Origin of the sequence: Gordonia sp. ALPHA1B1, from assembly GCF_005502615.1 — a bacterium.
Taxonomy (GTDB): domain Bacteria; phylum Actinomycetota; class Actinomycetes; order Mycobacteriales; family Mycobacteriaceae; genus Gordonia; species Gordonia hongkongensis.
This window is the reverse complement of the sequence record NZ_SCOC01000001.1, coordinates 115,051-230,393: the sequence shown is the minus strand read 5'-3', so window position 1 is coordinate 230,393 and position 115,343 is coordinate 115,051. Positions and strand designations below refer to the sequence as shown.

Sequence of the window (115,343 nt, the reverse complement as noted above, 5' to 3'; positions counted from 1 at the left end):
CGTGGTCCTCGGCGCGACCGACGGACGCGCTCCCGCGGGCTTCGGTCCGCTCGCCATAGGCTTGTGCCTCACGCTCATCCACCTGATCTCGATCCCGATCAGCAACACATCGGTCAACCCGGCGCGTTCGACGGCGGTCGCCTTCTTCAACGGCAACGGCGCACCCGGTCAGTTGTGGGCCTTCTGGCTGGCGCCGCTGATCGGCGGACTGATCGGCGGTCTCCTCTACCCGCTGCTGTTCCAGAACGGGAAGCGCGCAGCAGCCGAACCGGCACGGACCGAGACCGCCGACGCTTGATCGTGGCGATGGGCCGGATCGAGGACGGACATGCCGTGCGACTGGTGAACCCGAACTCGACTGATGGACTTCGATCGAAGTCCATCAGTCGAGTTGGGGTTCATCAGTCAGAGTAGGACGCGGTCTCGCGGCCGACGGAGGACCACGAAAGAACTCGTTGTGCTCGGAGCGGGCCCAACTACTGCTCCCTGAGGAGGCCGGAGCTTGCGGAGGCCGTCACGAAGGGTCATGGTGAGATGCGTCGCAAACCCCTCGAGGCTCGTCGATCTCGACGCGCTCCTTCGTCGCTTGCTCGGCCCGGCGGTTAACGCTCCTCGCACCTCAGTACCTGCGGCCTGGCGGCCGTCGTGGACTACGAAAGAACACTCTTGAGCGTCCCCATCTCTGCTCCCTGAGGTGCGAGCGAAGCGAGCCACGAAGGGCTCCGCAACCTGTCACACCAGGCCCTTCGTGGCTCGTCGCTGGCGCTCCTCGCACCTCAGGGAGCAGAGGGAGGGCATCGCTTGCACCCCACAGACCAGCGGTGTTGAGGCTCTTTCGGATTAGGGAGCAAATGGTGGGTCGATCTTTCGGACCGGGGACCGGGGTCCCTCCGCAAGCTCCGGGCGCGCCTCGAAAAGCATTGAGAGGCGCTCCTTTCGGAGTAGGAGCATGCCGCGCGTCGCGATCAGGACGGCGCGACCACCCGCAGGACCTCTCGCCCCGAGTGCAGCCGGGAGATGTTGTCGGTGATGTCGCGCACCCGCCCCACGAACGTGTCACGGGTGACCCCCGAGATGTGCGGGGTCATCAGCACGTTGGGCAATTCGCCGAACGGCAGGCCCGACGGGTCCGCTCGATCGCTGCCCGTCGGATAGCGATACCAGACGTCGAGCGCTGCTCCGCCGACCAACCCGTCTCGGAGGGACTCGTACAGATCCTGCTCGACGACGAGCGGGCCGCGGCCCACGTTGACCAGCACACCCACGGGCCCGAGCCGCCGCAGGTGGCCGGCGTCGATCATCCCGGTGGTACTCGCGGTCAGCGGCGCGGAGACCACCACGACATCGGATTCGTCCATCAGACGATCGAGATCAGTGGTGTCGCCGTACCATTCGAGCCCGGTGTCGTCGGCGACCCGGCCGGACCCGGTCACCGCACAGGCCCGCGCGCCGAAGGCACCCATCAGGTCTGCGGTTCGTCGACCGATGTGGCCGAAACCCACGTAGCCGATCATCGCGCCACGCAGAGTCCGCGGCTGTTCCACCCCGTCGCGGTACACCGCCGAGGCCCACAACCCCTGGCGTAGCGCGGCGTCCTGGCCGAGGAGACCTCGGCGCACCGTGACCACCGCGGCGGCGATGTACTCGGCGATCGAATCCTCGTGGTGAAAGGTGTTGGCCACCTCGGTGTTCGCCGCGAGGTCACCGAAACTGACCTTGTCGGTGCCGGCGCCACCGGTCAGCACCAGCCGCAGACCGGATCCCGCGCGAGCCATCGCCGGGGTCACCCGACCGCCCACGTAGACGTCGGCGTCGGCCAGATCGGCCACGAGCGCGGCCTCGTCGAAGGCCGCGTGCCAGGACGTGTCCACACTCGCGGGCAACAGGCTCTCGAACAACTCGCGGTGCGGTACGAAGTTCCGTTCACCCACCACGACTTTCAGATCGTCGCCGCGCGTTTCGGCCACGACCTCAGCTCCGCACGAGCGCGGGTCGTTTGCTGTCGAACGTCCAGTCCGGGATGAGGAATTGCATTCCGACCGCGTCGTCCCGCGCCCCGAGCCCTTCGGAGCGGTACAGCTGATGGGCGGCTTCCACCTGCTCCATGTCGAGTTCGACGCCGAGACCCGGCCGGTCGGGAACCGTGAGGTGACCGTCGACGATCTCGTACGGCTCGGTGGTGAGACGTTGTCCGTCCTGCCAGATCCAGTGCGTGTCGATCGCGGTGATCTCGCCCGGCGCAGCGGCCGCGACGTGCGTGAACATGGCCAGAGACACGTCGAAGTGGTTGTTGGAGTGCGATCCCCAGGTGAGCCCCCAGGCATCACACAGTTGCGCGACGCGCACCGAGCCGGCCATGGTCCAGAAGTGTGGGTCGGCCAGCGGGATGTCGACCGCATTCGTGCGGATCGTGTGCCCGAGCTCGCGCCAGTCGGTCGCGATCATGTTGGTCGCGGTAGGCAACCCGGTCGCGCGCTTGAATTCGGCCATCACCTCACGGCCGGAGAACCGGCCCTCCGGTCCCACCGGGTCCTCGGCGTAGGCGACGACATCGCGCAAGCGTCCGCCGATCCGAATCGCCTCCTCGAGCAACCAGCCGCCGTTGGGATCAAGCGTCACCCGGGCCGGCGGGAAGCGTTCCGCCAGCGCGGTGACGACGTCGGCCTCCTCGTCGGGCGACAGAACCCCGCCCTTCAGCTTGAAATCGGCGAAGCCGTAACGCTTCTGGGCCGCCTCGGCGAGTGCGACGACACCGTCGGCATCAAGGGCCTCCTGATGGCGCAAACGCATCCAGTCATCGGTCTCGCCGGCACCGTCGGCGTAGTCCAGCGTTGTCCTGGTGCGATCCCCCACGAAGAACAGATAACCGAGCGCAGCAACCCGATCACGCTGCTGTCCCTCGCCGAGCAGCGCCGTCACCGGCACACGGAGGTGCTGGCCGAGGAGATCCAACAGTGCCGATTCGACGGCGGTCACCGCGTGGATCGTGATGCGTTGATCGAAAGTCTGATCCCCGCGGCCACCACGGTCACGATCGGCGAACGTGCGCCGGATGTCCTGCAGGACCGCGTTGTACTCGCCGATACCGCGTCCTTCGACGATCGGCCGCGCATCGTCGAGCGTGGTGCGGATCGGTTCGCCGCCCGGGACCTCACCGACCCCCTGGTTGCCTTCGGAGTCGGTCAGCACGACCAGGTTTCGGGTGAAGAACGGGGCGTGTGCGCCGGACAGGTTGAGCAGCATGCTGTCTCGTCCCGCGACGGGGATCACCCGCATCTCGGTGACCACCGGAGTCGTCGTGGACGTCGATGTGGCTGTCGTCATGGTGAGGTCCTTTCAGAAGTGTCAGAAGAAGATCTGCTGGCCGATGAGCAGTGCCGCGCCGACGGCCGACACCGTGATCGACACGGTGCGGAGCCGATCCCGGTCGAGTACCCGGTTGACGGCGCGGGAGGCGATGAAGCCGAGGACGACGACCGGTGTCAGGGCGAGGAACGCCCAGAGGATCTCGGCGCTCACGCTGCCGGTCGCGGCGAGCGCTGCCATCGACATCAGGCTGCCGACGAGGAAGAACGCACTCATGTTGCTACGCACGTGCGCGTTCTCCTCGCCGGAGTACACCAGCGCCATCGGGGGGCCGCCGATCGACGTGGCCGTGCCGAGCAATCCGGAGGCCGCGCCCGCGGTGGCCAGGTTGCGGCGTACCGGTGCCGGCCGCCAGCCGACGGAGGCGATCACGACACCGCCGAGCACGACCGCCGCCAACAGCAGTGACAAACCGCGGGTGGGCAACCAGACCAGCAGCAGGGCGCCGGCGACGGTCCCGGGGACCCGACCGGCCAGAGCCCACCCGGTACCGCGGAAGTCCAGGCTTCCCCGCTCGCGGATCACCACCAGCAGCGTGACTGTCGTCGCCGAAGCGATCAGCATGCCGGGAAGCAGTGTCGGCGCCACCAGGGCGACCACCGGCGCGGCGAGCATGCCCATCCCGAAACCGATGGATGCCTGCATGCAGGACGCGAGGAACACGGCCACCGCGATGGTCACGCATGCCACGACGCTCACGCCAGTACGGCCTTCGTACCGCCGGGCATGTTCACGCCGCCGGGGCGGGCATGCCCAGGCCGACCCGTCCGCGGGGGTGATAGCACTCGGCGATGTGTCCGGCCTCCTGCCGATCGGTGACGGCCGGCGGCAGCGCGGTCGCGCAGACGTCGGTGGCGTGTGCGCAGCGCGTCCGGAACCGGCAGCCCGACGGCGGATTGAGAGGCGAGGGCACCTCGCCGCTCAACAGGATTCGCTCGCGGCGGTTGTCGGCGTCGAGCGTCGGTGCCGCGGACATCAGCGCCTCGGTGTACGGATGCGCAGGATGGTCGAACACGGCTTCGGTACTGCCTGTTTCGACGATCCGGCCCAGGTACATCACCGCGACCCGGTCGGCCACATGACGCACCACCGACAGATCGTGCGAGATGAAGATGTAGGAGATGTCGAGCTCCTGCTGGAGTTCGTTCAGCAGGTTCAGCACCTGCGCCTGTACCGAGAGGTCCAGCGCCGACACCGGCTCGTCGCAGATGATCACCTCGGGATCGAGCGCGAGCGCACGGGCGATTCCCAGGCGTTGGCGCTGACCGCCCGAGAACTCCTGCGGGCTGCGGTGTTCGTCGCTCGGCCGCAACCCGACGAGATGCAGCAGTTCACGGACGCGGGCGGCCCGGTCACGCTTGCGCGGGTACAGGTCCTTGTGGGTACGCCACGGCTCGCCGATGATCTCGGCCGCGGTCATCCGATTGTTCAGCGAGGCATATGGATCCTGAAAGACCATCTGCACCTTGCGGCGCAGGGCGAGCAGGTCCTTGCCCTTGAGCCGGTAGGGGTCGGTGCCGTCCCAGCGGACGGTGCCGGTGTCGGGCCGCTCGAGCATCATCAGCGTTCGGGCGAGAGTGGACTTGCCGCAGCCGGATTCGCCGACCAGACCGAGTGTCTCGCCGCGGCCGAGATCGAGATCGATCCCGTCGAGCGCCCGGAGTTGTTTGCGGCCGCCCTTGCCGGACACCGCGAAGGTCTTTCCGACGTCGCGTACTTCGAGGACCCGGCTCGAGTCGAGCGGGGCCGCGGCACCGCGCGCCTTGTCGAGGCCGGGCGTCTTGGCGAGGCTGGTCGTCTCAGGCATTGTCGATCTCCTCCGAGAAGTGGCAGGCCGCGGCCCGGTTGGTGCCGGTGGTCGTCAGCGTCGGCCGTTGCTGCACGCACCGCGCGCGGGCCAGCGGACACCGCGCCTGGTACACACAGCCAGTGGGGATCGAGTGCAGGTCGGGCGGCGTACCGCCGATCGACTTGAGATCGGCCCCGCGTTCGGCGCTGACGGGAACGGAATCGAGCAGTCCTTTGGTGTACGGATGCCTCGGACTGCCGAAGACCTCGGCCACCGGCCCGGTCTCGACGACGTTGCCCGCGTACATGATCGCGACGCGGTCGGCCTGCTCGGCGACGAGCGCGAGGTCGTGGGTGATCAGGACGACCGCCATGTCGTGTTCGGCCCGGAGGCGCCCCAGCAGCGCCATGATCTGGGCCTGCACCGTCACGTCGAGCGCGGTGGTGGGTTCGTCGGCGAGCAGCACCTTGGGGCTCAACGCCACCGCCATCGCGATCAGCAGACGTTGCCGCATCCCGCCGGAGAACTGGTGCGGGTAGGAGTCGACCCGTGACTCCGGTTCCGGGATGCCCACGTGCCGCATCAGTTCGATCGCCTCGAGACGGGCCTTCTTCTTCGACATCCCACGATGGATGCGGAACGGTTCGGCGAGCTGGGTCCCGACCGGGTACACCGGATTGAGCGCGGTCAGCGCGTCCTGGAACACGATCGCGAGTTCGGTGCCGGCCATCTCGCGTCGCTTCGACTCCGAGGCGGAGACGAGGTCGACGGAGTCCAGGACGATCGATCCGTCCGAGACCGAGGCGATCGGGTCGAGCAACCCGACGAGCGCCTGTGCGGTCATCGACTTGCCACACCCGGATTCGCCGAGCAGCGCCAGCGTTTCGCCACGACGGGCGCGGAACGACACGTGGTCGACCGCCCGCACGGTACCGGTAGGCGTTCGCAGATCCACGGTCAGGTCGACGACGTCGAGTGCGACCCGATCGTCGGTGCCGGCGTCGGGCCGGTCGAGGGCAGGAGCACTCATCGCAGCGCCTTTCGTGAGGAGAAGAACCGCTTCCGGGCGTTCGGGGTGGTCAGTCGCCACCGCTGACCGGGGTCGGTCGCGATGCGCGCCCACGCGGCCAGCATCGTGGCCGACACGGTCGTGATGACGATCGCCAGGCCCGGGAAGAACGACAGCCACCATGCGGTCTGCAGGTAGGTCCGGCCTTGCGACACCATCAGGCCCCAGCTGACGTCGGGCGGCTGGATACCGATGCCGAGGAACGACAGCGACGACTCCGCGAGCATCACGTAGCAGAAGTCGAGGGTGGCCACGGTGAGCAGCGTGGGGAGCAGGATCGGCAGGACGTGCCCGCGGAGTATCGCACCGCTGCTCGCACCGAAGGTCCGTGCCGCGTCCACGAACACGCGACTCTGCAACTCGGCGGATTCGGCCCGCGCGGTCCGTAGGTAGATCGGGATCCGGGTGATCGCCAGCACCGCGATGATGTTGGCGGCGCTCGGCGAGAACACGTACAGGATCACGACTGCGAGCAGCAGCGACGGGAAGCTCATGATGACGTCGGCGATGCGCATCGCGGTGGTCTCACGCCAGCCGCGGTGGTATCCCGCCCACATGCCGATCGCCGAGCCCACGACGCACGAGATGATCACCGCGGGCAGGGAGACCATGAGCGTGGTCTGGCAGGCGACGATGAGCCGGGCGAGCATGCTGCGACCCAGCGGGTCGGTGCCCAGCACGTTCATCCAGCCCGTGTCGAGGTTGAACGGCGGGAGGTTCGACTCGTCCAGGTTCTGGTCGGTGGCGGCGTCCCCGACCAGCCACGGACCGAAGATCGCGGTGAGCAGGATGAAGGTCAGGATGCCGGCGGCGACGGTCGCGAACTTGTCGCGGAGCAGCAGCCGCCACAGCGGCAGTTGCCCGCCGGGCACCTTCTTGGCGGCGACGGAGTCGCCGGTGATGTCGGTCGAGGCGACGGGACTCGTCGTGTCGACGGGATCGGTGACGATGGACATGTGTCAGTACTCCTCGATGTGTCCGGCGACTAGACCGTGGCCTTGTCACGAACGCGTGGGTCCAGGAGGGCGAGACCCGCGTCGATGACGATGTTCAGGATGAAGATGCTGAGAGCGGTGAGGAGCACCGCGGCCTGCAGGACCGCGAAGTCGCGTTGCAGGATCGAATCGATCATCAGCTTGCCGATGCCGGGCCAGCCGAAGATGGCTTCGACGATGACCGCGCCGTTGATCAGGCCGACCGCGAGATCGCCGGCGACGGTGAGGGCGGGGGCGGCCGCATTGCGCAGTGCGTGGTGGGTGACGATCCGGAAGTCTCCGGCCCCTTTGCTTCTCGCCACCTTGACGTAGGGGGCCGACAGGGCCGAGACCATGGCGCCGCGCACCACCTGGGTGAGAACGCCCAGCGGTCGGATCATCAGTGTCGCGATCGGCAGGACCCAGGCCAGCACCCCGCCGGTCCCGGACGTCGGCAGCCAGCCGAAGACAACCGCGAAGATCCAGATACCGGTGATCGCGAACCAGAAGTCGGGGACGCTGGCCGCGGTCATCGACAGCAGGCTCGAGAAGCGGTCGGCGAGTGAGTTCGGTCGGTAGGCCGCCCAGCAACCGATGATGATCGAGCCGAGGACCGACAGCACGAGCGTGACGAAAGCGAGCTGCAGAGTCGCCGGGAACGCTGCGAGCGCCATGCTCGCCGCCTGCTGACCGGTCTTCAGTGACTCACCGAAGTCGAGGTGGAAGACGCCGGCGAGGTAGTCGGTCATCTGTTGCCAGATCGGTTTGTCGAGCCCGTTCGCGGCGGCGAACTCGGCGCGCTGCTCCGGGGTCGCGGAGACCGGGAGGTAGAGATTGGTGGGGTCGCCGGTGAGCCGGGCCATGAAGAACACGCCGAACAAGACGATGATCAGCGGGATCAGGCTGGTGAACATCCGGCGCCGGAGGAAGGTGAGCATCGGTCATCGCCTCTGTTTCAGTCGTTCTGGGCTGGCGCGTGGGTCATCTCGGCGAGACGCATCTCGTCACCGGTGGCCGAATTGGGCCGGTAGGCAACACGATTCGCTTTCGCGAGAACTGCTTGCATGTGTGCGATATACGCGTATTGGCGGATCTCGCGCGGCTCGGCGGCCAGGACCGCGGCGAGTGCGTTCTGACGGGCCGGGCCGGTGAGGGCCTCGGCGGCGCGGATCTGTTCGTCGTAGGCGGCTGTGCCGTAAGTGCTCTGGTATCCGTCGGACAGCATGTACTGGTCGAGGGTGAACTGGGTGTCACCGGCCTGGTTGCCGTGCATGATCATCAGCAGCACCGGCCCCGACCCGGGTACGAAAGGCCTTGTCTGATACTGCATCTGACCTGATGTGTCCATCATCTCGATCTTGACGTCCAGCCCGATCTTGCTGAGCGTGAACTGCAGGTTCTCGATGGTCTCGTTGATCTTCGGGAACTGACCGGTACGGCCGATGAGGCGGATGGTCCGGTCGACCGGTACCCCGTCCGCACGGGCTTCGTCGACCAGGCGCTTGGCGCGGTCGAGGTCGTACGGCGTCGGGGTCAGCTGGTCGTTGTAGCCGACGATGCCCTCCGCGACCAGCTGGGCCGCGGGTGTACCGAGACCCTGGAACAGTGCGTCGACGATGCCGACGCGGTTGACGGAGAGATCGATGGCCTCGCGCACCCGGTAGTCGGTCAGGGGCGCATCGGTGGCCTGCATGCGCAGGGCGGTCGTCTCGTTGTTGGTGTAGGCGATGCCGAGATCACCCGCTCCGTCTTCGGGGCCGAGTGAGGTGGCGATGTCCGCTTCGTCGTTGGAGACCATCGCGGCACGGACACTGCCCTCGGAGCGCCATTGGTAGACGGCGCGGGTGAATGCGGGGGCGTCGCCGTGATAGTTCGGATTGGCTGTCAACGCCACGCGCTGGCCCGAATCCCAGAAGTCGACCATGTAGGGGCCGGTCCCGATCGGCACGCGCACCTTGTCGTCGGCGACGGTGGTGCGCGGAACGATCTCGATGAACGACAGGCGCAGCGGGAGAATCGGGTCGGGGGTCTCCGTGCGGACCTCGATGGTGCTGGGGTCGACCACAGTCACCTCGCGGGTGCTGTCGTCGAAGACGTAGCCGTTGACGTCGCAGCCGATCGCCCCGTTGAACGTGCGGCGGATGGAGAACGCGGCGTCCTCGGCGTCGAACGGCTGGCCGTTGCTGAATCGAATGCCCGAGGCCGTGGTGAAACGCCAGACGTTCGGCTCCACCTGGGTCCACGCCGTAGCGAGACCGGGCTGCAGTTCGCCACTGTTCGGATCCCGTTCGATGAGCGGTTCGGTGATGTTGGACCGGACCACGACACCGGTGGCCGTAAGGGAAGCGTCGCAGGGTTCCAGCGTCGGCGGCTCCTGAGGCAGGACGATGCGCAGGGTGTCCGGAGAGGCGCTCTCGCTCGCGGTCGTGTTCGCGACGCTGCAACCACTGGCCGCGAGCACGGCCACCGCGGACAGTGCCAGCAGACACCCGGCGGGGCGCTTCCGGGATCGCAGAGCTGCGATCTGCATGGGGACCTCCGATGAAAGAAAGACTGCGAGTGATCTCGCGGTGGGCTCGACCGCGTTTGTGACGGTAGACACACGCTATGAGCGTCGCGATGACGGCGTCAACAGAGCAAAAGCCCAGCAAACGGCCATTTCGGCGGGTTTGGAGGGCTTTCGAAAGGCCTCTGAACCGGCGACTCCGCGAGTCGAAACCACCGCTGACCTGACGGTTCATCGCTGCTCTCTTGCGCTGGACGAATCGACAACCCCGTATCAATACAGTTTGAGTATCGGTCCATGTTATTTGCGTGTTGGACAGGTATCCGTGGCACTTCTAGCGTTGACCACATCCACCGAAGGACCGGTCTGTGTCCTGCACTCCTGGAGGTCAAGCATGACGAGCAGTTCGGCCGGCACCGCGACGGCAACGGAAACCATTGGGCTGAAGGACCTTTCGTCGTTCCACGGCTCTGTCCTCCGCGTCGGCCCGCTGAAGCCCTCGCTCGAGGAGCGTCTCGAAGGTACCTACGGCGCCCAGCGACTGCCCGATGACCGGGAGGCGCGGAAGGCCTTCCTCGCGCGCAACGCCGACGCGGTGACCGCGGTCGTGACCTCGGGACGAACTGGGGTGGACGCCGGCTTGATGGCCGAGCTCCCGAACCTCGGCGCCATCGTCCACTTCGGCGTCGGTTACGACACCACCGACGTCGCCCGTGCCGCCGAGCTCGGCATCGGCGTCAGCAACACCCCGGACGTCCTCACCGACTGCGTCGCCGACACCGCAGTCGGACTACTCCTCGACACGATGCGCGGTCTCGCCGCGGCCGATCGGTTCGTCCGAGCCGGTCGCTGGCCCGTGGAAGGGAACGTTCCGCTCACCCGGAAGGTCTCCGGCACCGACGTCGGCATCCTCGGGCTGGGCCGTATCGGCTCGGCGATCGCCCACCGCCTGACCGCCTTCGGGTGCCGGATCACCTACCACAACCGCCGCCCGGTCGACGGCTCACCGTATCGCTACGCGGCGTCGCCGGCCGAGCTCGCCACCCAGGTCGACGTGCTGATCGTGGCCGCCGCCGGCGGTGCCGACACGCGCCATCTCGTCGACCGGGACGTCCTCGAGGCGCTGGGCGCCGACGGCTTCCTCATCAATGTGGCGCGCGGCAGCGTCGTCGACGAGGACGCCCTCGTCGACCTGCTGCGGCGCGGCCGACTGGCCGGCGCCGGGCTCGACGTGTTCGCGCACGAGCCGGAGGTGCCCGAGGCGCTGCTGTCCATGGACAACGTCGTACTTCTCCCCCACCTCGCGAGCGGAACGGTCGAGACACGTGCCGCCATGGAGGAACTCACGCTCGCCAACCTCGACACCTTCCTGCAGACCGGTGACCTGTCGACCCCGGTCGTAGCACCGAATCACGCTCTGCGAAAGGACATCTGATGTCTGTCGTCCTCAGCTACCTACCGACAACCGAGGGGCGCGGCGCGCTCCCGTTCGGCTTCGCCGAGGCCCGTATGCGCGGCACCGACGTCGTGATCGTGGCCGATGGCGACAACGCCTCGTCACCGGAGTTCCTGGTCGACCTTGAGAACGCGCGCAAGGTGGCTCAGTCCGGTGACGTCGAATACCGTGTCGCCGAAAATGATCCGGGCCTCTCGCACGCCGACCAGCTCATCGACGCATCGTACGACGACGCAGCCGAGCTCCTGGTGATCGGCCAGCGCAGGCGTTCACCGGTCGGGAAACTACTGACCGGCAGCGTCGTCCAGCGTGTGCTGCTCGACGCACAGTGCCCGGTGGTCGCGGTGAAACCACCCGTGCGCGCCGCGGTCTGATCGGGCTTTTCCACCGCAACCCCTGCTGGTCGAGCAGCGTCGAACGAGCGAAGCGAGTCCGCCGCGCCCGTCGAGGCCACCGAGGTGAGGTCGTCAACGGGATCCGGTGCATAGTCGACGAACTCGTTCCGAGGTCGTCGTCAGATCCACTCCCGTTCGGGGAGAACGTCTCTCATCAATCGCGCAAGAGCCGGGTTGGTATTGTCGGCGCGCCAGGCGATGTTCATCTGCACGGGACGATCGCGGATCGCGGTCACCTCCTTGAACACCACCCCGTCGGGATGCATGGTCATGGCCGACTCCGGAACCAGCGCCATGCCCAGCCCGGAGTGCACCAGGACCAGCATGGTGTGCACTTGCGTGACGTATTGGACATAGCGAGGCGACGCCCCGACCGCCGTGAAGGTGCTGATCAGCAATTCATTGAAATACCGCGCATCCGTGGGCGAATACATGATGACCGCCTGACCGTCGAAGTCCTCGATCGCGAGGTGCTCGGCGTCGGCGAACTCATGATCGGCGGGCAGGGCGGCGACCAGGCGCTCATGGTGCAGCGGACGGGAGTTCACACCTGGGCGAGAGATCGGCGGGCGGACGATGCCGAGGTCGAGATCACCGCGGACCAACGCCTCGACCTGCGCGATGGTGACCATCTCCCGCAAGACGAGCCGAACGTCGGGTAGCTTCTCGCGGGCCGTCTGCATGAGCCGGGGCAACACCGCACGCGCCGACGCCCCCGTGAAACCGATGTTCACGGTGCCCAGATCACCCGCAGGCACGCGGCGGACCGTCAGAGCCGCCCCCTCCGCGAGCGCGACGATGCGTCGTGCGTCGGGTAGGAAGGCCGCGCCGGCCGCCGTCAGCGACACTGCCCGGCTGCTGCGTTCGATCAACTGGACGCCCAGTTCGTGCTCCAGCTGCTGGATCTGCCTGCTGAGCGGGGGTTGCGTCATGTGGAGCCGCTCGGCCGCTCGGCCGAAGTGCAGCTCCTCGGCGACCGCGATGAAGCAGGAGAGGCGCGAGAGAGAGAACATCGATCCACTTTCGGCATCGTCACCCCGCGATCTGCGGAGCGGTGTGGATGACGCTAACCCACTCCCACGGTGACGGTCGAGGGTTCGCCCACGTCACCACCGCGGGCTGGAGTTCACCCCATCACCGCGGCGGTGCTCGTGGATACGCTCACCACCGCGGGCTGGAGTTCACGAAGCCGGGATCGATGGACTGCATGTAGCCGGTGTCGTCCCGGTCGCGGATGCCGCAGTCGAGGTACTGCTGGTGCAGGGCCTCCAGCGACTCATCGTCGAGTTCGACGCCCAGACCCGGGCCGGTCGGGACCGGCACCGCGCCGTCGACGATGCCCAGGACGCCGGGCTTCACCACGTCCTCGGTCTTCCACGGCCAGTGGGTGTCACAGGCGTAGGTGAGGTTCGGTGTCGCAGCCGCGAGATGCACCATCGCGGCGAGGCTGATGCCCAGGTGCGAATTGGAATGCATCGACAGGCCGAGTCCGAAAGTCTCACAGATACCGCCGAGGAGACGCGACCGCTGCAGGCCGCCCCAGTAGTGGTGATCGGACAGGACGACCGAGACCGACCGCTTGCGCACCGCCGGTTCGAGGTGGTCGAAGGCGACCACGCACATGTTCGTCGCGAGCGGCATGGACGCCTGCTCAGCGACGCACGCCATACCGTCGAGGCCGGGGGTCGGGTCCTCCAGGTACTCGACGATGCCCTCGAGTTCCCCCGCGACGCGCACCGAGGTCTCCACGGTCCACGCCGCATTGGGGTCCAGGCGCAACGGGATTCCGGGGAACTCCGCGTGCAGCGCCTTGATCGCCGCGATCTCTTCGTCGGGGGCGAACACGCCGCCCTTCAGTTTGATCGCGGTGAACCCGTAGCGGTCGATCATCCGGTGTGCCTGCCGGATCAGTCCGCTCGGATCGACGGCCTCGCCCCACTCGTCCGGCAGTCCGTTGGTGCCGGCCGCCCCGGGGTGGGCCGCCCACTTGTAGAACAGGTAGGCGCTGAACGGAACTCGGTCCCGCACGCGGCCGCCGAGCAGATCGCTCACCGGTCGACCGAGGACCTTACCCTGGATGTCGAGACAGGCGACTTCGAATGGCGAGAAGACACGATCGGTGGTGCTGGCCGTGGTGATCATGCCGGCCACTCCGTCGCCCCCGGTCACCGACAGGGTCGAGACCCACAGGTCGATGGCATCGCGCAGGTTGTGGAGCGCGAAGGCATCGAGTCCGATGATCGCCTCGGCGGCGGCCTCCATCCGCGCGAGATGAGCGGTGTCGGCATAGGTCTCGCCGAGCCCGCGGATTCCGCCGGCCGTCTCGATCACGATGATCGCCCGCAGTGCGTAGGGCTGGTGCACACCCACCGTGTTGAGCAGCGGCGGGTCGACGAAGGCGACCGGGGTGACCGTGACCTCGGTGATCGTGGTGTCGGTGTGCGGACTCGCCACGGTTCGCGTCCCGACCGGCACCGACTGGAAGGTATTCGTCGACATGAGTTCTCAGACCGTGGCCTGCGCGGCGAGCGTCGTCGCGAGGACGGCGCGCCCGGCGGCGGTGATCCGCTCGAGCTCGGCCTGGTGCTCCGGTGTCGGCTGGACCAGCGGCGCGCGCACCGGACCCGCTTCGATGCCCTCCATCGTCACACCGTGCTTCACGAGTGCGACCGCATAGCCCGGCACCCTGTTGCGCAGACGGACCAAGGGGTGGAAGAACTCTCGCAGCAGCGCCTCGGTCAGCTCGACGTCGCCGTTCTCCAACGAGTTGTAGAAGGCCAAGGCCAGTTCCGGGGCGAACGCGAACGTCGCCGACGAGTACAACGTGACACCGATGGCGCGGTAGGCCTGCTGGGTGATCTCGGCGGTGGGCAGGCCGTTGAAGAACAGGAACTCCTTGCTGTCCCCGAGTGCTTCCTTGACCGCGATCACGATGCGCGACACGTTGTCGAGGTCACCGGTGCCGTCCTTGAACCCGATGACCGTCGGCAGCTTGGCGACCTCGATGGCCGACGCCTCGTCGAACACGGCGTTGCCGCGGTTGTAGACGATGAGCGGCAGATCGGTGGAGGCCGCGACTGACCGCGTGTACTCGGCGAGGCCGGCAGGCGGCATCGTCACCAGGTACGGGGGCAGGAGCAGGATGCCGTCGGCCCCATTGGCCTTCGCGCTCACCGCGAACTCGCGGGCCTGGACGAGGGAGCCGCCGGCACCGGCGAACACCGGGACGCGGCCGGCGACGGTCTCGACCGCGCAGCGGACGATCCGCCCGAACTCCTCGAGTCCGAGGGCGTGGAATTCGCCGGTGCCGCAGGCGACGAACACGCCGCCGGGACCGGCGGCCACCCCGCGGTCGATGTGTTCGGCGAGGCGACGGTAGTCCACCTCTCCGGTGCTGTCGAAGGGTGTGACAGGAAAGAACAAGACGCCGTTGAGCATTGGGACTCCTTGGATGGGGTGAGGATCAGTCGCGGATGAGTTCGCCGTCGACACGGCGCCAGATCTGTTCGGGGTTTCCGTCGGCAATGGGGTTGGGCAACAGCGCCGTCGGAACGTCCTGATACGCCACCGGCCGCAGGAAACGCTCGATGGCGAGCGACCCGACGCTGGTGCTACGGCTGTCGGAAGTGGACGGATAGGGTCCGCCGTGGACCATCGCGTGTCCGACCTCGACGCCGGTGGGCCACCCGTTGAAAAGGATTCGCCCGGCCTTGAGTTCGAGTGCCTCGAGAAGCACCCGGGCGTCGTCGAGGTCGGAGTCCGCAGCATGAACGGTCGCGGTGAGCTGACCTTCGAGCTCGGCGGTCACCTCCCGCACCTGTTTGAGGTCGCGACACCGCACCACGAGGCTCGACGACCCGAAGATCTCCTGCTGCAACGTCTCCGAAGCGAGAAAGGTCTCGGCCCGCGTGCCGAAGAGCGCGGCGGCGCAGGTGTTCGGACCCGTCGCTTCCGCCGATCGGGCGAGAACCTCCGCGGCCGAACCGAACTCCTCCACGCCGGAGGCGTAGCTCGCGGCGATCCCCGGGGTCAGCATCGGCGTCGGCGTCGAGGCGGCGATCGCCTCCGCGGCAGCGGCGATGAATGCATCGAGATCGGGACCGTCGACCGCGATGACCAGGCCGGGATTGGTGCAGAACTGTCCCGAACCCATCGTCAGCGAGCCGACGAATGCGCGGCCGAGGCCGGCGGCATCGGCACGCAGCGCCCCCTCCAGCGGGTAGACCGGATTGATCGAGCTCATCTCTGCGTACACCGGGATGGGTTCGGCTCGCGACGCCGCAGCGGCGACGAGAGCCGTTCCGCCCGAACGCGACCCGGTGAAGCCCACCGCCTTGATGCGCGGGTCGGTCACGAGGGCGATACCCAGGTCGGGCCCGCTGCCGTAGAGCAGGGAGAAGGTGCCGGCAGGCATTCCGGTGGCGGCCACCGCCTCGGTGATCAGACGTCCCAACAGTTCTGATGTGCCGGGATGGGCGTCGTGGGCCTTCACCACCACGGGACATCCGGCGGCCAATGCCGACGCGGTGTCGCCGCCGGCGACCGAGAACGCGAGCGGGAAGTTACTGGCGCCGAACACGGCGACGGGTCCGAGCGGCACCTTGCGCTGCCGGATGTCGGCGCGCGGCAGCGGCGTCCGATCCGGCCGTGCGGGATCGATACGGGCGCCGTGCCAGCTGCCCTCGCTCAGCACCGAGGCGAACAACCGGAGCTGACCCGACGTCCGTCCCACCTCACCGGTGATCCGCGCCGCCGGGAGTCCGGTCTCGGCCACGGCACGCTCGACGAGGACCTCGGTCGCCGCATCGAGGTTGTCCGCGATCGTCGAGAGGAACCGCGCCCGTTCTTCGGACGAGGTGGCGCGATACGGTCCGAACGCTTCCGCGGCCGCAGCGGTGGCACGGACGACGTCGGCTGGGGTTCCGTGTGTGTACGCGGGCAGGAGACGAGTGCCTGTCGTCGGGTCCACGCCGTGGACGGCCTTCCCCGCGCCGGTCACCCGCTCACCCGCGATGATCAGTTGTCCGGTGAGGTCCTGCGTCGTCAGCGGTGCGGGGTGCTGCGCAATGGTCATCGTGGTCCCATCCGTTGTGCGTTGGCATTCCGCCGAGGTAGCCCGGCCGCGGCGGCGCCACGAGAGAGGTGTCATCTGCTCTCGATGGCGGGTCGCCGTCGGCGCGGCTGTGCGGTGAGCTCGGCCTTGCCCCGACCGTAGAACCCACGATCCATACATGTCCAAGTCAAATATGGACGTCTTCAATGCTCAGAGTGAATCGACCCAGGTGTCCGGTTCAGTCGGGACGCGCTCGCTTGTCAGCCGATACGTCATCCGGCCGGCCCACGCCGCGCCGCGTACCGGACCAACAGCAGTCGACAGTGGGACAATCACTGCGCCGAATCCGACATACCGCACATCGCCGAGCCACGGCGAGCGGCGGCTGTCGGAGCGGGCACACCACCCATTCGACGAAAGCGGAATCCAGAACCGATGAAGCGCATTCGCCTCCTCGCCGTCATGGCCCTGGCCATCACGGCACTCACCGTCTCCTACGGCACCGCACACGGCGCTCCCGCGCCCGCGGCGCCGTCCCACTTCTCCAGCGCATCCGCCGACGGGACCTCCATCACCTCCCAGCTCCGCAACGCGACGTTCGTCGCAGGCGAGCAGGAACTCCGGGTCGTCGACTCACACGGACGGACCATCGAGCGAATCGGACTGGTGCTGCCGTTCGACGGCGCCGCTGTCCCGATGCGCGCGAAGGTCTCCGCCGACCGCACCCAGGCGACGTTCACCCCGATCCTCACCCCCGAAGCCCGCGCGGCGATCGCTGCCGGCGTCCGCCCGGCCTCGGCGAAGAAGGACCGCGCCTACCAGCAGATGATCTGGCACATCACCAACGGGTGGAACCGCGGCGGCAACGTCACCACCGCCATCGGCGCTCTCGCCGGCCTCATCATCGGCTGCATCATCATCGTCGGCTGTGTCTGGGGTGCGGGCGTCGGCGCGGCCATCGGAGCGGTCATCGGTATCAACAACGGCGACCCCCGCGCCGGGCAGTCGATCCTGAACTGGATCAACACTCCGTAAGTCCAGCGAGCAGGGCTTGGCTTCTCGGGTCCCAGATGCTGCAGAATCCCCAACTCCGCGTGCGGGGTTGGGGATTTTCTGCTTCTTCCGGCCTCGTGGACGCGTTTTCGGCGCAGGAGGCCGCGTGCACCGCGCCGTGGAAGGTCGAAGGCCGTCAGTGACCGTGTCGGCAATCGGCGCCGAACGTCCGACCCCGGGTCACACTCGCGCATCTCACCCAATGCAGATGCGCGTGTTCAGTCCGGTGGCGACGTCGTAACCGGCCGCTCAGATGCAGCAGATGACCCGCCGAACCTGACCGGCCGGGGCCCGATGATGGGTTGATCGATGTACGTCACGGCTCGTTCCATCAACGAGTTCGCCGCGCGCACACTGGTGGAGGTCGGTGCGGCTCTCTCGACCCCACGTGCTCCCGCCGACGACTCGTCGCCGAAAAGACCCCTCCGCGAACCGAGTTCGGCGCACCTCGAGACGGGGTAGCCCGGACGACTGGACATCGGCCCGACGTCTATCGACTTCAACCGACCCGAACCGTCGCCGACCTCCGGCATCGGATCGGATGGAGACCGCCGGATACATGTCTCACTACCCAGGACCCGGCGGGTCACCGCGACCGGAGAACACCGGGTCGTAACCCCGCCGCGCACCCACCCACGGGGCGCCACAAGAGTGCGTCATCGCACCAGGCCGAGAACCGCCGGCCGGCCACACCCGAGGGATACGCCCTCAACAGCCAACGCGCCCACATCGATACCTGGACAGGGGTGTAGCCATCGCTGAAGATGCGGTAGGCGACGCCACCGCGACACAGCTGTTTCACCTCCAGCGAGTAATGCTGACCTTGCCCCCCGGATAAGCGGCACGACGGCTCCGCCGGTCCCACGTATCGCCCGCACCATCGAGGCGACCGTTTCGACGACCCAGTCAGTGTCTCGGCGATAGCAATTCCCGCATACTCAGCGGCATCTGAAATCGCTGAGCCGGACGATACCCTTCGGCCCCCAACATATGTCGCCGCTACCTTCCGCACGCCGGCAACGCCAGTCCGGTCGCCGCCGGGGACGTCGAGACTGCTCCATAAGTGAACATGCACACCCGATCCGCGCGTATTCGAAAACTGGAGCGACTTGAACCAGCCACTGATCACGATCCACGCACGGTCAACGCGAATCGACGCACAGTCAACGAAATATGCTGCACAGTCGATCGATTCACGGTTCTCGGCTTGTGGAATTTCCTCGAAATCGAACGCATGTTCCGGTACCTTGGAGTCATGCCAGAGCTCGCCACTCTCCTCGATCAACTCATCGAGACCACCCCGCCCGCCGACGACCCAACCGGCAGAGCAACATTCGACTCCCTCCACACGTGGCGCCTGATCCGCAACCTTGCCGATCACCAGATCGGCACCCACGCAGCACAACTCGACGAACTCGGCGTCGCGCAGAAGACCGGCAGCACCACCAAGAAGCTGCTGATCGAGTCAGGACATGCGCCGGCCGCCGCCCTCCGCACCATGCGCAGTGTCGACGCGCTGCCCAACCTGCCCGCTGTGGCGCGTCACGCTGCCGACGGACGACTGTCGAGCGAGATCGTCGATGCCATCGTCCGCGGCATGAACGAGATCGATAGACGTTGCGGGGAAGCGCTTTCCGTCGACAAGCGCTCCCGGTTTGAGATCGAACTCATCGCCCAAGCACTATCCGGTGCAACACCGACTGAAGTGCTCAAGCATGCGCAGGCCATCGGCAACGCTCTCGGCGATGCGTGTGACGCAGGAACCCCAGCGTCGGACGATGCAAGTTTGAACTCGGTGAGCGCCCACACCACCGACGACGGCCGCGTCGAAGTCCGCGCCGATCTCACCCAGGTCGTGGGCGAGAAGTTCCTGGCGATGATCGACGAACGATCCTGCCCACGACCCGAACCCGACGGCGCCAAGGATCGTCGCACCGCCGAGCAACGCCGCGCCGACGCCTTCGAATTGATCCTCGACCAAGCCGCGATCGGCGCGAGCATCGACACCGTTGGTTCCTCGCGCACTCAATTGATACTGACTATCCCCGCGACCGGAGACCTCGCAACGCTGCCGTGGACCGGATCGGTCAGCCAAGCGACCGCGAAACAGGCGTCGTGCGACGGCTCGCTGACCCCTCGAGGCTCGCTTCGCTCGCACCTCGGGGAGCAGGGGCGACTCGACGCTGAGGGCGTACCGCTACAGATGGGCCACACCCACCGCTTGTTCCCGGCGCACCTGCGCAAAGCAATGATCGTCCGCGACGCCTGCTGCATCAAATGCGGTGCGCCACCGTCACATACCCAGGTCCACCACGTCACCCATTGGGCCGACGGCGGACCCACCGACCTCGACAACGGTTGCCTGCTCTGCCAACGCTGCCACAACCAGGTCCACCACCACGGCTGGGACATCGTCATGGGATTCGACCGACACCCCTGGCTCGTCCCACCCGCCACCATAGACCCACACCGCCGACCACTACCCGCCTACAACCGCCGCACCATGCGCCTCGACGACGCCGCCTGACCGGCCGTCCGACAACCACTTTCGCGTAGCACCCTCCGCACCCGGGCCATACCCGGGACCGCATCCGTACTTTGACAACTCCACAGCGGAACACGACCGACCCGCTCCCACTCGGCCATTCGAGCGGGAGCGGGTTCCGGGCAGCCGAACCCGACGTCGACGTTGATCACTGAACAGACCTCGATCGAGCACCACGACGGCGGCAGTCGCACATGCAACAGCCTCACGGCGCGGTTCGTGACCACGTAGGCATGCGCGAACCCGCGCCGAACTCCAGAACACAAGAACTGCCGCACGCGTCGGCGAGCAACCTTCCTGCCGCCCAGGTCCTCGTCGTACGTCCCCGCGGCGTTGCTTGTTTACAAATAGACGTGAATGTCTAGACAACGGACATTGTCGCGGTTAATGTCTAGTGGCGTAGAACACAGCCCGCCCAGACAGGAGCGCGTATGAGTACCGCACCGACCCCGTTCACCGCGGATGACTCCGCCGCCGAGTGGAAGGACCGCAAACGCCATCTCTGGCTGCTCGGCCTGATCCCACCGACGTCGATCTTTCTCGCAATGGGTCTCGTCGCCGGCTTCAATGCGATCGGCCATGGTTTCGACGTCGTGTCGCCGGTGTGGTGGTGGATCGGGCCGCTACTCGTCTACGTCCTGCTCCCGATCCTCGACGTGTTCTTCGGGCCCGACGGATCGAATCCGCCCGAAGAGCTGATGGAGCAGCTGGAGAACGACAAGTACTACCGCTACTGCACGTACGTGTACATCCCGTTCCAGCTCGCGAGTCTCGTGATGGCCTGCTACCTGTGGACGGCCGACGACCTCAGTTGGCTCGGCATCGACGGCGGGCTCGGGCTCGCGTCGAAGATCGGGCTGGCGCTGTCGATCGGCGCGATGGGCGGGATCGGAATCAACACCGCTCACGAACTGGGGCACAAGAAGGACGATCTGGAACGCTGGTTGTCGAAGATCACTCTCGCCCAGACGTTTTACGGTCACTTCTACATCGAGCACAACCGTGGGCATCACGTGCGGGTCGCGACGCCCGAAGATCCGGCCAGCTCCCGTTTCGGAGAGTCGTTCTGGCGCTTCCTCCCCCGTAGCGTCTGGGGAAGCCTCACGTCCTCCGTCGAACTCGAACGCAAACGCCTCGAGCGGGCGGGCAAGCCCTTCTGGCATCCGAGCAACGACGTCCTCAACGCATGGGCGATGTCAGTCGTGCTGTGGGGGGCGCTCACCGCGATCTTCGGCTGGGAGATCCTCCCCTTCCTCGTGATCCAGGCCGTCTACGGTTTCTCACTGCTGGAGACCGTGAACTACCTCGAGCACTACGGTCTACTCCGCCAGAAGACGCGGACCGGCCGCTACGAGCGGTGCACGCCCGAGCACAGCTGGAACTCCGACCACATCTGCACCAACATCTTCCTGTACCACCTCCAGCGCCACAGCGATCATCACGCGAACCCCACCCGGAGGTACCAGACGCTGCGCAGCTTCGACGGCGCGCCCAACCTGCCGAGCGGATACGCGAGCATGATCACGCTCGCCTACTTCCCGCCGATCTGGCGGCGGGTGATGGACAAGCGGGTGCTCGACCACTACGACGGAAACGTCGAACGGATCAACATCGCACCGCACCGCCGCGAACGCGTCCTGGCCGAGCACGGGGTGTCGCCGCGATGAGCACCTTCCGTTGTCCGGTCTGCGATTACGTCTACGACGAGACCGTCGGCGCTCCCCGGGAGGGATTCCCGCCCGGCACGCCCTGGGCCACCATTTCCGACGACTGGCCGTGCCCCGACTGCGGCGTGCGGGAGAAGATCGACTTCCTCGGCGCCGGGAGCGAAGCGAGCGGGCCGGATGATCTCGGCGCCGGGGGCGAAGCGAGCGGGCCGGATGATCTCGGCGCCGGGGGCGAAGCGAGCGGGCCGGATGATCTCGGCGCCGGGGGCGAAGCGAGCGGGCCGGATGAAATCAGCGAAGGGAACTCTGTGCGATGAACTTCAAGCTCTTCCGTTGCGAGGTCTGCGGTTTCGAGTACGACGAAGAGCTCGGCTGGCCGGAGGACGGCATCGAGCCGGGCACCCGCTGGGCCGACATCCCTGACGACTGGAGCTGCCCGGACTGCGGTGCGGCCAAGGCCGATTTCGAGATGGTCGAGGTGGCCCGTCCGTGAGCGCCGGCACCACCCGGGGCGGTTCGGTGGTGATCGTCGGCACCGGCGTCGCCGGCATCACGGCTGCGGAGTCGCTGCGTTCCAACGGTTTCGACGGCACAATAACCGTGTTCGGGAAGGAGCCACAACTCCCCTACCGTCGAACGGCGCTGAGCAAGAACCTCGTCGACGGCGACCTGACGGACGCCAAGATCACGCTCCGTCCGCCCGGGTACTGGTCAGATCGGGGCATCGAGATCGTGACCTCGACGCGCGTCGCCGACGTCGACACCTCGTCGCGGCGGGTCTGCCTCGCCGACTCCTCCCAAGTGGATTACGACGCGCTGGTCCTGGCCACCGGAGGGCGTGCCCGGCGACTCCCCGGCACGACGTCGTCCCCGCTCGCCCTGCGCACCCGGCACGACGCGGCGGAGCTCCGGCACGCGATCCAGGACGGGCCGGTGATCGTTCTCGGCGGCGGACTGATCGGACTGGAGATCGCCGCATCCGTGGCGTCGACCGGAGACGGTTCGCGCGTCACCGTTATCGAGCGCGAGACGTCGCTGTTGTCACGGGTCGTTCCGGCAACGGTGGCCGAGGCGGTGGCGACCCTGCACCGGGAACGCGGGGTTCAGATCCTCACCGGCGTGGTGCCCACCACGATCACCGCCGAGTCCGTGGCGTTGGCGGACGGGCGGACGTTGACCGGAACGGTGATCAGCGCGATCGGAATGGAGCCTGATCTCGAATTGCCGCGCAGCGCAGGGATTCCCGTCGATGCGGCCGGGATCGTCGTCGACGATTCGCTGCGAACCGGGGTCCCCGGCGTCTACGCGGCCGGCGACGTCGCGGCGCGGCCCCATCCGTTGACGGGCGCACCGATGCGTGCCGAGCAGTGGCTCACCGCGACCGAGCACGGCAGACTGGTCGCCATGACGATCGCCGCCGACCTCGGGCTGGACACCGGCATCAGCACTGCGGTACCGCGTGTGCCACTGGCCTGGACGATGCAGTACACGACCAACATCCAGATCGTCGGGTGGCCGACATCGGGCGATCGTGTGGAGGTCGACCTGGACGACTCCTGCTCTGTCGTGCGGGCTTTCGCCGGCAGTCGTCTCGTCGGCGCGGTCTGCCTGGGCAGGGGCGGCTCGGGACGAGCCCTGCGCGCCGAGATCGAGTCATCTCTCCAGCCGGTCGGTGCGCGCGGATGACGACTCGCAACTATGCGCAGGACAGCAAAGCCCTGCTGCACAACTCGCTGCTCGACGGACTGCACGACCTGCTGCTGGACCAGGACTGGGCGGCGGTGCGCATGTCCGATGTGGCCGCCGCGACGGGGGTCAGCCGCCAGACCGTCTACAACGAGTTCGGTTCCCGGTACGGCCTCGCGCAGGGCTACGCGGTGCGGTTGGCGGGCCGTTTCGCCGGCCATGTCGCAGATTCCTTGGCGAGTTCCGTCGACGACGTCACCGAGGCCTTGCACAAGGGGTTCGGTGAATTCTTCGCCGGAGTCGCCACCGACCCGCTGATCGCCTCGCTGCTGTCCGGCGAGGCCAAACCCGATCTGTTGAAGCTGATCACCACCGATGCGGCACCGATCATCACCACGGCCGCCGACCGGCTGGCCGAGGCCTTCCGCGAGTCCGAGTGGCTGTCGATGCCGGAGTCCGACGTCGTGCGGATCGCGCGCGCGATCACCAGGATGGCGCTGAGTTACATCGCGATGCCCCCGGAGGGCGATCGCGACGTCGCATCCGACCTCGCCGAGGTCATCGCCCCCGCCATCGAGGCGGCCCGCACGCGGGTGTGACGTCAGCGCCGCAGCAGGTTCCGCGTGCCTCGACGGATCACCGCGCGGTAAATGCGGTCGATCGTGCCGATCCGCGCGTCCTCCGGGTCCACGAGTTCGTTCTCCGCGATGACAGACTCCTCGCCGTCGATCGTCTCGTGATCGAATGCCTCGAGTGTCCGGCCCGGGCCGGTCAGCCGATCGACCGCCCCGACGAGTGAGTTCTCCTGTGCCACAGCATCGTCGAACACCTCGTGGTCGACGCCCAGATGCTCGGACAACAACCGCGTGCGCATGGACAGGATCGTCTCGCGCAGGTCGCCGTCGGCAGGGTCGTTCGGATCGGCCTCGATGGCGACGTCACACTCGCTGTCGAATCCGAGCGACCGGTTGTTGAGGTTCGAGGATCCGATGCGCAGGAGGACGTCGTCGACGATGAGCACCTTGGCGTGCACGTAGATCGGGTCCCCCTCGGCGGTCACCGGGTAGAAGGCGCGGAATCTGTCGTACTTGTCGGCGCGCCACAGGAGTTGCAGGAGCTTGTGCCGCGCACCGTCCATGGCGAGCCGTTCCACCGGACTGTCCGCATGCCTCGGCAGCACCAGGACGATCTCGGGACCCTCGGGCTCGGCGAGCCGTTCCGCCAGGGCGTCCGCGACCTCGCGCGCCGCCAGGTACTGGCTCTCGATGTAGATGGTTCGGCGGGCCGCGGCGAAGGCCGCGCGGTACAGGCGCCGGATCTCCTCGACCTGGGGCCGGTCGTCGTACTGCGGAATCGTCCGGGCCACCGCGACGTCGCAGTCGGTGAACGTGACGTCGAGATCCGTCGGCCAGATGTCGGGGCCGTCGGTGTCGACGAGGGGTTTGAGGCTCTCCCCGGTGGCGGCCTCCCACCGGTCGAGCGCGACGGACGCGACCACGCGCGCGGCGTCGGCGTCGAGGGCGACCGTGACGTCGTGCCAGGGCCCATGCGGCCGGTCATCGGGATCCCGGCGGAACTCGTTGTGCGACAGATGTTCCGAAGTGTCCCACCGGTTCACCGTCATGTCGATGCCGCCACAGAACGCGAACTGGTCGTCGATCACCGCGATCTTCTGATGATGCGCGGCGGAGACGGGGTGGGCGGCGTCGATCCGGTAGTGCAGACGACGGCCGGTGAGCAGATCCTGGACGAAGGGCGGCGCGACTCCGCGCAGGATTCCGGTGAACGCGCCGGTGCTCCAGCGCAGGACGTGGATCTCCAGTTCCGGACGGTTGTCGATGAGCCACCGCAGGAAGTCACCGAGCACATCGGGGACCTCGTCGTCGGCAATCCGCGGATCAAGCCGGATCCGGGTGTCCACGTCCCAACCGATGAGGACGATGCGGCGCCGGGCCTGCAGCAACGCCGACTTCGCGTGCAGGAAGTAGTCCGCCGCGTCGACGATGCATGCGACGCGGTCGGCGGTCGCGATCTCCCGGCACGTGTCCCCGGCACGCAGGATCGGCTCGTGATCTGACTCGTCCACCGCGTTCGCTCCTTGAATCGCCTTGGCCCCCCGACCGGCGCCCATTGTGCCAAGCGCGCATGTTGCCCGCGCGGGCGAGGCGCCGGGCAAACGTCGGCGGGCACGAGGAACGAGGCGTGGCAACGGTTGATGCCTACACTCGTCGAGATGAGCGCCGACACGACTGCCGACCGACCCGCAGACGGTGCGGGCATGCGCCCGGTGCGTCGACGTGGTCGGCGGACGGTGATCGCCGCGGCGCTGGTCGTGATCGTCGCCGCGGGCGTCGGTCTCGTCGCGTGGCGGGCCGTACCCGAACGGTGGTTGCCCTGGGACACCGCCGAGTTTCCGCAGATCGACGCCGCGGAACTCACGCCGGCCCAGCGACGCGTCGTCGAGGCGGTGCGCCACGAACACACCGCTCAGCGTCCCGGGACGTTCTACTCCGAGGGCGTCGACGAACCGTGGTGCGCGAACTTCGTGAGCTGGATCATGCGGGCGGCGGGCAGTCCGCTGGTCAACCCCCACTCCGGTCACTGGCGCATCCCCGGGGTGTACACGCTGCAGGAGTTTTACGAGGCCGCGGGCCGGTTCGACGCCGTCGGCGGTCAACCGCCCCGGGTGGGCGACGTCGTGCTCTACGACCGGTCGTCGGGATTCGGACAGCACACCAACATCGTCGTCGCGGTCGATGGTGAGTCCGCCGTCACCGTGGGCGGCAACGAGATGGGCCGCATCCGGGTGCATTCGCTGGACTGGCGCTCCGACGGCGGTGTCGTCGGGTTCGGTCGTGCGTTGCCGGGGTGACGATGGCAGACTTCACCGGGTTCCCGGAGGCCGCCCTCGACTTCTACGACGATCTGGAGATCGACAACTCCAAGGTGTTCTGGGAGGCCCACAAGGACACCTACCGTGCCGCGGTAGCCGAACCCATGCGCGCCCTGACCGACGCGCTGGCCGACGAGTTCGGCCCGGCCAAGATCTTCCGACCCCACCGCGATGTCCGGTTCTCGAAGGACAAAGCGCCGTACAAGACCCATCAGGGCGCGTTCGTCGCCGTGGCCCCGGCCACCGGGTACTACGTGCAGATCGGCGCGCCGGGTGTTCGCGTCGGCGCGGGCTTCTACGAGGCCACCCCGGCTCGGCTCGTCGAGATTCGGAAGTCGATCGACCACGACCGCAGCGGACCCGAGCTCGAGAGCCTGCTCCGGCGGCTCACGGGGGACGGCTGGGAGGTCGCCGGGGACCGGCTGAAGACCGCACCTCGCGGGTACGACGTCGCCCACCCGCGAATCGAACTGCTCCGCCACCGATCGCTGTCGGTGGGTCGGGACTACGGATTCGACGAGATCATCCATTCCGCAGAACTCGTCGATCGGGTGCGGCGGGACTGGCGGGCGACGGTCCCGCTCGTCGAATGGATCGCGGCCCGCACCGGTAGCTGAGAGCCCGCACCGACCGGTTCGCGCGCCACATGGAAACGATCAGACGGCGACTTCGACGGTTGGCGCGCGCGTGCAACGGGAGGCGGGTGATACTGGTCGCCGACCGCGTCCGAGATCCGAGGACGATCACAGGCACCCGGGTGGACCTCCGATGACGATCCGAGTTTGTGACCCCGATGCCCGAGGAGCACCGATGACCGACACCGTCCACTACGGGCACATCTTCCATCTCGCCGGCAGTCCCGCGATCACCGAGGCGGTGGACGCGCTGGTATCGATACCCGGCGGAGCTCTGGTGGTCGGCGACGACGGCACGATCAAGTTCGCCGGCCAGAGATCCGAGCTCCCTTCCGAATTCGCGAGCGCGGAGGCACACGAGCACCCGAGCGGGTATCTCATCCCGGGCTTCGTCGACACCCACATCCACTTCCCGCAGACCTACGCCGGCGACTCCTACGGCGGCGGGCAACTGCTCGAATGGCTCAATCTGTGCATCTTCCCGTCCGAATCCAAGTTCGCCGACCCCGAATTCGCCCAGGCCGCCGCGGTCGAGTTCACCAGGCGACGGGTCGCCGCGGGTACGACGGCGATGATGGTGTTCGGTTCCGCCTTCCCCCACGCCCAGGATTCCCTGTTCACCGAGACCCAGAAGGCCGGGCTGCGTATCGTGGCCGGCCGCGGCATCCAGACCGTCGGCGGTGACACCGCCAAGCCGCTGCTGACCTCGGAGGAGGAGGCGATCCGCCTCACCCGGGCCGAGATCGACAAGTGGCATGCCGCCGACACCGGCGACTACCGGACCGCGTTGCTGCACGTCGCGATCGTGCCGCGGTTCTCGCTGTCGGTGACCACCGAGACGCTGAAGAACCTCGGCGACCTGTACGACGAATACCGCGAGCAGGGCGTCTACGTCCACAGCCACCTCAACGAGAACAACCGTCCCGGCACCGGAGAGGTGGACACCACCAAGGAGGTCTACCAGGTCGACTCCTACCTCGACACCTATGACGGGAAGTTCCTGCCCGGATCGCAGGTCGGCGGCAAGAGCCTGCTCGGTCCGCGGACCATCCTCGCGCACTGCGTGCACTGCCAGGACGCCGAACTCACGCGCATGGCCGAGACCGGTACCTCGATCTCGCATTGTCCGGTGTCTCAGTTGTTCCTCGGATCCGGCACGATGCCGTGGAAGCGCACCGTGGCGGCGGGTGTGAACATCTCCGCCGGAACCGATTTCGGCGGCGGCGACGAATGGCTCGTCCCGCGCGTACTCGGAGATGCCTTCAAACAGCACATCACCGAGCCCGGAGACGCCGGGGTGTCGATGCACCCGGCCGAGATGCTGTTCATCGGGACCGTCGGCGGGGCCCGGGCACTCGACATGGAGAACCGTTTCGGCAACTTCGATGAGGGCAAGGAAGCCGACTTCCTGGTCATCGAACCCGTGGACGCCCTGAAGTCGACGTTGGAGAACGCCGTCCGGTCCGACGATGCCGATCTCGCCCGCGACCAGACCCTGTTCGGCCTGCTGATGGGCCTGCGCGAGTCGTCCATCGCCGAGGTCTACGTCCAGGGGCGTCGGGTCACCGTCTGACCGGCAGCCCATGAGTCGGCGACCCGAGGACACGACGATCGTCACCACCCACGACGCCACAGGCACCGCGATCATCGCGGTGTCGGTCTTCCACGCCGGCGAAACCGCCGATTTCGCGGAGTGGGCCGCGACGCTCGCCGCGTCGGCCACCGACTCCGACGGCTGTCTGGGTGTCGCGATCTCGGCGGTGACCGACGGACATTTCGATCCGGCGGTCGCCACCACCTTCGTCGACGAGGACGCCCTGGACCGTTGGCTCGACAGCTCGGGTCACCGCGCGGCGCTCGATGCCGGACGAGCGCACGGTTGGCTACCGGCGACGCCCGTGCTCGAACTCGTCGACGGGCGGTCGCCGCCGCCCGGTGTCGGCGCGTTCCGGCACGACATCGTCGCCGGATCGGTGCCCGAATTCATTGCGGCACAACACGTGCTGACCGACGCAGCGAGCGAGTTCGGCGGTTACGAGGGCACCGCGCTGTTCGTCGACGCGCAACAGGAGACATCGCTGTCGGTGTTGCGGTTCCGCACGGACCGCCAGCTGGCGGCCTGGGTCTCGTCGAGCCGACGCAGCGAAGCGCTCACCGGGCTGCGTTCGAGCCTGACCCATGATTTCGAGACGATGGCCAGCACGACGGCCTTCGGCACCACGGTGCGCACCGATCGCGGCCGGATTCTGCAGACACCGAATTGGAAGTCGGCGATGATGGTGCTGCTGGTCCTGTACCCGACCGTGATGACCCTCTCCAGGTTCCTCGGCCCGACACTCGATCGTCTCGGTGCGGAGCCGTGGCTGGCACTGTGGCTGAGCCAGGTGGTCAGCGTCTCGCTCATGCAGTGGTGGCTGATGCCATGGGCCTCACGCCCGTTCCGGCGGTGGCTCGATCCGGTCGACGGAAGCAACTGGCGGAGCAACATCGCGGGAGCGGCTACGGTCCTGCTCCTCTACCTCCTGTGTCTGACGGTGTTCGCCAACGTGACGTGGCTCCAGTTCTGGGACTACGCCGACGCCTGATCTCGGCTCACCCCACGATCCCGTCGACGTACAGCCAGCGGCCGTTCGCTCGGAGGAAGCGACTGCGCTCGTGCAGCGATCCACGCTCCGCACCTCGCCGATAGTGGGCCGTGAACGTGACCTCTCCCTCGACCTCGAACAGTGAACCGCCACTACTCGACTCGATGTCGAGGCGGTACCAACGCATCGACTCGTCCAGATCGAGTGCGGCGGGGCGGGTGTCGGGATGCCAGCTCGCGAGCAGATGATTCCGATCGCCGAGCGCGAAAGCGGTGAAACGCGAACGCATCAACGTCTCTGCGGTCGGCGCGGTCCGCTCACCGGCGAGAACGGGACCGCAGCAGTCGCCGAGCGACGAGCCGGACGTGCACGGGCATCTCTCGGGGACGTCCCGCATTTCCGAACCGCGTTTCACCCCTCGATCGTAGGGTAGACAGGAGTGGCGGCCCGCCCGGGCGGCGGACCCACCGCGGACTATGCCCAGATGTTCTCACGATTGGAGCGATTACCTTGTCGGACAATGTGTATCGAGTCATCGAAGTGGTCGGATCGTCATCGACCGGCACCGACGACGCCATTCGTAACGCGATCGCTCGTGCCTCGCAGACCGTCAAGCATCTCGATTGGTTCGAGGTCACCGAGACCCGCGGCCACATCGAGGAAGGTCAGATCGCGCACTTCCAGGTCACGCTGAAGATCGGTTTCACGCTCGAGTCCTCTGCCGACGCGGCACAGTGACCCGCGACCTCACCGCCGTGAGTTCGCGGCGGTGAGGAACGCACCGATCTCGGCCCCGACGGTGCGAGGAGACGCCCGCGTTCGGCATGCGCCCGGTCGGGTCCGAACCTAGACTTCGGGGGATCATGACGCGCACTCAGCTCCTCCCCGGCCGGTCGATCCGATGAAGTACACACAGACGATCGCCGGCACCACCTATGGGTTCGACGGCCTCGTCGAACTCATGGCGAAGGCCACCCCACGCCGATCCGGCGATGAACTGGCCGGTTGCGCCGCCGACTCCGACGCCGAACGTGCCGCGGCCGCATGGCAACTCGCCGATGTGCCACTGAGCCGATTTCTCGACGAACCGCTGGTGCCGTACGAGTCCGACGAGGTGACCCGACTGATCGTCGACACCCATGACCGGACCGCGTTCGCCGAGATCGCCGACCTGACCGTCGGCGGGTTCCGGGACTGGCTGCTGGGGATCGCCACCCGATCCGATGCCGGTGAACGTCTCGCCCGCGTCGGCCCCGGACTGACCCCCGAGATGGTGGCCGCCGCGTCGAAGATCATGAGGAACCAGGACCTGATCCTGGTGGCGGCGGCGACCAGGGTGACGTCCGCCTTTCGCACGACCATCGGACTGCCCGGCCGGATCGCGACGCGCCTACAGCCCAATCACCCCACCGACGACCCACGCGGCATCGCCGCGGCGACCCTCGACGGCCTGCTCATGGGCTGCGGCGACGCGGTCATCGGGATCAACCCGGCGTCGGATTCGCCGCGGGCGACCGCCGACCTGCTCCACATGCTCGATGACATCCGGCAGCGTTTCGAGATCCCGATGCAGTCGTGCGTGCTGTCGCACGTGACGACCACGGTCGACCTCATCGAGCAGGGGGTGCCGGTCGATCTCGTGTTCCAGTCGATCGCGGGCACCGAGGGCGCCAACAAGGGGTTCGGCGTGACCCTGGACATCTTGCGCGAGGCCGACGAGGCGGGACGGTCGCTGCGCCGCGGAACCGTCGGCGACAACGTGATGTACCTGGAGACCGGTCAGGGATCGGCGCTCTCGGCCGGTGCGCATCTCGGCACCGGCGGCAAGCCGGTCGACCAGCAGACCCTGGAGACGCGGGCCTACGCGGTGGCGCGGATGCTGAAACCGTTGTTGATCAACACCGTCGTCGGCTTCATCGGACCCGAATATCTCTACGACGGGAAACAGATCATCCGCGCGGGACTCGAAGATCACTTCTGCGGCAAGCTGCTCGGGCTCCCGATGGGTGTCGACGTCTGCTACACCAATCACGCCGAGGCCGACCAGGACGACATGGACACGCTGCTCACCCTGCTCGGCGTCGCCGGCGCCGCGTTCGTCATCGCCGTGCCCGGGGCGGACGACGTGATGCTCGGTTATCAGAGCCTGTCGTTTCACGACGCCCTCTATGTCCGTGAGGCACTCGGACTGCGGCCCGCGCCGGAGTTCGAATCCTGGCTGGCGCGACTCGGCATGACCGACGGCGCCGGTCGCATCCTGCCGGTCGATCCGGGCGAATCCCCACTCCTGCCACTGGCGTCCGGGCGATGACGCCGAGCCAGCCCGCACCCGCGGATGACCGATCGACCCCCGACCCCTGGACCGAGCTGCGCCGGAGCACACAGGCCCGGATCGGACTCGGACGCGCGGGCAATTCGCTTCCGTCGCAACGGGTCCTCGAGTTCCAGTCCGCCCACGCAGTCGCCCGCGACGCCGTCCACGAGCCGCTCGACGTCGAGGATCTCACGCGCGCGATCGGCGAACTCGACCTCGATCCCCCGATCGTGGTCCGGAGTCGCGCGGCAACGCGCAGCGAGTACCTGCGCCGACCCGACCTCGGCCGGCTACCCGAAGATCTCTCGCAGCTCCCGCACGCCGACGCCGAGATCGGGATCGTGCTGGCCGACGGACTGTCACCGCGGGCCCTCACCGATCACGGCGGCGGCCTGGTCGCGGCACTGTTACGTCAATTCGACGGCCGGTACTCGATCGCGCCGCCGGTCATCGCGACCGAGGCCCGCGTCGCCCTCGGTGATCACATCGGCGAGGCGCTCGGCGTCAGCACGCTCATCGTGATCATCGGCGAGCGTCCCGGCCTCTCGGTCGCCGACAGCCTGGGCGTCTATCTCACCCACCTCCCCCGGCCGGGACGCGCCGACTCCGACCGGAACTGCATCTCGAACATCCACCCGCCCGACGGTCTGCACTACGACGTCGCCGCACGGACGACTGCCGCGCTCATCGACGGCGCCCGGAAACTCGGACGATCCGGTGTCGCACTGAAGGACATGTCGCGCACGGACGCCCTCGCGCAGATCGACGACGCGGAGGCACTCCCGCACGAGTCGTGAGTGCGTTTCACTCCCTGAGGTGCGAGCGAAGCGAGCCTCCTTCTGCTCGCTGATCCGAAAGGACGACACAACCATTGCTCCCTGAGGTGCGAGGAGCGCAAGCGACGAGATGGTCCTATAGATTGTCAAGCGCTCCGAGGTCGGTGGTGAAGGCTTTGTAGAGTTCGCGGGCGACGTAGCGTTTGAGGCATCGGATGATTTCTTTCTTCGTTTTCTCGTTCTCGCGGCGGGCGAGATAGGCGCGGGTGGGGGCGTGGGATTTGATCCGTCCGACGACGATCATGTGCAACGCGCTGTTGGCGCCACGGTCACCGCCACGGTTGAGGCGGTGACGCACGGTCTTACCTGAGGAGGCCGGCAACGGCGCGACGCCGACGAGTTTGGCGAACGTCGCTTCGGTACGCATCCGCTGGGCGTTCTGCCCGATCGTGATCAGCAACCGCGCGGCAGTGATCGGACCGACCTGAGGGAGCGCCAGCACCGTCGGCACCAACGCCTTCAACAACGTCTTCAACTCGCGGGTCAGCGTGGTGACCTCCCGGTGGGTCTGCCGATACCGCCCGGCAATGGACTTCGCCGCGAACACGAACGCTGCACGCGGGTCGGTCAACGACGCCGGGGCCGTCCACGATTCGACCAGTGCGAGTCGCTGCGGGGTGGTGGTGCGGGTTTTGAGTTGGTCAGCGAATTCATCGGGTGCGGTGGTGCACAGATCACGTAGCTGGTCACCGAGTTGGGTGCGGTGATCGACCGCCATTCTCCTTGCCACATACAGCATTCGGATCGATTCGGTGACACCTGAGGTGTCTTTGGCGTGGCCGCTGGCCCGACCGGTGAGCACCGCCATCGCCGCGGCGTAGGCATCGAGTTGATCGGACTTGCCGTGGGCTCGCCGCGCCCGCACATCCGGGGCGTTGATCTCGATCACCTCGACACCGTTCGCGGTCAATTCCCGGGCTAGTCCGGCACCGTAGGAGGCACTGGATTCGACCCCGGCCTGCTCGAGGCGGCCGTGGGTGCGGGCCCACTCCAGCAGCTGCCGGTAGCCGGCGGCGGTGGCCGAGAATTCCTGATCGGCCAACGGCTGGCCGAGGGTGTCGATGATCGCTGCGTGATGGGTTTGTTGGTGGGTGTCGACTCCGAGTACGACCACTTGCATATCCACTGCGGTCTCGGTCATTCTGGCGATGTCTCCTTCACTGCGGTGTTGGATGACCTCGCCGGGGCGGGTGGACACGACAGTGAGGAGTCACGGGCTCACGCCCGAACACGGCCCTTATTAGGTCACACCCGCCCAGGCCTCTCCAAGGTCGTTTGCGGCGGTGATCACCGGCGGAATGAGGTCGACAGATCTCGTCCATGACACAAGGTCAGCCACGAAGCAGGTCAGACCTCACCCCCGACGATCACCACACCCATTCTCACTGCCACGAAGGGTTTGACGACGCATCTCACCAAGACCCTTCGTGACGGCCTCCGCAAGCTCCGGCCTCCTCAGGGAGCAGTAATTGGGCCCGCTCCGAGCACAACGAGTTCGTTCCAGTCCACGACGGCCGCCAGGTGCAGCTACTGAGGTGCGAGCGAAGCGAGCCTCGAAGGACTCCATACGTGTCTCACCCGGCCCTTCGTGGCTCGTCGCTAACGCTCCTCGCACCTCAGCGACCAGTTGGGTCTGTGCTTCTTTCGGATCAGGGAGCGGAGGGGTCAGGTCCCGAGGATCTTCGCCTTCTGTGCGGCGAACTCGGCCTCGGTGAGGATGCCCTGCTGGTACAGGGCTCCGAGCTCCTTCAGCGCCGAGATGGTGTCCGTCGGAGTCGATGCGGGCGCCTGCTGCTGAGGCGGCGGGGCGTACTGGGGTTGTGCGTACTGTTGTTGTGCCCGTGGGTCCTGGGCAGCGGCACCCTGCTGAGCCCATCGGCTCGCCTGGCGTCGGGACACCCGGTTGCTCACCGCCGTCGCGGTGCCGGAGATGACGGCGGTGCGGGCGACGCCGCGGAGAAGTCCTGGCATGGTCTGTCCTTTCGGGGTTTCAGGTCGGTGGTCGCAGTGCGCTACGCGGTCGGAGCGGCCGGCGCCGCCTCGTCGGCCGCATCGAGTTGGGCGAGCAGTGCGTTCACCGGTATCCGGCCCGAAGCGACGAGCTGTCCGCCACCCTTTCGGACGGCCGTGGCGAACGGAGCAGCCCATGCGTTCTCCCAGACGAGGACGGCCGCGCTCGACCCCGGATCGATCACCGTGGCCGCCTCCGCGAGGTCGGAGTCGTCGAGCAGGGAGGTCGCCGCGCCGTCGAAGATCGCGAAATCAGCGCCGAGCGAGTTGATCTCGAGCCGGGCGACCGTACCGTCGGCGTCCTTGGTGATGAAGACGATGTCGATCAGTCGCACGATTCCGCGGTCGATCAGATCGATGAGATGTGGAAGTGCCTCACCGGTCGGCTGCTTGCCCGTCCACTCGACAACGATGTAGTCGATGGGTCCGAGTTCGCGGTCAGCTGTCTGGTCGACACCTGCTTGGTCGTCCAATTCCTTCTCCCTGTCTCGTGCCGTCGATGTGACCGTCTGGCAGCGGGCCCCGGTCACGACCTCAGATCCACCACCGAACGTCCCGGTTGCGCCTCGTACAGTTCGCCGATCTCACTGGCGTACTTGGTCGCAATCGGCTTGCGGCGCAACTTCATCGTGGGGGTGAGCTCGTCGCCGCCGGGATCCCAGGCGGTCGGCACGATGGTAAATCGTTTGACCTGCTCCACGCGGGACAGTGACCGATTTCCGGCACGGATTGCCACCGCCACCTCGTCCACCACGTCGGGGTGCGAGGACAACTCGGTCAGGTCGGCACCGGACAGGTCGAGTCGCTTGGCTCGCGCGGCCGCCGCATCCGGGTCGAGAACCACGAGCGCGGACACATAGGGCCGGCCGTCGCCGATCGCCGCGACCTGACCGATCAGCGACGACGCCGCCTTCATCGCGTTCTCGATGTTGGTGGGCGACATGTTCTTCCCGGACTCGTTGATCATCAGTTCCTTCTTGCGGTCGACGATGGTCACGTTGCCGTCACCGTCGATCGTCGCGATGTCACCGGTCGACAGCCAGCCGTCGGCATCGATCGTCTCGGCCGTCTTGTCGGGCTGTTTGCGGTAGCCGCGCATCACGACCGGTCCGCGGACGAGGAGCTCTCCGTCGTCGGCCAGTCTCACCTCCATGCCGCGGACCGGTTTGCCGACGGTGCCGATCCGGAGGTTGTCGCTGGTCGTCATCGTCGAAACGCCGGTGGTCTCCGACATCCCCCAGACCTCGAGAACCGGGATACCGAGTCCCAGGAAGAATTTCAGCACCTCCGGTGGGATCGCGGCCGCACCCGATCCGGCGAAGGAGACCTGGTCGAGGCCCAGTGCGGAGCGGACCTTGTGCAGCACCAGGCGGTCGGCGAGACCGTGTGTGAGACCGCCGGAGCCCTTGCCGTCGATCTGGGCCTGCGCCGCCGAGGCCCCGGCGCGGAACGCCCAGTCGGCGAGCGCCTTCTTGACCGGGCTGGACTCCTCGGCGAGCTTCGTCTCGATCCCCGCTCGGATCTTCTGCCACACCCGCGGCACCCCGAAGAAGAACGTCGGGTGCACGTCGGGAAGGGCCGCGGCGATCTCCCGGGGATCGGGCACCGTGGTGATCTGGATGCCGCGCATCATGTTCGCGGCGTGGGAGGAGACCCGGTCGGCGATGTGCGCTGCGGGTAGATACGAGATGGCACGGTCGTCGAAGCCCGCCTGAACGATCTCGGCGAGCGCCGTCATCTCGGCGACGATGTTGCGATGGGTGATCTCGACGCCCTTCGGCGGGCCGGTGGTGCCCGAGGTGTAGATCAGGGTCGCGAGGTCCTCGGGTTCCACCGCCTGCCATGCCGCGGTGAAGTCGAATCCGGCCGGCGGCGGGGACTGTTCGAGATCGGCCAGCGACAGCGCGCCCGTCGCGACGCCGTCGACGACGATCGTGGTGGACACCCCGGTCGCCGCGGCGGTGATCGCGGGCAGGAACACCTGCTCGGTGACGACGACGGAGTTCTCCGCGTTGCCGAAGAGGTACTCGATCTGTTGGGGCGAACTCGTGTTGTAGATCGAGAACGGAACCGCGCCGAGGTGCAGCGCCGCGGCGTCGACGAGGTGGAACTCGGGGCGGTTCGTCAGCATGATCCCGACGGTGTCGCCGCGCTTGACCCCCAGGGCCGCGAGCCCGCCGGCGATGGCTTCGACGCGCGCGGCGTACTCCGTCCACGTGATCTCCTGCAGCCCACCGACCGTACGGATGGCGACGGCGTCGGGCCGTACGGTGACCGTCTGCTGGAACGCGGCGGGCAGCGTCGCCACTGCGACACCGGTCTGATGGGGGAAGGTGATGGTCTCTGCAGCGGTCATGACAGTCCTCGACTGGCCGAAGTGATGTGTTGCACGTCACATTAGCCAGTTCGGGCGCGCGTCACGGCCGGTTCCGGTGAATGGTGAACTGTTGACAAAAACCCCAGATCAGGACCGTTTGTCGAGCGAAGGACGCTCGGTCAGCGACTCGAGATTCCAGGCGCCGCCACCGGTCAGTTCAAGCAGGTCGGTGTGATGCTGGTCGGTGGTGCTGCGGTGACTCACCGACACCAGGATCGTCTCCGGCAGCTCCGTGCGGACGAGCGAGTACAGCGAGTACTCCAGCCCCTCGTCCACAGCCGAGGTCGCCTCGTCCATGAACACGGCCTGCGGCCGGGTCAACAGGATGCGCGCGAAGGCGATGCGCTGCTGCTCGCCCGGGGAGAGCACCTTGACCCAGTCCTCCTCGTCGTGGAGCCGGTCTGCCAGATGCGGGAGGAAGACCTTCTCGAGCGCCGCCTTGATGGCCTCGTCACCGACGTCGTCGGGCAGTGCCGGGTAGGCGACCGCCGTGCGCAGATCCCCCAGCGGGATGTAGGGCATCTGCGACAGGAACAGCGTGTGCTCCCCCGGCGGCCGGGTGAACTCGCCGTCGATGAAGGGCCACAGTCCGGCGAGGCCGCGGAGCAGTGTCGTCTTGCCCGAGCCCGACCGCCCTTTGACGACGAGAGCGGCCCCGGGTGCCAGGGACAGGTTGAGCGCGCTGATGAGTTCGTCGCCGCTCGGGGTCTTCACGTCGACGTCCGACAGAGCAACGGCGCGTTCGCGATCCACGGTCGTGACCTGGGCCATGGTCCGCGACCGTGCATCGGCGTCGGCGAGACCGTCGAGACGGATGATCGACGCGCGCAGAGCGGTGAAATCGTCGTAGGCGTTCCGGAAGAACGAGAGAGCGTCGTGCATCTCGCCGAAGGCGGACGCCGTCTGAGTCATGTCACCGAGCTTGATCTGACCGTCGAAGAACCGCGGTGCCTGCACGAGAAGTGGGAACACCACCGCGAGCTGCGACGCGCTGAAGTTCCATCCGACGAACGCCAGCTGCACATGGATGATCTGCCAGAAGTTCTTCACGACCGCACGGAATCTGGTCATGAGGTTGTTGTGTTCGACGCGCTCGCCGCTGTAGAAGGCGACGTTCTCCGCGCTGTCACGGACGCGGACGAGTGCGTAGCGGAAGTTCGCGGTGAGGCGTTCGCGCCAGAAGTTCAGTCGGATCAGCGGGCGTCCGATGGCGAACGCGACCACGCTGGCGACGAGAACGTAGACCAGGACCAGCCACATCATCATGCGCGGGATCTCGACCCCGAACAGCGTGACCGGCCCGGACAGGTCCCAGAGCACGACCGAGAACGACACGATGGACGCACACGCCGGGAGCACACCGTTCGTCGAGACCCCACCGCCGCCCCAGAACAACGACGAGCCGACGGTGGCGATGTTGGTGATGTCGGCCTCGATACGCTGGTCCGGGTTGTCGACGCCGGGGTGGATGTCGACGGCCCGTCGCTGCGGATCCGACTTAGCGCGCCCGAATCGTCTGCGCCGCAACAGTCCAGCGCTGAGGTCGACGAATCGGTTGCGGTAGAAGGCACGGCCGGACATCCAGTCGCCCGTCGCCCCTTCGGTCAGCCAGTAGCGGAGCCGGATCTCGAAAGCCGCACCGACATAGATCTCGACCATGGTGCGGACGACGTGAGTGGCGGCGAGGATGCCGAAGATCGTGATCGAATGCCAGAACGCGTCTTTGCCGATCTGGAGCATCTCCGCTCCCTGTGGCCCGCCCGTCGCGATGCCCTCGGCCGCGGTTTGCAGGGACGTGTACAGGTCGTTGCTCCAGTAGCTGAACAGGACGCTCAGCCGCACACCGAGCAACGACAGCAGGGTGAGGACGACGACCAGCGCCCACGCCCAGACCCGGGTTCTCGGGTCGGTGAAGAACCCCCCGATCACCCGCCACAGCGGGCCGCCCCACCGGCTGAATCGCGACAGCAGGTACCCGATCACCAAGATGGCCACGGCCGAGATCGCGAACGCGATGGCCAACCACTTCAGACTGGCCCACACCTCGTTGCCCCAGTCGATGCTGTACTCCACGCACACTCCTCGCGTCGGATGGCCCGGCGGCGGGCATCACGGTCGACAAACCCCGGTCGATCGCAGCGATGGCCCCGCCACCACGGGTCCGGGCCTCAACGATGATCCGGCGCAGTTTAACCCGGCGTTCACCCGGTGTCCGGGCAACCGCGTCGACGGAGCGCCGACCGGTCGCCGGGAGCGCGGAATGTCGGTTTTGCCGAGCGGTTCTGGTGACGTCAGCCCAGCGGGCGCAGCACCGCACCCTGCTGGAGCGCCGCGGTCGAGACCGACTCCGAGAAGCGACCGTCGGCATCGCCGACGCTGACGAGATAGCCCGCGTCGGTGTACTCCACGCCGCTCACCTCGAAGGTGAGTTGGCACCCGTCGTCGCCGCGGAGGAACACCGACAGCGTGGTGGTCGCCACCTCGCCGCCGGCCGCGTCGTAGAGAACGACCGGTGCGCCGCGGGCCAACGTGCCGCCGTCTGGGAGCGCGGCGTTCTCGGTCAGACAATCCGCAACGACCCCGCCCTTGGCGGTGAACGTCGGGGTGGTCAGCAGGCCGGCGACGACCGCGACACCCACGATGACCGCGAAGACGATCAACGCGACTGCGGACGCGACGATGACCGGGACCCGCGTGCGCCGCTGCCATGTCCGGCGCGGCAGCGGCGGGCCGGGGTCCAGCCACATCTCGGGTGCGGGGCCGTACCCCGGGGTCATCGACCCGCCCGTGCCGCGATCCATGAGCTCCCCCTGCAGACCCGTGCGGTCACTTCTTGGGCGGGAAGTACTTGATGAGCGCTTCTTGCACGACCGACGTCGCGAGAGTGCCGTCGCGCATCCAGAACCGGCCCGATCCCATCCCGCGTGACCCGGTGGCGACCGGCGACCGGGTGGCGTACAGCAGCCAGTCGTCGAACCGGAACTCGCGGTGGAACCACATCGAGTGATTGACAGTCGCGGCGAACAACCGGTCCATGCCCCAAGAGAGGCCGTGGGTGGTGATGATCGAGTCCAGCACCGTGGTGTCGGAGGCGTAACACATTGCGGCGACGTGCATCACGGGGTCGTCGGGCATCGTGCCGTCGGCCTTCATCCACACCCGGTTGTCGGTCAGCTTCTCCCCCGCCTCCTTCGCCTTCCAGCTCGGATCGTTCGCGAAACGGATGTCGATGGGGTGCAACGCATTCACGAAGGCCGCGATACGGTCCTCGTAACCCTTGAAATGCTCACCGAGAGTGGGCAGTTCCTCCGGATAGGGCACCTGGGGGATCTCCACTGCGTGCTCGAGCCCAGAAGTGTTGTCCTGGAACGCGACCAGCATCGTGAAGATCTCTTCGCCGTCCTGCTTGGCCGTCACCTGACGATTGGCGAACGACCTGCCGTCGCGGAACCGGTCGACGTGGTACTCCAACGGTTTGGTGACATCGCCACCACGGATGAAGTGCGCGTGCAGCGCGTGGATCGGCGGGTTGCCCCGACTCAGGCTCCGGGCCGCCGCGACGACCCCCTGGCCGAGCAGCTGACCGCCGAACGTCCGGGCGGTGACCTGCTCGGGATGGTGCCCGATGAACAGGTCGTCACCCTGACGTTCGACGTCGAGCAACGCGAGTAGCTTGCCGAGATCCCCGGCCTGGTCCACGGTCATGCCTCACACCCTAGAACCCGGACGCGGCTGCGTCGCGCACCGGCCCGAGCAGGAGCGGACGCGGTCAGTGGTCCTGCTCGCCGATCCGGTGCACGTGGATCAGGTTGGTCGAACCCACCGTCCCGGGCGGGGCCCCGGCCACGATCACCACGACGTCACCCTCGCTGAGTCGGCCGATACGCAGCAGCTGATGGTCGACCTGGTCGATCATGTGGTCGGTCGTGTCGACGTGGTCGACGATGAACGTCTCGGTTCCCCAGCTCAGCGCGAGCTGGCTGCGGACAGCCTGGGTCGGCGTGAACGCCAGCAACGGGAGGCGCGAGTGCAGACGGGCCAGTCGACGCACGGTGTCCCCGGACTGGGTGAACGCGACCAGCGCCTTCACCTCGAGGCGCTCGCCGATGTCGCGCGCCGCGTAGGAGATGACACCGCGCTTGGTACGCGGCACGTGGGACAGCGGCGGCACGTCACGGGGGCCGGTCTCGACCGCCCGACAGATCCGGTCCATGGTCCGCACCGTCTCGAGCGGGTACTTGCCCACCGACGTCTCGCCGGACAGCATGACCGCGTCGGCACCGTCGAGGACCGCGTTGGCCACGTCGGAGGCCTCGGCCCGGGTCGGGCGCGAGTTCTCGATCATCGAGTCGAGCATCTGCGTCGCCACGATCACCGGCTTCGCGTTCTCACGGGCCATCTGGATGGCCCGCTTCTGCACCAGCGGCACTTCCTCGAGCGGCAGTTCGACGCCCAGGTCGCCACGGGCGACCATGATCGCGTCGAAGGCCAGCACGATGGCCTCGAGGTTCTCGATCGCCTCGGGCTTCTCGAGCTTCGCGATGACCGGCACCCGGCGGCCGACGCGGTCCATCACCTCGTGGACCAGTTCGATGTCGGAGGGGCTGCGCACGAAGGAGAGCGCCACCATGTCCACGCCCAGTTCGAGGGCGAATTCCAGGTCGGCGATGTCTTTCTCCGACATCGCCGGCACCGAGACACTCATCCCGGGCAGCGACAGCCCTTTGTTGTTGCTGACCGGGCCGCCCTCGGTCACGGTGCAGAGGACGTCGTTGCCCTCGACCGCGGACACGGCGAGGCCGACCTTGCCGTCGTCGACGAGCAGGCGGTCGCCGGGGCTGGCGTCCTCGGCGAGCTGCTTGTAGGTGGTCGAGACGCGGTCGTGGTCGCCCACGACGTCGTCGACGGTGATGCGCACCTGCTCGCCGGTCGCCCAGACGGTCGAGCCGTCACAACCGTCGAAACGGCCGAGCCGGATCTTGGGGCCCTGTAGGTCGGCGAGGACGCCGACGGCTTTCTCCGTGGTGTCCGAGGCCTTGCGGACGCGCGCATAGACGGCCGCATGGTCCTCATGCGTGCCGTGGCTGAAGTTCATCCGGGCCACGTCCATGCCGCTTTCGACGAGCTCTTTCAGTCGCTCGTCGCTCGCGGTGGCGGGGCCCAGGGTGCAGACGATTTTGGTTCGGCGTGTCACAAGAACACCTTAGTCCCGTCCATGGTCCATCTCCATGTCGCCGACGACATGTCACCGGCCCGCCACCGGCTGTTACCGCTGGTGGCGAGCCGCTACCGCCGAGTATGAAATTTACTTAACTTGTTGCGGCCGCGTGTGTTCGACCGAGCCCGTTGGGTGGCGGCGAGGGCCTGCTCAGCGCACCGACAGGGGCAGGGACGCCGGACGGACCGGAGACGGGAGGTCGGACTCGCCGACCAGGAACTCGTCGACCGCACGCGCGGTCGAGCGACCTTCCGCGATCGCCCACACCACGAGCGACGCGCCGCGGTGGGCGTCACCGCAGACGAACACGCCCGGGGCGTCGGTCTGCCAGTCGCTCCCGCAGGAGATGACGCCGCGCCGGTTCGGCTCGATCTCGAGATCGGCGAGCAGCGCCCCACCCCGTACCCCGGCGAACCCGATCGCGAACAGGGCCAGCTCGCAGGGGATCTCGAATTCCTCACTCACCGGCGTGATCTCGCGGCGCCCGTCGGCATCGCGCGTCACCTCCACCTCGGCGAGCACCATCGTCGTGACGTTGCCGTCCTCGTCACCCTCGAATCGCTGAACCGCAACCTGGTGCAGCCGTTCGCCGCCCTCGTCGTGTGCGCTCGAGGTCCGCATGATCAACGGCCATGTCGGCCACGGCGACCGTTCGTCGTCGCGCTGCCCGGGCAGTTCCGGGTTGTAGTCGAGTTGCACGACCGAGGCCGCGCCCTGACGGTGCGCCGTACCCAGGCAGTCGGCTCCCGTGTCACCACCGCCGATGATCACGACGTGCTTGCCCGCGGCGGTGATGGGTGACGGCCCGTCGCCCTCGCACTCCTTGTTGGCGGGCACGAGATGCTCCATGGCGAGGTGGATGCCGTTCAGCTCCCGCCCCGGCACCGGGTTGTCGCGTGCCTCCATCGCACCGATGGCCAGGACCACCGCGTCGTGGTTCGCGCGTAGATCAGCCACGGACAGGTCGGCCCCCACGTCGCAGTTGGTGACGAAGGTCGTTCCCTCCGCCCGCATCTGCGCGATACGTCGGTCGATGTCGGACTTCTGCAGCTTGTACTCCGGGATGCCGTAGCGGAGCAAACCGCCGAGACGGTCGTCGCGCTCGTAGACGGTGACGTCGTGACCAGCCCGGGTGAGCTGTTGTGCCGCAGCCAGTCCCGCGGGTCCGGAGCCGACGACCCCGACCGACTTGCCGGTCGTGGACTCGGGCGGCTCGGGCCCGATGATGCCTTCGGCCCACGACTCGTAGGCGATGGTCTTCTCGATGCGCTTGATCGTCACGCTGCCGCCGGTCGCCGGTTCGGAGATCGACAGCACGCAGGCGGACTCGCACGGCGCCGGGCACACCATCCCGGTGAACTCCGGGAAGTTGTTGGTCGCGTGCAGCCTGCTGCTCGCGGCATCCCACCGGCCGCGCCGGACGAGGTCGTTCCACTCCGGGATGAGATTGCCCAGTGGGCAACCCGCGGTTCCGGAGTGACAGAACGGGATACCGCAGTCCATACACCGGCGGGCCTGTCCGCTGACCTCGTCGAGGACCTTGATCGGATTGTCGGCGTGTTCGTAGACGTCGTCCCAGTCCTGGACGCGTTCGGCGACCGGACGGTACTTCGCCTCTTTCTTCGGGACCTCCAGGAACCCGCGCGGGTCAGCCACGTGCCGCCTCCATGATCGCTGAATCGACGTCGCGCCCTTCGGCTTCGGCCATCCGGGCCGCGTCGAGGACACGCTTGTAATCGGTGGGCATCACCTTGGTGAACGCCAGGCAGCGTCGAGGCCAGTCGGCCAGTATCGATGCGCCGATCGCGGAACCGGTCAGTTCCGTGTGCGTGGCGATGGTGTGCTTGAGCCAGGCGAGGTCTTCCGGGTCGGGACGCAGGAGTTCGACCATGGCCATGTTGACCTTCGCGGGATCGAGGTCGTGGACGAACGCGATACCACCCGACATGCCGGCCGCGAGATTGCGTCCCGTTGGTCCGAGGACGACCACCCGGCCACCGGTCATGTACTCGCAGGCGTGGTCGCCCACTCCTTCGACGACCGCCGTCGCACCCGAGTTGCGTACCGAGAAGCGTTCGCCCACTCGGCCTCTGAGGTACACCTCGCCGGAGGTCGCCCCGTAGAGGATCGTGTTGCCGGCGATCACCTGGTCCTCGGCGACGAACAGCGAGTCGGGATTCGGCGTGACGACGATCTTGCCGCCGCACAATCCCTTTCCGACGTAGTCGTTGGTGTCACCGGTCAACCGGATCGTCACTCCCGGCGGCAGGAAGGCCCCGAGCGATTGCCCGGCCGAGCCCTCGAGCCTGACCGTGATCGTGTCGTCGGCGAGGCCGTCGGCCCCGTACCGCCGGGTCACCTCCGAGCCGAGCAGGGTGCCGACCGTCCGGTTCACGTTGCGCACCGGCAACTCCAGGGTCACCGGGTGTGCGTCCTCGAGTGCACCCTCGGCGAGCTGGATCAGCGTCTGGTCCAGCGCGCGCTCGAGGCCGTGTTCCTGGCCCCGCACCCGACGACTCGGTCCCTTGTCCTCGACCTTGCGGAAGATCGGGCTGAGGTCGAGCCCCTTGGACTTCCAGTGCGCGACCGCCGCGTCGGTGTGCAGACGCTGCGACTGCCCGATGGCGTCGTCGAGCGTGCGATAACCCAACTGCGCCAGATACTTCCGGACGTCCTCGGCGATGAAGCGGAAGAAGTTGACCAGGTGGTCGACCTGACCGGTGAAGCGGGACCGCAACAGCGGATTCTGGGTGGCGACGCCGACCGGGCACGTGTCGAGGTGACAAACGCGCATCATGATGCACCCGGCGACGATCAGCGGCGCGGTGGAGAACCCGTATTCCTCGGCGCCGAGCAAGGCCGCGGTGATGACATCGCGCCCGGTGCGCAGCGCCCCGTCGCACTGCACCGTGATGCGGTCGCGCAGGCCGTTCAACATCAGCGTCTGCTGGGCGTCGGCGAGGCCGATCTCCCACGGCGTGCCGGCGTGTTTGAGCGAGGTCAGCGGCGACGCGCCGGTGCCGCCGTCGTGCCCGGAGATGAGGACGACGTCGGCGTGCGCCTTCGACACCCCGGTCGCGACCGTCCCCACGCCGACCGCACTGACCAGCTTCACATGGATGCGTGCCTGCGAATTCGCGTTCTTCAGGTCGTGGATCAACTGGGCGAGATCCTCGATCGAGTAGATGTCGTGGTGCGGCGGCGGCGAGATCAGCGCGACACCCGGCGTCGAATGCCGGGTCTTCGCGATCCACGGATACACCTTGTAGGCCGGGAGCTGGCCGCCCTCACCGGGTTTGGCACCCTGCGCCATCTTGATCTGGATGTCGGTGGCGTTGATGAGGTAGTCGCTGGTCACGCCGAACCGGCCCGACGCGACCTGCTTGACCGCGCTGCGGCGTTCCGGATCGTAGAGACGCTCGACGTCCTCGCCGCCCTCCCCCGAGTTCGACCGGCCGCCGATCCGGTTCATGGCCATCGCGATGGTCTCGTGGGCCTCCGCGGAGATCGATCCGTAACTCATCGCGCCGGTGTTGAAGCGCTTCATGATGTCCTCGACCGGCTCCACCTCGTCGAGCGGGATCGGTTCGCGCGCATCGAGATCGAAGTCGAACAGTCCGCGCAGGGTGCCACCCTCACGCGAGAGCCGGTCGACCTCGTCGGAGTACTTCTGGAAGATCTCGGCCCGGCCGGTCTTGGTGGCGTGCTGCAGCAGGAAGATGGTCTCGGGCGAGAACAGGTGCAATTCGCCCTCGCGGCGGTACTGGTACTCGCCGCCGACCTCGAGTCGACGGTAGACCTGTTCGGTGGGGTTCTCCGGGAAGGCCCGGTGGTGGCGGATGCGCACCTCCTCGGCCAGTTCGTCGAGTCCGACGCCCTCGATCCGCGACACCGTCCGGGTGAAGTACTCGCGCACCACCTCCGACGACAATCCCACGGCCTCGAAAGCCTGTGCGGCGGTGTAGGAGCTGATGGTCGAGATACCCATCTTGCTCATCACCTTCAGCACACCCTTGCCCAGCGCCTCCAGATAGTTGCCGATCGCCTTGGCCCGGGTCACCCCGGTCAGCTCACCCTCGGCGATCAGATCCTCGATGGTCTCGAGCGCCAGGTAGGGATTGACCGCGGCCGCGCCGAATCCGATCAGGGTCGCGATGTGGTGGACCTCGCGGGCATCGCCGGACTCCACGACGAGGGCGACCCGCGTCCGCTCCTTGGTGCGGACCAGGTGGTGGTGCACCGCCGAGGTGGCCAGCAGCGACGGGATGGGCGCGTGCTCGGCGTCGGTGAGCCGGTCGGAGATCACCAGCGTCGTGTGCCCCTCGGCGATCGCCTGACTGGCCCGCAGCCGGAGGTCCTCGAGCGCCGCGGCGAGACCCGCACCGCCCTCGGACACCTCGTAGAGCGCCCGCAGCACCTTCGCCGACAGACCAGGATTGTCACCGTCGTCGTTGATGTGGACGAGCTTGGCCAGCTCGGCATTGTCCAGCACCGGCCAGTGCACCATGATCTGGCGGCACGACGCCGCGGTCGGCCGCAGCAGGTTCTGCTCCGGACCCATCACGCGACTCATCGACGTGACGATCTCCTCGCGGATCGCATCCAGCGGCGGATTCGTGACCTGGGCGAACAGCTCGACGAAGTAGTCGTAGAGCAGCCGCGAACGCTGCGACAGCACGGCGACCGGGGTGTCGGTGCCCATCGATCCGAGGGGTTCGTAGCCCGACGCCGCCATCGGGGTCAGGAGTACGCGCAGATCCTCCTCGGTGTAACCGAAGGAGATCTGCCGGCGGACGACGGTGTCGTGGTTGGGCTGGAAGACCGGCCGGTCCGGGAGCGTGGCGATGTCGAGCAACCCGGCGTGGAGCCACTCGTCGTACGCCTCGGCGTTCATGAGCTCGCCCTTGAGTTCCTCGTCCGGGATGATCCGGCCCTGCTCGGTGTCGACGAGGAACATGCGGCCGGGTTCGAGCCGGCCCTTGCTGATCACGTCGTCGACCGGGACGTCGAGCACACCGGACTCGGAGGCGAGGATGACCCGGCCGTCGCGGGTCTGCCACCACCGGCCCGGGCGCAGTCCGTTGCGGTCGAGGACCGCGCCGACGACCGTGCCGTCGGTGAACGTGACGCACGCGGGACCGTCCCAGGCCTCCATGAGCGAGGAGTTGAACTGCAGGAACGCCCGACGACGGGGATCCATGTCGGGCACGTTCTCCCACGCCTCGGGCACCATCATCATCACCGCGTGGTGGACGTCCCGACCGCCGAGGTGCAGGAGTTCGAGGACCTCGTCGAGCGACGCCGAGTCGGAGGCCTCGGGCGTGCAGATCGGGAATGCGCGCTTGAGATCGCCGGGGATGAGGTCGGTCTCGAGGAGCGCCTCGCGGGCACGCATCCGGTTCCGGTTGCCGCGCACGGTGTTGATCTCGCCGTTGTGCGCCACGAACCGGAAGGGGTGCGCGAGCGGCCACGACGGGAAGGTGTTGGTGGAGAACCGGGAGTGGACGATGGCGATCGCGCTGAGGCAGCGGTCATCTCGCAGATCCTCGTAGTACAGCGGGAGCTGCATCGTGGTGAGCATGCCCTTGTAGACCATCGTTCGACTCGACAGCGATGGGAAGTACAGCCCGGTGCCGGCTTCGTCGATCTCCGGTGTCACCCGTTCGGCCTGCTTGCGGAACGGGTAGATGAAGCGGTCGAGCGCGAGCCCGGCGATGCGGTCGGCGCCGGGCGCCGGGTCGACGGTGACGAACAGCTGCATCATGTACGGCATGCATGCGACGGCCGTCCCGCCGACGTCGGCGTGTTCGTGGTCGACGGGGAGGTCCCGCCAGCCGAGCACGGTGATGCCCTCGTCGGCGGCGAGGGCCTCGACCCGCTCGATCGCCGCGCGGCGCAGGTCGGGGTCCATGGGCAGGAAGCACGTTCCCGCGGCGTAGCTGTTCGACCCGTCCGCGGCGGGCTCGGGTAGGTCGAAGTCGACGGTGTCGCGCAGCAACTCGTCGGGGAGTTGGATCAGGATTCCCGCGCCGTCACCGCTGTTGGTCTCCGCCCCGGCCGCACCTCGATGTTCGAGGTTCTCCAGCGCCAGCAACCCGTCGGCGACGATCGAATGCGAACGGCGACCGTGGATGTCGGTGACCATGGCCACACCACACGAATCGACCTCGGCCTCCGGGTCGTACAGACCCTGCTTGGCCGGCAGCGCAGAAAACAGCATCACTACCTCCACTCGAACCGAGAACCGGCTCGCTGCTGAGTGTCCAATGGGACAGCACTGGCCCGTGGAGCATTGCGCGGCGTACGAATGACCGTGCCGAGATCGGTACCGGGTTGAGTCAGAACCGTTGAGCGCTTGCGTGCTCTGGAACGGTCGGTACCGGGCGGAGGATCGCGCACCGTGAGATCCGATCCTATCCGAACACCCGGGGAGGCGTCGTCACCCGCGACCTGTGACCCTGCCGACGGATCAGCTCGTGGCAGGACCGAACGTCAGGACTTGTCTCCGTCGGAGGAACCGGCGCCGGCACCCGGTGTGGTGTCGGTGGGGGTGTCCGTCGGGATGTCGGTATCCGACTCCTCAGCGGGATCGACGGTGTCGGTGACCGTGTCGGCGTCGATGTCCGGATCGGCGTCGGCGACCGGATCGGCGTCGGCAACCGGATCGGCGTCGGCAACCGGGGCTGCGTCGGGGACCGAGCCGGTGGTCGAGTCGTCCTTGTCGGCCGCGTCCATGTCGTCGTCGGCCTCAGGGTCTGCGGAGTCCACGGTCTCGCCGGCAGCCGGTTCGTCCCCCGGCGACGTCGCCGTCTCCGGCTGAGCGGGCGTTCCGGCCTCGGTACCGGCCTCGGTCGCTGAGGTCGTCTCCTCGTCGGCCCCGAGGTCGACCGCTTCGTCTGTCGGAGTTTCGGGGTGCGAGGTGGTGTCCGACTCGGCCCCGTCGAGCGCTTCCTCGTCGAGCGCTTCGTCGACCGGCTTTTCGCCACCGGCCTCGACGGTGTCCTCGCCCGGCTCGACCGGACCGTCGGCAACCGGCTCCGGTTCGGCAACCGGCTCCGGTTCGGCGCCCGGCTCCGCTTCGGTCGTCGAGTCCGTGTCCGGTTCGACGCCCGGCTCCGCATCGCTGCCCGCGGCCACGGGGTGTGCGGCCGCAACCGGGTCATCCGTGCCGGCGGTGTCGTCGGTGGACGGCTCCCCCACCGCGCCCGCCTTCCGACCCTGGTCGTCGGAATCGAACAGGGATGATCCGGCCGCACCCGTCGCCACCCCGGCGGCGGCCGCCGGACTCGGCTCCGGTTCGATGTCCTCGTCGTACCAGTCGTCGACGTACCCGGCGACACCCTGCTCCGCGAGCTCCGCGGCACGGTCGTCGTGATACATCTCCAGTCCCTGTTCGCGTCCCTTGGGCGCGACCACGAAATAGACGACGGCGGCGAGGAACACCAGCGCCGCGGTGAAGAGGTTCGGTCGGATGCCCGCGATGTCGTTGGCGACGGCCGCGCGGTCGTCGCGCAGCAATTCGATGAAGAACCGGCCCAGGCAGTAGCCCGCGACGTAGAGCGCGAACAACCGGCCGTGCCCGATGCGGAAGTACCGGTCGACGACCACCAGGAGCACGACGATGAGCACGTTCCACAGCAGCTCGTAGAGGAAGGTCGGATGGACCACCGCGACCACGACGCCGTTGGACACGCCGTCGATCAGTCCGGGGTCGGAGTACCCGGCGGCGTTCTCGCGTTCGTAGATCTCCAGGCCCCACGGGAGTGTGGTCTCGCGTCCGTAGAGCTCCTGGTTGAAGTAGTTGCCGAGGCGACCGATCGCCTGTGCCAACAGGATCGGCGGCGCGATGGCGTCGCCGAAGGCGGGCAGGCGGATGCCGCGCCGACGAGCGCCGATCCACGCGCCCACCGCACCGAGCGCGACCGCGCCCCAGATACCGAGTCCGCCGTCCCAGATCTTCAGTGCGTCGATCGGTTCCTTCAGCGCATCGGCACCGAAGTACGTCTTCCAATCGGTGATGAGATGGTAGAGCCGGCCACCGATGAGGCCGAACGGGACCGCCCAGATCGCGACGTCGAGAACTTCGCCGTCCTGGCCGCCGCGGGCCATCCATCGGCGGTTGCCCCACCAGACGGCGACGATGATGCCGACGATGATGCACAACGCATACGCGCGTAGCGGGAAGGGTCCGATCTCCCACACGCCCTGAGGCGGACTCGGGAGGTAGGCGAGCATCGTCGAGGTCGGCGCGATCACGCTGTCACCCTAGCCGACCGGATGGGACGTTCGACCTGTCGACCGGGACCCGCCGCGTCGATCACGAGAGCGTCCGGTTCAGACAGACGCCCGACGCGAGCGGACCCCTTCGGCCAGTTCGGAGACGAGCGAGGCCAACCGGTCCTGGCCCGCGTTCGCCGCGGTCACCAGCGCCGAACCCACGATGACTCCATCTGCGTACGAGGCGATCTGGGCCGCCTGCTCGCGGTTGCGAACGCCGAGACCGACGCCGATCGGGATGTCGGAGTACTCGCGAACCCGCGCGCACAGCTCAGGAGCCATGTCCGACACGGCATCTCGCGCACCGGTGACACCCATCGTGGAGGCCGCGTAGACGAAACCCCGGGACGCATCGACAGTGAGGGCGATCCGCTCGGTCGTCGATGACGGAGCGACGAGGTAGATGCGGTCGAGCCCGTGCCGGTCGGCCGCCTCGTGCCACTCCGCACCCTCTTCGGGGATCAGGTTCGGGGTGATGAGTCCGGCACCGCCGGCCGCCGAAAAATCACGCGCGAAATTCTCGACGCCGTACTTGAGGACCGGGTTCCAGTAGCTCATGACCACCGCGTTGCCGCCGGCGGAGGTGATGGCCTCGACGGCGGTGAACACGTCACGGACACGCACACCGTTGGTCAGTGCCTGGTCGGCGGCGTCCTGGATGGTCGGGCCGTCCATCACCGGGTCGGAGTAGGGCACGCCGACCTCGATGATGTCGCAACCGGCGTCGACCATCGTCCGGAACGAGGTCAGCGACTCGTCGACGGTCGGGAAACCGACCGGGAGGTAACCGATCAGCGCACTGCGACCCTCGTCCCGGCAGCGGGCGAACACGGGGCCGAGCTTCGACGGGATCGACTGTGTGCTCATGCCTGCTCTCCGGGCTTCTGGACGTCCGACGATTCCGACAGGGTGGCCTCGTCCTGGGACGGCGGGGCGTCGAACAGCCCGAACCAGCGTGCGGCGGTGTCCACGTCCTTGTCGCCGCGACCGGAGAGACTGACGACGATGATCGAACCCTCCCCCAGTTCCTGCCCGAGTTTCAGGGCGCCGGCGACCGCATGGGCCGACTCGACGGCGGGGATGATGCCCTCGCGGCGACTGAGCAGCGCGAGTGCATCCATGGCTTCGGTGTCGGTGATCGGCCGGTACTCAGCTCGGCCGGTGTCCTTGAGATAGGCGTGCTCGGGTCCGACCCCCGGATAATCCAGGCCCGCCGAGATCGAATGGGATTCGATGGTCTGACCGTCGTCGTCCTGCAGGAGATAGGAGTACGCGCCCTGGAATGCTCCGGGTGTCCCACCGGTGAAAGTCGCTGCGTGGCGGCCGGTCTCGACGCCGTCGCCGGCGGCCTCGAAGCCGACGAGCCGGACGCCCTCGTCGTCGATGAACGGGTGGAAGATGCCGATCGCGTTGGAACCACCGCCGACGCAGGCGGTCACCGCGTCGGGCAGGCGTCCGGCCTTCTCCAGGATCTGCACGCGCGCCTCGAGCCCGACGATGCGCTGCAGATCGCGGACCATGACCGGGAACGGGTGCGGCCCGGCAGCCGTGCCGAAGCAGTAATAGGTGTTGTGCGCGTTGGTGACCCAGTCGCGCATGGCCTCGTTGATCGCGTCCTTCAGTGTCGCCGAACCGTTGTCGACCGCGATCACCTCCGCACCGAGGAGTCGCATGCGGGCGACGTTGAGCGCCTGGCGATCCGTGTCGACCCGGCCCATGTAGATCACGCACTCGAGACCGAGGAGCGCGCACGCGGTCGCGGTGGCGACCCCGTGCTGTCCGGCGCCGGTCTCGGCGATGACGCGGTGCTTGCCCATCCGCTGGGCCAGGAGCGCCTGTCCGAGAACGTTGTTGATCTTGTGCGAGCCCGTGTGGTTGAGGTCCTCGCGCTTGAGGAAGATCCGCGCCCCGCCGGCGTGCTCGGACAGGCGCTTCGCCTCGTACAGCGGAGACGGGCGGCCAGCGTAGTCGCGCTGCAGGCGGTCCAGTTCGGCGAGGAAATCGTCGTCGGCGCGGACCTTCTGGAAGGTCGTGGTCACCTCGTCGATGACGGCCATCAGGGCCTCGGGTACATGGCGCCCGCCGTAGACACCGAAGTGCCCGTGCTCGTCGGGTTCGATCGAGGTACGAGTGGTGAGCCCGACGCTCGCGGTGGGCAGCGGAGTCGCCTCGACGGCGTCGGTGCGGACGGAATCAGGATGAGCGGTCACTTCAACTCACAGACGATCGGGCCGACAGCATCACGCGGACCGATACCGGCCCGGACGCGTTGTCAGCGAACAGGTTTCGGGCACGACGGGTGTGTGCCCGCGGTGACGAGCTCACGGACCGCGGCACGCGGGTCGCCACTCGTGACGAGACCTTCGCCGACGAGAACCGCATCGGCGCCGGCACCGGCGTAGGCCAGCAGATCGGCGGTGCCGCGCACACCCGACTCGGCGATCCGGATGGTCTCCGTGGGCAGACCGGGTGCGATGCGCGAGAAGGTGTCCCGCTCGACCTGCAGGGTCTTGAGGTTGCGTGCGTTCACGCCGACGACCGAGGCGCCGGCTTCGAGGGCGCGGCTGGCCTCCTCCTCGGTGTGCACCTCGACGAGCGCGGTCATGCCCAGGCTCTCGGTGCGGTCGAGGAGTGAGGCGAGCACGTTCTGCTCGAGGGCGGCGACGATCAACAGGATGACGTCGGCGCCATGGGCGCGGGCCTCATGGATCTGGTACGTGCCGACGATGAAGTCCTTGCGCAACACCGGGATGTCGACCGCGGCGCGGACGGCGTCGAGGTCGGCGAGCGAGCCGCGGAACCGGCGTTCCTCGGTGAGCACGCTGATGATGCGCGCGCCGCCGTCTTCGTATGCGCGGGCGAGTTCGGCGGGGTCCCCGATGCTGGCGAGTTCGCCTTTCGACGGACTGGCGCGCTTGACCTCGGCGATGACACCGATTCCGGGCTGACGCAGGGCGGCCAGCGCATCCTTGGGGGCGGGAGCCTTGGCGGAGGCCGCTTTGACCGAGGCGAAGTCGACGACGGCCTCACGTGCCGCGACGTCGGCTTTCACTCCCTCGATGATCGATTCGAGAACGTTGGGCACGCTCACAGCGACTTGCTCCCTTCTCCCTCGACATGTGTTCTCAGGGTAGACGGGCCGTTCGGGCCGGTTGCGTCCGGGTTGGCCGATCCGTGACCTCATCGCGCTGATGCGTCCATCGTCGGAGTTTGCGACCGGGCGTCGCCGTCCCCGACCCGTCATCGGCTTGCGGTTCAGCGACGGTCGGGGTCGTTCGGGTCGGTCGGGTCGATGCCGGTGTCGAGCGCGTCCCACATCATCCGCTCGTTCGCCCCGGGCGGCGTCGGCTCCGCTGCCGGGTCGGGGTCGTCCGCCCGACCGCTCGTTCCGGGCTTCGCCGAATCGGATCGGGCCGCGCCTGGCTCCGCGACCGCGGCCTCGTTCTGCTCCGCGGCCTTGCGACGCTCGTAGTCGGCGAAGATCTCGGTCTCGATCTCCTCGCGGCGAGCGGCCGGAGTGGTGTATTTCGACGATCGGGTGGCCCCCTTCGCGACGCGCAGCAGCATGACCGCTGCACCCACCGCACACACGGTGCCGGCGAGCACGACCACCGCGGCGAGGGGGTTGGTGTCGACGAAGAGCACGATGTAGCGATCGGGGATGCTGCCCGCCTCGGCGGCGTACGCAGAGTCGGTGCCCCCGGTGATCAGCGAGATCGCCGGGAAAGCGGCCAGGAGCCCGCCGACGGCGACCAGGATCGCGACGACTCGGAGGGCCCAGCCACGCACTGACAGCGCCGCGAGTATGCCCGCCAAGTAGACCAGCGCGAGCGGCGTGAGCCAGGGACTCCAGTCCCCGCCGTCGACCTCGAACGCGCGCTGCGGGGACAACCCGTCCTCGGCGGAGACGGTGGCCCAGGTCAGCCGGCTCGCACCCCAGAAGGCCGCTGCGGCCGCCGCCATCAGCAGTGCCGCGACGACCTGTCGGCGCCGGACGGACTTGCGGCGGATGGCCTCTACGTCAGGACCTGCCGCGGCTCCGGATTCGTCAGAGGTCATGAGTTCTCACCCACCCGTCGCATCGTCGAGGCGGCCGCGACCGCGTTGAGCACCGCGGTGGCCTTGTTACGCGCCTCGTTGTACTCGTACTCGGGCTCGCTGTCGGCCACCACACCACCGCCGGCCTGGACGAACGCCTTACCGCGCGCGAGCAGCGCGGTGCGGATGGCGATGGCGGTGTCGGCGTTGCCGGCGAAGTCGAGATAGCCGACGATCCCGCCGTAGAGCCCGCGGCGGGTCATCTCGTGTTCGTCGATGAGTTCCATCGCCCGCACCTTCGGTGCGCCGGTCAGGGTTCCGGCCGGGAAGCACGCCGTCACGGCGTCGAGGGCATGCTTGTCGTCGCGGAGGGTCCCCGACACGGTCGAGACGAGATGCATGACGTGGCTGTAGCGCTCGATGTGCCGATAGTCGCTGACCTTGACCGTGCCGGGTACGCAGACACGTCCGAGGTCGTTGCGCCCGAGGTCCACCAGCATCAGGTGCTCGGCGTTCTCCTTCTCGTCCTCGATCAGGCCCTTGCCGAGCAGTTGGTCTTCCTCCTCGGTCGCGCCGCGCCAGCGGGTGCCCGCGATCGGGTGCGTGGTCGCCACCCCGTCGGCCACGGTGACCAGTGCCTCGGGGCTGCTGCCGACGATGGTGAACGGCTTGCGCGCGATCGCGTCGGGCGAGCCGGTGTCGCTGTGCTCCTCGGTGCCGGGCATCCGCAGGAGGTACATGTACGGACTCGGATTGGATGCGCGCAGCACGCGATAGACATCGAGCGGGTCGGCGTCGGAGTCCATCTCGAAGCGCATCGACGGCACGACCTGGAAGGCCTCGCCGGCCTCGATCTCGCCGACGAGATCGGTGACGATCTCGCTGTACTCCGCGAGCGATCGCTGCGCGGCGAACTCGGGCCGCGGGCGGTCGAAGGTCGACACCGTCGACGGCGCGGGTGCGGCGAGCGCTTCGGTCATCCGGTCCAGCCGGTCGAGTGCGTCGGCGTAGGCGTCCTCGACCCGCTCGTCGGAGCCGTCCCAGTTGACCGCGTTGGCGATGAGCGTGATCGTGCCCTCATGATGGTCGACCGCGGCGAGGTCGGTAGCCAGCACCATCATCATGTCCGGGAGGCCCAGATCGTCGACCGTGGTCTCGGGCAGACGCTCGAGCCGGCGGACCATGTCGTAGGCCATGAAGCCGACGAATCCGCCGGTCAACGGGGGCATCCCGGGGAGTGGGTCGGTCTGCAGGAGGCGCAATGACTCCGCGAGGACCTCGAGCGCGTCGCCGCCCTCGGGTGCGCCGACGGGCACCGACCCCCACCAGTGCGCCTGTCCGTCGACGACGGTCAGGGCCGATGGTGCGCCCGCGCCGATGAACGACCATCGGGACCAGGACCGCCCGTTCTCGGCGGACTCCAGCAGGAAGGTCCCCGGACGGTCGCCCGCGAGTTTGCGATAGGCCGACAGCGGCGTCTCGGAGTCGGCGAGGACCTTACGCGTCACCGGTACGACGCGGTGATCGCGCGCGAGGTCGAGGAACTCGGCGAGAGTCGTGGTGTCGGCGGCCCCGCCGGTGGTGGCGGTCATCCGAGCGGCTCGCCGCCGACGCCCCACTGATTACGCGGAACCTCCGTGATCGTCACCCAGACCGAGTCGGGGTTCTTGCCGGTTGCCTTGGCATAGGCCTCGGTGACCGCGGCAATCGTCTCGCGCTTGACGCGATCCGACAGTCCCGGCGTCTGCGAGATCTGGATGAGGGGCATGGACGCACCGCCTTTCGAAGGTCTCGAGCTGTGGCGTGTCCCGGAGTTCGCACCCGGGACTCGTGTCTCGGGTCTATTCTGCTGGGTCCGTCGAGCCCGACCCGGATTCGGCCCCGGAACCCGGCGCCGCGTCGATCCCGAACGTCAGCGACTCGGTGTCGAAACAGCTGTGGTTGCCGGTGTGGCAGGCCGCGCCCACCTGGTCGACGATCAGCAGCACGGTGTCGCCGTCGCAGTCGATGCGGGCGTCGTGCACATACTGCGTGTGCCCGCTCGTCTCCCCCTTCACCCAGTACTCCTGGCGTGACCGCGAGTAGTAGGTCCCCTTCCGGGTGGCGAGCGTGCGCTCGAGCGCGACGTCGTCCATCCAGGCGACCATCAGCACCGTCCCGGTGCTGCGTTCCTGCGCCACCGCGGTGAACAGGCCGTCGGCGTTGCGTTTGAGGCGTGCGGCGAGATCGGGATCGAGTGCCATCAGCGACCTTCCGGATCGGTGCGGGAGGGGACGCGGCGTGTCATCGGACGGTGATCCCGGCGTCGCGCATGGCCGTCTTCACCTGGGCCACGGTGAGTTCGCCGAAGTGGAAGACCGAGGCCGCGAGAACGGCGTCAGCGCCCGCCTGCACCGCCGGCGCGAAATCGTCGATGCGGCCGGCGCCGCCGCTGGCGATGACCGGCACCGACACCGCGGCGCGTACGGCAGTCAGCATGCGCAGGTCGAAGCCCTGTTTGGTGCCGTCGGCGTCCATCGAGTTGAGCAGGATCTCGCCGACACCGAGGTCCTGCCCACGGACCGCCCACTCGACCGCGTCGATCCCGGTGCCCTTACGGCCGCCGTGGGTGGTGACCTCCCAGCCCGACGGCGTGGGTTCCGCACCTTCGGGAACTGTCCGGGCGTCGACGGACAGCACGATGCACTGCGAACCGAAGCGCCGGCTCATCTCGGCGAGCACCTCCGGCCGGGCGATGGCCGCGGTGTTGACGCTGACCTTGTCGGCCCCGGCGCGCAGCATGGTGTCGACGTCGTCGACGGTCCGGATGCCCCCGCCGACGGTGAGCGGGATGAACACCTGATCGGCGGTGCGCTTCACCACGTCGATCATCGTCGAGCGCCCCGAGCTCGACGCGGTCACGTCGAGGAAGGTCAGTTCGTCCGCGCCTTCGCGGTCGTAGCGCTCGGCCAGCTCGACCGGGTCGCCGGCGTCGCGCAGGTTGGCGAAGTTGACGCCTTTGACCACGCGGCCGTCGTCGACGTCGAGGCACGGGATAACCCGGGTCGCCAGCGTCATCGTCGGGTCTCCTTCGGGGTGGTGGATTCTGGGGTGATGACGTCTGGGGTCCATTCCGGGATCGTCTCGCCGATGACACGCATCAGACCGGCGTGCACGGTCGGGGTACCGGCGACCAGCGACGGCGACGCCACGGTCCACGGACGGCCGGCGATGTCGGTCGCCACACCGCCGGCGGCCCGGACCAGCGCCGCTCCTGCCGCGTTGTCCCAGGGGTGCCGGCCGAAGGCGATCGCCCCGCCGAACACGCCGGCCGCGGTGAACGCCATGTCCACACCCGTCGACCCGGTCATCCGGATCCGGGCGGCACGCGTGCTGAGTTCGCGCAGGAGGTCGGCCCGGCGCGCGCCCGGGTAGCGGCCACCGCCGCGGGCATCGAACGGACCGAAGGCGATGGCTGCCTCGGCGAGTTCCATGTCGGGAGCCGGCGGGACGGCTACGCCGTTCAGCACCAGCGGACCGTCGGCGTGTGCGGCGTACCGGCGTCCCACGAGCGGCAGCCACGTCATCCCGAGCGTGGCCTCGCCGTCGACCACCAGACCGAGGAGGATCCCGGTGAGCGGCATCCCCGCGGAGTAGTTGAAGGTGCCGTCGATCGGGTCGAGCACCCACACCGGACCGTCGACGACGTCGGCGCCGCCGAATTCCTCGCCGTGGACCGGGATCTGGGTCCGGTCGGCGAGCTCGGCCCCGATGTGGCGCTCGAGGTCGAGGTCCACCTGCGTGGCGAAGTCGGTGCCGCCCTTGTTGATCGCGCTCGGCGCACCCTGACCGTCGACGAAGCGATCGACGGCGGCGTCGAGGATCGACCCGGCGGTGTCGAGCAGCCGGGGCAGGTCGAGGGTGGAGTCCGCCGCGCTCATCAGACCCCGGCGACCGCGGTCAACGCCTCCGGCAGCGTGAATCGGCCCGCATAGAGCGCCTTGCCGACGATGGCGCCCTCTACACCCTGGCCGGTGAGGCCGGCGATCGCGACCAGATCGTCGATGGCCGAGACGCCGCCCGAGGCCACGAGGGGGGCGTCGGTGGCCGCGGCGACCTCGGCGAGGAGATCGAGGTTCGGACCCTGCAGCGTGCCGTCCTTGGAGACGTCGGTGACCACGTAGCGGGCGCATCCGTCGCGATTCAACCGCTCGAGGACCTCCCAGAGATCGCCTCCGTCGGTGACCCAGCCCCGCCCGCGCAACCGGTAGGAACTGCCGTCGCGGATCACGTCCAGACCGACCGCGATGCGGTCCCCGTGCTCGGCGATCGCGCGGGCACACCACTCCGGGTTCTCCAGGGCGGCGGTACCGAGGTTCACGCGCGTGCACCCGGTGGCGAGGGCGGCGGCCAGCGAATCGTCGTCGCGGATGCCGCCGGACAGTTCGACCTTCACGTCGAGTTCACCGACCACGCCGGCCAGCAGTTCGCGATTGTCGCCGCGGCCGAACGCGGCGTCGAGGTCGACGAGATGGATCCACTCCGCACCGTCCCGCTGCCACGCCAGCGCCGCGTCGCGCGGCGAACCATACGACGTCTCGGTGCCGGCCGCGCCCTGGACCAGGCGGACCGCCTGCCCGTCGGCGACGTCGACGGCGGGAAGGAGTTCGAGGGTGCTACCCATGGGTGAATCTGTCCTGTCTGTTCTGGATCGAGCGCGGTTCTTGATCGAGCGAGTCGGCGGTGGACGTGATCGGGGTGGGGTCAGGCGGGGTGGTGACCGTCGCGCGCCGCGATCAGGTCTGTCCGGGCGCGGTCGACCATGCGGTTGGCAACGGTACCGATCGCGGCGATCATCGCCGCCACCGCCACCAGCGCGGCGACCAGTCCGGCGATCGGCGACCAGTGCGCACACAGCGCGATGATCGGGACGGACACGATCAGGACAAGCACTCCCGCACCGAGAGCGTAGAAGGCGAGCTTGGCGATCGAGAAACCGGAGGACGCCGAGGACGCGCCCGCCGCGTCGGACCCGGACGGTCGCCCGACGGGTCCGTCGCCGTACCCGGCGTCGTCCGGGCGCGGCGTGCCGTCGGTCACGAGAGTCCCCGAACCCAGTTCTCCAGCAGGTGCGCACCGGCGTCGCCGGACTTCTCCGGATGGAACTGGGTCGCCGACAGCGGCCCGTTCTCCACCGCGGCGAGGAACGGTCCACCATGTTCGGCCCAGGTCAGCTTGGGCGCGGTCAACGGCGAACCCTCGTTGTCCATCTCCCAGGTCTGCGCGGCGTAGGAATGCACGAAGTAGAAGCGGGTGTCGGCGTCGAGCCCGTCGAAGAGCACGGTGCCCTCGGGTGCGTCGACCGTGTTCCAGCCCATGTGCGGCAGAACGGGAGCGGGCAACTGGGTCACACTGCCCGGCCACTCCCCGCAACCCTCCGCCTCGACGCCGAACTCGACGCCGCGCTCGAACAGGATCTGCATGCCCACGCAGATGCCCAGGACCGGGCGGCCGCCCGCCAATCGTCGCCCGACGATCCGGTCGCCCTTGACCGCGCGCAGGCCTTCCATGCAGGCGGCGAACGCGCCGACGCCGGGCACGACGAGGCCGGTGGCGTTCAGGGCCGTGTCGAAGTCGGAGGTGACCGTCACCTGTGCCCCGGTCCGCTCGAGCGCACGCTGCGCGGACCGCAGGTTGCCCGAGCCGTAGTCGAGGATCGTGACGTCGGCGACGCTCACAGCGCGCCCTTCGTCGACGGCACACCGGTCACGCGGGCGTCGTACTCGGTCGCCGCGCGCAACGCGCGGGCCACGGCCTTGAACTCCGCCTCGGTGATGTGGTGCTGGTCGCGGCCGTAGAGGACCCGCACGTGCAGCGCGATGCGCGCGTTGAGCGCGATCGACTCGAACACGTGCCGGTTGATGACGGTCGAGTACGGGACACCCGGGTAGCCACCGATCACGGCGGTGAGCATGTGCTCGGGCTCGCCGGTGTGGACGCAGTAGGGGCGGCCCGACACGTCGACGACGGCCTGGGCGAGGGTCTCGTCCATCGGGATCCAGGAATCGCCGAAGCGACGGATGCCCTTCTTGTCGCCGAGCGCCTGGCCGAGAGCCTGGCCGAGCACGATCGCGGTGTCCTCGATGGTGTGGTGGCCCTCGACCTCGATGTCGCCCTTCGCCTCGACGGTGAGATCGAAGCTGCCGTGCTGACCGAAGGCGGTGAGCATGTGATCGAAGAACGCGATGCCGGTCGAGATGTTCGTCACGCCGGTGCCGTCGAGATTCAATTCGACGGAGATCGACGACTCCCTGGTGCTCCGTTCGACCTTCGCGACACGGGGCGCGGGGTTGGTCGCAGAGGGGGTGCTCACTGAGGGTTCTCCAGATCTGTGGTGGCGAGCGTGCGGCTGACGTCGAGGAAGGCGTCGTTCTCATGCGCGAGACCGATGGTCACCCGGAGGTGACCGGCGATGCCGACGTCCCGGATGAGGACGCCCTGGTCGAGGTAACGCTGCCACGACGCCGCAGCATCCCGGAACCGTCCGAACAGCACGAAGTTGGCGTCGGAGTCGATGACGCGGTACCCGAAGGCGGTCAGCGCCGCGACCACGCGCTCGCGTTCGGACCGGATCGCGGCGACGCCGGCGAGGGTGTCGTCGCTGTGGCGCAATGCGGCTCGCGCGGCGGCCTGGGTCAGCACGGACAGGTGGTACGGGAGCCGCACCAGCTGGATCGCGTCGACGACGGCGGGCGCTGCGGCGAGGTAGCCGAGCCGGCCGCCGGCGAAGGCGAAGGCCTTGCTCATCGTCCGGCTGACGACGACCTTGGCCGGGAACTCGTCGATGAGCTCGACGGCGCTCGGAGCCGCCGAGAACTCGGCGTAGGCCTCGTCGACGATCACGATGCCCGGAGCCGCCTCGACGATGCGACGCAGGTCCGCGAGCGGGATCGAACCGCCGGTCGGGTTGTTCGGCGACGTCACGAAGACGACGTCCGGTTCGCGGTTCGCGACTTCGGCGACCGCGTAGTCGGTGTCGAGCGAGAAGTCGCCCGCCCGCACCGCGACCAGCCAGGTGGTGTCGGTGCCGTCGGAGATGATCGGATGCATCGAATACGACGGCACGAACCCGAGCGCACTGCGGCCGGGACCGCCGAAGGCCTGCAGCAGTTGCTGCAGAACCTCGTTGGAACCGTTTGCCGCCCACAGGTTCTCGACGCCGAGCTGCACACCGGTGGCCCGGGTCAGGTAGGCGGCGAGGTCGACACGGAGGGCGACGGCATCGCGATCGGGATAGCGGTGCAACTCAGCGGCGGCCTCGCGCACCGACGCGGCGACATCGTCGATCAGGGCCGGCGACGGCGCGTGCGGGTTCTCGTTGGTGTTGAGGATCACCGGAACCCTGAGTTGCGGTGCGCCATAGGCACTCTTGCCACGGAGGTTCTCACGTAGCGGCAGGTCGTCGACGGTGATCGAGCTGCCCGGGGTTGCCGTCACCGGATCGGCGGCCGTCACCGGCCCGCGCTTCCGACGAAGCGCTGCTTCACCGCATCACCGTGACCGGGCAGGTCCTCGGCATCGGCGAGGGTCACCACCTTGTCGGCGACCTCGCGCAGCGCGGCCTCGTCGTAGTCGATGACGTGGACGCCCTTGAGGAAGGTCTGCACCGACAACCCGGAGGCGAAGCGCGCCGAACCCGACGTCGGCAGAACGTGATTGGAGCCCGCACAGTAGTCACCGAGGCTGACCGGCGCGTAGGGCCCGACGAAGATCGCGCCCGCGTTGTGCACCCGGTCGGCGACCGCGGCCGCATCCCGGGTCTGGATCTCGAGGTGTTCGGCCGCATAGGCATCGACGACGGCGAGCCCCGCGTCGAGATCGTCGACGAGGACGACGCCCGACTGCTCCCCCGACAGCGCGGTGGTCACGCGTTCGCGGTGCTTGGTGGCCGCGACCTGCTGCTCGAGAGCCTCGTCGACGGCGTCGGCGAGTTCGGCGCTGTCGGTCACGAGCACCGACGCCGCGAGGACGTCGTGCTCGGCCTGGCTGATGAGGTCGGAGGCGAGGATGCCCGCGTCCGCCGAGTCGTCGGCGAGGATCGCGATCTCGGTGGGTCCGGCCTCGGAGTCGATGCCGACCACGCTGCGGCACAGACGCTTGGCCGCGGTGACGTAGATGTTGCCCGGGCCGGTGATGAGGTCGACGGGGTCGAGAACGGCATTCGGCTCGTCCGCGGATTCCGTGTCGGCGCCACCGTAGGCGAGCAGTGCCACGCCCTGGGCACCGCCGACCGCCCACACCTCGTCGACTCCGAGGAGCGCACAGGCGGCGAGGATGGTCGGGTGCGGCCACCCGCCGAAGTCCTTCTGCGGAGGCGAGGCGACGACCAGCGAGCCGACGCCGGCCTCCTGGGCGGGGACGACGTTCATGATGACCGACGACGGGTAGACGGCGTTTCCGCCCGGGACGTACAGGCCGACGCGGCGCACCGGAATCCACTTCTCGCTGACGACGCCGCCGTCGACGACCTGGGTGCGGGTGGTCTCCCGGCGCTGATCGGCGTGCACCTTGCGCGCGCGGGCGATCGACTCGCGCAGCGCCTCGGCGACCTGCGGGTCCAGCCCGGCCAGAGCATCGGCGATGACCCGAGCGGGCACCCGCACCGACGCGGGGCGGACACCGTCGAACTTCTCGCCGTAGTCGAGCGCAGAACTGCTGCCGTTCTCCGCCACCGCATGCACGACCGGTGTCACCGTGTCGAGGACGGCATTGACATCGGTACCCCCGCGGGGCAGCGCACGACGCAACTCGGCGAGTGTCGGCGTGCTACCGCGCAGGTCAATTCGGGCGAGCATGATCTCTCCTGGTGGCTGCTGATTTACCCAACAAGGATACGTGTCGGGTGCCAGCGGGTTTCTGGTGCGGGTGATGCGGGGTTCTCCTGAGGTGGAGCCAGGCGCCGGGAGCGAAGCGAGCGGGCCGGATGCCGGAGCGAGGTCGACGGACTCCACCGGCGCATCGCGAAAGAGGAGGACGCCCTGTTTTCGTTCGGTGACGACCCTCGACTGCGATCAGTGGGCACCGCGACTAGCGCGTGTGGCGCGCACATCCTGGCGACTCGCTGCTCGACCACGGCGCGTAGGTGTCGGGAAGGTGCCCACACGCCGGCCTGATGTCTGTGGTCAGCCGGATTGAATGGCGCCTATCACAGCACACCGACAGTTCCCGCCGCCCGCGTATCGTATTAATACTCTGTGCGACAATATGATTCAAATCCAGCGCAGCCCGGTTTTCGTGTACACTCGAACGTACATTCGCAGCAACGGTTCTTGGGGGGTTGGCCATGTCTGACGAGTCCGCGACGCCGCAACCGCGTGCCGTCGAGTTGGTGAGCGAGCTGCACGCGATCCTCGACGAAATGCAGTCGGTGGATCTGTCGCCGTGTACCGATGCCGAACTCGCTGAAGTGGCCGCCGATACCGAGAAAGCGATCGCACGCTTGACTGTTGCCGGTGACCGGCAGATCGATCAGGCCGAGGCCCGCGACCTGCCCCGCAAAGCGGGGTGCCGAACACTCATGCAGTACATGACCCACCGGCTACGCGTCTCCAACCCGATGCGACGCCGTAAGCACATGGACGCCACCGCGACCCGCACCAGCCTCGGCGGCGACATACTGGAACCCGAAAACCCGACCCTGGCTGAGGCTTTCGCCGCAGGAGCGGTCGGTTCCGCGCACGTGCAGGCCGCCCTCGATGTCCTCGACCAGATTCCCCACGGAATCGACCACGACGTGAAAGTCGCGGCCGAGCGACAGATGGCCGAGATCGCCACCGACCACACACCCGCCGACATCACCCAACTCGGTGCCCGGCTGCTGGCACACCTCGATCCCGACGGCACATTGGCTGATGACACCGACCAGAAACGACGCCGCAACCTGTGGATCGGTCGGCAACGCGCCGATGGCACCGCCAAGATCTCCGGCACCCTCACCCCCGAACTCGCCGCCCGACTCACCATGATGTTCGCCGTGTGGGGCAAACCCGGACTCAACAACCCCGACGACCCCGCCTCGCCCAGCGGGCCGGCCGGTGCCGCCGACCCCGACGCCCTGGCCACCGCAGCCGACCGCGACGGCCGCACCCTCGCCCAGACCAATCACGACGCGCTCGACGCTGCACTCGCCGCAGGCTTCGCCGACGGCGCACTCGGGACGTCGCATCGCGGACTGCCCGTGCAACTGATCATCAAAGCCGACCTCGGCGACCTGATCCGCGAAGCCGGACTCGCCACCACCGCCACCGGCACCCCCCATCCCGGACCTGATCGCGATGGCCGGTGAGGTCCAACCGTGGTTGGCGATCTTCAAAGACGCCACCGCTGTCCCGCTGCACTTCGGGCGGGGAAAGCGTCTCGCCACCCGTGAACAGCGCCTCGTCTCCTTCGCCCGCCCCGACGGTGAAGTATGTTCGGCGCCCGGGTGTGATCAGCCCGCTACCCACGTCGACATGCATCACGCCCACAAGGATTGGGCGAAGGGTGGTCTCACCGACATCGACGACCTCGCCCCCGCCTGCCCACGCCACAACCGAATGGTCGGCGACCACCCCGGCCAATACACCACCCGCATCGCCCGATCCGGACCCGACGAAGGCCGCTGCGCCTGGCGATTGAACGCCGAACCCGGCGCACCGCCCAACCCCGAGTGCCTCAACCGCCGACCCGACATACCCCGGCGGTTCGCAGAGCATCTGAACACCGTGCGCGACGAAATCCACGGACCACTAACAAGGTCCGGCGATCAAGCACGCCCAGACCAGTCGCGCCCCGAGCCGACCCACCACCAAGACGCGCGCCGCTCATGGTCGCAAACCAGTCACGTCATCGACGTCCGACCACCACGATCCGGACCACCCCTATCCCGGCCCTCCCTCGTCGAGGCCCACCTCATGGAGCTACTCGCCACCCTCTGACCGCATCTGAGATGACGATCAGCTGGCACAGGATTCCGGCGGTCCCGAGTCGTCGGCCAAACGAGCCCAGAACCCTTGGGGAGGTGGGACCAGCGGCCAGCGCATCTCGATCAGCCACAGCGAGGTGCGTGAGTGACTGGCTGGCTGGCTCGCCGGCTGGCTGGCTGGCTGGCTGGCCAAAGACGATGCGAGATGATGTGCAAGTCATACCGGCGGACGACGCCGACAAGCCCGTCGCCGGTCGCGGTCCACCTCGATAGCCTCCGGTAGTGCCGAACTCACTATCGCCGATCCACCTCTGCTGCCTGCTCTGGGCGCGCGCCGACACGGCCGAAGCCCTGACCCGATACGAGGACACCGTTCTCGGCCTGCTCCCCGAGCACAAAGGCGTCGTGCTCAGCCGAGTGGTCGGTGACGGACACGACGGCTCGCCGCACGAGGTGCAGGTCCTGCGCATCGCCGACCGCGACGCACTCGAGGCTTATCTCGCCGATCCGCGCCGGGTGGCGCTCGCGGACGAACGGAACCGGGTGATCGCCCGGACGGAGGTCTTCGACGTCGACGTCCGAACCGACACCGGGTAGCCGAGCGACCTAGGGCGTCGGGATGTCCAGACCGAGGTCCAGGACGGTGACGGAGTGCGTCAGGGCGCCCACGGCCAGGTAGTCGACGCCGGTGCGGGCATAGTCGGCCGCGACGTCGAGCGACAGGCCTCCCGAGCTCTCCAGCTTGGTGCCCGGCGAACGGGTGTTGCGGCGCTGGACGGCCATCTGGGTCTCCCACGGCTCGAAGTTGTCCAGCAGGACCAACTGCGGTTCGAGTCCGAGGACCTCGTCGAGCTGGGTCAGCGAGTCGACCTCGACCTCGACCGGTAGGCCCGGCGCCGCCGCCCGGACCGCCTCCAGCGCCGCGGCGACCGAACCCGCGGCGACGACGTGGTTGTCCTTGATGAGGGCGGCGTCGCCGAGCCCCATCCGGTGGTTGACTCCCCCGCCGGCACGAACCGCGTACTTCTGCAGATGCCGCAGACCCGGAAGTGTCTTGCGCGAGTCGCGGATTCGGGCGTCCGTACCCTCCACCGCCGCCACCCAGGCCGCGGTGGTCGTGGCGATCCCCGACAGGTGCGAGATCAGGTTGAGCGCCGTGCGTTCCGCGGTCAGCAGCGCTCGCGTCGGAGCGTGGACGGCGAGTACGACGGTGCCGGGTTCGACGCGGGTTCCGTCGTCGACGCGCGACGTGATCGTGTACTCGCCCGCCCCGATCACCTCGTCGAAGACCGCCTCGACCACCGGCACGCCGGCGATCACACCATGCGCGCGGCTGACGATCGCGGCGTCGACGACTGCTCCCGCGGGGACGGTTGCGGCCGTGGTGACATCGGGCCCGTACCGCAGGTCCTCGTCGAGTGCGGTCCGGATGAGCGCCCGGATCTCGTCGTCGACGACGAGTTCGAGCGCCCCGCCGGCCGCCTCCTGTCCGATGAATCCGTCGCTCACCGTGTCTGCTCCCCCGAGGGTCACTCGCCCGAGCCCGGGTTGCCGATCGCGATCATGCGCTCGACGCTCTTACGGGCTTTGTCGGCGACGTCGGCGTCGACGAACACCTCGTCGCGTCCCTCGCGCAGGCAGCGCAGCAGCGCGGCCGGCGTGATCATCTTCATGTACGGGCAGGACGCGCGGTCGTTGACGGCCTGGAAGTCGACGCCGGGTGCGGCCTTGCGCAGCTGGTGCAGCATGCCGACCTCGGTGGCGACGAGAACCTGCTTGGCGCCGGTCTCCCGGGCGGCGTCGAGCATGCCGCCGGTCGAGAGGATCTTGACCCGGTCGGAGGGCACCGCGCCCTCACCGGCCAGGTAGAGCGCCGAGGTGGCACAGCCGCATTCGGGGTGGATGAACAGGTCGGCGTCCGGGTGCGAGGCGGCCTGGTCGGCGAGCTCGTCGCCGTTGATGCCGGCGTGCACGTGGCACTCGCCCGCCCAGATGTGGATGTTGTCGCGGCCGGTCTCCCGCTTGACGTGTGCGCCGAGGAACTGGTCGGGCAGGAACAGCACGTCCCGGTCGGGGTCGATCGAGGCGACCACGTCGACGGCGTTCGACGAGGTGCAGCAGATGTCGGTCAGGCCCTTCACCTCGGCGGTGGTGTTCACGTACGACACCACGATCGCGTCGGGGAACTCCGCCTTCCAGGCGCGCAGCTCGTCGGCGGTGATCGAGTCGGCGAGCGAGCACCCGGCGCGCTCGTCCGGGATCAGGACGCGCTTCTCGGGGCTGAGGATCTTGGCGGTCTCGGCCATGAAGTGGACGCCGCAGAAGATGATCTCGTCGGAGTCGACCTCGGCGGCGATGCGCGAGAGCGCGAGCGAGTCACCGACGTGGTCGGCGACGTCCTGGATGGCCGGCAGTTGGTAGTTGTGCGCGAGCAGCGTCGCGTTGCGGGCGCGGGCGAGGCGTCGGACCTCGTCCGCCCACTCCTGGGTCGGCTCGACGCCGGCGTAGCCGCCGGGAGCGTCGTACCACTCGGCATCGAGGAGTCCGGTCGCGGTGACGGCCGCCGGACGATCACTGGTGATGCTCATTGCCACTCCTCTGGCTCCCCGACGCATGCTCCGCCGGGTCGTCGGTTCCCCGGATCACGGGCCGTGTGTCCGAGGCAGGTTTTCGACTCATGGTCGAAAACGCTATGCATCGTAACATTCGCCACACCGGACCTATTCCCGCCGCCCCACGCGGGACGGGGCACGTCATTCACGCATCAGCGCGTCGGATGACAGTCGAAGACGAGGGCTGCGGAGTCATCCCGCGCGAGCAACCTCTTCGCCGTCGAGAACGACGGCCAGATCGTCGAGGGACGTCTCCAGCGACCGCGCGAGCGCCGCGATCGTCGCGAATGCCGGGGTGGGCATACGACCCGTCTCGATCTTGCGGAGCGTCTCCGGCGAGATCCCCGCGTGTACGGCGACCTCGGCCAGCGGGCGCTCGCCGCGGAGTTCACGCAACCGGGCACCCAACCGGCGTCCGGCGGCGATCTGCTCGGGAGTCAACGGGTTGCGGACCATGGGCAGATCCTATCCGATGCGGTATGAATATACCGGTACGCCCCGGTATTTCTATACCGGGATTCATCTGCCGATGATCGACGCAGCCACCGAAGGGAACCCGAGAACATGGTCGAGCTCAAGACACCGTCCGAGGTGGAGGCGATGGCGGTCACCGGCGCGTTCATCGCCGAACTCCTCGCCGACCTCGCCGAACGCGCCGACGTCGGTGTCAACCTGCTCGACCTCGAGCAGCGCGCCCGCGAGATGATCGCCGAGCGCGGCGCCGAGTCCTGCTACTGGGACTACGCACCGTCCTTCGGCAACGGCCCGTTCCGCAACGTCATCTGCCTGTCGGTCAACGACGCGGTACTGCACGGGCTCCCCCACGACTACGTGCTCGCCGACGGCGACCTGCTGTCGATGGACATCGCGGTCTCCATCGACGGCTGGGTGGCCGACTCCGCGCGCAGCGTCATCGTCGGCACGCCCCGCCCCGAGGACCAGCGCCTGGTCGCCGCCACCGAGGAGGCGCTGCGCGCGGCGATCGACGCGGCCCGGCCCGGGGCCCGCTTGGGCGACATCTCCGCAGCGATCGGCGCCGTCGCGAAGTCGCGCGGGTACCGGGTCAACACCGAGTTCGGCGGGCACGGACTCGGCCGGACCATGCACGAGGACCCGCACGTGCCGAACATCGGCAGGCCCGGACGCGGGATGAAGCTGCGGCCGGGACTGACCCTGGCGCTCGAACCGTGGTTCACGCTGGGTACCGAACGCATCAAGTTCGACGCCGACGGCTGGACCATCCGGTCGTTCGACGGTTCGCGCGGCGCCCACAGCGAGCACACGATCGCGATCACCGACGGCGAGGCGCGCGTGCTCACCGCACGACCCGCCTGACGGGGCGGGCGCCGCGTCGGATCGTTCCTGCGTCGCGGACACGCGCCGGGGCCATACAATCACCGCATGCCAGCCGCCGGGACCGACTCCTCCTCCACCGACGGCCCCTCCTCCGGTGGGCCCCACGCCGATACGCACCCGGCCGACGAGCGCGGCGCCGGTCTGCGGGTCGAGGTGCTGCCCGTCGTCTTCCAGGTCCGCACGCCGGCCGACGCCGATGCCGCGCACCCGGTGCTGAGCGTCCTGCTCTCGGAGGTCCCTGCCGGGCGGTGGTCGTTGCCCCGCGGCGACGTCGCCGACGACGAGAACCTGTCGGCCAGCGCACGCCGTCTCGTCACCGAGACGATGGGCGTCCGCGACGTCGCCCATCTCGAACAACTGTCGGTGTTCTCCGACCCCCATCGGGTCCCCGGTATCCGCACGATCGCATCGAGTTACCTGGGGCTCGTCCCGTCCGACGCGTCGTCCGGCCTTCCCGGCGGCGCCGGCTGGTTTGCCGTCGACGCCCTCCCCGAGGTCGTGTTCGACCACGCCGCGATCATCGAGACGGCCCGGCACCGGCTCGCCGCGAAACTCTCGTACACGAACATCGCTTTCGCCCTCGCGCCCAAACGTTTTCCGATGTCGGAGCTGTCGGAGATCTACTGCGCGGCGCTGGGCTACCCGGTCGACACCACGAACCTGTTGCGCATCCTGAGCCGACGCGCCGTGGTGGTGTCCACCGGCACCGTCGGCAAGACCGGCCGTGCCGGCGGTCGCCCGCCGGCGCTGTACGCCTTCGCCGACAACGAATTACGCGTCACAGACGAGTTCGCGACGCTGCGTCCCCCGATGTGAGCTCTGCTCCGGCCGGCTCGGCGAACGGGTCGTCGGGCAGGTCTCCGACGCCGAGATCGGCCGTGCGCGCGGACAACACACACACCAGGTAGACGATCGCGAAGGCGAACGGCGCGCAGATGAGGAGAATCCACGGGGAGCTGTACCCGACACTGGTTCCGCCCTCGAGCCACAACTCGGGAGCGACCTCGTATACCGACGAGACCGGCAACGCGGTCACGTCGTCGTCGAATCGCATGCCCGCCAGCCACATCCCGGTCTCGGCCGCGACCGCGGAACCGGCCACCGTGCCGAGGACCGGCACGAGGAAGCCGACCACGCCGCGCCAGGCCCGCACCGCGATCCACACGACGAGGGCCGCGGCCGCGCCGTAGCCGAACATCGTGAGGGCGAAGGCCGCGACGCCGCCGAAGTCGGTGGTGACCAGCGCGGGGGTGAGCCCACGGACGACCACGCCGGTGGTCGGCGGGGTGAGCACACCCCAGACCATGCCGGCGATGGCGCCCATCAGCACCACCGCCACGGTCATGGCGACCAGCACCGATACCGGGCGTTCGACGCGCGGGGTCACCGGCGGCCCAACTCGGCGGAGTCGACCGTGCCGTGGCGGGAGCACCGTGCGCTCCAACCGTCGGGACGGACCTGCACCACCATGCGCCGCCCGCATTGTCCGCAGAAGCGCGGCGGTTCCAGGCCCAGGCGCGCGGCGGGCGGGATCGCGTCGGGTGACTGCAGTTCCAGTTCGATACCCGTGTACACGCCGTACCTACACGGTTCGGCGAGCGGGCCCGGGACGGTGTCGATCATGAGTGAACACGCTACCGATCGTCGCGAGGGTCGACGTCAGATCGTGTCGTTCAACGACTTGATCGGCATCGACAGGTCGTTCAGCAGGTCGAGATCGTCCTCGGCCGGCCGCCCCAGCGTCGTCAGGTAGTTGCCGACGATCACGGCGTTGATGCCGCCGAGGATGCCCTGCTTGGCCCCGAGGTCGCCCAGGGTGATCTCGCGGCCGCCGGCGAAGCGCAGGATGGTGCGCGGAAGTGCGAGGCGGAACGCGGCGACGGCCTTCAGCGCCTCGGTGGCGGGCAGCACGTCGAGATCCCCGAAAGGCGTGCCGGGGCGGGGGTTGAGGAAGTTCAGCGGCACCTCGTCCGGCTCGAGTTCGGCCAGCTCCGCGGCGAACTCGGCGCGCTGCTCGAGCGTCTCGCCCATGCCGAGGATGCCGCCGCAGCACACCTCCATACCGGCCTCGCGGACCATCCGCAGCGTGTCCCAGCGCTCCTCCCAGGTGTGGGTGGTCACGACGTTCGGGAAGTGGCTGCGCGCGGTCTCCAGGTTGTGGTTGTAGCGGTGCACGCCCATGTCGCGCAGCTGGTCGACCTGCTCCTGGGTGAGCATGCCCAGGCTGCAGGCGATCTGGATGTCGACCTCGTTGCGGATCGCCTCGATGCCCGCGGCGACCTGACTCAGCAGCCGCTTGTCGGGGCCGCGGACCGCGGCGACGATGCAGAACTCGGTGGCACCGGTCTTGGCGGTCTGCTTGGCCGCCTCGACCAGGGACGGGATGTCGATCCACGCGCTGCGCACCGGGGAGGCGAACAGGCCGGACTGCGAACAGAAGTGGCAGTCCTCCGGGCATCCGCCGGTCTTGAGCGAGATGATGCCCTCGACCTCGACCTCGGGACCGCACCACCGCATCCGGACGTCGTGGGCCAGCTGCAGCAGCTCGGTGAGACGGTCGTCGGGCAGGCGCAGGACGGTGAGCACCTGCTCCTCGGTGAGGGCCTCGCCACGCTCGAGCACCTGCTCGCGGGCGATCGCGAGGATGTCGTCGGACGCCCGGACGTCGCGGGCTGCGTCAACGGTTGCCTGGGTCACTGGTGGAACTCCTTGCTGGTGATCCGGCGAAAGTGCCGGTGCGGTAGAGATTTTCAGGTCCGGATGAGCTGTTCCGGCAGGTCTGCGGGGGTGGCGGGTTCGGGGCGGACGGCCACCGTGCGGAGACCGTCGAGCCACTCTGGGTCGAACCAGGTGGGTGCGAGACGGCCGAACCCCGCGGGGTCGAGCTCGCCGGCACCGGCGGGCAGCACCCCGACCACCGGCACGCCGGTCACCCGCGGCAGGTCGTCGCGGTTGCACCGCATGGCGAGATCGGGCTCCTCCGGCCACCACCCGATCACCAGGCCCGCCGGGCGCAGGCCACGGGCGCGGATGGCGTCGACGGTCAGCTCGGCATGGTTGAGCGCACCGAGGCCGGGGTTCACGACGACGAGCACGCCGTCGGCCGTTGCCGGGTCCAGGACCGGGCCCGCGACGTCGAGCAGGGTCGCGGTCTCCCCCAGCCGGACCATGACCCCGCCCGCACCCTCGACCAGGGTCAGCTCGTAAGTGCTTGCGAGGCGGTCGATCTCGCCGGCGATCACGGCGGGATCGGCGAACGGCAGCCCCGCTCGGCGGGCCGCGGTGTCGGGCGCGAGGGGCTCCGGATAGCGATAGCACTCGACGGTCGTGACCGGGCCGGCGAGACGAGCGACCTCGGCGAGGTCACCGGGTTCGCCCGGGGCGACCCCGGTCTGGACGGGCTTGCACACGGCCACAGTGGTCGGCGCACCCGCCCGCGCGGCGGCCGCCAGTGCCGCGGTCGCCACGGTCTTGCCGACGTCGGTCGAGGTGCCGGTGATCGCGAGGACGCGTCCGCGCGCGGTCATCGCACCCCCACCTGTCGCAGCGCCTCGTCGACGACCCCGGCGACGTGGTCGAGGGTCGCGGTGTCGAGGTCGGCGCGCACCGTGATGCGCAACCGCGAGGTTCCCGGCGGCACCGACGGCGGACGGAAGCATCCGACGAGCACGCCGCGGTCGCGGCATGCGGCCGCCGCGGCCACGGCGCGTTGCGGGTCGCCGACGATGATCGAGATGACCGCGGCCTGCGGTTCCTCCGCCCCACAGGCCCTGGCCAGGTGACGGGCGTTGGCGCGCAGCCGGTCCGGCAGATCCGGGTTCGCCCGCACTACGCCGAGCGCGGCGCGCGCGGCGCCCACGGCCGCCGGGTTGAGCCCGGTGTCGAAGATGAACGTGCGCGCGCAGTCGACGAGGTGCGACCGCAGCAGACCGGTGCCGAGCACCACCCCGCCCTGCGACCCCAGCGACTTGGACAGCACCGAGGTGACCACCAGGTCGGGCGCGCCGGAGAGTCCGTGCTCGGCGACGATGCCCCGACCACCGGGCCCGCGCACGCCGACCGCGTGCGCCTCGTCGACGAGAAGCACCGCGCCGTGGGCGCGTGCGGCGGCGTAGAGGTCGGCGATCGGGGCGGGGTCGCCGTCGATGCTGTAGACGGAGTCGGTGACGACGAGCGCACGCTGTTCGGTCCGATCGGCGAGAGCGGCGCGCACCGCCTCGTGATCGCCGCGGTCGACGACGACCACCCGCGCGCGGGAGAGCCGGCACCCGTCGATCAGCGACGCGTGGCTGCCGGTGTCGCTGACGATCAGGTCGCCGCGCCCCGCGAGTGCGGTGACGGCGCCGATGTTGGCCAGGAAACCGGACGAGAAGACCAGCGCCGCCTCGAACCCGAGGAAGTCGGCCAGCTCGTTCTCGAGGTCGACGTGGGCCTGCGTCGTGCCGACCACCAGTCGCGACGCGGTCGAACCGCCACCCCACCGCCGGGCGGCCTCCCGCGCCCCGGCGATGACGTCCGGGTGGGCCGAGAGGCCGAGGTAGTCGTTCGAGCCGAGGTTGATCTCCGCGGCGCCGTCCCGCCGGACATGGGGGTCGCGATGGAGACCGGCCGCCGCGCGGTCGCGGGCCGCCCCGGCGAGCCAGGCGAGGCCGACCTCGCCCGTGGCATCCGGTCCCGTGCCGGGGCCGCCCGGGGCGAACGGCCGATCCGATGCGAGCGTCATGACCGCGCCCCCGCGAGTTCGACCGTGGCACAGGAGGTCTCGACGAGCGTGGCGTGCACCGCGGCATGGATTCCGGCGACGATGAGATCGACGTCGTCAGGTGCGCAGACGAACGGCGGCATCGTGTAGACGAGGTTGCGGAACGGCCTGAGCCAGGCCCCGGCGTCGACGGCGGCCTCGGTGGCGGCCGACATGTCCACCGGGCGGTCGAGTTCGACCACACCGATCGCGCCCTTCACCCGCACGTCGACGACGCCGTCCACCTCGCGAAGGGGCGCGAGTCCGCCGGCGAGTCGCGCCTCGATCTCGGCGACCCGCGAGGCCCAGGGCGTCTCCAGCAGCAGTTCGATGGCGGCGACGGCCACCGCGCACGCCAGCGGATTGGCCATGAAAGTCGGTCCGTGGGCGAGGCCGCCGGCCTCCCCGGCGCTGATGGCCTCGGCGACGCGCGTCGTGCACAGCGTCGCGGCGAGCGTCAGGTATCCGCCGGTGAGGGCCTTGCCGACGCACATGACGTCGGGTGCGACCCGTGCCGAGTCGGCGGCGAAAAGCGTTCCGGTGCGGCCGAATCCGGTGGCGATCTCGTCGAAGATCAGCAGCACGTCGTGACGGTCGCAGATGTCGCGGAGCGCAGACAGGTATGCGGGGTCGTGGAAGCGCATGCCCCCGGCGCCCTGGACCACCGGCTCGACGATGACCGCGGCGAGTTCGTCACGGTGCTCGGCGACCGCGGCGTCGAGCATCGCCACGTACCCGGCGTCGAAGTCGGCGGGCGGGGCGTCGACGAAGACCTGCTCGGCGAGGACCTTCGTCCACATCGAGTGCATGCCGCCCTCGGGGTCGCAGACGCTCATCGGGGTGAACGTGTCGCCGTGGTAGCCGCCGCGCCAGGTCAGCAATCGGGTGCGCCGCGACTGCCCGCGGCTGCGCCAGTACTGCAACGCCATCTTGACCGCGACCTCCACCGAGACCGAGCCGGAGTCGCAGAAGAAGACCTTCTGCAGGGGTTCCGGGGTGAGCTCGACGAGCAGTCGGGCGAGCCGGGCGGCCGGTTCGTGGGTCAGGCCGCCGAACATCACGTGCGACATCCGGCCGAGCTGGACGGCGGCCGCGGCGTCGAGACGCGGGTGCCGGTAGCCGTGGATCGCCGCCCACCACGAGCTCATGCCGTCGACCACCGTCCGGCCGTCGGCGAGTTCGAGGCGGACCCCCGACGCGGAGGTCACGACGAGCGGGCGGGTCGCGGCGGGCAGTGCGCCATACGGGTGCCAGATGTGGTCGGCGTCGACACGGCTGATCTCCGCGTGGTCCACGACGAACGTCTCCTCACTCTCCCCTGCGCGTGTGGACGGCATCACCTGTACACCGTCCAGGTGTCCTGGACACCGTACAGGCAACTCCTGGACGGTGTACAGGCGACACGGACGGACACCGACCGGGACCTGGCAGAGGGGACGCGGCCGCCGGCCGCGCGGGCGGCGGTCACTACGCTGACCTCGATGAGCAACAGCCGCACCGACGTCCTCCGCGCAGCCCGCGACATCCTCCGCGAGCACAGCCTGGCCGACCTGTCGATGCGCCGCCTGGCCGCCGAGCTCGGGGTCAGCCCCAACGCCCTGTACTGGCACTTCCCCAACAAGCAGACGCTGCTCGCCGCGCTCGCCGACGACATCCTCGGCGCGGTGGCGATCCCGCCCGCCGACCTGCCCTGGGACGAACGACTGAATCTGCTGGCCACCGGCATGCGCGCAGCGCTGCTCGACGTGCCCGACAGCGCCGAGGTCGTCTCGTCGAGCTGGGCCAGCGGGCTGTCCACGAAAGCCATCGCCGCCGACATCGCCGCCGCCGCGCACACCGGCGGGCTGTCCCTCCGCGACGCCGAGGCGGTGAGCACCGCGATCTGCCAGCTCGTCATCGGCCTGACCATCGAAGAGCAGACCCGGGCCCAGATGGAGCGACTCGGGGTGATCGGGCCGTCCGGGCGCGACTTCGGCGGCGAGTTCGCCGACGGGCTCGAGGTCATCCTCGACGGCGCGCGCACCCGCCGCCGCTCGTAGGCCCCCGACCGGCGGTGACCCATCCCACCCGGGTGTCGGGACCGGTGGAGTCGGGTTTTCACAGATTCGGCGGGTACATTGCTACCCGGCCGAAACCGTTCCCGACCCGAAAGAGTCCCGCGTGGCATCGACGACCCGAGTAGTGGCGCCGGAGTCGGCCCCCTCGACGCCGACGACGCCTGCCTACCGCACCGACCTCGACGGTCTGCGCGGCATCGCCATCACCCTCGTGGCCTGCTTCCACGTGTGGTTCGGCAAGGTCTCCGGCGGCGTGGACGTCTTCCTCACCCTGTCGGGCTACTTCTTCATCGGGTCACTCCTGCGGCATGCGATCTACGCCCAGAAGCCGCACGTCACCTTCCGCGACACCCTCAACCCGTGGCCGCGGCTCAAGCGACTGCTCCGACGCCTCCTGCCGGCGCTGATCACCGTGCTGCTCGCCGTGACGGTGCTGACGGTGCTCATCCTGCCCGACACGCGCTGGGCCAACATCGGCCACGAGATCGTGGCCAGCGCGCTGTACTACCAGAACTGGTACCTCGCCGAGAACTCCCAGGACTACCTGGCCGCGAGCTCGGCGAACAGCCCGCTGCAGCACATCTGGTCGATGTCCATGCAGGGGCAGTTCTTCGTCCTGACGCTGGTCGTCGCGCTGCTCTTCGCGGGTCTTCTGAAGCTGCTCGCGAAGGCCGTCCGCCCGTTCGCCGATCCGCGCGTGATCAAGGTCCTGGTCTTCGCGGCGGTCCTCGTCGTCGCCCTCGGGTCGTTCTGGTGGGCGCACCGCGGCATGGCGATCAACCAGCCGTACAACTACTACTCGACGATCTCGCGACTGTGGGAGCCGCTCGTCGGCGGTCTGCTCGCGATCTGGCTGCCGTCCCTCAGGGTCCCCAACTGGGTGCGCAACCTCGCCACGGTCGGGGCCCTCGGGCTGATCATCAGCTGCGGCTGGTGGATCGACGGCGTCAACGAGTACCCGGGCCCGATGGCGCTGTTCCCGGTCGGCGCGACGCTGGTGATCATCTGGGCGGGCGCGACCGCGCTGCAGCTACCCGCCCACGGCGCACACGCCGCGCCCGACGTCATGCCGGTCGCCAACCGCGCGCTGGCCTCCACCTGGCCGGTGTGGCTGGGCACGATCGCCTACTCGCTGTACCTGTGGCACTGGCCGCTGCTCATCTTCTACCTGACCTGGCGCGACAAGAACCACGCGAACTTCATCGAGGGCGTCGGCATCCTCGCGGTGTCCATCGGGCTGGCGTGGCTCACCAAGCGCTACATCGAGGACCCGTTGCGTGAGGGCGACCGCTCGGCGCTGGCGCGCGGAGACCGGCAGGGCCGTTCGCGGTGGTTGTCCTACACCTCGGTGGTGACCGCGATCCTCGTCGCGGGAACGGTCGTCGCGGGTGTCGGGATCAAGCTGTGGGAGCGGCACGTCGACAACATCGTCGTCGACACCAAGAATCTCGACCCGCGCCTCTACCCCGGCGCCCGGGCCCTCCTCGAGGGGTGGCCCGTGCCGGCCGTGGACCCGCAGCCGTCGGCGCTCGAGGTGATCCAGGACTTCCCCGAGACGTCCACCGACGGCTTCATGAGCGACTTCACCGACAACGAGATCCACGTCGGCGTCTACGGCGATCCCAACGCGACGCGCACGATCGCCCTCGCCGGCGGCTCACACGCCGAGATGTGGATCTCGGCGCTCGACACGCTCGGCAAGCGCAACGGCTTCAAGGTCAAGACGTACCTGAAGATGGGCTGCCCGTTGTCGACGAACAAGGTCCCCAAGCAGCGCGGGGTGCCCTACCCCGAGTGCTACGACTGGGGTCAGCGCGTCATCGAGGAGATCATCGCCGACAAGCCCGACGCGGTCTTCACCAACTCGACGCGCCCGCGCGACTACAAGCCGGGGGACTGGGTTCCGCCGGACTACGTCCCGATCTTCGACCGGTTCCTCGACGCCGGGATCCCGGTGTTCGGCATGCGGGACACCCCGTGGCCGAAGAACGCCAAGGGGACGATCGACACGCCCATCTGCCTCGCCGACGGCGGCGACGCGGAGAGCTGCGGCTCCCGGCGCGCGGCCGTCCTGGCACCCGATGACCCCGCTCTCGAACTGGCCGCGACCCGACCGGACTTCCACCCGCTGGACATGTCCGAGGGCATCTGCACCGACGATTTCTGTCCGGCCATCGTCGGCAACATCACCGTCTACAAGGACCCGCACCACCTGAGCGCGACCTTCGTCCGCAGCCTCATCGACGAGCTGGGGCGCCAGATGGCGCTCGCCATCCCGTGGGCCGGCCCCGACGTACCCTGACCTGCCCATTCACCACCGCACACCATCCTTGCGGTCGTAACGCGGACTGCCGCGGGGCAAATCTCTCCGAGATGACCGCCCGGCCCGACCCGACTAGGGTCGGTGCATGACGTCGTCAGGAAGCCGGGCATGACCGTATCGCCGACCCCGGAGCAGCAGGCGCCGGACTCCGATGATCCCGGCGCGGGCGCCCCGTCCCCGGGAGACTCCTCATCCGGTGACACCGTGGCGGGCGACACCGCCGCCGGTGGCACCGTGTCGCCCGCGGTGCCGATGCCGGACGACCCGATCCAGGCCGACGCCCTGGTCGAACCCGAGCCGGCGCCGATACCGGTCTGGCCGGGCACGCCGTATCCGCTCGGCGCCACCTACGACGGCGCCGGCACCAACTTCTCGCTGTTCTCCGAGGTCGCCGAGGCCGTCGAGCTCTGCTTGATCGACCGGGACGGCAAGGAACGCCGCATCCGCCTCGACGAGGTCGACGGCTACTGCTGGCACTGCTACCTGCCCAACATCGGGCCCGGACAGTTCTACGGGTACCGCGTGTACGGCCCCTACGATCCCTCGCGCGGACTGCGATGTGATCCGAGCAAGCTGCTCCTCGACCCGTACGGCAAGGCCTTCTACGGCGACTTCGACGGCGACGCCTCGCTGTTCTCCTATCGCCTGCCGGATGCCGGGGCAGACGAGGTCGCAGGCGACGGGTCCCCCGATCCCGGGGACGCCGCCGAGGCGTCGGCCGCGCCGGATCAGGCCGAGGGCGCCTCGCCGGAGTCCACCGGCGTGGACGGGTCCCCTGACGCGACCGCGGATGCCGAGGAAGCAGAGAGCGCAGACGAGCCCGAGGACTCCGGGGAACCCGCGGCCGGGCCGGAGCCGGACCAGGCACCCCACGACTCCCCGCCGGTCGCCGGATCGTCGGACGACCTGCCGGGCCTCGACTCGCTCGGGCACACCATGGTGTCGGTGGTCATCAACCCCTACTTCGACTGGCAGAACGACCGCTCCCCGAACCGCCCGTACCACAAGACGGTCATCTACGAGGCCCACGTCAAGGGCATGACCATGACGCATCCCGGTGTGCCCGAGCACCTCCGGGGCACCTACGCCGGGCTTTGCCACCCGGTGATCATCGACCACCTGAAGTCGCTGGGCGTCACCGCCATCGAGCTGATGCCGGTCCACCAGTTCATGCAGGACTTTGTGCTCCGCGACCAGGGCCTGCGAAACTACTGGGGCTACAACACCTTCGGGTTCTTCGCGCCGCACATCGAGTACTCGTCGAACCCCGACCAGCCGGCCAGCGCGGTGACCGAGTTCAAGGCCATGGTGCGCGAGTTCCACAACGCCGGCATCGAGGTGATCCTCGACGTGGTCTACAACCACACCGCCGAGGGCAATCACCTCGGTCCGACCGTGTGCTTCCGGGGCATCGACAACGCCGCGTACTACCGCCTCGTCGACGACGATCCCGCCATGTACATGGACTACACCGGCACCGGCAACAGCCTCAACGGCCGGCATCCGCACACCCTGCAGCTGATCATGGACTCGCTGCGGTACTGGATTCTCGAGATGCACGTCGACGGCTTCCGCTTCGACCTCGCCTCCACCCTGGCCCGCGAGTTGCACGACGTGGACCGCCTCTCGGCGTTCTTCGATCTGGTGCAACAGGATCCGGTGGTCAGCCAGGTCAAGCTCATCGCCGAACCGTGGGACATCGGCGAGGGCGGCTACCAGGTCGGCAACTTCCCTCCCCTCTGGACCGAGTGGAACGGCAAGTACCGCGACACCGTCCGCGACTACTGGCGCGGCGAGCCGGCGACGCTGGGCGAGTTCGCCTCCCGCCTCACCGGGTCGTCGGATCTCTACGAGGCGACCGGGCGCCGGCCGCTGGCCAGCATCAACTTCGTCACCGCCCACGACGGGTTCACGCTGCGCGACCTGGTGTCCTACAACGAGAAGCACAACGAGGCCAACGGCGAGGACAACCGGGACGGCGAGAGCCACAACCGATCCTGGAATTGCGGGGTCGAGGGCCCCACCGACGATCCCGAGATCAACGAGCTGCGCGCCCGCCAACAACGAAACATCCTGGCCACGTTGTTCCTGTCGCAGGGCACCCCGATGCTGGCGCACGGCGACGAGATCGGCCGGACCCAGCAGGGCAACAACAACGTCTACTGCCAGGACAACGAACTGTCCTGGATGGACTGGTCCCTCGCCGAGGAGAACGACGACCTGCTCGAGTTCACCCGCACGGCGATCGCGTTGCGCACCGCGCACCCGGTGTTCCGGCGGCGTCGCTTCTTCGCGGGCAAGCCCATTCGCTGGGGCACCCAGGCCCTCGACATCGCCTGGCTCACCCCCGCCGGGGTCGAGATGACCACGGCGGACTGGGACAGCGGATTCGGCAAGAGCCTGGCCGTGTTCCTCAACGGCCACGGTCTCGAGGAGAAGGACGAGCGGGGCGAACGGGTGGTCGACGACTCGTTCTTCATCTGCTTCAACGCCCACTATGAGCCGATCGACTTCACCCTCCCGCCCGATTCCTACGGCCTAAAATGGGTCGGCGAACTCGACACCACGTGCCCCACGGGCGATTCGGGGCTGACCGCGTCCGCGGGCGACACCGTGACGGTCGGCGGCCGGGCCGTCCTCGTCCTGCGGAAGACCGCGTAGGCCCATGGGCACCCGACCGGGGCGGCCGGAACCGCGCGCGACCTACCGCTTCCAGGTGAACGCCGACTTCACCTTCGCCGACGTCGTCTCCACCCTGGACCATCTCGTCGACCTCGGGGTCAGTCACGTGTACCTGTCCCCCATCGGCACCGCCGCCACCGGCTCCACGCACGGCTACGACTGGCTGCCACCGCCGACGGTCTCCGACATCCTCGGCGGGCTCGACGGCCTGCGCGAATTGCGCAGGGCCGCAACCGAACGCGGGCTCGGACTCATCATCGACATCGTGCCCAACCACACCGGCGTCGCCGACGCGCTCGCCAACCCGTGGTTCGCCGACCTGCTGCGCCACGGACCGCATTCGCAGTACGCGTCGTTCTTCGACGTGGACTTCTCCGCGGACAACGGCGCCGGCGGCAAGATCGCCCTGCCCGTCGTCGCGGCCGACGGCGACCTGAGTCCGCTCACGATCGACCGGCACGGCAACCTCCGCTACTACGACCACTCCTTCCCCGTCGCCCCGGGCACCGGGGACGGCACCCCCGCGGAAGTCCATGCGCGCCAGCACTACAAGCTCGTGCCCTGGAACAGCGGCCTGATCGGGTACCGCCGCTTCTTCACCGTCAACGAACTCGCCGCACTCCGCCAGGAGGACCCGGTCGTCTACGACGCCACACACCAGTGGCTGCGGGATCTGGCCGCCGAGGACCTGATCGACGGTGTGCGCGTCGATCATCCGGACGGCCTGTGGGACCCGCAGCACTATCTGCAGCGGCTGCGCTCCGACATGGGTGACGACCGATTGATCTACATCGAGAAGATCCTCGCGCCCGACGAACCGCTCGAACCGAGCCTGCCGGTCGAGGGCACCACCGGGTACGACCAGATGCGCGTCATCGACGGCCTCTTCGTCGCCCCCTCGGGGGTCGTCCAGCTGACCGAGCTGCACGAGCACCTCACCGGCGAGACCGGCGACGGGCGCTGGATCGAGGCGGTGGAGCACCGGCAGAAACTGACCACGTTGCGCGAATCCTTCCCCACTGAGCTCCGGAGACTCGTCCGCACCATCACCCACGCCGATCCCGCCGCCGACTCCGAGGCGATCGCCGAGGCGTGCGGGGAGCTCATCGCCGCACTCGGGGTCTACCGCGCCGACTATCCGTCGCTGCGGTCGCGGTTGGAGACGGCCGCGGTGAAGATCGCCGCGGAGCGGCCGGAGCTGACGCGGCCGCTCGGCGCCGTCGTCCGAGCGACGCGCAGTCCGGGCGCCGCGAGTTCGCGACTCGCGCAGACCTGCGGCGCCGTCACCGCGAAAAGCGTCGAGGACAGCCTCTTCTACCGCACCGCGCGCCTGGTGTCCGCTCAGGAGGTGGGCGGCGACCCGGCGAATCCCGCGTTGTCGGTGGCCGACTTCCACGAGCACAACGAGGCGCGAGCCCGCCTGTGGCCGCTGGCGATGACCGCGACCTCCACACACGACACCAAACGCGGCGAGGACGTCCGCGCCCGGATCGCCCTGCTCTCGCAGGTCCCCGAGCGGTGGTCGCTGCTCATCGAGAAGGTGTGGCTGAACACCGAGATCCCCGACGGCCTGACCGCATACTTCCTGCTGCAGAACATCTTCGGGGTCTGGCCGACGGACGGTATCGTCACCGACGAGCTGCGCACCCGCCTGGTCGAATACGCGCGCAAGGCGTGCCGCGAGGCCGGGCTGCACACCTCCTGGACCGAGATCGACGAGGAGTTCGAGGTCTCGGTCGAACGCTGGATCGACGAAGTCACCACCACCCCGGTCGCGGCCGCCGTCACCGAGCTGGTCCGCCGCGTCACCCCTGCGTGGGAACAAGAAGCCCTGGCGCGCAAGGCGATCGCCATCCTCGGACCAGGTGTCCCCGACATCTACCAGGGCACCGAGTGGTGGGAGGACTCCCTCGTCGATCCCGACAACCGGCGGCCGGTCGACTTCAGCCGCCCGCCGGACCACCCGAAGACCGCGATGGTCCGGAACGCCCTGCGTGTGCGGGCCGAGCATCCCGAGGCCTTCGGCCCGTCCGGCACCTACACCGGCCTACCCGTCGACGGCGCCGCACACGACCACGGCGTCGCCTTCGCCCGCGGCACCGGCGAGTGCGCGTCGGTCGTGGTCATCACCGCGCGCTTCACCCACAGCCTGGACCCGGTCTCCGCGGCGGCGACGACGATCGAGCTGCCGGCCGGCCGGTGGCGCGACGTGCGCGGCGGGGCCATCCACGAGGGAACCGTCGATCTGCACACCGCGCGCGCCGGACATCCGGTGGCGATCCTGGTGCGGGACTGAACGGTCCGCCGACAGCTCGACGGACACAAGAAATCCGGCTGCGTTTGTCCCGGGATTCGGGGCCGGCGCAACCGGATCTCTTCGCGCCTGGTCCTAGCCTCCCGGCTGCGGCGCTGGGGCCGGCTGGTTCTGCTGCGGCGCACCACCGCCGGGGAGCGACTGCGACGGGTCGATCTGGCCGCTCGGGGCGCCGGGCGGGCCGTCGACCTTGGACACCAGCCACTTGCCGTCTTCCTTGGCCAGGTCGAGTCGGAACACCATGAGACTGGTCCCGCCGGTCGGCAGTTTCACGCTGCGGCCGGTGACCTCGGCCATCACCACCGTCTTGGCGGTGTCGGTGCTGACCGTCTCCACCGCGACGACGTTGATCTTCGAGGTCACCTCGATCTTGAGCGCCTCGACGTTCTGCTCGGTGTCGTCGCGCTCCTGCTCCAGCCGCTTGCGCAGCTCGCCGGTCGAGAGTGGTCCGAGCAGCTCCTTGGAGTTTCCGGCGTTCTCGGCGTTGAGCGTCGTCACCAGCTTGCCGACGAAGTCGGCGGACGCGGTCTTCGCGTCGGCGAACGCGTCGGCCTCGCGCTGCAGTGTGAAGGTCCGCCAGCCGAGGAACCCGACGGCGGCGATCAGCGCGATCACCAGCAGCGCCCCGACGGCGCGCCGGATGCCGCGTGCGGTGATGGTGACCGCGAACTCCTTGTCGCCGGAGGCGGTGTCGTCGGAACCGCGTGACTCCACGGTTCTCGTCGACGACGCCGTGGTCTTCTCGGCGGCGCTCTGCTTCGGCCCCGATGCGGACCGGCGGGCGGTCTTGCCGCGCGGCGCCGCGGGCTTGTCGAGGCTCACCTTCGCGTCGGAGGCGTCCGAGCCGTCCGTGGCCGGAGTCTCCGCGCCGGCCTCGTCGACGCCGCTGTCCGCGGTCACCTCCGGGGTCTCGAGATCGGCGTTCTCTCGGTCGTTTTCATGGTCTGTCATCTACAGGTCACGCAACTTGTCTTCGTCGGGTGTCGAGTCGTCATTTGTCGAGCGGCACCGTGCGCGCGTTCGGGTCGTAGCCCGGCGGCGGTCCGGCGGTGTCGTCGCCCGGCGGTCGTGGTGCGTTGGCCGAGCCGCGGATCTGCTGGTTGGGATCCTCGGTCACACAGTACAGATTGACCGGGACCGCCAATTCGAGGATCTGGGTCGGCCGGCGCGGCGTGACCGGGTAGTTGCAGGCCGGGCGCGGGTACACCGAACCCAAGACCCACCACGCGCCGTCGTGGAACATGGCGAGGCTCTTGATGCTGGCGTCGCGGATCGACGGCAGCAGCACCGCCAGCGCCGGGGCGCGCAGTGCGCCCTGCTCGGCGATGTCGAGGAACTGCTTCATCACGTTGGTCACCGGATCGGTGAGTTGGTTGATCGATCCGGCGAGGCTCGTCATCTGCGACGGTCCGCGGTCGAGGAGCGTGCGCAGTTCCTTGTCCGCGGCGGCCGCGGCGTTGATCAGGTCACTCAGCGACGAGACGGTGTCGCCGAAGTCGGGCTGGATCTGCGAGGTCGTCTCGAAGATCGTGCCGGCGTTCTTGATCAGGCGCGTGGTCTCCGGCAGCGCGGTGTAGAGCTTGGCGAAGATCGTTCCGCCCGAGTCGAACAGGACCTTGAGGTCGTTGTTGCCGTCGTCGGTGTTCAGCGCGATCCGCAGGTTGTCGACGGCCGACCGCAGCTGCTCGGCGTCGATCTCCTGGATCAGTTCCAGCGAGGACTCGAGCAGATCCGGGAACGGCGTGGTGACCTCGGTCTGCGCCGGACCGATGCGATCGCCGTCTTTCAGGTACGGCCCGTCGTTGGTGGTCGGCTGGAAGTCGACGTACTGCTCGCCCGCCGCGGACAACCCCAGTGCCGCGACCTTGGAATTACGGTTGATCTTGTACCGCGAGTCGATGGAGACCTTCACGGTCACCGACTCAGGTTGCACCTGCAGCGACTCGACGTCGCCGATCTTGGCTCCGCGCAACGTGACACCCGAGGTGTCCTGCAGGCCGCCGGAGATCGGGAAGTCGATGGTCACCGAGTACTTGCTCTCCAGCGGCCGCCAGCTCAGCGCCCCCATCGACAGGTAGGCAAGGCCGACGAACATCACCACGACGAGCGCGATGTTGCCGAACAGCACCGAGTGCTTGCGCAGGAAACCGACCACGCCGCTCATCCGCAGCACCCCCTGGTTCCGGTCAGCCGGGCGAGCAACCGGGCGACGGTCTGTTGGAGCGCCTCCGAACCGCGGTCGATGTCGGACGCCTCGGGAAGCCTGCTCGCCGAGTCGAATCCGACGCCCGGGTTCAGCCAGTAGACCTTCGCCGACACGACCGCCGCGCTACCCGGCGTGGACTTGGCCCACTTGGGCACCAGCACGTGCAGGTTGTCGGCGAGCGAGCCCAACGGGCCCGCCGCCTGCCGCAGCCCGGCGAGCACCGTGTTCAGGTGCTCGAGCATCTCGACCAGATCGTCCTGGTCGGTGTCGAGGAAATCGTTGGTCGCCGCGGTGACCGTCTGGGTCTTGTCCAGCGTCGTGAGGATCGACCCGATCTGCGAGTTCAACGACTCCAGGGCGGGACCGAGCTTGTTGATCGACGCCATGATCTGGGCGCGTCCGGCCGCGAGCTCGCCGGTGAAGACCCGGGTGGTCTCCAGCGAGCGGTCCACGCGGCCGGCGTTCTGGTTGAGCTTGCGGATACCGGTCGTCAGTCCGTTGATGGCTCCGCTCAGGTCCGACGGATTCGTCGCGACGGCCTTGCTCAGCTCCGTCAGGACGATGGTCAGCGAGTTGAGCGAACCGCTGTCGACGACACCGGACATGCTGATGAGCAGATCCTCGACGGTGGACGCCGCGGAGGTGGGACCGGTCAGGGTGTCCCCGTTGCCCATGTAGCCATCGGGAGCATCGGGCGGCGGCAGCAGCGCGACGAACACGTCGCCGAGCGGGGTCGCCTGGCGCAGTTCGGCGCCGGTGCCGACCGGCAGGCGCGCGTCCTTGCTGACGTCCATCGTCACCACGGCCTTGTAGTCCTTGGCGCTGATGGTGTCGACCTGCCCGACGTCCATGCCGTTGAGCTTCACCTTCGCCCGGCTCGGCAGGTTCAGGGCGTTGTCGAAGTTCGCGGTGATCCGGATGGATTCCCCGATGCCGCCCGGCGCGGGCAGCGGGATCTGCTCGACGGTGAGCCCGGGCAGCATGCCGCAGCCGGTGAGGCCCATGAGCGCGGCCGTCAGCAGCGCGAGGACGCTCCCCCGGCGCACCCGGGTCCGCCGGGGCGTGGTCTCACGGCGCCCGATGTGCAGGGAATGCCTTGTCGCCGCCCTCATTTGACCAGCTCCCACATGGCCGAGTAGATGCCCAGGTCGGGACCGAAATCCTTCAGCTTGCCCGTGCGGCAGCCGTCCTTCTGCAGGTTGATCGCCTCACAGAACTTGGCGAGCAGCTCGTTGTCCACCAGCGACTTGGCGAGCAGCACCTGGTTTCGCCCCGCGCCCTGCTCGGCGGAGATCGAGTTGCTCAGGTTCTGGAACAGCAGCGGCGCCACGTCGATCGTCTCGACCACCTGACGCGAGTAGTCGCTCAGGTTCGCGGTCAACGCCGCGAGGCGGTCGAAGGACACCGAGATCGTGTTGGTGTTGCCGCGCAGGAACTCGGTCGTGTTCTGCAGGGTCTGGTTGAGGTTGCGCAGGGTCGCGACCAGACCGGGCGACTGCTGCCCCAGCAGTTCCGACACCTCGTTGACCGACTTCGAGAACGCCGTCATCTTCGGGTAGTTCTTCACCAGTGTGGTGGTCAGTCCCTCGATGGTCTCGATGACGTCGACGAGCGCATCGCTGTTGCCGGATACCACCTCCGACGCCTCGCCCAGCTGCTCGAGGGCGGCACGGATCTCCTCGCCGTTGCCGTCGGCGATCCCCGCGGTGATGTCGATCATGTCGGCCAGCGGGGCCGGGCCGCCCTTCGGTCCCTTCAGCGCGACGACGAGCCCGTCGATGGCGTCGAAGAGTTCCCCGATCGAGACCGGCGCCTTCGTCTCCTGGATGACGCTGCCGTTCTCGAGCTTCGGACCCTCCTGGTAGACGGGGCTCAGCTCGACGTGCCGGGTGGTGACGATCGAGGTGTTCACGATCGCGGCGGTCGCGTCGGCCGGGACCGGGATGTCGGAGTCGATGGTCATGGTGACCTTGACCCGATCGCCCTGCGGCTCCACGGAGGTCACCTGTCCGACCGGCATGCCCAGCACCGAGACGTCGTTGGTCTCGTACAGGCCGGCGACGTTGTCGAAGTAGGCGGTCACCTCGATCGCCTGACCGAACGCGGCCTTCCAGCTGCCCGGGATCATCGAGCATCCCGAGAGTCCGACGACGGCGAGCAGGGCGATGCCCGCCAGCAGCGTCGAGCGACGCAGTTTCGTCATGCTCAGCATCCGTCCACCACCTTGGCAAGGCAGAGCCAGTTGTCCGGGAAGATGCCCCACGGCAGGTAGCTGTTCACGTAGGGGCCGTCGCCGATCACGTTGTTGGTCAGGCGCGCGGTCACCGGCAGGATCTCCAGCAGCTTGCGGAGATTGTTGCGGTTCTTCTCCAGGCCCTGGGTGATCGTGTTGAGGTTGGCCATGATCGGGGCGAACTGGTTCGCGTTCTCCCCGGCGACCGCGCTGGCCTGTTCGGTCAGCTCGGCGATGCCGTCGAGCAGTCGGGTCACCAGTTGTTCGCGCGCCACGATCTTCTGGGTCAGCTCACGGCCCTGACCGACGATCACGGCGAGCTGTGCCTGGTTGTCGTTGACGATGTTCGTGATCGTCTTGGTGTCCTCGATCAGCTGGTTGAGCTGGTCCTTGCGCTGGGTGATGACCTCCGACATCTGGGTCAGCGCCTCGAAGGTCGGCTTGGTTATCGCCGGGACACCCGACATCTGCGAGTTGAGCTCGTCGATGCTCTCCGCGAGCGTCTTGTCGTCGATGCCGGTGAGGATCGGCGCACCCTCCTCGATCGTCTGGTTCAGGTCGTAGGGCACCGCGGTGTTCTCGATGTGCCCGTCCTTGATGCCCTCGTCCGATCGGCCCAGCGACACATCGACATAGCGCTGACCGAGGAGCGTCGACATCTTGATCTCCGCCGATCCGTCGGACTTGACGTGCACGTCGTCGTCGACCTTCATCGCGACCGCCACGTGGTCGCCGGCGAGCTTGGTCTCGGTGACCTCGCCGACGTCGACGCCGGCGACGCGGACCTTGTCGCCGGGGCGGATGCCACCGGCCTGGGCGAAATCGGCGGTGAGGGTCTGCTTGCCGAGATGCGCCTCGGCGAGCGCGGTCACGCCGAGCAGCAGCGCGACGATGACGACCGCGCCGATGACGCCGGTCCAGACCCGGGAGTTGCTGCGGAAGCTCTTGCGAAACCAGCTCATCGGCACACCACCGAGTGGTTGGTGCCGCCGATCTTGTTGAAGATCCCCGGCGGCAGCAGCACGTCGCCGATCGCGACGTCGAGGTCGCAGGCGTAGCTGCTCAGGTAGGCGCCCTCGCCGAGCACCTGCGCGAAGTGCCCGAGGAAGACCGGTGCGTCGACGGCCATCCGGTCGAGCTTCGCGCCGTTGGCGATGAGCGTGTTGGTGGCGATCCGCCCGTTGGTGGCGGCGGCGGCCAGGCTGTCCCGGCTGCGGCTCAGGACGTCGGCGAATCCGCTTGCGGTCCGGCCGATGTCGGTGACGGCGCTGCCGAAGGCCGCCGAGTTCGCGTTGAGGTTCTCGATGAGGTTGCCCATCGATTCGATCACCGTTCCGAACTGGTCGCCCTGACGGGACAGGTCGCGCATCACGGTGCTCAGGTTGTCGATGATCGCGCCGATCACCACGTCGCGGTTGGCGGTGTCCTCGGCGAGCCGGCCGACCTCGGCGACGGTCCTGGTCAGCGCCACCGTGTTGTCGGGGTCGTTGAAGACCTCGATCAGGCCCTGCGACAACGCGTTCACCTGGTCGGCGTCGAGGGTCTCGAACACCGGCTGGAAACCGCCGAGCAACTTGGTGACGTCGTAGGAGTCCTCCGACGGCATCTCCAGCGTCGAGCCCGGCTTCAGCGGCTCGCTCGGCTTGCCGTCGACGAGGGTCAGGTTGAGGTACCGCTGGCCGATCAGGTTCTGGTAGCGGATCGCCGCCCGGGTGTTGGTGTAGACCTGCTGATCGGTCTGCACCTCGAATTCCACCCGGGCACGGTCGCCGTCGAGGTCGATCTTGTCGACGCGGCCGACGCGGACGCCGGCCATGCGGACGTCGTCACCCTTGGCTAGGCCCGAGGCATCGTCGAAGAAGGCGGTGTAGTTGTTCGTCGACCCCGACACCGACCGTTCCAGGGTCGAGAAGATCACATAGGTCACGAGCAACGCGAGAACAGCGAAGATCGAGAAGCCGATCAGCGGTTTGCGGATCGAACCCGAGGCCGAGCTCATCGTCCCCCTCCCTGCCCGGGCGCAGCGGCGTCACTTGCTTCGATGGACTGGACCAGCGGCCCCAGCATGATCGTGTCGGCCGCCGACGGCGTGCGGCGCAGCACCGCGCCGAGAGTCTTGTTGTCCGAATCGGTGGTCACCATGCCGACCGGCCGGTTCCGGCGCATCCCGTCGGACGGGTAGATCTGCAACGGACCCGACATCGTCGGTCCGGTGCCGGTACCGGGCCCCACACATCCCGGTCCGCGCAGCTGCCCGTACGGCCCGCCGTCGTAGACCGGGCAGTTCTGCCGCTTGTACTGCACGAACGCGCCGAAACTGACGCCGATGTTCAGCTGCAAGTGGCCGTTGGTGCCGGTGAAGACCGTCAGCACGCGCGCGGCGAGCTTGTTCAGCGCGACGATCGCCTCCGGCAGCGAGTTCGGTTCCAGCACCGTGGCGCCCAGCATGCGGTTGAGGTCGGAGATCAGGCGCTGGCCGCCGTTGCCGTTGCGCGCGAACATCAGCTGCGTCTGGTCGAGCAGACCCTGGGTGCCCGACAGCAGTGCGGCGAGGTCTCGCTGCTTCTCGGCGAGCGTCACCGACGGGATCACGCTGCGCCCCAGGGCGTCGAGCAGCTCCGGCGCCGACTGGGCGAGGCCGCTCAGCGAGCGGTCGAAGTTGTCGAAGCCCGGCGGGGCGCCGGCCGGGAACTGCGCGTTGATCGAGTCGAAGTAGTTGCGGAGGATGCCCACGAACGAGCCGAACACCGAGCCGCCGCCCTTGAGCGCACCGGCGATGGTCCCGAGCACCTCGGCGAGATCCTCCGGCGGCACCGCGTCGAGCAGGCGGTTCAGCTCGTTCTGCGCGTCCTGCAGCTTGATGGTCTCCAGCGACGTGTCGGCCGGGATGACGGCGCCGTTCGACAGGCGCTCGGTGCCGGGGTCGGCGGGGCGCACCAGCTCGACGGAGTTGACGCCGAACAGGTTCGACGGCACGGTCCGCGCCGTCACCGACGCCGGGATCCCCTCGGCCTGCTTCGGTGTGATGTCGATCTTGACCTGCTTGACGACCTTCGCGGCGTCCTCCCGGCTGTCCTCGTCGACCGAGATCGACTCGACCGACCCGACGATCAGGCCGTTGTAGCGGACGTCGGCGCCGGGGGTCAGGCCGTCGCCGACGTCGACGAGGTCGGCGGTCACGGCGACCGTCTTGGTGAAGTCGCCCTGGTAGCGCATGAACAACAGGACGAAGACCACGAGCAGGACGAGCACGAAGGCGATCCCCCGCAGCACGTACTGCGTCATCGAGGGATTGCGTCCGTCGGTTGCGATGTTCACCGGATCCCCCTCATCCCGAGATCTGGATTCCGGGCGAGGTGCCCCAGAAGACGAGCGTCATGATCAGGTTCGCGAACACGATGACGATGATCGCGAGTCGGATTGCGTGTCCGGCGGCAACTCCCACACCTTCGGGCCCCCCAGCGGCGAAGTATCCGTAGTAGCACTGGATGAACGTCGTCAGCAGTACGAAGACGATCACCTTGATGAACGAGAACACCATGTCCCACGACAGGATGAACGAATGGAAGTAGTACAGGTAGGTGCCCGCGCCCTGCCCGCTCTGGAGCATGAACATGACCTCGCACGCGAGGTAGTTCGCGGCGAGTGACACCGAATAGAGCGGGATGATCGCGAGCACCGCGGCGCACATGCGCGTGGTCACCAGGTACGGCAGCGGCCGGATCGCGATGGCCTCGAGCGCGTCGATCTCCTCGGCGATGCGCATCGAACCCAGCTGGGCGGTGAACCGGCACCCGGACTGCGCGGTGAATGCGGTCGCGGCGAGCAGCGGCGCGATCTCGCGGGTCGTCGCGAACGCCGACAGGCCGCCGGTCACCGGCGACATGCCGAGCAGGTTGAGTGCCGTGTACCCCTCGATGCCGACGGTCGCCCCGCCCATCACGCCGAGGATCACCATGACGCCGACGGTTCCGCCGCCGACGACGATCGCGCCGTTGCCCCAGGCGACGTCCGACAACAGACGCCACACCTCCGAGCTGTACTGCCGGAAGGCCAGCGGGACGGCGCCGATCGACCTGACCAGGAACGTGATCAGGTGGCCCATCGCCGCGAGGCCGTTGCGCGGCGCGTGATAGACGACCTTGGCGGCCGCCTCGACCGGCTTCAGGACCGGTGGCACATACCGTGACGCGGTCATCTCACACCACCTTCGCCGGGAAGAGGATCGCGAACAGCTGCGTCAGGATGACGTTCACGGTGAACAGCAACAGCACCGAGTTCACCACCGCCGCGTTCACCGAGTTGGCCACGCCGGCCGGACCGCCCTTCGTCGACAGGCCGCGATCGCAGGCGACGATCGCCACGATCGCGCCGAATATGACGGCCTTGGCCAGCGCGAACATCAGGTCGGACGTCGTCGCGAAGGACGCAAAGGTGCCCGTATAGCTACCGGGGGTGCCGCCCTGGAAGTAGACGTTGAAGACGTAGCCGGTGATGAAGCCGACGAAGCAGACGAAGCCGCAGAGCAGGAAGCTGACCACCATCGTGGCGAGCAGGCGCGGCGAGATGAGACGTTCGATGGGGTTGACGCCCATCACCTTCATCGCGTCGATCTCGTCGCGGATCGTGCGGGAGCCGAGGTCGGCCGCGATGGCCGAGCCGACCGCGCCGGCGAGCAACAGCGAGGTGACCAGGGGCGCGCCCTGACGGATGACGCCGAGGCCGGTGGCCGCGCCCGAGAACGAGGTCGCGCCGACCTGACCGGCGATGTTCGACACCTGGATCGAGACGATGACGCCGATCGGGATGGCGACCAGCAGCGTCGGGAAGACCGAGGTCGAGGCCATGAACGCGCACTGGCGGACGAACTCGCCGAAGGGGAAGCGCCGCTTGGCGATGTCGGCGAAGAGCGTGCGGAACACCTCGACGAACATGCCCAGCTGTCGTCCGAAGGTGTCGAACGAGGCCACGACGTGCTTGTCGAACCACGCGCGAAGCGCATTCGGCCTCTTCCGGCCGACCTCCTCCTGCTCAGAGGTCACAGCGTCTGTGCTCAATCCCTACCCTTGCGTCTCGGCTTACCCCGTTCACCGGCCGTGTCAGGCCATGATGTCCGCGAGGACCACTTCGTCCTCGCGCACACCGTCCGGCGTATCTGCTCGACGTGCCCCCGACGGGCATGAGCGTCGCCGTAATATACCCCGCTTTCGCGTCTCAGTTGTGTGTGGGGTCACAGTAGCGCCGGTCTGCGCGGGGGTCAAGTCCCGTGAGGTGGTGTACGACGTCGTCGCGTGATTCCTCGTCGGTGGGTCAGGCGGTCAAGGCCGGTGTCACCTCCTCGGTGTCTTCGGTGACGCTGTCGGTGGGCGTGTCGGTGCGGGAGCGGGCGAGTACGTCGAGTCCGAGGTAGCGGCGGCCTTCGATCCACTCGTCGTGCTGTTCGGCGAGCACCGCTCCGACAAGTCGGATCAGAGCGGTGCGGTCCGGGAAGATACCGACCACGTCGGTCCGACGGCGGATCTCCTTGTTGAGCCGCTCCTGGGGATTGTTGGACCAGATCTGCCGCCAGATCTGCTTGGGGAACGCGGTGAACGCCAACAGGTCGACCCGGGCGGCGTCGAGGTGCTCGGCGACCTTCGGCAGCTTGGCTTCGAGGGCATCGATCACTCGATCGTATTGTGCGTGCACGGAATCCGCGTCGGGCTGGTCGTACACCGAGTGCAGCAGTGTCTTCACCCAGGGCCACGACGACTTCGGGGTCACCGCCATGAGATTGGTCGAATAGTGCGTCCGGCATCGTTGCCAGGACGCGCCGGGCAAGGTGGCGCCGATCGCGGACACCAGGCCGGCGTGGGCGTCGGAGGTCACCAACTGCACCCCGGACAGGCCTCGGGCGACCAACCCGCGGAAGAAGGTCAGCCAGCCGGCGCCGTCTTCGGCGGAGGTGACGTCCAGCCCCAGGATCTCGCGGTAGCCGTCGCCGTTGACCCCCACCGCGACCAGGGCGTGTACGTTGACCACCCGTCCGTTCTCGCGGACCTTGAGGACCAGGGCGTCGGCGGCGACGAACGTGTACGGCCCCTGATCGAGGGGTCGGTTCCGGAAGGCCTCGACCTGGGTGTCGAGGTCTTTCGCCATCACGCTGACCTGGGACTTCGACAGCGAGGTGATCCCGAGGGTGTCGACGAGTTTCTCCATCCTTCGGGTCGAGACGCCGAGCAGGTAGCAGGTCGCAACGACCGAGGTCAGGGCACGTTCGGCGCGTTTGCGCCGCTGCAGCAGCCAGTCCGGAAAGTACGAACCCTGCCGCAGCTTGGGGATGGCCACGTCGAGGGTGCCGACGCGGGTGTCGAAGTCCCGATGCCGGTAGCCGTTGCGGACGTTGACGCGTTCGTCGGAGCGTTGGCCGTAGCCCGCGCCGCACAGGGCGTCGGCTTCGGCGCTCATCAGGGCGTGGATGAACATCGTCAGCAGCTCGCGCAGCAGGTCGGGGCTGGCGCCGGTGAGTCGGTCTTCGACAAGCTGGCGGAGGTCGATATCGTGGGCAGTGGTCATCGCGTGCTCTTTCGTCGAGTCGAGTTGGTAGCTCTCTCGAAGAATCACGCGGTGACCGTCTTTCGTGCGGCTACGACACGCCGGCCAGTTCGTTCAGGTCCGGTTCGTACACCATCTTCATGGACGCAACCCTGCGCGGGAGTCGGGTTCGACATACCGTGCACGAATGGGCGTAGGCGACCGTGAGTCCCCCGGTGTGGAGAAGACCCTAACCTGGACGATCGACCAGCGACGGGCGAAACTGCCCCTTCGCTCCGATCTCGAGCCGTTCGTCCCGCCTCGGGGCGTCGACGAGGTCCGGGTGTGGGCGCCGGGCGCCGCGTCGGTGGCACTCGCCGTCGCCACCGGCCCCGACTCCCCGACGTCGTCGTACCCGATGCGCCGGCAGCCCGACGGGTGGTGGCTACCCGACGGCGTCCCCGACGGAATCGGCGCCGTGCCCGTCTCCGAACTCCGGTACGGCTTCTCGATCGACGGCGGCGCGGTCCGGCCCGATCCCCGCTCGGTCCGCCAGCCCGAGGGCGTCCACGGGCTGTCCGCGTTGTTCACCGTCGACGAGACGACGTGGACCGACGACTCGTGGGGCGGCGCCGACGTGCGCGGCGCGATCGTCTACGAACTGCACGTCGGCACCTTCACCCCCGCCGGGACGCTCGACTCGGCGATCGCGCGCCTCGACCACCTCGTCGACCTCGGGGTCGACTTCGTCGAGCTCATGCCGGTCAACGCCTTCAACGGAGCCCACAACTGGGGGTACGACGGGGTCGGTTGGTATGCGGTGCAGGAGGCCTACGGCGGCCCGGCCGCGCTCGCCCGGTTCGTCGACGCCTGCCACGCCCGCGGCCTCGGCGTGGTGCTCGACGTCGTCTACAACCACCTCGGCCCGTCGGGCAATTACCTACCGGAGTTCGGGCCGTACCTGTCCACCGGCACGACGTCGTGGGGCTCGTCGGTCAACCTCGACGGTCCCGACTCCGACGAGGTGCGCGCGTTCATCGCCGGGACCGCGCTGCGGTGGTTCACCGAGTTCCACGTCGACGCGCTGCGGCTCGACGCCGTGCACGCGCTGCATGACGAACGCGCCGTCCACGTCCTCGAGGAACTCGCCGCCGCCACCGATGCGCTGGCGGCCCGGCTCGGGCGGCCGCTGTCGCTGATCGCCGAGAGCGACCTCAACAACCCGCGGCTGGTCATGTCGCGCGCCGACGGCGGATACGGACTCACCGCGCAGTGGGACGACGACATCCACCACGCGATCCACACCTTCGTCTCCGGCGAGCGACAGGGCTATTACGCCGATTTCGGCAGCGCCGAGTGCCTGGCGAAGGTGCTCACCGGAGGGTTCTTCCACGACGGCACGTACTCGTCGTTCCGGCGGCGCAACCACGGCCGGCCGATCCCCACCGACTTGGTGCCGGCCTCGTCGTTGCTCGCCTTCACCTGCAACCACGACCAGATCGGCAACCGCGCGGTCGGCGACCGGCCGTCGGAGTACCTCGACGGAGGGCAGCTGGCGATCAAGGCGGCGCTGGTGCTGCTGTCCCCCTTCACCCCCATGCTGTTCATGGGCGAGGAGTGGGGCGCGCGAACGCCGTTCCAGTACTTCACCTCCCACCCGGAACCGGATCTCGGCCGCGCCACCGCCGAGGGCCGCAAGTCGGAGTTCGCCGAGCACGGGTGGGATCGCGACGACGTCCCCGATCCGCAGGACCCGGAGACCTTCACCCGGTCGAAACTGGACTGGTCGGAACCCGACGGTCCCGAGCACGCCCGTCTCCTCGACTTCTACCGCTCCCTCATCGCGCTGCGGAAGGCCGAACCGGCCCTGCACGATCCGGCATTCGACTCCGTGGCCGCCGAATTCGACGCGGGCTGGTTCGCGATGCGTCGCGGCGACTGGTGGGTGTTCGTCGTCCCGGGTGAGGACCCGGTTGCGCTCCCCCGCCGGCTCGACGTCCGGCTCGCCTGGGAACCGCCGGCGCCGGACGGGATCTCGCCGGGACACAACGTGATCGTCGGAGTGGCGGCGGATTGACCGCCCGGGGCCGCGCCCGCCGCGGCTTCGGGTTCACGACATCGCCTGGCAGCGCTCAGGTCAGGTATTCGTAGGCGGGCGACCCGGGTTCGAGACGCTCGCAGTGCAGCCGCGAGTGCGCCATCCGGTCGAGCAGCGCACCGAGGTCCTCCGGCCGGCCGAGCTCGATGCCGACGAGCGCGGCCCCGGTTTCCCGGTTGTTGCGCTTGACGTACTCGAACAGCGTGATGTCGTCGTCGGGTCCGAGGACCTCGTCGAGGAAGCGACGCAGTGCGCCGGGCTCCTGCGGGAAGTCGACGAGGAAGTAGTGCTTGAGCCCGCGGTGGACCAGGGAGCGCTCGATGATCTCGCCGTAGCGGGACACGTCGTTGTTGCCGCCGGAGATCAGGCACACCACGGTGGCGCCGGCGGGCAGGTCGAGCTTGTCGAGCGCGGTGACCGCGAGCGCGCCCGCGGGTTCGGCGATGATGCCCTCGTTCTGGTAGAGCTCGAGCATCGCCGAGCAGATCGCGCCCTCGTCGACGTGCAGGATGTGCGCCGAACCCGGCTTCGGGGAGATCCGCTCGTCGGGAACGATTCGGGTCTGCGGGGCGTCGGTGATCGACGCGAGGATCGGGTGGTCGCTCACCGAGGCGCCGAGGTCGGCCATCACGCGATGCCCGATCGTCCCGATCCGCTTGACCGCCGCGCCGTCGACGAACGGGTCGATCGCGTCGAGCGTGACGGGTCCGCCGTCGACGAGGGCCGCGGTCAGCGACACCGCGCCGGTCGGCTCGACGCCCACGATCGACACCTCCTCGGAGATCCCGCGCAGGTAGGTGGCCATCCCCGCGAGGCAGCCGCCGCCCCCGACCGGAGCCACCACGACGTCGGGCACGCGGCCGAGCTGTTCGACGATCTCGCGCGCGATGGTGCCCTGACCGGCCGCCGTCCGCGGGTCGTCGAAGGCGTGGATCCAGGTGGAGCCGGTGCTCATCACATCGGCCTGCGCGGCCGCCGCGGCGGCGTCGTAGGTCTCGCCGATGGCCTTGAGCTCGACGTATTCGCCGCCGTGCCAGATGATCCGGTCGCGCTTCTGCTTCGGCGTCGTCGTCGGCACGTAGATGCGGCCGTGCACCTTCATCGACTTGCACGCGAAGGCGACGCCCTGGGCGTGGTTGCCGGCGCTGGCGGCCACGACTCCGCGCGCGAGCTCCTCGTCGGTGAGCTGGGCCATGACGTTGTAGGCACCGCGCAGTTTGTACGAACGGACCGCCTGCAGGTCCTCGCGCTTGAGGTAGATCTCCGCGCCCGACGCCGACAGCCGAGGGCACTGGTCGAGCGGGGTCCGGGCCACCGCCGGGGCGATTCGGGTCGACGCCGCCTCGATGCTGTCGACCGACAGCGTCGAACCGTGAGCAGGGGCCTGGGCGTCGTGCGTGTTCACGAAGTCCATGTTCTCACTGCGCTCTCGGCGGATTTCTGACCGGGTGCGCGCAGGACGGAGGTCCACATGTGCTCACGAGGTGTTCCGGGTGCGACGGTTGGGTACCCGGGCGGAGCCACCCCGACCGAGCCCACCCCACCGAGCCCACCCCGACCGAGCCCACCCGCCGCCACGGCGAGGACGGTGCCCACGACCCGCGATCTGTAGGAGCAGCCATGAGAAGCCTGCGCATCCCGTCCCGCACGAAGGTCGTCGCCGCCGCGGCGGCCATGGCGGTCGCCGCCGGACTCGTGAGCGCGATCGGCACCGCGCCCGCAGGCGCCGCCCCCTCGTGCCCCGGCGCAGCGCCCGCACGTCTCGTGGGCTCGATCCCCGGGGCCGCGCTCGAAGGCCTGACGGTCGATGCGTCGGGCCGTCTGTACACCACCGACCTGATCTCCGGGCGGGTGTTCCGGTTGTCCCGGCCGGGTGCGCCGGCGGTCCCGATCGCCCGGGTCCCCGACGGCGGCGCGGGTGCGCTCGCCTGGACCCCGGACGGCACCTTGCTCGTCGGCTACGGCGCCGATCCGCGGGTGATCGCCGGGGACGTGCTCCGGCACGCGTCCATCGGGCGCCTCGACGTCGGCACCCGCGCGTTCCGCCCCTGGGTGAGCGGGCTGTCGGCCGCAAACGGAATGGACGTCTCGGCACGGGGAAATGTCTATGCCACCAACGACTTCGGCAATCTCATCGGTCGGGTCGCCCCGGGCGGCTCGGTGAATGCGGCATGGGGATCGCTGCCGAGCGCGAACGGCGCGGTCCTCGGCCGCGACGACAACTGGTTGTACGTCTCGCGCACCTTCGTGAACCCCGGCGTCAGCCGCATATCGACGACGAACCCGCGCACTGTGCAGAGCCTGCTGAGCGTCGGCGCGGCGTCGACTCCCGACGGCCTGACGCTGGACTCGCGGGACCGCCCGATCGTTCCGTTCAACGCCACCGGCGAGATCGTGCGGATCTCCTCACCGGGACGCCTTTGCGTGCTCGCGAGCGGACTGCCGACGTCGAGCGTGGTCTCCTACGGCCGTGGCACGCAGGGCTTCTCGGCGGGAAGGCTGTTCCGCGCCGGCTTCGACGGCCGGATCTACGAGATCCCGGGCGGATTCGACCGGGGCGCCACGGCCGCGTTTCCCGCCAGGTAGCGTTCGCCCCACCACACGGCGAGCACGACGACCGCCGACACCCAGGCCGAGGCCTGCGGCGAGCCGAAGATCACCAGCGTCGCCAGCGCGGCGACCACTCCCGCCAGAACGGCGTGTGCCTTGTGGGCCGGCCAGCGGACCCCGAACACCTCGACCGTGGCGCGGGCGCGACGGGCCGGTCGGTACGCGTTGGTGCCGATCATCGTGGTCATCAGCGAACACACTCCCCTCGCCGGGCACGTCCTTCATGGTCGTGGCCACGAGTATAGCGCTCGGCGAAGGAAAAGTTTCGGTCGACCGAAAACTTCGGTGACGGACTGCCGATCAGCTCAGACAGCTCGGTCCGAGCAGCGCCTTGAGATCGCCCATCAGCGCGGAGCTCGGAGCCACGCGCAACGACTCGGTCAGCTTCAGCTGGGTCTGTTTCTTGTCGCTGACGAGAGTGACGTGGACGTCGGCCATGCCCGGGTGACGGGTCAGCACCTGCTTGAGCGCCTGGACCCGGTCGGGCGTGCACAACCGCGCCGACAGCGTCAGCGACACCGGCTTGGTGGCGCCGGCGGTCTCGAGGTCCGGGACCGCGAGATCGTTGGCGCTGATCATCATGCTGTCCTCACGCATGTTCACGCGCGCCTTGATGAGCACGATGTTGTCGGCCACGATGTCCATGCCGTAGGCCATGTAGGCGCGCGGGAAGAAGTAGACCTCCACGCCGCCGACCATGTCCTCGAGGGTCACCGCCGCCCACGGCTCGCCCTTCTTGTTCACGCGCCGGGTCACCGAGGAGATGATGCCGCCGATCGTGATCTGGGCGCCGTCGGCGACGTTCCCCTCGAGCAGCGTCGTGATGGAGGTGTCGGTGTGCGCGGCGATCGCGTGTTCGACACCGCTCAGCGGGTGGCCGGACACGTAGAGCCCCAGCATCTCTCGTTCGATGGCGAGCTTGTGCTTGGTGTCCCACTCTTCTTCGGGCACCTTGACCGCGAACACCTCGGCCAGCCCGGGGTCTGCAGTGTCGTCGTCCCCCGCTCCACCGAAGAGGTCGAACTGGCCGATCGCCTCGGCCTTCTTGGTACCGATGACCGATTCGACGGCCTCCCCGTGCACGAGGAACAGGCCCTTGCGCGGGTGACCCAGTGAGTCGAACGCCCCGGCCTTGATCAGTGACTCGGTCACCTTCTTGCTGCACGCGGTGACGTCGATCTTGCCGAGGTAGTCGGAGAAGTTGGTGAACTTCCCCTTCTCCTCACGCGCCGAGATGATCGACCCGACGACCCCGGACCCGACGTTGCGGATCGCGGCCAGGCCGAACCGGATGTCCTTGCCGACCGCGGCGAAGTTCCGCTGGGATTCGTTGACATCGGGCGGCAGCACGGTGATGCCGAGCTTGCGACAGTCGGCCAGGTAGATCGCGGCCTTGTCCTTGTCGTCGCCGACCGAGGTCAGCAGACCGGCCATGTACTCGGCGGGATAGTTCGCCTTGAGGTAGGCGGTCCAGAACGACACCAGTCCGTAGCCCGCGGCGTGCGATTTGTTGAACGCGTACCCGGCGAACGGCAGGACGGTGTCCCACAGCGCGGTGATCGCCTCTTGAGAGAAGCCGTTCTGGCGCATGCCCTCTGCGAAGCCGTCGTAGGCCTCGTCGAGGATCTCCTTCTTCTTCTTGCCCATCGCGCGACGCAGCAGGTCTGCTTGTCCGAGCGAGTAGCCGGCGACCTTCTGGGCGATCTGCATGATCTGCTCTTGGTAGACGATCAGACCGTAGGTCTCGGAGAGGATCTCCTTGAGCGGCTCCTCCAGCTCCGGATGGATCGGCCGGATCTCCTGGAGACCGTTCTTGCGCTTGGCGTAGTCGGTGTGGGCGTTCACGCCCATCGGACCCGGGCGATACAGCGCCAGGACGGCGACGATGTCCTCGAATCCCGTGGGCTGCATCATCTTCAGCAGCTCGCGCATGGCCGCGCCGTCGAGCTGGAACACGCCGAGCGTGTCGCCGCGGGCGAGGAGCTCGTAGGTCTTGGGGTCTTCGAGGGGCAGCGCGTCGAGGTCGAGGTCGATGCCCCGGTTCAGCTTGATGTTCTCGAGGGCGTCACCGATGACGGTGAGGTTGCGCAGCCCGAGGAAGTCCATCTTCAGCAGGCCGATGGCCTCACATGACGGATAGTCCCATCCGGTGATGATCGCGCCGTCCTGTGCGCGCTTCCACACCGGGATTGCATCGGTCAGCGGCTCCGACGACATGATGACCGCGCAGGCGTGCACGCCCGCGTTGCGGATCAGGCCTTCCAGACCGATGGCGGTGTCGTAGATCTTCTTGACGTCCGGATCGGTCTCGATGAGCGTGCGGACCTCGGTGGCCTCGTTGTACCGCTCGTGCTCGGGGTTGGTGATGCCCCAGACCGGGATGTCCTTGGCCATGATGGGCGGCGGCAGCGCCTTGGTGATGCGGTCGGCGATGGCGAAACCCGGCTGACCGAACTGGACGCGCGCCGAGTCCTTGATCGCGGCCTTCGTCTTGATGGTGCCGAAGGTGATGACCTGGGCCACCTTGTCGCTGCCCCACCGGTCGGTCGCGTACCGCACCATCTCGCCTCGACGACGGTCGTCGAAGTCGATGTCGATATCGGGCATCGACACACGCTCGGGGTTGAGGAATCGCTCGAAGAGCAGTCCGTGCGGGATGGGGTCGATGTTGGTGATGCCCAGGGCCCAGGCCACCAGCGAGCCGGCCGCCGAGCCACGACCCGGACCCACCCGGATGCCGACCTCGAGAGCGTGCCGGATGAGGTCGCCGACGACCAGGAAGTACGCCGGGAACCCCATCTGGATGATGACGTCGAGTTCGTAGTTGGCGCGCTGCAGGTATTCCTCGGGCACCTCGGTGCCGGCGAAACGGCGCTCCGCGAGTCCCTTCGCGACCTCCTTGCGCAGGAACGTCTGCTGCGTCTCGCCGTCGGGGACCGGGAAGACCGGCATCCGGTCGCGGTGGGTGAAGACCTCTTTGTAGGACTCGACGCGCTCGCCGATCTCCAGGGTGTTGTCACACGCCCCGGGGACGATCGAGTCCCACTGCTCGCGCATCTCGGCCGCGGACTTCAGGTAGTAACCGTCGCCGTCGAACTTGAACCGGGTCGGATCGGAGAGGGTCTTGCCGGTCTGCACGCACAGCAGCGCCTCGTGCGCCGCGGCGTGCTCCTTGGTCACGTAGTGGCAGTCGTTCGTGACGATCGGCTTGATGCCCAGCTTGCGACCGATCTCGAGCAGACCGTCGCGCACACGCCGCTCGATCTCGAGCCCGTGCTCCATGAGTTCGAGGTAGAAGTTGTCCTTGCCGAAGATCTCCTGCCACTTCGCCGCGGCCTCGAGCGCCTCGCGGTCGTGGCCGAGCCGGAGCCGGGTCTGCACCTCACCGGACGGGCATCCCGTCGTCGCGATGATCCCCTCGGCGTGCTCGGCGATCAGGTCCACGTCCATCCGCGACCACTTGCCGAGCTGCCCCTCGATCGACGCGAGGGACGACAGCTTGAACAGGTTGCGCAGCCCGGTCGCGTTCTCGGCGACCATCGTCATATGGGTGTAGGCACCCGAGCCGGAGACGTCGTCGCTCTTCTGATCGCGGGTGCCCCACTGGATTCGTTTGGTGTCGAATCGCGAGCCGGGGGCGATGTAGGCCTCGATGCCGATGATCGGCTTGATGTCGTTCTTGACCGCCGTGTTGTAGAACTCGCTGGCGCCGAACATGTTTCCGTGGTCGGTCATGCCGATCGCGGTCATCCCCAGACGTTTTGCCTCGGCGAACAACGGGGACACCTTCGCCGCACCGTCGAGCATGGAGTACTCGGTGTGGTTGTGCAGGTGTACAAACGAGTCCGTCACGGCGCCTCTTCTGTCGAGATCAGTCGGTAGATGTCGGGTCAGTCGTCAGATGTCGGTTCGGTCGGCGGTCATCGGCACCCGGAGAGTGCGCCCGAAGGCGGTCGGGCGGGTCCGAGTCCGGGTCCACTCTAGGCGCGTGCACCGACACCGCCGGGCTCCCACTCCGCGTCGTGACGGATGGGACAGCTGTGGTAGCGGAGCCGGTTCGCTCACCGCGCTCACAGGGCCATGAACACGATGACGATCGCGACCAGCAACACCACGGCGACGATCGCCAGCACGATGGGCAACCGGTTCGACGACGACGGCGTCGATGAAGTCGGACCCGCCGGCCCGGCCCAGCCCCGGGCACCCTGACCGGGCAGCCCGCCGGGTCCCGCGGCATCCAGGCCGCGCGGCGGGGTGCCGGCCGGTGTCGGGCCGACGCCGCCCGGGCGGCTCCGGTCGGGCCGCAGGTGGTCGTTGCTCTGCCGGAACGGATTCGACGGCAGGTGCTGCCACACCGCCGGATCGGCACCGGTCGTCGGCCTCGATCTCGGGCCGCGCCCGGGCACCCGCGAGCCCGGCGCGGGGCCGGAGGACGGCGTGGCCGCACCCGGTGGGGCGTTCGGAGGACCGCCCCGCGCCGGGGCCGCGCGCTGCGTCGCTTCATGTGCCGGGTCCACGTTCGCCGCGGGACGGCCGGGCCCGGGTCGGCGGGGCTCGGCCGGCCCCGGCCGTGATCGACGTTCCGCGGGTGGTCGGTCGGGGGTCGCGGCGCGACCGGCGGGCGGCGGTGTCGGCCGGTCGAACCGTCCCGGCATGTCCGGCGTGCGCGGACCCGGGACGGCGCCGCCGGCCATCCGACCGGGGAGGCCGCGGACCGTCTCCGCGTCGAGGTCGGCGGCCGACCTCGGCCGCACGTTCCGCAGACCCGTCGCCAGCGCATCGGCGAACTCCCGGCAGCTGGCGAAGCGCTCGTCCGGGGACTTCGCCATCGCACGCGCGATGACCGCGTCGGCGTCGGGCGAGAGTCCGGGCACGAGCTCGGAAACCCGCGGTACGGGTTCTTTCAGATGTGCTCCGATGACGGCGCCGTTGTCGCGGTCGTCGAAGGGCACGCGTCCGGTGAGCAGGTGGAAAGTGGTGGCCGCCAGCGAATACTGGTCGGTCCGGCCACCGAGTCGACGACCCGTCAGCTGCTCCGGCGACGCGTACGACAGCGTGGCGAGGACCGTGCCGACCGAGGTGAGCGCCTCGGTCTCGTCGGACAGTTTGGCGACCCCGAAGTCGGTCAGCAGGACCCGCTGCTCGTCGAACGACGAATCCTCGTCGACCTCGGCGAGCAAGATGTTGGCGGGTTTCACATCGCGGTGCAGCAGTCCGCGCCGGTTGGCGTGGTCGATCCCCCGCGCCACCTCCGACACGATGTGCACCACGCGACGCGGGGCGAGGCGGCCGCGTCCGGCGAGTTCGCGCGCACAGTCGGTTCCCGGGACGTACTGCATGGCGATCCAGAGCAGATCGGCCTCCGCCGACTTGTCCGGCCTCGACGCCACCGGCACACTCGCACGTCCGCGGTTGAACACGGTGACGATGTTCGGGTGGTCGAGCGTGGCCGCGACCTCCGCCTCACGCAGGAACCGCCGGCGAAAGTTGCTGTCCGTGAGCCCGGCCGAGGCCTTCAGCACCTTCAGGGCGTCGTACCGGGGCAGCTCCGGATGCCGGGCGAGGAAGACCGCACCCATGCCGCCGCTGCCGAGTACCCGTTCGACGCGGTACCCGGCGACGAGGGTTCCCGGCTCGAGCACTCCCCCAATCTAGCGGTGTGTCTCGGAAATAGTCGATCGAACGGCCTGGTCGCGGGAGGCCTCAGGCCCGCTCGCTCCGCTCCCGGCGCCTCGTGAGGTCAGGTCGCGCGCAGGACCTCGAGCGCGTGCTGCAGGTCCTCGGGGTATGACGAGGTGAACTCCACCTGTCGGCCGTCGGCCGGATGGGCGAACCCGAGCGACCGCGCGTGCAGCCATTGGCGTTCCAGACCCAGCTTCTTGCCCAGCACCGGATCGGCGCCGTACGTGGGATCACCGCAGCACGGATGGTGGAGGGCCGAGAAGTGAACCCGGATCTGGTGTGTGCGACCGGTTTCGAGGTGAACGTCCAGCAGCGACGCCGACGCGAACATCTCCAGGGTGTCGTAGTGGGTGACACTCGGTTTGCCGTTCGCGGTCACCGCGAACTTCCAGTCGTTGCCGCGGTGGCGGCCGATCGGCGCATCGATGGTCCCCGACGGCGGATCGAGGTGCCCCTGGACGAGCGCGTGGTAACCCTTGTGTACGGTCCGCTGTTTGAACGCCCGCTTGAGCAACGTGTACGCCCGTTCGGACACCGCGACCACCATGACCCCCGACGTGCCGACATCGAGACGGTGGACGATCCCTTGACGTTCGTGCGCTCCCGAGGTCGAGATCCGGAAACCCGCAGCCGCGAGGGCCCCGATGACCGTCGGGCCGCTCCAGCCCAGCGAGGGATGCGCGGCGACACCCACCGGCTTGTCGACGACGACGATGTCGGAGTCGTGGTAGATGACCTCGAGGTCCTCGACCGGGGTCGGCTCGACGCGCAGCGGCTCCTCCGGTTCGGGCAGCGTGACGTGCAGCATCGTGCCCGCGGCGAGTTTGTGCGACTTCCCCACCGCCACGCCGTCGACGACGACGTCGCCCTCCTCGGCCAGGGTGGCGACGACGGTGCGCGACAGCCCGAGCATCCGGGAGACACCGGCGTCCACGCGCATCCCGTCGAGGCCGTCGGGCACCGGCAGGAACCGCGATTCACGCATGCGCGCCGCCCTCGGTGCCGGCCGGGTCGCGCTGCTCACGGCGGGCCGCCCAGCCCGTGCGGGTGCCGTCGTAGTCGAAACCGAGCGCGGAGAGGACGACCAGGAGGATCGCGCCGCACACCACGGCGGAGTCGGCGACGTTGAACACCGGCCACCACCCCACCGACACGAAGTCGACGACATGGCCCTGAAGTGGTTGCGGGGCACGGAAGATGCGGTCCGTCAGGTTGCCGATGGCGCCGCCGAGCACGAGGGCCAGCCCCGCCACCCACCACCAGGAGCGCAGCCGGCTGCTGTAGCGGATGATCACGAGCACGACCACCAGGGCGATGATCGATAGCACCCAGGTGTATCCGGTGGCCATGGAGAAGGCCGCGCCGCTGTTGCGGACCAGACGCAGCGTGACGAAGTCGCCGATGATCTCCACCGGGCGCATCGGGTCGATCGCGGCGACCGCGATCGATTTCGTCAGCTGGTCGAGTCCCAGGACCACGAGCGCGACGCCGAGCACCACGATCGTCGCCGTCGGCACCCGGCGGCCGGGACGTGCGGCGGCGTCGGTGTCGTCGGGTCGGCGGTCGGCCCCGGGTTCGACACGGTCGTGCGGGTCCACGTGCTCTCGATCCGTCAGGGGTTGGTCATCCACAGCATCATTGTCCACGACACGTCGAATACGCTGGCTACCCGTGTCCCCGCATCCCCGTCGCCTCCGGTCCGTCGTCTCGTCGATCGGGGCGGTGACCGCGCTGTCCGTACTGGTCGCGGGATGCGCATCGGGTCCCGACGAGACGCCCGGCGCTCCTACGGCGAGCACATCGGCGGGCTGCAGCACCGACTCGCCGTCCCGCGCCGCCGGTGCGGCGCCGGTCCCGATCGCACCGGCAACGGTGACGATCGTCGACGCGGGAACCGGGGAGCGCCGCGTGCCGACGGCCGCGCCGGACGTCGCGACCGCCCAGTCGGTGACCCTGGTGACGACCTCGGAGGTTGCGTCGCCGGGCACCTCGGACGCGCAGACCGTCGAGATGCCGCTGACCGCGCGGTTCGAGTGCGCCGACCCCGCCGACCTCGAACTCGACCTCGGCACGGTCACGTCCCCCGACACGACGCTGAACGACGAACTGTCGGCGATGGCCGGCGCGAAAGCCGGTCTCACGCTCGGTCCGGGCCTGGCGCCGGTGTCGCTGCGGATCGCGCCGCCGGAGCCGGCCGGCGGCGAGGCGCGACTGGCGGTCGAGCAGGCGCTGGTGTCGGCGTTCAACGCCGCGGTCGTGCTCCCGACCGAACCGGTCGCGGTGGGTGCGACGTGGCGGAGCGAGCGGGTGATCGCGGCCGCGGCGACCGTCACCCAGACCATCGAGGCACGGCTCACCGCCTGGGACGGCAACCGATTGACCATCGAGTACACCGCCGACGAGACCCCGGTGAACTCGGTGTTCGCGATCCCCGGCGGCAGTGACAGCCTCACCATCAGCCGCTACAGCTACTCCGGTCAGGGGTCGGTGACCGTCGACCTGACCCGGGGGCTGCCCATCGCCGGCGAGGCCACCTATCGGGGCGCCCGCGAGTTGGTCGGCGCGGACCCGAACCGGCCGCTGGTGCAGCGGACCGGACTGGCCGTGGCCTGGCGCTGAACGCCGACGGCCCCGGGTCACCGACTTCGGTCGGCGACGCGGGGCCGCGGATCATGCTGTGCGGCGAGTGGTCAGCTCGCGGGAGCGCACATGGCGCTCTCGACCTGGTAGAGGCCGAGGAGGTTGCACACGGTCTCGTTCGAGAGCTTCCAGCGTCCGTCGTCGAAGACGATGGTCGACTCGGCGTTGGTCGGCGGGTTGCCCGCGGTCTCGATCCGGACCTTGACGCGGGCCTTGTTCGGGCCGGCGCTGATCACGGGGTTGACGAGGACCCAGTCGACGTCGGAGTTCTCGGCACGCGCCTTGACCAGCTCGTCGAAGATCGCCGGGTCCTTCTCCGAACCCTCGACCAGTTCGACCTTCTCGGCCCGCGGGATGTCGGGGTCGACGGCCTGATCCACCATCTCGTTGAGGGCGGCAATCGACGGCGGGTTACTGCCGTCGGTGATCTCGGAGCCATCGCCGCTCGCGGCGGCGGTGGTGCTGGTGAGTGTCGGTGCGGGCGGGGCGTCGCTGTCGTCACTCCCGCAGGCCGCGACGGTGGTCATCAACGCGGCCGCGATCATGGTCGCGCCCAGAAACTTCCGATACTTCAACGATCTCCCTCACTGTGTTCTCGGGCATGGGGTGCGCCGGCGGGCGCTCTCGTACCGCGATGCCGGACGTGTCTGCCGGGTTCGACCCGACCGGACGTGTCTGCCGGGGTGTACCCCCAGCCGGACGTGTGTGCCGGGTTCCCCCCGGCGACGGCCCACACCACTATGCCAAACGGCAGGCACCAGGGGTCCCCGGTGCCCGGCGACACGCGTCGACGATCCGTCCGGCCGGCGGCGCCGAGCAGGCAACGCTTGACGGGCCGACCTGGTTCCGGTGACCCTTGGGCACCATGACAGGCACCCCGCCCGCGGCCGCCGGAGTCACCGTGCTGATCAGCACCGGAGGCACGATCGCCGCCCAGACCACCGACGACGGCGCGGTCCCGGCGCTCGGCTCGGCCGCTCTCCTCTCCGCCGCCGGGAAAGTCACCATCGGGACCGACATCGGGGCCGGGGACGACGGGACGTCGCGCACTCCGTCGGCCACCCGCACCGTCGACCTCATGTCGGTGGACAGTTCCGCGATGACCGTCGCCGACCAGTTCGCGGTGGTCCGCGCAATCGCCGACGCCCTGACCGACCCCGCCGTCCGCGGCGTGGTGGTCACGCACGGGACCGACACGATGGAGGAGACGGCCTACCTCGCCGACCTGTACGCCGCCGACGAGCGGCCGGTCGTGTTCACCGGGGCCATGCTGCCGTCTGATTCTCCTCGCGCCGACGGGCCGTCGAATCTCGCCGCCGCGTTGGCCGCGATCGACGACCCGGCCGCTCGCGGTCGAGGAGTCCTCGTGGCCATGGGGGGCCGGCTCCTGCCGGCACGCGGGTTGTTCAAGGTCTCCACCACCGACCCGGCGGCCTTCGACACCGTGCAGGGCACCCGTCGGGCCGACGACCCGCCGGTGCCGCGACGAGTGCTCGCCGGACCGGTACCGGTGGGCCGGCCGGCACGCGTCGATGCCTTCACCCTCTACCCGGGCGTGTCACCGGGACTGATCGCCGCGTCCGTCGCGCAGAACGCCGCCGGCGTGGTCCTCGCGGCGACCGGCTCCGGGAACACCCACCCGGACATCACCGCCGAGGTGGCACTCGCCGTCCAGCGCGGGGTGACCGTCGTCGTCACCAGCCGCGTCCCGTACGGCGAGGTGACCGCGACCTACGGCGGGGGCGGCGGCGCAGTCGATCTGCGGCGGGCCGGGGCGATCGTGTCACCCTGGCTGCGCGCACCGCAGGCGCGCATGGCGCTCATCGCACTGCTGACCTCGGGTCACGATCTCGAATTGATCACCGATTTCTTTGTCGCACAACAGGACTGATTGCTGCCACCGGCACCCGCCGGGTGGCGGTCACGGCCGGTCGATACCGTGCCCGATCGGTCAACCGTCGCCCGGAAGATCCCACTCGAGGCTGTCGAGCGGATCCGCCGGACGGAGGTTCGGATCGTCGACCGGAAACGTGCGCGTGCGCCCCGGCCCGCTCGTGCGGGTCTCGAATCGCACGGTCACGACCCCGTGTCCACTCCCCTGAACCCAGCCGTGCCCGTGGTCGGGGTGGGTCACGTCGGCGCCGGGGCCGAAGCGGCCGACCGGCATCGAACTCCCTCCCGGCGCGAACCGCGGGGGTTCGGGCGCCGAGTCAGCTATCTGGACGGCCGACGCCTCGGCCCCGGCCGGGTCCGGTGACGTCGCCACCTCGGCGCCGCCCCCCGCTGCCGCACCGTGGCCTGCGGCGGTGTCGTGGTGGGTGGTCTCGACATCGGCCGGTCCCTCGCTGCCCAGCTCGTCGAAGAGGGCGTACTGCTGCACCGCGGTCAACCCCGAGAAGCTGACGCCGACAAGGCGAATCGCCCCGATGGAACGCGGATCGAGCGCGAGCCGCTGCGCCGTCCGCTCGAGGTCGTCGAAGTCGGTGGTGGCCGCCGCGGTCGTCGCCGAGCGCGTCAGGATCGACATGTCGGATCTCTTCAGTTTCAGTACGACGGTGCGCGCTCCCCGGCCGTCGGTGAGCAGTCGGCGGTGAGCGCCGGCGGCGGCCTTGCGGATGGCGGGACGCAGCGCGTCGAGTTCGACGATGTCCTCGGCGAAGGTGGACTCGGCGCTGATCTGCTTCGAGGAGGCACGTTCGGCGACCGGCCGGTCGTCGATGCCGTGGGCAAGGCGATGCAACGCGGGACCGACGGTGGCGCCCAGCACGGAGGCCACCTCGACCGGCGACATCGCCGCGAGGTCACCGATGGTCGCGATCCCCAGCCGCGCCAGCCGATCGCCGGACACGGGCCCGATGCCCCACAGCTTGCGGACCGGGAGCGAATGCAGGAACTCCAGCTGGCCGGACGGTGGGATCACCATCACCCCATCGGGTTTGGCCATCCCCGAGGCGATCTTCGCGAGCTGTTTGCCGCTTCCGAGCCCGACCGACGCGGCGAGTCCGACCTCGCTCCGGATCCGGGATCGAAGCTCCTCGGCGAACTCGCGGGCCGCGTCGACGGTCGCCCCCGCGAGTTCCTCCGGCTCGCCGAACGCCTCGTCGAACGACAGCGTCTCGATGACCGGAACAGCCTCGCGCACGATCCCGAAGACACGTTTGCTGACCGTGCTGTACACCGATCCGCGCGGCGGGATGACCACGCCGCTCGGCCCGATGAGCCGACGCGCCTGGTGCATCGGCATCGCCGAGCCGGCACCGAACACGCGCGCCTCGTAGCTGGCGCCGGCGACCACCCCGCGCCCACCGGACCCGCCGACCAGTACCGGGCGGCCGCGCAGCGTCGGGCGGGTGAGCTGTTCGACGGAGGCGAAGAACGCGTCCATGTCGAGGTGCATCACCCAGCGTGGGCTGCGTTCGGACCCCCGCCCCGACACCGCACCGACCGGGCGCGGCGGTTCGGGTTCGAGGCGTGACACCTCCCCGAGTCTAGTGAGCAGCGGTGACGGCGAAGACGGGGATCAACCCGGCGTGGGCGGCGAGATCCTCATCCGACGAGGCGAGCTCGAGGCCCGCGGGCAGGAACCGCCCGACCTCCCACCCCCAGCGGCGCAGGTACTCCCGGATGACCGGCGGACGAAGCGCGGGGTCGAGCTCGGTGAGGGTGACGACGGCCCGACGTCGGCCGCGGCGGAGTTCCACCGTCCCGGCCGCGCGTGCGTTGCGGACCCATTGCGTGTCGCCTCGGACGGCGACCAGGAATTCCGCCCCGTCGAGTCGCAGCACGTTGACCGGCACCCGCTGCGGCGTGCCGGTCTTCCGGCCGACGACGGTGAGCGTCTGGGCCCCGGCCAGGTTGACCCCGCGGTCGGCGAGCCAGCGCACCGCGCGGTTGAAGGCGGCGTCGAATCCGCTGGGGGCCTTGTAGTGGGTGGTCGCGGTCATGATCGGCCTTTCGTCGAGGTGATGAATCCGAGAGCAGTGCTCTCGAAATCGAGTATGCAGCCACGCCGCCAGGAAATCAAGAGCACCGCTCTCGGTTGTGGCAGGATCGTCGCCATGGCCACCGGACGAACCCGCGCGGAGAACCGCGCGATGATGACCGACGAGATCCGTCGACTGGGACGCGAACACCTGACCACCTACGGCGCCGCCGGGCTCTCGTTGCGCGCCATCGCCCGCGACTTGGGCGTCGTCTCCTCGGCGGTGTACCGGTACGTCCCGAGCCGCGACGAGTTGCTGACCATGTTGCTGGTGGAGGCTTACACCGATGTCGCGGACGCCGTCGATGCCGCGGCCGATTCCATCGCCACCTCCCGACGGCGCGATCGACTCGCGGCCGCGGCCGCGGCCGCGCGGACCTGGGCTCTCGCCGAGCCGTCCCGATGGGCGCTGATCTACGGAAGCCCGGTGCCCGGTTACTCCGCCCCCGGCGAGCGGACCATCGGGCCCGGCACACGCATTCCCGTGCGGCTGCTCCGCGAGTGCTCGGCCGCTCACGCCGAAGGCCTGCTACGCGCCGACCTCCCCTCTCCCACACCGGATGTCGCCGCGGACATGGACGCGATCCGCGACGAGTTCGACCTCGACACCCCCGCCGCGGTCCTGGCCGCGGCCACCACGTTGTGGGCCGTACTCGTCGGCGCGATCAGCCTGGAGACCTTCGGCCAGTACGGGACCGACACCTTCGCGCATCCCGAGCAGCTCTTCCGGCTCCAGATCGAGCAGACACTGTCGGGCCTGTTCGCCTGAGATCGGACAGAGTGCGGTATTCGTACCGGTTTCCGGTACAGATCCCGCACTCCGCGCGGTGGGTGGATCAGCGGGTGACCGGCCGACGGAGCTCGACCCCGACGAGCTTGTCGGGGTTGCGCATCACGTAGATGTCGACGATCAGGCCATCGACGACGCGGAGGGTGATCGCGGTCTGCAGCCGGCCGTCGAAGTAGAGGATCATCCCGGGCTGACCGTTGAAGACCACGAACTCGGCGCGGTAATCCTCGAGCACGGCACCGATCCGGGTGAACCCCGAGAGCACCCGCATCACCGCGGGCGCCCCGCGCATGGGCTGCCGTACCGCGGTGGTCTTGCCGTTGCTGTCCGAGGTCAGCACCACCTCCGGTGCCATGAGGGCGATGAGGGCGTCCGCGTCGCCCGACTCGGCCGCGTCGAGGAACGTCTCGACGACCTCCGCGGCGCGGGCACGGTCCATCGGATCGAACCGGGGGCGCCGACGCTCGACGAACGACCGGCCCCGTTCCGCGAGCATCCCCACCTCGTCGAGCGACCAGGACAGCGACAGCATCGTGGCGATCGTGTCGTCGGCGAATCCGAAGACCCCACTCAGGACGTACACCGTCCGCTCAGCGGGCTCGAGTTCCTCCAGAACGAGCAGCATCGCGGTCGACGCGAACTCCGCAAGACCCGCGTCGGCGAGGACGTCGCCGTCGAACCGGATGGGATCGGGCAACCACGGTCCGACGTAGTCCCCGGCAACACGTCGACGCGCAGTGAGCGTCTCGAGCGCGCGCCGGGCGACCTGCGCGATGAGGTGCGCTCGGGCCGACCCGGGGCCGAACGCGTCCACCGGCGCGCTCGCCGGATGATCCCAGAGACAGTGTCGGACAACATGATCGGCGTCCACAGCCGAGCCCAGGATCTCGTAGGCCACCGTGAACAGCAGCGGTTCGAACGCGGCGGATCGCGCCGGGATCGGGTCCACGTCCATGCGGGTCATCGGGGTCTGCCCCCTCGTAGATGGTTCGGGCGGCGAACGACGCGCTCGGGTGTGTGCTCACCCCGCGGGGCCATGTCGCGGCAGTCTCCACACCGTACGTGGCGCAGCACCACCAGGGTGCGACTGTTGCGATCGGTGTCCCAGATCGTCTCGTCCGACCTCCCCGCGCGGCCGACGACAACGACACCGCGCGAACACCCGGCCGGGATGTCCGCGCGGTGCCCGGGTCAGCGGATCAGTTCGCCTTCGTCACGTCGGCGGTCACACCGTCGCCCAGTTCGATGCTGCCCGCGTCACCATCGCCGGTCACGTCGAACCGCACCGCGAGCACCTCGCCGGCGATCAGGTCGGCGTGCGTCCTCGCCCAGTCCAGACGTTCGGCCGGTACGACGAGTCGCACCGTGATCCGGTCGGAGACGTCCAGTCCCAGGGTGCGGCGCGCATCCTGCAGCTCGCGAACCCGGTCCTTCGCCCACCCCTCGGCCTCGAGTTCGGGCGTGACCGCCGTGTCGAGGACGACCAGGCCGTTCCCGCCCGGCAGCTCCGCGGTCGAGTCCGGTTCGACGGCCACCAGCCGTCGGGTGAACTCCCCGTCGTGGAGTTCGATGCCGTCGGCGACGACGACCTCGGACCCGTCGGCGCCCTCGCGCGCAGTCCAGTTGCCCGACTTCACCGCCTTGATCGCACGCTGTACGTCCTTGCCCAAGCGGGGGCCGGCGGCACGCGCGTTGACCGCGATCTCGTAACGCCCGTACTCGCTGGCATCGGCCGCCAGAGTCACGTCCTTGACGTTCATCTCGTCCTTGATCAGGTCGACGAACGGCTCGAGCGCGGCCGCGGTCGGCGAGGCCACCGTCAGACCCGACAGGGGCAGCCGGACCCGCAGCTTGTTGGCCTTGCGGACGCTCGACGCCGTCGAGCACACCGCCTGGACCTGGTCCATGGCCATGACCAGGTCGGCATCGGCCGGCAGCTCATCGTTCGTCGGCCAGTCCGTCAGGTGCACCGACCGCTCCCCGGTGAGACCCCGCCAGATGGCCTCGGTCGCCAGCGGGAGCAGCGGCGAGGCCAGCCGGCAGGCGACCTCGAGCACGGTGTACAGGGTGTCGAAGGCGTCGGTGTCCTCGTCCTGGCCGGCCCAGAAGCGCGCCCGGGAACGACGCACGTACCAGTTGGTGAGCGACTCGACGAACTCACGGAAGGCGTCGCACGCCCCCGCGATGTCGTAGGTGTCGAGCGCCGCGGTCATCGTGTCGCGGGTCGTCGCCAGCTTGGCCAGGATGTAGCGGTCGAGCACATGCTGCGAGTCGGTCCGCCAGGTCGCCGGGCGCTCGGCGTAGAGCTGCAGGAAGCTGTAGGCGTTCCACAGCGGCAGAAGCGCCTGACGCACCCCTTCCCGGATACCTCGCTCCGTCACGACGAGGTTGCCGCCGCGCAGGATCGGCGAGGCCATCAGGAACCACCGCATCGCGTCCGATCCGTCGCGATCGAAGACCTCGTTGACGTCGGGGTAGTTGCGCTTCGACTTCGACATCTTCTGCCCGTCGTCACCCAGCACGATCCCGTGCGCAGCAACGGTTTTGAAGGCCGGCCGGTCGAACAGCGCGGTGGCCAGCACGTGCAGCGTGTAGAACCAGCCACGGGTCTGCCCGTTGTACTCGACGATGAAGTCGCCCGGGTTGTGGGCCGGGGCGTGCGCGGAGTCACCACCGTCGAACCAGTCGCGGTTCTCGAACGGATAGTGCACCTGGGCGAACGGCATCGAACCCGACTCGAACCAGCAGTCGAGGACCTCGGGCACCCGACGCATGGTCGACTTCCCGCTCGGGTCATCGGGATTGGGCCGGGTGAGTTCG

Annotated in this window: 98 protein-coding genes and 2 pseudogenes (2 of these 100 only partly in view); 30 read left to right on the top strand and 70 right to left on the bottom strand. The window is 68.6% G+C overall.

Features of this window, described 5'->3' with window-relative positions:
* Nucleotides 1–298 carry the 3' end of an aquaporin Z gene (aqpZ, locus tag FFS52_RS01015; RefSeq protein WP_068972549.1) on the top strand. Its footprint begins 482 nt before the window's first position, so the window shows 298 of its 780 coding nt (coding positions 483–780); its start codon lies beyond the left edge, outside the window; the stop codon is at nt 296–298.
* 667 nt (nt 299–965) lie between these two features.
* On the opposite strand, the gene FFS52_RS01010 is transcribed toward aqpZ, so the two are convergent.
* From FFS52_RS01010 to FFS52_RS00975, 8 genes are read right to left on the bottom strand one after another with little or no spacing between them, the layout of a single operon-like run.
* Entirely contained in the window at nt 966–1,967 is a 1,002-nt protein-coding gene (locus FFS52_RS01010; protein ID WP_137808534.1) for a 2-hydroxyacid dehydrogenase, read from the bottom strand.
* A 4-nt stretch (nt 1,968–1,971) separates the two neighbouring features.
* Nucleotides 1,972–3,324 (bottom strand): enolase C-terminal domain-like protein, encoded by a 1,353-nt coding sequence (locus FFS52_RS01005; RefSeq protein WP_137808533.1) that lies wholly within the window; start codon nt 3,322–3,324, stop codon nt 1,972–1,974.
* Between the two features lie 21 nt (nt 3,325–3,345).
* Nucleotides 3,346–4,065 (bottom strand): sulfite exporter TauE/SafE family protein, encoded by a 720-nt coding sequence (locus tag FFS52_RS01000; protein WP_078113209.1) that lies wholly within the window; start codon nt 4,063–4,065, stop codon nt 3,346–3,348.
* A 31-nt stretch (nt 4,066–4,096) separates the two neighbouring features.
* Complete coding sequence (locus FFS52_RS00995; protein ID WP_249356208.1) at nt 4,097–5,173, bottom strand: oligopeptide/dipeptide ABC transporter ATP-binding protein; 1,077 nt, start codon at nt 5,171–5,173, stop codon at nt 4,097–4,099.
* Nucleotides 5,166–6,185 (bottom strand): ABC transporter ATP-binding protein, encoded by a 1,020-nt coding sequence (locus tag FFS52_RS00990; RefSeq protein ID WP_137808532.1) that lies wholly within the window; start codon nt 6,183–6,185, stop codon nt 5,166–5,168. The genes FFS52_RS00995 and FFS52_RS00990 overlap by 8 nt, the downstream gene beginning before the upstream one ends.
* The gene (locus FFS52_RS00985; RefSeq protein WP_137808531.1) at nt 6,182–7,180 is read right to left on the bottom strand and encodes an ABC transporter permease; all 999 of its coding nucleotides are present in this window, start codon (nt 7,178–7,180) and stop codon (nt 6,182–6,184) included. Before FFS52_RS00985 ends, FFS52_RS00990 begins: the two co-directional genes overlap by 4 nt.
* A 29-nt stretch (nt 7,181–7,209) precedes the next feature.
* Nucleotides 7,210–8,136 (bottom strand): ABC transporter permease, encoded by a 927-nt coding sequence (locus FFS52_RS00980; RefSeq protein ID WP_137808530.1) that lies wholly within the window; start codon nt 8,134–8,136, stop codon nt 7,210–7,212.
* Nucleotides 8,137–8,153: 17 nt separating this feature from the next.
* The gene (locus FFS52_RS00975; RefSeq protein WP_137808529.1) at nt 8,154–9,728 is read right to left on the bottom strand and encodes an ABC transporter substrate-binding protein; all 1,575 of its coding nucleotides are present in this window, start codon (nt 9,726–9,728) and stop codon (nt 8,154–8,156) included.
* A 370-nt stretch (nt 9,729–10,098) separates the two neighbouring features.
* Between FFS52_RS00975 and FFS52_RS00970 the strand changes: the two genes are divergently transcribed.
* Together FFS52_RS00970 and FFS52_RS00965 are read left to right on the top strand one after the other, a co-directional pair.
* Nucleotides 10,099–11,139: a 2-hydroxyacid dehydrogenase gene (locus tag FFS52_RS00970; protein ID WP_137808528.1), complete on the top strand. Its 1,041-nt coding sequence runs from the start codon at nt 10,099–10,101 to the stop codon at nt 11,137–11,139.
* Nucleotides 11,139–11,534 carry a universal stress protein gene (locus FFS52_RS00965; RefSeq protein ID WP_137808527.1) on the top strand — a complete coding sequence of 132 codons (396 nt, stop codon included), beginning with the start codon at nt 11,139–11,141 and terminating at the stop codon, nt 11,532–11,534. The genes FFS52_RS00970 and FFS52_RS00965 overlap by 1 nt, the downstream gene beginning before the upstream one ends.
* Nucleotides 11,535–11,674: 140 nt before the next feature.
* Here the strand turns inward: FFS52_RS00965 and FFS52_RS00960 are convergent, their stop codons facing one another.
* The 4 genes from FFS52_RS00960 to FFS52_RS00945 form a co-directional block, all read right to left on the bottom strand.
* Nucleotides 11,675–12,568 carry a LysR substrate-binding domain-containing protein gene (locus tag FFS52_RS00960; RefSeq protein WP_137808526.1) on the bottom strand — a complete coding sequence of 298 codons (894 nt, stop codon included), beginning with the start codon at nt 12,566–12,568 and terminating at the stop codon, nt 11,675–11,677.
* Between the two features lie 148 nt (nt 12,569–12,716).
* A complete protein-coding gene (locus tag FFS52_RS00955; RefSeq protein WP_240198560.1) occupies nt 12,717–14,054 on the bottom strand; it encodes a glucarate dehydratase family protein in 1,338 nt (445 codons plus the stop codon).
* 6 nt (nt 14,055–14,060) lie between these two features.
* Nucleotides 14,061–14,993: a 5-dehydro-4-deoxyglucarate dehydratase gene (locus tag FFS52_RS00950; RefSeq protein ID WP_137808525.1), complete on the bottom strand. Its 933-nt coding sequence runs from the start codon at nt 14,991–14,993 to the stop codon at nt 14,061–14,063.
* 25 nt (nt 14,994–15,018) lie between these two features.
* Nucleotides 15,019–16,629 (bottom strand): aldehyde dehydrogenase (NADP(+)), encoded by a 1,611-nt coding sequence (locus FFS52_RS00945; RefSeq protein WP_137808524.1) that lies wholly within the window; start codon nt 16,627–16,629, stop codon nt 15,019–15,021.
* Nucleotides 16,630–17,043: 414 nt separating this feature from the next.
* Here FFS52_RS00945 and FFS52_RS00940 point away from each other — a divergent pair, with 414 nt between their 5' ends.
* The 7 genes and pseudogenes from FFS52_RS00940 (at nt 17,044) to FFS52_RS00910 (ending at nt 24,158) form a co-directional block, all read left to right on the top strand.
* A complete protein-coding gene (locus FFS52_RS00940) occupies nt 17,044–17,643 on the top strand; it encodes a hypothetical protein (protein WP_068971945.1) in 600 nt (199 codons plus the stop codon).
* 1,252 nt (nt 17,644–18,895) lie between these two features.
* Entirely contained in the window at nt 18,896–20,188 is a 1,293-nt protein-coding gene (locus FFS52_RS00935; protein ID WP_137808523.1) for an HNH endonuclease signature motif containing protein, read from the top strand.
* Between the two features lie 449 nt (nt 20,189–20,637).
* The gene (locus FFS52_RS00930; protein ID WP_137808522.1) at nt 20,638–21,873 is read left to right on the top strand and encodes an alkane 1-monooxygenase; all 1,236 of its coding nucleotides are present in this window, start codon (nt 20,638–20,640) and stop codon (nt 21,871–21,873) included.
* Nucleotides 21,870–22,019, top strand: a pseudogene (locus tag FFS52_RS00925) (rubredoxin); the annotation flags it as partial. The gene FFS52_RS00930 and the pseudogene FFS52_RS00925, both read left to right, overlap by 4 nt.
* 167 nt (nt 22,020–22,186) lie before the next feature.
* Nucleotides 22,187–22,366 (top strand): rubredoxin, encoded by a 180-nt coding sequence (locus tag FFS52_RS00920; RefSeq protein WP_058251790.1) that lies wholly within the window; start codon nt 22,187–22,189, stop codon nt 22,364–22,366.
* On the top strand, nt 22,363–23,559 hold the full coding sequence (locus FFS52_RS00915; protein WP_137808521.1) for an FAD-dependent oxidoreductase: 1,197 nt from the start codon (nt 22,363–22,365) through the stop codon (nt 23,557–23,559). Before FFS52_RS00920 ends, FFS52_RS00915 begins: the two co-directional genes overlap by 4 nt.
* Nucleotides 23,556–24,158 (top strand): TetR family transcriptional regulator, encoded by a 603-nt coding sequence (locus FFS52_RS00910; protein ID WP_137808520.1) that lies wholly within the window; start codon nt 23,556–23,558, stop codon nt 24,156–24,158. Before FFS52_RS00915 ends, FFS52_RS00910 begins: the two co-directional genes overlap by 4 nt.
* A gap of 2 nt (nt 24,159–24,160) precedes the next feature.
* On the opposite strand, the gene FFS52_RS00905 is transcribed toward FFS52_RS00910, so the two are convergent.
* Nucleotides 24,161–25,645, bottom strand: a complete 1,485-nt coding sequence (locus FFS52_RS00905; protein WP_137808519.1) for a phospholipase D-like domain-containing protein — start codon at nt 25,643–25,645, stop codon at nt 24,161–24,163.
* A 192-nt stretch (nt 25,646–25,837) separates the two neighbouring features.
* Between FFS52_RS00905 and FFS52_RS00900 the strand changes: the two genes are divergently transcribed.
* The 4 genes from FFS52_RS00900 (at nt 25,838) to FFS52_RS00885 (ending at nt 29,672) form a co-directional block, all read left to right on the top strand.
* A complete protein-coding gene (locus FFS52_RS00900; protein WP_349291564.1) occupies nt 25,838–26,431 on the top strand; it encodes a CHAP domain-containing protein in 594 nt (197 codons plus the stop codon).
* A 2-nt stretch (nt 26,432–26,433) separates the two neighbouring features.
* Complete coding sequence (locus tag FFS52_RS00895; RefSeq protein ID WP_137808517.1) at nt 26,434–27,069, top strand: DUF2461 domain-containing protein; 636 nt, start codon at nt 26,434–26,436, stop codon at nt 27,067–27,069.
* A gap of 193 nt (nt 27,070–27,262) precedes the next feature.
* Nucleotides 27,263–28,660, top strand: coding sequence for an amidohydrolase family protein (locus FFS52_RS00890; RefSeq protein ID WP_137808516.1), 1,398 nt, complete (start codon nt 27,263–27,265; stop codon nt 28,658–28,660).
* A 79-nt stretch (nt 28,661–28,739) separates the two neighbouring features.
* The gene (locus tag FFS52_RS00885; protein WP_137808548.1) at nt 28,740–29,672 is read left to right on the top strand and encodes an antibiotic biosynthesis monooxygenase; all 933 of its coding nucleotides are present in this window, start codon (nt 28,740–28,742) and stop codon (nt 29,670–29,672) included.
* 7 nt (nt 29,673–29,679) lie between these two features.
* Here FFS52_RS00885 and FFS52_RS00880 read toward each other — a convergent pair whose 3' ends face one another.
* Nucleotides 29,680–30,069, bottom strand: coding sequence for a YchJ family metal-binding protein (locus FFS52_RS00880; RefSeq protein WP_068971953.1), 390 nt, complete (start codon nt 30,067–30,069; stop codon nt 29,680–29,682).
* A 113-nt stretch (nt 30,070–30,182) separates the two neighbouring features.
* Here FFS52_RS00880 and FFS52_RS00875 point away from each other — a divergent pair, with 113 nt between their 5' ends.
* The 3 genes from FFS52_RS00875 to eutC all read left to right on the top strand — a co-directional run bounded on the left by FFS52_RS00875 (nt 30,183) and on the right by eutC (nt 32,783).
* Nucleotides 30,183–30,410 carry a dodecin gene (locus FFS52_RS00875; RefSeq protein ID WP_065632361.1) on the top strand — a complete coding sequence of 76 codons (228 nt, stop codon included), beginning with the start codon at nt 30,183–30,185 and terminating at the stop codon, nt 30,408–30,410.
* A gap of 163 nt (nt 30,411–30,573) precedes the next feature.
* Nucleotides 30,574–31,983, top strand: a complete 1,410-nt coding sequence (locus FFS52_RS00870) for an ethanolamine ammonia-lyase subunit EutB (RefSeq protein WP_137808515.1) — start codon at nt 30,574–30,576, stop codon at nt 31,981–31,983.
* Nucleotides 31,980–32,783: an ethanolamine ammonia-lyase subunit EutC gene (eutC, locus tag FFS52_RS00865; RefSeq protein ID WP_137808514.1), complete on the top strand. Its 804-nt coding sequence runs from the start codon at nt 31,980–31,982 to the stop codon at nt 32,781–32,783. The genes FFS52_RS00870 and eutC overlap by 4 nt, the downstream gene beginning before the upstream one ends.
* A 115-nt stretch (nt 32,784–32,898) precedes the next feature.
* Here eutC and FFS52_RS00860 read toward each other — a convergent pair whose 3' ends face one another.
* From FFS52_RS00860 to hisD, 26 genes are all read right to left on the bottom strand, one after another.
* Complete coding sequence (locus FFS52_RS00860; RefSeq protein WP_065632406.1) at nt 32,899–33,963, bottom strand: IS110 family transposase; 1,065 nt, start codon at nt 33,961–33,963, stop codon at nt 32,899–32,901.
* A gap of 524 nt (nt 33,964–34,487) precedes the next feature.
* A complete protein-coding gene (locus tag FFS52_RS00855; protein ID WP_065632358.1) occupies nt 34,488–34,793 on the bottom strand; it encodes an SHOCT domain-containing protein in 306 nt (101 codons plus the stop codon).
* Between the two features lie 41 nt (nt 34,794–34,834).
* On the bottom strand, nt 34,835–35,305 hold the full coding sequence (locus FFS52_RS00850; RefSeq protein ID WP_065632357.1) for a DUF6325 family protein: 471 nt from the start codon (nt 35,303–35,305) through the stop codon (nt 34,835–34,837).
* A gap of 53 nt (nt 35,306–35,358) precedes the next feature.
* A complete protein-coding gene (locus FFS52_RS00845) occupies nt 35,359–37,188 on the bottom strand; it encodes a long-chain fatty acid--CoA ligase (RefSeq protein WP_137808513.1) in 1,830 nt (609 codons plus the stop codon).
* 108 nt (nt 37,189–37,296) lie between these two features.
* A complete protein-coding gene (locus FFS52_RS00840; RefSeq protein WP_137808512.1) occupies nt 37,297–39,282 on the bottom strand; it encodes an ABC transporter ATP-binding protein/permease in 1,986 nt (661 codons plus the stop codon).
* Between the two features lie 218 nt (nt 39,283–39,500).
* Entirely contained in the window at nt 39,501–40,010 is a 510-nt protein-coding gene (locus FFS52_RS00835; protein ID WP_247449477.1) for a hypothetical protein, read from the bottom strand.
* A gap of 25 nt (nt 40,011–40,035) precedes the next feature.
* On the bottom strand, nt 40,036–40,914 hold the full coding sequence (locus tag FFS52_RS00830; RefSeq protein ID WP_065632354.1) for an acyl-CoA thioesterase II: 879 nt from the start codon (nt 40,912–40,914) through the stop codon (nt 40,036–40,038).
* Nucleotides 40,915–40,978: 64 nt separating this feature from the next.
* Entirely contained in the window at nt 40,979–42,403 is a 1,425-nt protein-coding gene (gene pyk, locus FFS52_RS00825) for a pyruvate kinase (RefSeq protein ID WP_137808511.1), read from the bottom strand.
* A 174-nt stretch (nt 42,404–42,577) separates the two neighbouring features.
* Entirely contained in the window at nt 42,578–44,083 is a 1,506-nt protein-coding gene (locus FFS52_RS00820; RefSeq protein WP_137808510.1) for a glutamate synthase subunit beta, read from the bottom strand.
* Nucleotides 44,076–48,647 carry a glutamate synthase large subunit gene (gltB, locus tag FFS52_RS00815; RefSeq protein WP_137808509.1) on the bottom strand — a complete coding sequence of 1,524 codons (4,572 nt, stop codon included), beginning with the start codon at nt 48,645–48,647 and terminating at the stop codon, nt 44,076–44,078. Before gltB ends, FFS52_RS00820 begins: the two co-directional genes overlap by 8 nt.
* Nucleotides 48,648–48,919: 272 nt before the next feature.
* Entirely contained in the window at nt 48,920–50,683 is a 1,764-nt protein-coding gene (gene lgt / locus FFS52_RS00810) for a prolipoprotein diacylglyceryl transferase (protein WP_137808508.1), read from the bottom strand.
* Nucleotides 50,684–50,761: 78 nt separating this feature from the next.
* Complete coding sequence (gene trpA, locus FFS52_RS00805; RefSeq protein WP_137808507.1) at nt 50,762–51,571, bottom strand: tryptophan synthase subunit alpha; 810 nt, start codon at nt 51,569–51,571, stop codon at nt 50,762–50,764.
* On the bottom strand, nt 51,568–52,914 hold the full coding sequence (gene trpB, locus FFS52_RS00800; RefSeq protein ID WP_065632348.1) for a tryptophan synthase subunit beta: 1,347 nt from the start codon (nt 52,912–52,914) through the stop codon (nt 51,568–51,570). Before trpB ends, trpA begins: the two co-directional genes overlap by 4 nt.
* A 62-nt stretch (nt 52,915–52,976) precedes the next feature.
* Nucleotides 52,977–53,795: an indole-3-glycerol phosphate synthase TrpC gene (gene trpC / locus FFS52_RS00795; RefSeq protein ID WP_065632347.1), complete on the bottom strand. Its 819-nt coding sequence runs from the start codon at nt 53,793–53,795 to the stop codon at nt 52,977–52,979.
* 164 nt (nt 53,796–53,959) lie between these two features.
* On the bottom strand, nt 53,960–54,763 hold the full coding sequence (locus tag FFS52_RS00790) for a TIGR02234 family membrane protein (protein ID WP_065632346.1): 804 nt from the start codon (nt 54,761–54,763) through the stop codon (nt 53,960–53,962).
* The gene (locus tag FFS52_RS00785; protein ID WP_137808506.1) at nt 54,760–56,334 is read right to left on the bottom strand and encodes an anthranilate synthase component I; all 1,575 of its coding nucleotides are present in this window, start codon (nt 56,332–56,334) and stop codon (nt 54,760–54,762) included. Before FFS52_RS00785 ends, FFS52_RS00790 begins: the two co-directional genes overlap by 4 nt.
* On the bottom strand, nt 56,331–56,510 hold the full coding sequence (locus FFS52_RS00780) for a tautomerase family protein (RefSeq protein ID WP_004021167.1): 180 nt from the start codon (nt 56,508–56,510) through the stop codon (nt 56,331–56,333). The genes FFS52_RS00785 and FFS52_RS00780 overlap by 4 nt, the downstream gene beginning before the upstream one ends.
* Before the next feature lie 73 nt (nt 56,511–56,583).
* The gene (gene hisI, locus FFS52_RS00775) at nt 56,584–56,985 is read right to left on the bottom strand and encodes a phosphoribosyl-AMP cyclohydrolase (protein WP_058251762.1); all 402 of its coding nucleotides are present in this window, start codon (nt 56,983–56,985) and stop codon (nt 56,584–56,586) included.
* Between the two features lie 40 nt (nt 56,986–57,025).
* A complete protein-coding gene (gene hisF / locus FFS52_RS00770) occupies nt 57,026–57,799 on the bottom strand; it encodes an imidazole glycerol phosphate synthase subunit HisF (RefSeq protein ID WP_058251761.1) in 774 nt (257 codons plus the stop codon).
* Nucleotides 57,796–58,662 carry an inositol monophosphatase family protein gene (locus FFS52_RS00765; RefSeq protein WP_058251760.1) on the bottom strand — a complete coding sequence of 289 codons (867 nt, stop codon included), beginning with the start codon at nt 58,660–58,662 and terminating at the stop codon, nt 57,796–57,798. Before FFS52_RS00765 ends, hisF begins: the two co-directional genes overlap by 4 nt.
* The gene (gene priA / locus FFS52_RS00760) at nt 58,662–59,405 is read right to left on the bottom strand and encodes a bifunctional 1-(5-phosphoribosyl)-5-((5-phosphoribosylamino)methylideneamino)imidazole-4-carboxamide isomerase/phosphoribosylanthranilate isomerase PriA (RefSeq protein WP_058251759.1); all 744 of its coding nucleotides are present in this window, start codon (nt 59,403–59,405) and stop codon (nt 58,662–58,664) included. The genes FFS52_RS00765 and priA overlap by 1 nt, the downstream gene beginning before the upstream one ends.
* A gap of 80 nt (nt 59,406–59,485) precedes the next feature.
* Entirely contained in the window at nt 59,486–59,821 is a 336-nt protein-coding gene (locus FFS52_RS00755) for a hypothetical protein (protein WP_137808505.1), read from the bottom strand.
* A complete protein-coding gene (gene hisH / locus FFS52_RS00750) occupies nt 59,818–60,459 on the bottom strand; it encodes an imidazole glycerol phosphate synthase subunit HisH (RefSeq protein WP_068970342.1) in 642 nt (213 codons plus the stop codon). Before hisH ends, FFS52_RS00755 begins: the two co-directional genes overlap by 4 nt.
* Nucleotides 60,456–61,094, bottom strand: coding sequence for an imidazoleglycerol-phosphate dehydratase HisB (gene hisB / locus FFS52_RS00745; RefSeq protein ID WP_055476578.1), 639 nt, complete (start codon nt 61,092–61,094; stop codon nt 60,456–60,458). Before hisB ends, hisH begins: the two co-directional genes overlap by 4 nt.
* On the bottom strand, nt 61,091–62,236 hold the full coding sequence (locus FFS52_RS00740; protein WP_137808504.1) for a histidinol-phosphate transaminase: 1,146 nt from the start codon (nt 62,234–62,236) through the stop codon (nt 61,091–61,093). The genes hisB and FFS52_RS00740 overlap by 4 nt, the downstream gene beginning before the upstream one ends.
* On the bottom strand, nt 62,233–63,576 hold the full coding sequence (gene hisD, locus FFS52_RS00735) for a histidinol dehydrogenase (protein ID WP_065632338.1): 1,344 nt from the start codon (nt 63,574–63,576) through the stop codon (nt 62,233–62,235). The genes FFS52_RS00740 and hisD overlap by 4 nt, the downstream gene beginning before the upstream one ends.
* Nucleotides 63,577–64,064: 488 nt before the next feature.
* Between hisD and FFS52_RS00730 the strand changes: the two are divergent.
* Both FFS52_RS00730 and FFS52_RS00725 read left to right on the top strand, forming a co-directional pair.
* Nucleotides 64,065–65,697, top strand: a pseudogene (locus FFS52_RS00730) (DUF222 domain-containing protein).
* Between the two features lie 269 nt (nt 65,698–65,966).
* Complete coding sequence (locus tag FFS52_RS00725; RefSeq protein ID WP_137808503.1) at nt 65,967–66,281, top strand: hypothetical protein; 315 nt, start codon at nt 65,967–65,969, stop codon at nt 66,279–66,281.
* A 9-nt stretch (nt 66,282–66,290) separates the two neighbouring features.
* Here FFS52_RS00725 and nadC read toward each other — a convergent pair whose 3' ends face one another.
* The 3 genes from nadC to FFS52_RS00710 all read right to left on the bottom strand — a co-directional run bounded on the left by nadC (nt 66,291) and on the right by FFS52_RS00710 (nt 68,752).
* Nucleotides 66,291–67,193: a carboxylating nicotinate-nucleotide diphosphorylase gene (gene nadC, locus FFS52_RS00720; protein ID WP_137808502.1), complete on the bottom strand. Its 903-nt coding sequence runs from the start codon at nt 67,191–67,193 to the stop codon at nt 66,291–66,293.
* Between the two features lie 20 nt (nt 67,194–67,213).
* A complete protein-coding gene (gene nadA / locus FFS52_RS00715; RefSeq protein ID WP_006898428.1) occupies nt 67,214–68,272 on the bottom strand; it encodes a quinolinate synthase NadA in 1,059 nt (352 codons plus the stop codon).
* A 216-nt stretch (nt 68,273–68,488) separates the two neighbouring features.
* Complete coding sequence (locus FFS52_RS00710; protein ID WP_068970339.1) at nt 68,489–68,752, bottom strand: helix-turn-helix transcriptional regulator; 264 nt, start codon at nt 68,750–68,752, stop codon at nt 68,489–68,491.
* Between the two features lie 108 nt (nt 68,753–68,860).
* Between FFS52_RS00710 and map the strand changes: the two genes are divergently transcribed.
* Together map and FFS52_RS00700 are read left to right on the top strand one after the other, a co-directional pair.
* Nucleotides 68,861–69,631, top strand: coding sequence for a type I methionyl aminopeptidase (map, locus tag FFS52_RS00705; protein ID WP_006898426.1), 771 nt, complete (start codon nt 68,861–68,863; stop codon nt 69,629–69,631).
* 66 nt (nt 69,632–69,697) lie between these two features.
* Complete coding sequence (locus FFS52_RS00700; protein WP_006898425.1) at nt 69,698–70,468, top strand: NUDIX hydrolase; 771 nt, start codon at nt 69,698–69,700, stop codon at nt 70,466–70,468.
* Here FFS52_RS00700 and FFS52_RS00695 read toward each other — a convergent pair.
* Genes FFS52_RS00695 through FFS52_RS00670 form a run of 6 tightly spaced genes read right to left on the bottom strand, consistent with a single transcriptional unit; the run spans nt 70,431 to nt 75,688 of the window.
* Nucleotides 70,431–71,039, bottom strand: a complete 609-nt coding sequence (locus FFS52_RS00695) for a DUF2567 domain-containing protein (protein ID WP_109237678.1) — start codon at nt 71,037–71,039, stop codon at nt 70,431–70,433. The two genes, FFS52_RS00700 and FFS52_RS00695, sit on opposite strands and share 38 nt — an antisense overlap.
* Nucleotides 71,036–71,275, bottom strand: coding sequence for a hypothetical protein (locus tag FFS52_RS00690; RefSeq protein ID WP_006898423.1), 240 nt, complete (start codon nt 71,273–71,275; stop codon nt 71,036–71,038). The genes FFS52_RS00695 and FFS52_RS00690 overlap by 4 nt, the downstream gene beginning before the upstream one ends.
* 36 nt (nt 71,276–71,311) lie before the next feature.
* Entirely contained in the window at nt 71,312–72,349 is a 1,038-nt protein-coding gene (gene bioB / locus FFS52_RS00685) for a biotin synthase BioB (RefSeq protein WP_109237677.1), read from the bottom strand.
* 53 nt (nt 72,350–72,402) lie between these two features.
* A complete protein-coding gene (gene bioD, locus FFS52_RS00680) occupies nt 72,403–73,179 on the bottom strand; it encodes a dethiobiotin synthase (RefSeq protein ID WP_109237676.1) in 777 nt (258 codons plus the stop codon).
* On the bottom strand, nt 73,176–74,375 hold the full coding sequence (locus tag FFS52_RS00675) for an 8-amino-7-oxononanoate synthase (protein ID WP_109237675.1): 1,200 nt from the start codon (nt 74,373–74,375) through the stop codon (nt 73,176–73,178). The genes bioD and FFS52_RS00675 overlap by 4 nt, the downstream gene beginning before the upstream one ends.
* Nucleotides 74,372–75,688, bottom strand: a complete 1,317-nt coding sequence (locus tag FFS52_RS00670) for an adenosylmethionine--8-amino-7-oxononanoate transaminase (protein WP_109237674.1) — start codon at nt 75,686–75,688, stop codon at nt 74,372–74,374. Before FFS52_RS00670 ends, FFS52_RS00675 begins: the two co-directional genes overlap by 4 nt.
* A gap of 186 nt (nt 75,689–75,874) precedes the next feature.
* On the opposite strand from FFS52_RS00670, the gene FFS52_RS00665 reads away from it, so the two are divergent.
* The 4 genes from FFS52_RS00665 to treY all read left to right on the top strand — a co-directional run bounded on the left by FFS52_RS00665 (nt 75,875) and on the right by treY (nt 83,751).
* Nucleotides 75,875–76,432 carry a TetR family transcriptional regulator gene (locus tag FFS52_RS00665; protein ID WP_137808501.1) on the top strand — a complete coding sequence of 186 codons (558 nt, stop codon included), beginning with the start codon at nt 75,875–75,877 and terminating at the stop codon, nt 76,430–76,432.
* A gap of 142 nt (nt 76,433–76,574) precedes the next feature.
* A complete protein-coding gene (locus FFS52_RS00660; protein WP_137808546.1) occupies nt 76,575–78,752 on the top strand; it encodes an acyltransferase family protein in 2,178 nt (725 codons plus the stop codon).
* 273 nt (nt 78,753–79,025) lie between these two features.
* A complete protein-coding gene (gene glgX, locus FFS52_RS00655; protein ID WP_249356212.1) occupies nt 79,026–81,434 on the top strand; it encodes a glycogen debranching protein GlgX in 2,409 nt (802 codons plus the stop codon).
* 4 nt (nt 81,435–81,438) lie between these two features.
* Entirely contained in the window at nt 81,439–83,751 is a 2,313-nt protein-coding gene (treY, locus tag FFS52_RS00650; RefSeq protein ID WP_137808499.1) for a malto-oligosyltrehalose synthase, read from the top strand.
* Nucleotides 83,752–83,844: 93 nt separating this feature from the next.
* Here treY and FFS52_RS00645 read toward each other — a convergent pair whose 3' ends face one another.
* The 10 genes from FFS52_RS00645 to FFS52_RS00600 all read right to left on the bottom strand — a co-directional run bounded on the left by FFS52_RS00645 (nt 83,845) and on the right by FFS52_RS00600 (nt 94,763).
* Nucleotides 83,845–84,720 carry a hypothetical protein gene (locus FFS52_RS00645; protein ID WP_006898413.1) on the bottom strand — a complete coding sequence of 292 codons (876 nt, stop codon included), beginning with the start codon at nt 84,718–84,720 and terminating at the stop codon, nt 83,845–83,847.
* A gap of 40 nt (nt 84,721–84,760) precedes the next feature.
* A complete protein-coding gene (locus FFS52_RS00640) occupies nt 84,761–85,933 on the bottom strand; it encodes an MlaD family protein (RefSeq protein WP_137808498.1) in 1,173 nt (390 codons plus the stop codon).
* Entirely contained in the window at nt 85,930–87,087 is a 1,158-nt protein-coding gene (locus FFS52_RS00635) for an MlaD family protein (protein WP_137808497.1), read from the bottom strand. The genes FFS52_RS00640 and FFS52_RS00635 overlap by 4 nt, the downstream gene beginning before the upstream one ends.
* The gene (locus FFS52_RS00630) at nt 87,084–88,187 is read right to left on the bottom strand and encodes an MCE family protein (RefSeq protein ID WP_068970333.1); all 1,104 of its coding nucleotides are present in this window, start codon (nt 88,185–88,187) and stop codon (nt 87,084–87,086) included. Before FFS52_RS00630 ends, FFS52_RS00635 begins: the two co-directional genes overlap by 4 nt.
* On the bottom strand, nt 88,181–89,170 hold the full coding sequence (locus FFS52_RS00625) for an MCE family protein (protein ID WP_068970355.1): 990 nt from the start codon (nt 89,168–89,170) through the stop codon (nt 88,181–88,183). Before FFS52_RS00625 ends, FFS52_RS00630 begins: the two co-directional genes overlap by 7 nt.
* Entirely contained in the window at nt 89,167–90,207 is a 1,041-nt protein-coding gene (locus FFS52_RS00620) for an MCE family protein (protein ID WP_137808496.1), read from the bottom strand. The genes FFS52_RS00625 and FFS52_RS00620 overlap by 4 nt, the downstream gene beginning before the upstream one ends.
* Nucleotides 90,204–91,526: an MCE family protein gene (locus FFS52_RS00615; protein ID WP_137808495.1), complete on the bottom strand. Its 1,323-nt coding sequence runs from the start codon at nt 91,524–91,526 to the stop codon at nt 90,204–90,206. Before FFS52_RS00615 ends, FFS52_RS00620 begins: the two co-directional genes overlap by 4 nt.
* A gap of 10 nt (nt 91,527–91,536) precedes the next feature.
* Nucleotides 91,537–92,406: an ABC transporter permease gene (locus tag FFS52_RS00610; protein ID WP_006898406.1), complete on the bottom strand. Its 870-nt coding sequence runs from the start codon at nt 92,404–92,406 to the stop codon at nt 91,537–91,539.
* A gap of 1 nt (nt 92,407) precedes the next feature.
* Nucleotides 92,408–93,265, bottom strand: a complete 858-nt coding sequence (locus FFS52_RS00605; protein WP_040526072.1) for an ABC transporter permease — start codon at nt 93,263–93,265, stop codon at nt 92,408–92,410.
* A 253-nt stretch (nt 93,266–93,518) separates the two neighbouring features.
* Nucleotides 93,519–94,763: an IS256 family transposase gene (locus FFS52_RS00600; protein ID WP_068970330.1), complete on the bottom strand. Its 1,245-nt coding sequence runs from the start codon at nt 94,761–94,763 to the stop codon at nt 93,519–93,521.
* Between the two features lie 166 nt (nt 94,764–94,929).
* On the opposite strand from FFS52_RS00600, the gene treZ reads away from it, so the two are divergent.
* Nucleotides 94,930–96,798 carry a malto-oligosyltrehalose trehalohydrolase gene (treZ, locus tag FFS52_RS00595; protein ID WP_223258847.1) on the top strand — a complete coding sequence of 623 codons (1,869 nt, stop codon included), beginning with the start codon at nt 94,930–94,932 and terminating at the stop codon, nt 96,796–96,798.
* A gap of 55 nt (nt 96,799–96,853) precedes the next feature.
* On the opposite strand, the gene ilvA is transcribed toward treZ, so the two are convergent.
* Nucleotides 96,854–98,233: a threonine ammonia-lyase IlvA gene (gene ilvA / locus FFS52_RS00590; protein ID WP_137808494.1), complete on the bottom strand. Its 1,380-nt coding sequence runs from the start codon at nt 98,231–98,233 to the stop codon at nt 96,854–96,856.
* Between the two features lie 206 nt (nt 98,234–98,439).
* Between ilvA and FFS52_RS00585 the strand changes: the two genes are divergently transcribed.
* Nucleotides 98,440–99,405 carry an SMP-30/gluconolactonase/LRE family protein gene (locus FFS52_RS00585; RefSeq protein ID WP_109237667.1) on the top strand — a complete coding sequence of 322 codons (966 nt, stop codon included), beginning with the start codon at nt 98,440–98,442 and terminating at the stop codon, nt 99,403–99,405.
* Here FFS52_RS00585 and FFS52_RS00580 read toward each other — a convergent pair.
* From FFS52_RS00580 to lspA, 5 genes are all read right to left on the bottom strand, one after another.
* Nucleotides 99,348–99,617 carry a hypothetical protein gene (locus FFS52_RS00580; RefSeq protein WP_040526130.1) on the bottom strand — a complete coding sequence of 90 codons (270 nt, stop codon included), beginning with the start codon at nt 99,615–99,617 and terminating at the stop codon, nt 99,348–99,350. The two genes, FFS52_RS00585 and FFS52_RS00580, sit on opposite strands and share 58 nt — an antisense overlap.
* Before the next feature lie 112 nt (nt 99,618–99,729).
* A complete protein-coding gene (dnaE, locus tag FFS52_RS00575; RefSeq protein ID WP_137808493.1) occupies nt 99,730–103,281 on the bottom strand; it encodes a DNA polymerase III subunit alpha in 3,552 nt (1,183 codons plus the stop codon).
* 218 nt (nt 103,282–103,499) lie between these two features.
* The gene (locus FFS52_RS24020; RefSeq protein ID WP_137808492.1) at nt 103,500–105,071 is read right to left on the bottom strand and encodes a serine/threonine-protein kinase; all 1,572 of its coding nucleotides are present in this window, start codon (nt 105,069–105,071) and stop codon (nt 103,500–103,502) included.
* 98 nt (nt 105,072–105,169) lie between these two features.
* Nucleotides 105,170–106,096 (bottom strand): RluA family pseudouridine synthase, encoded by a 927-nt coding sequence (locus tag FFS52_RS00565; RefSeq protein ID WP_078112878.1) that lies wholly within the window; start codon nt 106,094–106,096, stop codon nt 105,170–105,172.
* On the bottom strand, nt 106,089–106,742 hold the full coding sequence (lspA, locus tag FFS52_RS00560; protein ID WP_249356492.1) for a signal peptidase II: 654 nt from the start codon (nt 106,740–106,742) through the stop codon (nt 106,089–106,091). The genes FFS52_RS00565 and lspA overlap by 8 nt, the downstream gene beginning before the upstream one ends.
* Nucleotides 106,743–106,782: 40 nt before the next feature.
* Between lspA and FFS52_RS00555 the strand changes: the two genes are divergently transcribed.
* On the top strand, nt 106,783–107,730 hold the full coding sequence (locus tag FFS52_RS00555) for a hypothetical protein (RefSeq protein WP_078112843.1): 948 nt from the start codon (nt 106,783–106,785) through the stop codon (nt 107,728–107,730).
* 71 nt (nt 107,731–107,801) lie between these two features.
* Here FFS52_RS00555 and FFS52_RS00550 read toward each other — a convergent pair whose 3' ends face one another.
* Entirely contained in the window at nt 107,802–108,278 is a 477-nt protein-coding gene (locus FFS52_RS00550) for a hypothetical protein (protein WP_171011519.1), read from the bottom strand.
* Between the two features lie 338 nt (nt 108,279–108,616).
* Here FFS52_RS00550 and FFS52_RS00545 point away from each other — a divergent pair, with 338 nt between their 5' ends.
* The gene (locus tag FFS52_RS00545) at nt 108,617–109,642 is read left to right on the top strand and encodes an asparaginase (protein ID WP_078112840.1); all 1,026 of its coding nucleotides are present in this window, start codon (nt 108,617–108,619) and stop codon (nt 109,640–109,642) included.
* A 60-nt stretch (nt 109,643–109,702) separates the two neighbouring features.
* On the opposite strand, the gene FFS52_RS00540 is transcribed toward FFS52_RS00545, so the two are convergent.
* Nucleotides 109,703–111,229, bottom strand: a complete 1,527-nt coding sequence (locus tag FFS52_RS00540; RefSeq protein WP_265966486.1) for a DNA polymerase IV — start codon at nt 111,227–111,229, stop codon at nt 109,703–109,705.
* 10 nt (nt 111,230–111,239) lie between these two features.
* Nucleotides 111,240–111,695, bottom strand: coding sequence for a nitroreductase family deazaflavin-dependent oxidoreductase (locus FFS52_RS00535; RefSeq protein WP_078112838.1), 456 nt, complete (start codon nt 111,693–111,695; stop codon nt 111,240–111,242).
* A 114-nt stretch (nt 111,696–111,809) separates the two neighbouring features.
* On the opposite strand from FFS52_RS00535, the gene FFS52_RS00530 reads away from it, so the two are divergent.
* The gene (locus FFS52_RS00530) at nt 111,810–112,502 is read left to right on the top strand and encodes a TetR/AcrR family transcriptional regulator (RefSeq protein WP_078112836.1); all 693 of its coding nucleotides are present in this window, start codon (nt 111,810–111,812) and stop codon (nt 112,500–112,502) included.
* Between the two features lie 67 nt (nt 112,503–112,569).
* Here the strand turns inward: FFS52_RS00530 and FFS52_RS00525 are convergent, their stop codons facing one another.
* Both FFS52_RS00525 and ileS read right to left on the bottom strand, forming a co-directional pair.
* Entirely contained in the window at nt 112,570–113,487 is a 918-nt protein-coding gene (locus FFS52_RS00525; RefSeq protein ID WP_137808491.1) for an RNA polymerase subunit sigma-24, read from the bottom strand.
* A 235-nt stretch (nt 113,488–113,722) separates the two neighbouring features.
* Nucleotides 113,723–115,343 carry the 3' portion of an isoleucine--tRNA ligase gene (ileS, locus tag FFS52_RS00520; RefSeq protein ID WP_078112834.1) on the bottom strand. The gene runs 1,592 nt beyond the window's last position, so 1,621 of the gene's 3,213 nt are visible here — the last part of the coding sequence; its start codon lies beyond the right edge, outside the window; its stop codon occupies nt 113,723–113,725.

Bases quoted from the DNA above. Each gene is read 5' to 3' on its own strand.
- FFS52_RS01005 (WP_137808533.1), bottom strand. From the start codon at position 3,324: ATGACGACAGCCACATCGACGTCCACGACGACTCCGGTGGTCACCGAG.
- FFS52_RS00995 (WP_249356208.1), bottom strand. From the start codon at position 5,173: ATGCCTGAGACGACCAGCCTCGCCAAGACGCCCGGCCTCGACAAGGCG.
- FFS52_RS00990 (WP_137808532.1), bottom strand. From the start codon at position 6,185: ATGAGTGCTCCTGCCCTCGACCGGCCCGACGCCGGCACCGACGATCGG.
- FFS52_RS00985 (WP_137808531.1), bottom strand. From the start codon at position 7,180: ATGTCCATCGTCACCGATCCCGTCGACACGACGAGTCCCGTCGCCTCG.
- FFS52_RS00980 (WP_137808530.1), bottom strand. From the start codon at position 8,136: ATGCTCACCTTCCTCCGGCGCCGGATGTTCACCAGCCTGATCCCGCTG.
- FFS52_RS00975 (WP_137808529.1), bottom strand. From the start codon at position 9,728: ATGCAGATCGCAGCTCTGCGATCCCGGAAGCGCCCCGCCGGGTGTCTG.
- FFS52_RS00970 (WP_137808528.1), top strand. From the start codon at position 10,099: ATGACGAGCAGTTCGGCCGGCACCGCGACGGCAACGGAAACCATTGGG.
- FFS52_RS00965 (WP_137808527.1), top strand. From the start codon at position 11,139: ATGTCTGTCGTCCTCAGCTACCTACCGACAACCGAGGGGCGCGGCGCG.
- FFS52_RS00960 (WP_137808526.1), bottom strand. From the start codon at position 12,568: ATGTTCTCTCTCTCGCGCCTCTCCTGCTTCATCGCGGTCGCCGAGGAG.
- FFS52_RS00955 (WP_240198560.1), bottom strand. From the start codon at position 14,054: ATGTCGACGAATACCTTCCAGTCGGTGCCGGTCGGGACGCGAACCGTG.
- FFS52_RS00950 (WP_137808525.1), bottom strand. From the start codon at position 14,993: ATGCTCAACGGCGTCTTGTTCTTTCCTGTCACACCCTTCGACAGCACC.
- FFS52_RS00945 (WP_137808524.1), bottom strand. From the start codon at position 16,629: ATGACCATTGCGCAGCACCCCGCACCGCTGACGACGCAGGACCTCACC.
- FFS52_RS00940 (WP_068971945.1), top strand. From the start codon at position 17,044: ATGAAGCGCATTCGCCTCCTCGCCGTCATGGCCCTGGCCATCACGGCA.
- FFS52_RS00935 (WP_137808523.1), top strand. From the start codon at position 18,896: ATGTTCCGGTACCTTGGAGTCATGCCAGAGCTCGCCACTCTCCTCGAT.
- FFS52_RS00930 (WP_137808522.1), top strand. From the start codon at position 20,638: ATGAGTACCGCACCGACCCCGTTCACCGCGGATGACTCCGCCGCCGAG.
- FFS52_RS00920 (WP_058251790.1), top strand. From the start codon at position 22,187: ATGAACTTCAAGCTCTTCCGTTGCGAGGTCTGCGGTTTCGAGTACGAC.
- FFS52_RS00910 (WP_137808520.1), top strand. From the start codon at position 23,556: ATGACGACTCGCAACTATGCGCAGGACAGCAAAGCCCTGCTGCACAAC.
- FFS52_RS00900 (WP_349291564.1), top strand. From the start codon at position 25,838: ATGCGCCCGGTGCGTCGACGTGGTCGGCGGACGGTGATCGCCGCGGCG.
- FFS52_RS00895 (WP_137808517.1), top strand. From the start codon at position 26,434: ATGGCAGACTTCACCGGGTTCCCGGAGGCCGCCCTCGACTTCTACGAC.
- FFS52_RS00890 (WP_137808516.1), top strand. From the start codon at position 27,263: ATGACCGACACCGTCCACTACGGGCACATCTTCCATCTCGCCGGCAGT.
- FFS52_RS00880 (WP_068971953.1), bottom strand. From the start codon at position 30,069: ATGCGGGACGTCCCCGAGAGATGCCCGTGCACGTCCGGCTCGTCGCTC.
- FFS52_RS00870 (WP_137808515.1), top strand. From the start codon at position 30,574: ATGAAGTACACACAGACGATCGCCGGCACCACCTATGGGTTCGACGGC.
- eutC (WP_137808514.1), top strand. From the start codon at position 31,980: ATGACGCCGAGCCAGCCCGCACCCGCGGATGACCGATCGACCCCCGAC.
- FFS52_RS00860 (WP_065632406.1), bottom strand. From the start codon at position 33,963: ATGACCGAGACCGCAGTGGATATGCAAGTGGTCGTACTCGGAGTCGAC.
- FFS52_RS00855 (WP_065632358.1), bottom strand. From the start codon at position 34,793: ATGCCAGGACTTCTCCGCGGCGTCGCCCGCACCGCCGTCATCTCCGGC.
- FFS52_RS00845 (WP_137808513.1), bottom strand. From the start codon at position 37,188: ATGACCGCTGCAGAGACCATCACCTTCCCCCATCAGACCGGTGTCGCA.
- FFS52_RS00835 (WP_247449477.1), bottom strand. From the start codon at position 40,010: ATGGATCGCGGCACGGGCGGGTCGATGACCCCGGGGTACGGCCCCGCA.
- FFS52_RS00830 (WP_065632354.1), bottom strand. From the start codon at position 40,914: ATGACCGTGGACCAGGCCGGGGATCTCGGCAAGCTACTCGCGTTGCTC.
- gltB (WP_137808509.1), bottom strand. From the start codon at position 48,647: ATGCTGTTTTCTGCGCTGCCGGCCAAGCAGGGTCTGTACGACCCGGAG.
- trpA (WP_137808507.1), bottom strand. From the start codon at position 51,571: ATGAGCACACAGTCGATCCCGTCGAAGCTCGGCCCCGTGTTCGCCCGC.
- FFS52_RS00790 (WP_065632346.1), bottom strand. From the start codon at position 54,763: ATGACCTCTGACGAATCCGGAGCCGCGGCAGGTCCTGACGTAGAGGCC.
- FFS52_RS00785 (WP_137808506.1), bottom strand. From the start codon at position 56,334: ATGACCGCCACCACCGGCGGGGCCGCCGACACCACGACTCTCGCCGAG.
- FFS52_RS00780 (WP_004021167.1), bottom strand. From the start codon at position 56,510: ATGCCCCTCATCCAGATCTCGCAGACGCCGGGACTGTCGGATCGCGTC.
- hisI (WP_058251762.1), bottom strand. From the start codon at position 56,985: ATGGCACTCGATCCCGATCTCGCCGCACGCCTCAAACGCAACGCCGAC.
- hisF (WP_058251761.1), bottom strand. From the start codon at position 57,799: ATGACGCTGGCGACCCGGGTTATCCCGTGCCTCGACGTCGACGACGGC.
- FFS52_RS00765 (WP_058251760.1), bottom strand. From the start codon at position 58,662: ATGAGCGCGGCGGACTCCACCCTCGACCTGCCCCGGCTGCTCGACACC.
- priA (WP_058251759.1), bottom strand. From the start codon at position 59,405: ATGGGTAGCACCCTCGAACTCCTTCCCGCCGTCGACGTCGCCGACGGG.
- hisD (WP_065632338.1), bottom strand. From the start codon at position 63,576: ATGCTCGCCCGAATTGACCTGCGCGGTAGCACGCCGACACTCGCCGAG.
- nadA (WP_006898428.1), bottom strand. From the start codon at position 68,272: ATGAGCATCACCAGTGATCGTCCGGCGGCCGTCACCGCGACCGGACTC.
- FFS52_RS00710 (WP_068970339.1), bottom strand. From the start codon at position 68,752: ATGGTCCGCAACCCGTTGACTCCCGAGCAGATCGCCGCCGGACGCCGG.
- map (WP_006898426.1), top strand. From the start codon at position 68,861: ATGGTCGAGCTCAAGACACCGTCCGAGGTGGAGGCGATGGCGGTCACC.
- FFS52_RS00700 (WP_006898425.1), top strand. From the start codon at position 69,698: ATGCCAGCCGCCGGGACCGACTCCTCCTCCACCGACGGCCCCTCCTCC.
- FFS52_RS00690 (WP_006898423.1), bottom strand. From the start codon at position 71,275: ATGATCGACACCGTCCCGGGCCCGCTCGCCGAACCGTGTAGGTACGGC.
- bioD (WP_109237676.1), bottom strand. From the start codon at position 73,179: ATGACCGCGCGCGGACGCGTCCTCGCGATCACCGGCACCTCGACCGAC.
- FFS52_RS00675 (WP_109237675.1), bottom strand. From the start codon at position 74,375: ATGACGCTCGCATCGGATCGGCCGTTCGCCCCGGGCGGCCCCGGCACG.
- FFS52_RS00665 (WP_137808501.1), top strand. From the start codon at position 75,875: ATGAGCAACAGCCGCACCGACGTCCTCCGCGCAGCCCGCGACATCCTC.
- glgX (WP_249356212.1), top strand. From the start codon at position 79,026: ATGCCGGACGACCCGATCCAGGCCGACGCCCTGGTCGAACCCGAGCCG.
- treY (WP_137808499.1), top strand. From the start codon at position 81,439: ATGGGCACCCGACCGGGGCGGCCGGAACCGCGCGCGACCTACCGCTTC.
- FFS52_RS00645 (WP_006898413.1), bottom strand. From the start codon at position 84,720: ATGACAGACCATGAAAACGACCGAGAGAACGCCGATCTCGAGACCCCG.
- FFS52_RS00640 (WP_137808498.1), bottom strand. From the start codon at position 85,933: ATGAGCGGCGTGGTCGGTTTCCTGCGCAAGCACTCGGTGCTGTTCGGC.
- FFS52_RS00635 (WP_137808497.1), bottom strand. From the start codon at position 87,087: ATGAGGGCGGCGACAAGGCATTCCCTGCACATCGGGCGCCGTGAGACC.
- FFS52_RS00630 (WP_068970333.1), bottom strand. From the start codon at position 88,187: ATGCTGAGCATGACGAAACTGCGTCGCTCGACGCTGCTGGCGGGCATC.
- FFS52_RS00625 (WP_068970355.1), bottom strand. From the start codon at position 89,170: ATGAGCTGGTTTCGCAAGAGCTTCCGCAGCAACTCCCGGGTCTGGACC.
- FFS52_RS00620 (WP_137808496.1), bottom strand. From the start codon at position 90,207: ATGAGCTCGGCCTCGGGTTCGATCCGCAAACCGCTGATCGGCTTCTCG.
- FFS52_RS00610 (WP_006898406.1), bottom strand. From the start codon at position 92,406: ATGACCGCGTCACGGTATGTGCCACCGGTCCTGAAGCCGGTCGAGGCG.
- FFS52_RS00600 (WP_068970330.1), bottom strand. From the start codon at position 94,763: ATGACCACTGCCCACGATATCGACCTCCGCCAGCTTGTCGAAGACCGA.
- treZ (WP_223258847.1), top strand. From the start codon at position 94,930: ATGGGCGTAGGCGACCGTGAGTCCCCCGGTGTGGAGAAGACCCTAACC.
- ilvA (WP_137808494.1), bottom strand. From the start codon at position 98,233: ATGGACTTCGTGAACACGCACGACGCCCAGGCCCCTGCTCACGGTTCG.
- FFS52_RS00585 (WP_109237667.1), top strand. From the start codon at position 98,440: ATGAGAAGCCTGCGCATCCCGTCCCGCACGAAGGTCGTCGCCGCCGCG.
- FFS52_RS00580 (WP_040526130.1), bottom strand. From the start codon at position 99,617: ATGACCACGATGATCGGCACCAACGCGTACCGACCGGCCCGTCGCGCC.
- FFS52_RS00565 (WP_078112878.1), bottom strand. From the start codon at position 106,096: ATGCGTGAATCGCGGTTCCTGCCGGTGCCCGACGGCCTCGACGGGATG.
- FFS52_RS00550 (WP_171011519.1), bottom strand. From the start codon at position 108,278: ATGACCACCGTCGCGGCCTGCGGGAGTGACGACAGCGACGCCCCGCCC.
- FFS52_RS00545 (WP_078112840.1), top strand. From the start codon at position 108,617: ATGACAGGCACCCCGCCCGCGGCCGCCGGAGTCACCGTGCTGATCAGC.
- FFS52_RS00535 (WP_078112838.1), bottom strand. From the start codon at position 111,695: ATGACCGCGACCACCCACTACAAGGCCCCCAGCGGATTCGACGCCGCC.
- FFS52_RS00530 (WP_078112836.1), top strand. From the start codon at position 111,810: ATGGCCACCGGACGAACCCGCGCGGAGAACCGCGCGATGATGACCGAC.
- FFS52_RS00525 (WP_137808491.1), bottom strand. From the start codon at position 113,487: ATGACCCGCATGGACGTGGACCCGATCCCGGCGCGATCCGCCGCGTTC.